Origin of the sequence: Pedobacter suwonensis, from assembly GCF_900111825.1 — a bacterium.
In the GTDB taxonomy this organism is placed as follows: domain Bacteria; phylum Bacteroidota; class Bacteroidia; order Sphingobacteriales; family Sphingobacteriaceae; genus Pedobacter; species Pedobacter suwonensis.
The window spans coordinates 115344-229948 of the sequence record NZ_FOJM01000011.1; the positions used below are offsets into that span (position 1 = coordinate 115344).

Genomic DNA, 114605 nt, shown 5'->3' on the forward strand with positions numbered 1-114605 from the left:
ATATTTTGTAAAGGTGTAAAGGTTTTGTACGCTGGAGTACACCTTTAAATTAGAAAATTTAAATTTCCTGATCCACGAGGCAGGTACCCTGTAACCCAAACTCACATTCTGTATGCGTAAGAAAGATCCACTTTCTACATATCGGTCTGAGACAAAAAGATTGGGATTATCAATACCAATTTTAGGCGCCGGAATATTGGAATCGGGATTTTGTGGTGACCAGAAATTACTATTTGCTGCATATTGATTCTGATATACAGCCGCCAGGTTCCCCATGGTGTTGTTTAACAGGTTCATAATTTTGGAACCGTAAGAACCGTTCAGGAACAAGGTAAAATCAAAAGCTTTATAACTAAAGGTGTTGGTAATGCCATAGGTGAATTTAGGATTTGGATTTCCGATCTCGGTACGGTCTTTCTCGTTGATAACGCCGTCGCCATTTACATCTTCGTATTGCACATCGCCCAACCAGGTGCTGTTGCTATTATTGGCAATGCCTCTACCAAACTGAACCGGAGCAGATTGAAGTTGCGCCTGTGTTTTAAATATTCCCTTTACTTTATAGCCATAAAATTCACCTACCGACCGACCTACCACGGTACGGGTAACCGGCGTTTGCAGGTAAGCATTGGTTACTGTCCCAAAAAGTTCGGTCAGGCCGTTACCAAGCTCTTTAACCTCATTATTATAATGTGATAGCACTACACTGGTATTCCATTTGAAATCGCCCTTTTCAAAGTTGCGCGAGTTAATATTCAAATCAAAACCTACGTTGTCAATCTTTCCAAGATTTACATACGGAGGGTTAATACCACCCAGATAATCAGGTCCACCCACCAAATATGCCGGAAGCGTAAGCTGGAATAAGAAGTCCTTTGATGTTTTTTTGTAAACATCTATACTGGAGCTAATCCTACCGTTTAAAAAGCTCATATCAACACCACCGTTGTATTGGATAGAGGTTTGCCATTTTAGTGATTTATTATCGATCCGGCCGGCAAGAAAACCAGTTCCCAAACCTGTTTGTGAAGACCTTAACAAAGAGCTGTAAAGATAATTTGGAACATCCTGGTTGCCTACCTCTCCATAACCCAGGCGGAGCTTAAGTCCGTTCACCACTTTATTGATCCCTTTCATAAATGGCTCTTCAGACAATTTCCATGATGCCGCAAATGAGGGAAAATAACCTGATTGTGAGCCTTCGGCAAACTTAGAGGTCTTATCTCTCCTGATTGTAGAAGTAAGGCTATATTTGGAATTGTAGGTATAAATGGCACGTGCATAGATTGATTCCTGGCGTTGTGTACCAATATATTCATCATTGGTAGCCGTGATGGCCTGCCCTAAATTCAAAGATTGTACATCATTACTATAAAATCCCTGACGTGTACCTTCGATTCCCCTCCAGTTTGACTGCTGAACCTCGTAACCCAAAATGGCACTTAAGTTATGTTTATCTCCAAAAGTCTGGTTATAGTTAAGATATTCTTTCCAGATCAAAAATGTACTTTGCTGGAATCTCTCTTTTAATGAAGCTGTAGGATTGGTAAAACGGCCCCACGAATAACTCGGTGTAAATACATTATTATCCGAGAAATTAAAATCACCCCCGAGTTCTGATCTTAGCGACAATGATTTGATAAACTTGATTTCGTTATAAATGTTGGTGTTAATGTTGGTCCTGTTCAGCTTATTCTTAATTTGCTGGGCCTGTGCAACGGGGTTTAATGCCGCTGCGGCAGCCAATGGATCAGACACCGGTGGCCCCGTATATGAACCATCAAGGTTTGTTACGGCTAAATCAGGCGCCTGCAATAAAGCGTTGTAAATAATCCCGTTATTATCACTGGTAACCACATTTTCTGCAGAGCGGCTTCCGGTCAAGGTAATGCCCAGCTTAAACCATTCTTTCACCTGGGCATCGGCATTTACCCGAAGGCTATAGCGGCGAAAATCGGAACCGATAACCGTACCATCCTGTCCAAGATATCCGCCAGAAATATAGTAAGTTAATCCCTCTTTGCCACCAGAAACAGCTACCTGGTGACTTTCTTGTGGCGCAGTTCTAAATATTTCCTTTTGCCAGTTGGTGCCCTCTCCCAATACAGAAGGATCTGCAAATTCAACCCTTCTGCCGGTACCATAAATATCACCCAGCGAGTTTTGAAGTACTGCGTATTGGCGAAGATTCATCACATCCATATATTTTGCAACACGCTGGAAACCATAATAACCATCATAATTGATAGCAGAATTACCGCTCCTCCCCCTTTTGGTGGTGATGATAATTACACCGTTTGAAGCACGGTTACCGTATATTGCAGTTGCAGATGCATCTTTTAGTACATCGATCGACTCAATATCATTTGGATTGATTAACGATAAAGGACTTACTGTGGTTTGCGAATTGGCATTGGAAGATGAAGCCTGTAAAGGAGATCTTCCACTGGTACTCTGGTTGCCTGCATCGCCTGAAATGGGTACACCATCGATTACATATAAAGGCTCGTTGCTACCGCTTAAAGAAGTTACGCCCCTTACACGTACCGATGTATTGCTGCCTGGCGCACCAGAGTTTTGCGAAATCGTTAATCCGGAAGCCCTGCCCTGCAGCATCTGGTCAATACTGGCCTGGGGTACATTGGCAATATCGGCCGCTTTTACCGACGAGATAGATCCATTAAGATCTGTACGCTTTTGTGTACCGTAACCAATCACCACCACATCAGAAAGTGAGGTGGTCTGTGCTTTCAGTACCACGTTGAGGATGCTCTTATTGCCAGGATTAATTTCCTGAGGCTCCATGCCTACAAAAGTAAATACGAGAGTAGTTGATCCCGCAGGAAGTGAAATCTTAAATTTACCATTAATATCGGTCACGGTTGATTGCTTCGTGCCCTTTACATTAACCACCACCCCAGGGAGTGTTACGCCTTTTTCATCGCTCACCGTACCCGAAATCTCGAGGTCCCGCACCGAAATTGTTGCAAACGGCGAATAGGCATTCTTTTTCAGGATAATGGTCTTCTTAATAATTTTGAAATCGAGATTGGTATTTTTCAAAACTACCCCCATAACCTGCTCAATGGGCATGTTGGTTACATTCAGGTTTACTTTATATTTATCGTCAATGTCGGCCCGTCTGAAAAGTAAATGGTAACCACTTTGTTTTTCTATTTGTTTTAAGATGGAAATGATGTCAGAATTATTCTCTTTAAGCGTTAGATTCTGACTGAAGCTGCTAGCGCTAACCTGCATCAGGGTAAGCGTAAGAAAAAGCACTACGAGTCTCATTTTTAATAAGATTTGGTAAGAATCACGGCGCAATAACAGCCTGATCCTAAAAAATAAATTCATATCTTTATGGAGTTTTGGTTAAATTATAATGTTGTCTAAATCGGGATTGTAAGTAACCTTTACAGTAACCGGATGTGCTGCGAACACGATCCGGTTTTTTTTATTAAAAAGCATGGTTACACCTTTACTTATGCAGTGTTGTAGTAGTTTCTCATGTTAAATAATTTATTTGGTTAAAATTTATTTTATTGTTTGATCTTCTTTAATCGATTATAATAAGCTGGTTTCCGTTCAATTCATATTTCAATCCTGTGAATTGAAGCATATTTAACAACTCTGAAAGTTCTACGTCCTTGGATATGGTTCCGGTATAGGCTACTTTTGAAGGTGTTCCTCTAAATACCACCTGAATATCATACCACCTCGACAACTGCCTGGCAATTTCTTTGATCTCCATATCCTTGAAGATAAAAAGGTCGTTTCTCCAGGCCATTACCGCTTCCAGGTCACAATTGTGATTCACCTTTATCCCAGATGGATCTACAAGGGCTTGTTGCCCGGGTTTCAATAACTGAGAAAAATTACCAGATGATAAGTGGATGCTCCCTTCAAGCAGTGTGGTTTTCTGCCCGGCCTCATCGTCATAAGCCATTACGTCAAAATGCGTTCCCAGTACCTTAATTTCTGTTCCGCCAGATTGTACCTTAAAGGGTTGATTTGGATTTTTGGCCACTTCGAAATATACTTCACCCGTCATCTGTACTACTCGTTCAGCACCTTTAAAAGCCGTTGGAAACCGTAAGCTGGATTTTGCGTTTAGCCAGGCTTTAGTTCCATCAGGTAAAACAACACTATATTTTCCACCAACTGGTGTGGCAATTTTATTGTAACTTATATCAGAAGATGCAGATCCGGCATGTATTTTATAGCGGAGTTCGCCTTCAGCTGATTTTACCACACTCACATTTTGCTGGTCGGCCAATGCCCCTATTTTGGCTTCGGTTAATACTACCGATGAGCCATCGCCTAAGGTCAAAACCGCCCTATTGCCACCTGGCTTTATATGAACGGCTTGTGATTTTGCATTTTTGTTTTGCAGGTTTAGCGGTGCATGGTATCTCCAGATCAGCACCGTACCAAGTACCAGAATGAGTGATGCTGCTGCCCATAATATGGTGCTTATACGTATTGATTTTTTGGGAACTGATATGATTTTTTGCTGTTCTTTAGCTTCGATGTTGAGCAGAATGCGCTCAAAAATTCTATCTTCCACGAGCTTGCGCTGGTTATCAGAAAGGCCTACGAGCTCTTCAGGTACAGCATCCATACTGTCAAACCATTCGTCCACTTCTTTTACCTCAGCAACAGTGCAATCACCTGAAAGATATTTTTTTAATAAGGAAACGGCTATTGATCTGCCCATGTTGGTATGTAGTTATATTTGGTTCGTTAATAGTATAGTCGGGTAACCCGGGCCTTGCCCCCAAAAAAAATTAAAAAATTAAAATAGGGCTAAATGATCAGTTTAAATAGAGAACGAAAAAGTTAAGCGATGTTAAATCTGTTCATTAAATCCCCAGGGATATCGTCACCCTGAACTCGTTTCAGGGTCTTAACTATAGAAAGGGTCTCTCCCGTCTAAGATTAGTGAAACCCACATTTTTAATGCGAAATATGTGCTTGGCGATACAATCGCCTTTGCCCTTCATCCTCGTTTCAAACGAGGACGATGACGGTGCAGCGAGGACTATAAGCGATAGCGGGACTACAGCCCGCCATGAACATTAACCGCTCATTTCCTAACCTGAGTTTGATTTTGTTTCAGTAGCTTGTACCACCTTTTTGATAAGCAGCCGTCACCCTGAACCCGTTTCAGTGTCTTTCATACGGAGAAAATCTCTCTCCCGCTGACGATTTTTATTGAACGCTGTTATTTTACCGAATTAACCAGGCAAAACCGGAAGCAATCAAGATTACCTTGTAATGAACCCTGAAGTACTTTAAGGCATTGGTAATATGGTTTTCTACCGTCTTTTCAGAAAGTCCGAGTAATTGCGCAATTTCCTTATTGGATTTATGTTCCTTCCTGCTAAGCTCAAATACCTTTCTGCATTTGGCAGGCAACTTTGAAATCACCCCATCAATTCCGTTTTCCAGCTCTTTTATAAATATGGCTTCTTCAGTGGTATTTGTAGCCTCTTCATAACTAAAAGAAAGTAATTCAAGATAGTTGTGTCTCGTAGCCTCTTTAGCCAGATAATCAATAATAGAATAACGGATGGCAGAATGGAGATAAGCTTTTAAAGACCCTTTAATGTTTATTTTTCCCCGGTTGATCCAGAATGTAGTGAAGAAATTCTGGATGATCTCTTCTGCAGCTTCTTTCGACCTTAATCTTTTATTGGTCATGAGGTACAAGTCGTACCAGTATTTTGTATAAATTTTCTTGAAAGCAACCACTTCATTCTCCCTCAACATGACGATCAGCTCTTCATCGGTATGGTTATGTTGGTTGCGCATAGTCAGTAAAATTATAAAAAAAATTGAATCCATCTGTGGCGGCAGATGTTTCCATCTGCCGCTGAGCTGAACATGGCAGAACAAACCATTCAGATGAACTAAATTTAATTCCCTTTTCATACCCGCTTCAGGTCGCCAATGTAGCTTTGGATTATAAAATGATAAAATCTTAAAAAGAATGCATATGAAAAGTCAACTTAAAAAAACAGCCGTAACAGCTTGCCTGACGCTGATGAGTATCGTAACCTTTGCGCAAGTACGCCCAACAAATAACCTTCCGGCACCACCGGACAGCGCACCCGGCGAAATGCCGCCAGCTCCTGGTTTACACAAACATGGCATGGAAAGAGGACCAGGTTTAAAGGTGTTAACATCATTGACCGGAAAGGTAATTGCTTACCAAACGAATGACAGGTATATCTATAATCGTTTCACCTTGCAAAATGGCAGCCAGGTAATTACAGTGAGATTTCCGGAACAATTGGGCAAACAACTTATGAGTGCCGCAGCTAAGGGCAAATCGGTAATGGTAAAGGGCTTTACTGATAATGGGCCGGACGGTGTAAATGTATTCCAGATGGCAAGTTTAGCTGTTGATGGAACACAGATAGCAGATACACCTCCAGGTATACCTAAGACACCTGTTATTGAACCATCTAAAACGTTTACGGGAAAAATCAATGATTTCAAACGCGATCAGAGCGGCGCAATCCGTGGGCTTAGACTCGATAACATGGTAGAAATAGATTTACCGCCACATGCAGTTGAACAGTTACAAGCGCTATTGAAAGCGGGAGATAAGGTGAAGGTAACGGGTATTAAAGACACACCACCATCTGGTGTGGTATTGGAATCAGGTGCCCCAACCATTATTCATCCGGAGACCATTGAGATCAATGGACAAACATATTTGTTGAGATAGTTGTCAGATGTGGCTGTATCATAAGTTATAATTCCATTAGAACCTGTCACGTTGGGCTTCGCCTGTGCTGAGCTTAACCAAGTATCGAAATGCTCTACGGGGCATTCAGCGGTCCTTCGACAGGCTACCATTGACATAATCCATTAGTCCGGTCCGTCATTCTCGCGCATGCGGGAACCACGGAGTGCTCAGCGAAGCTAATCTTAATACAAGCCGCTTTAAGATTCCCAATCAAGTTGGGAATGACGATTCCTCGATGGAATATTACCTAGCAAAATTATCTGTCACTCATATTGATTTTTATAAAATAAACTATCACTCAGGATGACAATTTTATATTTATGATACAGCCGCTTATCTCAAAATAATTGTTAATGCGTATGAACTAATTGGCTGCTTTACTGTTAACTGATAAAATAACGATATTTTACAGCGCACATGAAAATGAAGCAAGATAATGACTTATCAGATGAGCCGATAGAAATAAAAAATTATCGCCCACTGCTGGTTGTCATCATTCTGTTACTCTTGGTCATTATCTGGCTGTTAGTCAAACCTCCGGTACCTGTATTACCTAAACCGCCATCTCATCATCATGAACCAAAAACGGAACGCGCAACTAAACAAAAGGTAATTACAGGAACCGTTATCAGGTATAAAAACAATCCTCATTTGGATATCAATGCCCTGGAACTGAAAACGGAAAAAGCCGGTTTAATCACAATTGATTTTCGGCCACATACCGCAGCGCGGGTAATCAAAATCGGTACTATTGGCGAGGAAATTGAGGCAACTTATGCGCTAAATCCCAGCGATGAGGTAGTCGGCTACCAATTATTAGCCATCCGGAACAATCGGACCGGCATCAGCCAGGTTCTCGATGACTTGCCTCCACCTCCGGATGTTCCCAATCAGCAAATAGAAAAATTTAACCTGGAAAAGCCTGCTATAATTACAGATCAATACGGTGGTATTGTGGCATTGAGAAAGAACAACCTGTTATTTCACTTTAAACCCGGGCTGGTAGATGATATTGCATACCTCATTAAAGAAAGCAACACCTTTAATCTTGAAGCGGTGAGGCGGCAGGATGATCAGGGCTTTATCAACATCAATTATGACAAAGTATACATTGTACTCCGCATCACGATAGATAACAAAACATTTCTGGTAAGATGAAAATATTATTAATAGAAGATGAGTTAAAGTTAGCGGGATTTATTGCTGACGGCCTTACACAGGCGGGCCATATCTGCGATGTGGTTGCTGATGGCAATAAAGGTTTGGAAACAGCAATGATTGGCCATTACGATCTTATTTTATTGGATATGATGCTACCTTCGCTTAACGGGCTGGAGGTTTTAAAAAACCTGCGTAGCTTTAATAACCAAACCCAGGTTATTATTATCAGTGCCCTGAATGATACGGAACATGTGATAAACGGACTTGACCATGGCGCTATTGACTATCTCAAAAAGCCATTTGAACTTGAAGAACTGTTGGCCAGGATACGTTCTGTACAGCGGCGATCATTTGCACAGGATTCACTCAAATTACAGGTTGCAGACCTTAAGGTAGACCTTTTGACCAGGGAAGTTAGCCGCGCCGGCAAAACAGTTATGCTGAGCAACCGGGAATTTGCACTACTGGAGTTCCTCCTTGCCAACCAAAATAAAGTGGTTACCAAATCACAGATCCTTGAAAAAGTGTGGGATATCAACTTCGACCCCGGTAGCAATGTAATAGAAGTACATCTTTACCAGCTTCGAAAAAAAATGGACAGAGGTTACGATGAAGAATTGATCCATACGGTTGTGGGGCGGGGTTACATTTTAAAAGGCGATGTAAAACAAGGTTAAATGAGAATAGGAAAGCGTCAGTTCGGTATCAAACTTAAAATTACGGCTGCATTTAGCCTGATTTTCATTTTGTTAAGTTTCTCCTTTAACCTTTACTGTTACCGGAAAATCAGGATGCTGATGATATCAGATAATGATGCTTATTTAATAGCGAGGGCCAAAACGCTTCTGGATAAAACGGAAGTATTGCCTGCAATTATTCCTTTGCCTGATCAGAATACCTCCATCAGGGTATTATATCATTCAGCAGGTAAACCCATTGTGGTGTTCCAGTCTCCGGGCATCATTAAAAACATCCGAACACCTGCAAAGACAGGCGTAACCGATACCTTAGGCATGAGGGTTGCATACGTAGTCAGCAATAATGAAGACAATCCGGCCGAACTGATGCTGGTACGCAGTGCTGATCAACTTAACGGTAACTTACAATACCTGCTCCTTTTACTTTTTACCTGCAGCCTGTTGAGTGTTTTACTTGCAGGTCTCATTGCCTATATTTTATCTTTTTACCTGCTACAGCCTGTGCAGCGCATCATTAACGCAGCCAAACTCATCAATGCGCATAAACTCCGCGATGTTATTCCAGTGAAAAAAACGAATGACGAACTGCAGGAATTAACTGAAACCATCAATACCATGTTGGTTCGGATCGATGAATCTTTACGGCAGCAACAAAACTTTTTTGCCTCTGCCTCGCACGAATTAAAGACACCGCTGGCCATTATGCGTGCTGAAATAGAAGTTCATCTATCAAAACCGGGGTTGACACCCGCATTGTCAAACCTAATGGAGAGTCAGCTTACGGAGATCAACAGGCTGCAACAGGTGGTGCAGGAGTTCCTGCTGGTAAGCCAGTTAAAAAGTAGCGGCATTACGTTACATCGACAACAGATAGATCTTTCGCTGGTAATACTCCGATTGTTTAACCGGTTCCAAACATTTATGCAGCAAAAAGAATTAAGCACAGATATTGATTTTGATCAGGATGCTGAAACTTTTCTAGTCATTGCCGATGATGACAAGCTGAATATCTTATTGATGAACCTTATTGAGAACGCGATTAAATATGCTGTCCCGGGAACGCCGATCAGTTGCGCTGTAAAGCAATCTAACATAAAGGATTATATCACCATTAGTTTTAAGAATGCAATTAACGAGGAAAGTTTCCCGACTGAAAATCTCCAGAATGCCTTCCATAGGGAGACCATAGAAGCCAACGGTGCAGGGATTGGCTTATGGCTGGTTAAAGCGATTACTAATTTACACAATGGAAAATTCAGTATAGAAAGCAGCAATTTTTTCTTTGAAGCAGTGGTTGATTTGCCAACTACGCTATACCCTGGTATGGATTTATAATCATTATTATTTATTAGTATGAAGAAAAATTAATTCGAGCATAAAACTAATTCAATCATCTGATTTACAAATAAATAACATAAAATATTCCTATTAAGTGTTTAAACAAAATATCGCACTTGGTGTTAGGAGACCTGTATGAGCAAACAAGCAGCTTTAGGGGTAACAGATAAGCGGATTATCTGGTCCTTACAATCTCTTAATTTTTTCATGGCCGACCTCCAGGCCGGTGTCGGACCATTTCTAGGCATCTTCCTTTTGGCACATGGCTGGAAAAGCGGGCTGATCGGTTCAGTGATGACCATTGGTGGAGTAGCAGGAATGATCATGACTATTCCGGCAGGTGCATTAATCGATGCCACTAAAAGAAAAAGGTTTTATGTGGTTATATCGGCGGTTTTCACCATACTGGCTTCTGGAATAATCTTATTCACCCAGGAGTTCTGGCTGGTGAGCATTTCGCAGGTGGCAACAGCTATTGCCGGGTCGGCTATTGGCCCGGCCATCATCGGCATTACGCTTGGTATAGTAAAACAAAAAGGATTTAACAAGCAAAATGGCTATAACCAGGCCTTCAACCATGCAGGCAATGTGGTAGGTTCTGCACTTTCAGGTTACCTGGGCTACAAATTTGGCATCACGGCTATATTTATTCTGGCAGCTTTTTTTGGGATACTGTCTATCATTTCAGTATTATTGATTCCGGCTAATTCCATTGATGATGACGTGGCAAGAGGGATGAGAGAGGGAGAGAAAGATGAAAAAGCCAGTGGATTCAAAGTATTGTTTCAATGTAAGTCATTATTGGTACTGGCGGGCGCACTGGCTTTTTTTCATTTGGGTAACGGCGCCATGTTACCGCTGTACGGCCTTGCTGCAGCAGCCAGTGGAAATGGTAATGCTTCCATGTTTGTAGCCATGACCATTATCATTGCACAGTTGGTTATGATCGGCACCTCACTTTTAGCCATGAAAATGGCTGACAAAAGTGGCTACTGGTTAGTATTGTTTATCTCTTTCTTGTCGCTGCCTATACGTGGTTTATTTGCTGCGTATATGCACAGTCACATAGGAATCTATCCTGTACAAATTTTAGATGGCGTTGGGGCTGGCCTGCAAAGTGTTGCTGTTCCCGGCTTGGTTGCCCATATCCTGAATGGTACGGGAAGGGTAAATATCGGCCAGGGCGCTGTGATGACGGTACAGGGCCTGGGAGCATCACTTAGCCCCGCAATCGGGGGTTGGATAGCACAGGGAATGGGTTACAGCAGTGCTTTTATGATTCTTGGTGCATTTGCCATTGGTTCCATCCTGTTGTGGACCATCTTTGCAAAAACAATTAAGGATGCCTGCTAATCCTGGCAGGTAATCAAAAAATGTATAGCGAAACAGCCAAGTTGAACACAACCGAAAAGCAATATCTTAGCGCGATAAAATATGGATAACATACTCATCTGGATTATTTCTTTCCTTGCCATAGCGGGTGTAATCATCAGGCCTTTTAAAGTTACGGAAGCTGTATATGCCGTTTTTGGGGCCGCGCTGTTATTATTATTCCAACTGATTACCTTTTCAGATGCCTTTTCCGGAATAGCGAAAGGTTTGGATGTGTATTTATTCCTAACCGGCATGATGTTGCTGGCCGAAACTGCAAGAGAGGAAAAACTGTTTGACTGGCTCGCCGCCCATGCCACTATAAGGGCTAAGGGATCTTCGGGACGATTATTTTTACTCATCTATCTGGTTGGTGTGGTGGTAACCACATTTCTTTCCAATGATGCCACAGCTGTTGTATTAACACCAGCTGTGGCAGCGGCAGTTAAGGCAGCTAAGGTAGAAAAACCTTTGCCCTATTTATTGATCTGCGCATTCATTGCCAATGCAGCTTCTTTTGTGCTGCCTATTTCAAATCCGGCAAATCTGGTAATCTATGGTACGAATATGCCATCCCTAATGCATTGGCTGAGTTTGTATCTGATCCCTTCGATATGTGCCATTACCGTTACTTATTTTGTGCTCCGGTTCTCACAGCGTGAGTGTTTTAAACAAAAAATCATAACAGAGATCAACTTGCCAGAAATAAGTCCGGGCGGTAAAACAGCTTTGATTGGAATATGTGTAACTGCAACTGTTTTATTAGCTGCTTCTGCCATGAACATGGAACTGGGGTTGCCCACATTGATTACGGGGATCATCACAAGCGCCGTTGTATTGACCCGCGCGAGAAAAAATCCGGTTAATGTGATTAAAGGAATATCATGGACAGTGCTTCCCTTGGTGGCGGGCTTATTTGTAGTGGTTGAAGCATTAAATAAAACCGGAATGGCACAACATTTAAGCGCCTTGTTAAATGATGCTATAGCACAATCTGAAACAGCAGCGGTATGGCTTAGTGGTACGGTGACTGCGATAGCCTGCAATTTAATGAATAATTTACCTGCCGGACTGATAGCAGGTAGTGTATTGCAAAATGCCCATGCACCCGATCTGGTTAAAAGTGCAGTATTAATTGGTGTAGACCTTGGTCCCAACCTCTCCATAACCGGTTCGCTGGCCACTATATTATGGCTGGTGGCTTTAAGAAGAGAGGGACAGAAAGTAAGTGCCTGGACATTTTTAAAATTAGGAAGCGTAATTATGACGACAGCATTGATAGCTGCTATACTATCCTTATGGATTTAATTTTTTAACTTGAATTGATAATTATTTAACAAAATAACTTTTTATAAAAGCGCTTATTAGACTATTCGTCATGCTGAATTCATTTCAGCATCTTTTTAGCACGAAAGACGCTGAAACAAGTTCAGGGTGACTACCGTGCATACAAGGCGCCAAATAACACAAGTTAAAGCATATTATTAATCTAGCTTAGGTTATTAGCTATCCTGCTAGGCCATGACTTTAATCCTGTAGTCAATTGATTTGTCCAAAACAAATGATAAAAAAAATGCAGGCGACATCCGTCAACCTGCATTAATCATCATTAACTATAAGATTTTTTACTTGGCGCGTCCGTCAAATATTTCTTTGATTTTCGACTCCAGTGCCGGACCTCTAAGTTCTTTGGCGATAATTTTTCCGCTTGGATCGATTAAAAAATTCATAGGAATAGCTTTAACCTCATATCTGGCCGCAGCCTCATTTTCCCATCCTTTTAAATCACCCACCTGTTTCCAGGTCAGTTTATCGTCTGCTATCGCTTTAATCCATTTCGCTTTATCAGCTGCTTTATCAAGCGAAACACCTAAAATTTCAAATCCTTTTGATTTATATTGCTCGTAAACCTTAACCAGGTTTGGATTCTCTCTACGGCATGGCGCACACCATGAAGCCCAGAAATCGACCAAAACATATTTTCCGCGGTAATCAGAAAGTTTAACCATTTTTCCGTCAACATCAGGCTGTGCAAAATCCTGGGCCTCTACGCCCTCCTGTGTTTTTTTGAAAGTAGCGATGCGCAGGCCAACCTCTTTACCGAAATACGAATCTCTTAACTTCGGATTGATGGCCAGGTATACTTTTTCCATTTCCACCGCGTCGAAACCCGGAGCTAAAGTGGAGTTTAAAGCCATCAGCGACATGAAACTATCTGGATTATTTTTCACATAACTGATTTTAGCGTCAACAATTTCTTTTTCTATAGCATTTGCCCGTTTTTCTAAATCCTGGATAACAGCTTTATCCTGTTTTTTAGCTTCAGGCATATCCTGGTATTCCTTATTCAAGGCTTGCAATTTGTTATAAAGGGGACGAAGAAGATCATCTACACGTCGGCTTTCTTCGGTCTGTGCAGATCCTTTAACCACAGCCGTTTTTAATGAGTCTTTACCGGTAATGGTAATGTTTTCGTTATCCAATATCAAACTCACCCCATCTACATTTATTCTTTTGCCCGGAATCTCAATGGCATCATCATGTTTCAAACGCACGATTGCTTCAATAGGGGAAGAAACCTTGCCTTTAAAGGTAAAGCTTCCATTTACCAGCGGAACTGAATCCAGAATCTGCTTGCCATCAATTTTGGTTAGCAAAAAAGCTTTGGCAGGCTTACCCAACTTTCCGATCTGACCTTTTATGGTATATCCGGTTTGTGCGGTTGCACTCAGGGAATAAAGTGCAGCTATTGCACCAATTATTAATTTTTTCATGTTAGTTTTTTTTCTTTTGATTAGGAGATGATTTACTGGCAGTACTTCCTGCCAATAATTTATTGTAAGTGGCTTTTGAGTTGAGAATAGATAAGGCCGTATCAAAGGCGGCGCTGGCTTCGTTACGAACGCGCAGGGCATAACCCTTACCTACATATAACATATCGGCTATGCCGGCTTTTAGTTCTATCCGGATGGTTTTTCTTGCAACCTGATCTGTTTTTGCAGGCATTTTGATCCGAAGTTTTTCCGCGGCATCAAAAATCCCGTCAACCATGGTTTCGTCCACTTTGAAACTCTTATCGAAGGCTTCAAAATCAGGATAATTAGCGGTTAGCTGACTACGATTCTGCTGCACCAGCTCAAAGGCTACTTTATTCACTAAACCACTGTTCATGGTCTGATTCAGCCAGGTGCTATATAATGCCGTGTCTATCGAAACAAACTGATCTGGCATGATACCGCCACCACCATACACCGTTCTTTTATGATTAAGTGTAGTATATTTAAGCGAATCTGGAAAATGATAATGCCCTGCCTCCTTCAATTCACCTGAAGCCATCCTCCGGTTAAAATCTTCAAAATAATCAGCTTTGCCTTTGGTGTAAGGTTTCTGGATAGATCGGCCTGAAGGCGTATAATAGCGAGCGGCTGTCAACCTGATTACCGAACCATCACTTAATGGAAATCCTTTCTGCATCAATCCCTTTCCAAAAGTTCTGCGTCCAACAATTACGGCCCGATCCCAGTCTTGTAAAGCACCGGTCAGGATTTCGCTTGAAGAAGCAGTAGATTCATCAACCAAAACCACCAATTCGCCATCCATAAACTGCCCGTAACCGCCGGTGAGAAAATAATCCTTCACACCTGTATTGGTAACTGAATAAAAAACAGTTTTTTCAGGAGGAAGAAATTCATCCGCCACGCCAATAGCCATGTCTACTATGCCTCCCCCATTCATCTGTAAATCGAGAATAAGTTTGGTCATGCCCTGCGCTTTCAAGCTTTTTAAGGCGGCATCCATTTCCCGGCGGGTAGACTGACTGAAAACAGACAGCGCAATATAACCGATCTGTTTGGTAACCATGTAACTGGCCGTAATGGATAACTCGGCAATCTGCTCACGCATTACCTTGAATTGTAAAAGCGCTGGCTGTCCTTTACGCCTGATAGCCAGGTCAACAGCTTTTCCTTTCTCTCCCCTCAGTAACCGCATCACTTCCTGGTTTTTCAGGTTTTTGCCTAGAATTGTCTGACCATCTACGTTTACAATCTGATCGCCTACTTTTAAGCCTGCTTTTGCCGCAGGTCCATCCGGATTGACACTGATGATAAATGTACTGTCTGAAATCATTGCAAAACCGATTCCAATGCCAGCAAAACTTCCTGACATGGATTCGTTCATGGCCTCTACCTCTTCGCGGCTGATGTAGCTGGAATGAGGATCAAGGCTGCTCAACATGCCCTTGATGGCGGCATCGACTACGGGTTCATCGTTAACCGGATCTACATAGTTATCCTGGATTAGCTTTAAGGCATCCTGCAGCTTAATCTTCGGATTCATCTGTGCCTGAACGGAAAGCCCTATCCAGAAGGAAAAAAAAGCTGTAATTATCGTTTTTCTTATCATTATTTCTCTGCTCTTAAAATCTCAATGGCGGTTGACAATTCATCGCTTAACTGGCTCGGGCTACCGGAATATCCTTCAGAAGAATAGCGCACAACGCCGTTTTTTACGATGATTTTACGTGGAATGGCTGACGACTTAAATAGCGGCTTTAGGCTTAAGAAAACCGCTGCCTGCTCTCCATTAGGGAGAACTGCATCATGCAAAAGGTTAAAACGATAGCCCTGGCTCTTAACAAAGTTTACCGATTTGGCTTTATAATCACCAAATTGCATGGTACCAATCATATAAACCGCAACATTTGGATCTTTTGCATATTGATCTATCAGCAATTGCATGCCAGGAAAAGCTTCAATACAAGGTCTGCACCAGGTGGCCCAAAAGTCAATTACTACTATTTTATTTCCCCAATCATTAGAATTTACCATTTTACCATTGGCATCTTCCAGGCTGAAAGGCTTTAATGGATAATTGACCATGTTGGCCATTACATGCCCCCTCATTTCTGCTTTTTTATCATTTGGCATCAGAGATGATAAGTATTCCTCATAGCCTTTTTCCTGGCCCTGGTGTTCGCTTCTATACAACTCTTTCAACTTAGCAAACATTTCTGGCGTAACTGCATTGGCTGCCACACTATTTTCCAGTAAGGATTTGATGGCCTTGTCATCTTTCAGTTCGCTTAATACACGAAGATGCATCGCATTCATGTCGGCATTACTATAAGTTCCGTCTTTAGACAGGTATTGGAAAAAGTTCTTTGCTGCGGCAAAATCCTTTTGGTTAATGGCTAAAGCAATATGGGTAAATAAGCGATCGTTCATTTGCTTATCGGCGTTTTCCTGGGCTTTAACCGCATCCCTACCGAAGTCGGTTAGATAAGACTGATCACGCTGGCGTTCCAATAAGTAAGGAATGATCTTTTTGCTCAGCTCATAAAGTAATTTATAATCTGCTTTACCGGACATGGACATTTGATTCCGCGTAATGTTCCAACGATAAATTTCGTTGGCTGTTCTAAAATCAATATCCTTAAACAGGGATAAGAACTTATCTATCTGATTACCATCAAAGTATCTGGTAGCCAACCCTCTATAAATTTCATAATATAAGAAACCTTTATCATCGGGATTTTTCTTCCATTCTTCATAAGGATATTTTTTAAGAAAATCTTCGGATGCCGCCTGATAAACCTCTGGTGAGGCTCCTTTGGTTGCCGCACGGAAGCTTAATAATTTTGCAGTTCCGCTTTTGGGCTGATATTGGAAAATCAGCTTTTCTATTTCCTTTGCTTGCTGATCCCTTTTCTCCCGGATATAATAACCATGGGCTTCTGCTAACAAGGCGTCGCTGAACTTTTCTTTCTTAAGCATAGCCTGTATGGTTGCATCAGCAAAGGCGTCAAACTTTTCTGGCGGCATTGTCAAACGTTTCAAATCAAGATAGGTAAAGAGTAACGGGCCAGATGGTTTTCCAGAAATCTTTTCTTCCTTTTTTAACAAAGAATCAGTGGTTTGGGCATTTTTTGCCGCCGAAACAAAATCATTTAAACTCCAGTCGCCAGTTAAGTTAGACCGCAATGCAGCTTCTGCCAGATAACTGCCACGCTGTTCCTTGTCGTTGCTACCTAAAACCTTTGTAAAGTAACCTTTACCCTGGTTATTATCGATTGCTTCCGGCGTCATTGAAGCGCCCTGGTAAAATTTAAGCGCCAAAAAAACGGCGTTATTGGGCAAGGTATAACTTGCCTGCCACTGATCATTTTCCTTTTTCAGTGTTAGCGGTACAGATTCCCAGCGTTTGCCATTAAAATAAGCCAATGTTGCTTTTGGTTCATCGCTAAATTCAAGGTCGCCACCTTTTGCCTGATAATAAAATGTAGCAGGTTGATTTTGCCTTAACAATTCTGGTTTCCAGGTTAAGGTCTGGGCAGCCAGCTGCTGCCCAAAAAAAGGGCAAAGCAGTAGCAGACCATTCAGTAAAAGATTTTTTTTCATAAGCTCTCCGTAGATTATCTCGGATTTTGTTGCAATTCGGGGTTTAATAAAATATACTTATCACCTATCGGATAGATATAGCGATTAGAATTTGGTGTGAGCGTATAATCTATTCCTTTATAATTGCGGGTTTTCGTTTGGGTAAAGGCATCATCAAGCGTTAATCTTTTTTGATCAAACCAGCGTAAACCTGTACCAAACAGCTCCTTTCTTTTTTCTTCCACTACAATCCGAAAGGCATCAGCAGCAGATGAGGCTGTTAAAGGCACATAATTGGCATTATTAAAACGCTTAACCCTTAAGTTATTTACAACCGTCATGGCATCTGCAGTTTGGCCTGCTCTCGCTAAGCATTCTGCTTTGATGAGCATGATTTCTGGTACCGATGGGCCGTTACTGATCGAAAATTCATTGTAGAAATACTTGCTGGAAGCACGACCTGTAAAGCTGGTGCTGAATTGCCCGCCGAAACGGCTTCTGGTATCGGTAAATAACTTATAACGCAAATCTGTTGTTCCCATAGCAGAAAGCAGGTCGTTGCTTAACGAAATGGCCTGATAGGTTACAGCCGCAATTTTAGAAAATATAATTTCCGGATTATTCAACCTTAAAGGAAGGGTAGCTGGTGAATTTTCATAATTCTTCAGATCGATCAATGTATTTTGTAAACGCAACGTACTATCCGCATATAATGAGGCATTATTAAAATCACGAAGATTAAGGTATGTTTTAGCCAATAAAGCATAAGCCGATACCTTTGCCGGCCTTACGTTAAACTCAGGAAGATCAGGCAGGCGACTGATGGATGCCTTCAGGTCTTTCACTATGAGGTTATATACTTCTGCTACCGGTGTACGGTTAAGTTTAGTATATAAATTTGGTGTGGTAAGCAAGGGCACGCCCAAATCTGTGGTGGCGGTAGCGCTGTTGTATTGCCTGGCATAGGTGTTAACCAGAACCAGGTAAGTATAAGCACGGTGTACCAGTGCTTCAGCATAAATTTTCTGCTTCTCTTGCTCCGTTCCGTTTTGTGAATTTAACACACCATTGATTACCTCATTACAGGTATAAATGGTTTTATATTGTTTATCCCAATCCGCGTCACTTTGCGTATCAGCTGTATAAAGTGCTGCCCAGCTGTACACATTACCCAGAATATCGCCCAGGTTGTTTTGACGGGTGGCATCCGTAATTTCTGTATCGTCGCCAGATAAGATTGGATAAGAGAAACTACCTTCCAAAACCGAGTTATTGTTCATGGTATACCGGTAATCGGATGTATATTTTAAGGTACGTACAGAAAGTTGATCAATTTCTACATACTTTCTGCAGCCTGCGAAGGCAACTGCCAACGCAAACAGGATGATGATATATTTTGTCTTCATGTGATTATAGCGTTGCATTGATTCCAAAAATGTAACTAGGTGTAGGGCTTACCGTGCCAAAATTGCCATTGCTAACAAATTCAGGATCGATACCATCTTTATTCGCCCTCCAGATGATACCCAGATTTCTGACATTGGCAGAAATTGAAATCGATTTGAAAGTATTTCTTGGTAAAAAACGTTTTGGCAATTGATAAGCCAGGGAAATTTGCTGTAAACGGATGTTATCTGCCTTTCTCACCAATGCATCAGAAAAGCGGTAACGATTAATACTGTTAAAGTTTACGTTAGATAGCCCGGGAACATCGGTGATCGCCTCATCACCTGGATTTCTCCAACGGTTGGCCAAATCTTCCTGCCTGCCCAATACACCTGGGTAGGCACCCTGAAAGTTTGGATAATTGGTGATTGCATTTTTCATAAATACATGCCCGAAATAACCCGTAATCTGGATTCCAGCTTCAAATTCGCCGTATTTAAAGGTGTTAAAAAAGCCTGTTGAATAGGGTGCATAAAGTACACCTGCTTTAACTAGGTCTTCTTTTGTAAAGGCACTGGTTAAATTGGTGGTATTATTGATGATGTTATTGTTGCGGTCGTAAATCTGTGATTGGCCCTTGTTATCTAAACCTGCCCATCTATATACGTACAATGTGCCTAAAGTAGCACCATTTACTATTGATCCTGACCCGGCCAGGTTGTTGGAATTATTTTCATACCTGGCTTCTGTTACGGTATTGGTTGTATAACTGAAATTGAGCAAAGATTTCCAACTGAATCTTCCTGCCCTTACTGGCTCACCATTTATGCTGAACTCGTAACCGTGCCCTTTTAAAGTACCACTATTAAACAATAGGTTAGACCAACCATAAGTAGCATTGTAATTAAAACTAGCCAAAAGACCTTTGGTGTGTTTGGTATAAACATCAAAACTTGCATTTAAACGGCCCTTTAAGACACCGAAATCTAAACCAAGATTGCCTTGCTTAGTTGTTTCCCATCCTAATTCAGAATTAGCTGGGTTGTCAATATTGGCAATGGGCTGGCCTGTACGGGAATCGCTACCTATTGTTGTAAGAATAGGAATATTTGACCCTCCCTGTGGTACCACTCCGGCAGTTCCAAGGGTTGCCCTTAAACTTAACAGATTGATCCAATCTAGCTTCCTGATAAATTCTTCCTGATTGGCATTCCACCTTAAACCTACAGACCATAGTGGAATTGCTCTTTTTCTGCGGTCTACCCCTATCATACTGTAATCATCAAATCGGGCACTACCGGTAAGGAAATACTTATCTCTGTAACTATAGGAGGCGTTACTGTAATAAGACAAAAAGCGCTTTCTGGATGCACCCAAACTACTTAGGTTATTGCCTAAGGTTTGGGAATAACCATACATGGTTACGTAAGAAACAGTAGGGTTTGCAATGCCCACAGCTCCGGTATCTTCGTTATAACCATATCTGACTTCCGAATTACTGGCTGATTGGGTTTCCCTCAATTCAGTTCCGGCAATGGCAGTGAAATGATGATCTTTAGTAAAAGCTACATCTGCATTCAGCTGTCCTCTAAATGCTGTTTCAGATGCATTATTGCTACTGGTGTAATAGCGCCCGCCGTAAGGTACATTGTAAACCGGTTTACCATTGGTAATTACCGTACCCGTATTCACCAAAAGTCTTCCCACATAACTATTTAATTCATTCAGGAGATTGTTTGAGCTAAATTGACGTTGATTTGAAATGGAAATATCCGCATTTAACCACTTCGTAATTTTACCGTTAATTCCACCATTCAGTCTGATCACATTACTTTTGGCGATGGAGTTGGAATAATTGAGTTCATCAATTGCATTGTAACTGAAAGGCAGATAGCCTTGTGCCATCATGGTATTGGCCAGCGATTGGCGGAAGATAACTGTTCTGCCTATACTATTGCCATTGTCATCATATAATAAATCGTATGGCCTGAGCGCTGTTGTACTAACCGAAAGGGCGTCAACTGCAGCACTGTTAGATTGCGATTTGTTATATTGGTAATTGATTAATGCCCGTAATGTAATTCTCTTATTAAATAATGCGGTACTGGTATTGGCATTAATAAAGGCATTTTCAGCAAAATTACTTTTATAGATGGGCACATCTTTCGTGTAGTTTCCAGAAATATAAAAGTTACTATTTTCAGTACCACCTGAGTAAGAAAGGTTATATTGATGATTGACTGCATTTTGCAACAGGTTTTTTTCGATCTGGCCTGCACCATCACGCATGGCAATTTGTGCTAAAGCAGCATCGCGCTCGGCAACGGTTGCCGTTCCACGTTTTACGCGAAACATCCATTCAGTAGCTTCACTATTGTTTGGTGTATAAATGGCATTTCCTGGTGTTGCCGAAGCCGGATCTACCAGAAAACCTTTGTCAACCATTTCCTGTTCCAGATCGATATATTGTGCGGCATTCATCCAGCGCTGACTGGCAATAGATGGATTTTTGGAGATTCCGAAAACGTAACTGAGGTTAACCTGAGATGTACCATTGCGACCTTTTTTCGTTTCAATTACAATTACACCATTGGCCGCCCGGGAACCCCAGATGGAAGTAGCAGAAGCATCTTTTAAAAATGTAATCTGCTCAATATCCGCAATGTTAATGTTACTTATAATTGAATTTCCATAAGTAACACCATAGGTTTTTGTTAGTTGTGCCCTGTCGCTTGGGTCGAGTAACGGAAATCCATCCACCACAATCAGTGGAGTTCCTGAACCGGCTGCATAATTATTTACACCACGGATCTGCACGACATTACTTTTAACATCAAATTTTACGCCTGGTATTTTACCTTCCAAACGCTCCATAAGGTTAACCGCGGGTGTTCCTTCCAGTTCCTTTCCAGAAATTGTACTATAGGCACCGGCAGCCCGCTCTTTACTAATTTTCTGATAACCGTTAGATACTACACTAACCTCTTCCAACGCTGATGAAGCCGCCGTTAATCTTACGTAATAGGTAACGGTCTTTCTATCCACAAAAATCTCCTCCCCTTTATATCCTATATACGAGATCAGTAATACATAACCATTAGCCGGCACATCCTTAATCAGGATATCACCTTCTTTATCCGTAACGTACATTTTGTTAATGGTTTTATTGTACACATTAGCTCCGGGAAGCGGACGTCCTAACGAATCTCTGATGCTTACCTTAACATCAATGTCTTTTACCAGATCTACCAGTTTATCTGCCATACTTCTTTCCTTGATTACAATGGTTTTGCCATCAACAGAAAAAGTAAGCGGCTGGTTATTTAACGACTTTTGAACGGCTTCCAAAACATTAACCTGGTTCACCTGTATAGATACCGGCTTGGCATCGAGGATCAGGTTAAGATCATAGATAATATTATATCCGCTTTGTCGGCGAATTTCTTTTAATATGCGTTCCAGCGGCGCATTTTTTTCGACAATGGAAACTTTTTGTGCCTTGGTTGATGCACTTAATTGCATTAAAGCCGCCAAGAAAATCACAGCCGTCAGTCGCATAACGAGTAGCAGTTTGCGGAGCTGCCTGTTGGGCAACCCTAGTGAAGTAAAATTTTTATACATTTGTTTGTTTGGTTTATTGCATTTGGCCTGGGCTTCGAAATCAAGACCTTATGCGTGATTAGTTGATTATTTATAGTCGACTGCCAATTATTCAGGGGTGCCGCCAAGCACCTCTGTTTTTTTTGGAATCGTTTTTAATTTATTTAGAAACGATTACCCTCCTTCCTTCAAGTTTAAAGTGAACTTTTCCGGTTAACTGAATATGGTTGAGTACTTCTGAAATATTAGTACCTCTCGACATCCAACCGCCAAGCATCAAATTTTCTGGTGCAGTCTCGTCATAAACGATTTCCACATCATACCATCGCGCTACCTTTCTCATCGCACTTCTTAAATCTTCCCTGAATACAAATTCTCCGTTTTTCCAGGCAACCGCCATTTCCGTATCTGCCTGTTGTACCTGTATGTTTTCATTACTTAACCTGGCCAGCTGCCCGGGTTTAAGTAATGTAGTCTTGTTATTGCTTAAAGCAACCTTTACACTTCCCATTAATAAAGTAGTGTTAATAAAAGGTTCATCAGCATAAGCATTGATGTTGAAATGTGTACCTAACACCTCCACTTTTTCTGATTGCGTTTGGTTTTTAAGTACGGTTACGGTAAATGGCATTCTTCTTTTAGTCCCTTCCATATGCGCCACCTCAAAGTATCCCTCCCCTGTTAAGGTTACATTTCTTCCACTTGCCGCAAAGGCTGTTGGATATTTTAAAGACGACCCTGCATTTAGCCAAACTTTTGATCCATCAGGTAATATAACTGCGTATTGCCCGCCAATAGGCGTGGTAATGGTATTAAACCCATCACTTTTGCCTGTATTTAAAGTTTTATAAACCAAAGTTCCATCAGCAGCTTTGGTAATTTCAATACCGGCTTCAGTAGCAATTTTCCCGACAGCATCCTTATTTAAATCGATTACCTTACCGTCAGATAAAGTCAATATGGCTTTATCAGTACCAGCAGGCAGGTCATATTTTTTTGCGATAACAAACCGGTCTGGAGTGGTATCGTTATTTTTAAGTGTCAAATAACCTATGCCAGCTATCAATAATATGCTTGCGGCAATTCCTATTGAAATTATTCTTTTGTAAGGCCTATTCAGCTTCTGAACTTTAGGCAATTCCGCTTCGGTTTGCGAAACATCAGAAAGAATTTTATTCCAGATTTTTGCTTCCAATTTCTCGTATTCTATTGGCGAATCAACCGACTTATTTTCTTCAGCTTTTAACAAATACCAGGTTTCAAGCTGGGCTTTTTGCTTTTCATTAAGTTTATTATGCAGATAATCTCTGATAAATCTGCTTATAGTTTGTTTGTTCATGTTTTTTATAGGTAGTATAATAGTAATGACAGGCAGCTCACACCAATGTTGTATGCAACATTAAAAAAAAGTTACTTTTTTATTAATTTATTGGAAAAAGCGCTACAACGCGATAAAAAAGGAAGGCAAATGATTACCAAATTTGCTTCTCAGCGTAGAAATAGCCTTATTCATCTGTGTTTTAACGGTGAGTTCAGAGATATTCATAATACCTGCAATCTCCTTGTAGGAAAGATTTTGTTTTCGTTTTAGTTCGAAAACCTCGCGCATTCTGGGAGGAAGTTTTTCAATTTCCTCTTCAATCAGCTTGGCCAGGATCCGTTCTCTAATGAGATGATCGGTAATCTCCTGTGCCTGATCCAAAAACTGACCAAGGTCTGTCAGATAGGCATGGTGTACCTGATTTTTACTAAAAAAATTCAGAATCGCATTTCTAGTAGAAACATAAAGATAAGCACCAATGGATGTATCAACGGGTAGTTGAGGTGCTTTCTGCCATAACCTGGTAAATACTTCCTGAACCACATCCTCACTCTCACTCTCTTCTTTAAGCATTCGAAAGGCATGTCTGTACAGTAATGGCCAGTATCTGCTATAAATTTCTGAAAAAGCCTTGTTATCCCGGGCTATTAATAGCGAAAGTAATCTGTCATCACCATATGTAGCATAGTCCTGGTCCATTGATGAGTAAAAATAGGACTTATTTGCGGTAAATAGAAATAGGAAAATGGAACTGGCTACGTTATAATGCACATTGAGGTCATTTTGTAAAATCGTGTTGAGGAAGCAGAGGGTGATAGTGAAAAGATGTAAAGTATGTGACTGCGGTTGCTCCTTTTGTACAATATGATAAGCAATAACAACAGGATCAGCCGGTTAGGAGAACTAACCTGACACAAGTCTCTCAAATTACTATTTACCTGAGTTCGATTATTAATATTGCCTCTCGTTAGCTTATATCGGCTTTTTGATTAAGAGGCCGTCACCCTGAATTCATTTCAGGGTCTTTCCTCCTAAGAAGATGCTGAAACAAGTTCAGCATGACGAATCGGCTAGGGATGGGTAGTTTATTATGCACCTGAGTTCGATTTATAATTTTTAGAAAAAATTAGTCAATCAAAGTAATTATGCTTATATTTAAGTATCTGACATTCAAATATTTAAACATAAAAATAGATGATTGACTACGCTAAAATTAGTGATATTTTTTGTCTTGTAGATGAGTTCTGCAAAGATTTTGATCAAACCACAAGTCCTTTTCTTTTGGGCAAGCCCTCCAAGCGTCCTGCGACCATGTCTAAGAGTGAAGTAATCTCTATCTGTCTGTTCTTCCATCTGAGCGGGTTCAGGTTTTTTAAACACTTCTATCTGTTTTATATCCAAAAGCATATGCAAAGTGAATTCCCAAATACTGTGTCCTATAACCGCTTTATTGAACTCAGCCAGAGCGTGCTCATGCCAATGACGATATTCCTGAAAACCTGCTGTCTAGGTCGCTGTACGGGTATTTCATTTGTGGATTCCACCCCCATTCGGGTCTGCAACAACAAGCGTATAAAAAGAAACAAGGTATTTAAGGGGATAGCGGAGGTGGGAAAATCCACAATGGACTGGTTCTATGGATTTAAGCTGCACATCGTAATCAATGACAGGGGAGAGATATTAAATTTTGCCATCACCCAGGCCAATGTGGAAGATAGGGAACCATTGAAGAACGAGCGCTTTTTAAAAGCTGTGTTCGGAAAGCTTTTCGCCGACAAAGGGTATATATCCGAACAGCTAGTCAAAATACTGTTCGTCAGCGACATACATCTGGTTAACAGTATAAGGAACAATATGAAAAATAGCCTGATGACCATGAGCGACAAAATTATGCTCCGTAAAAGGTCTGTGATAGAAACCGTTAATGATGAGCTTAAAAACATATGCCAGATAGAACATTCAAGACATAGGTCATTCGCTAATTTTATCTCAAATATTATAGCAGGCCTAATCGCATACTCATTCTTTCCTAAAAAGCCAGCTATTAATTATCAGACTAAAAAATCATCTCAGATTTTCGCATTTTGATTAATCGAACTCAGGTTATTTATATAACTTAGTGACCAATAAAAAAAGGGAAGATTTTTCAATCTTCCCTTTTCAGTGCACACTTGGGGACGCCACTTGAACAAATAATCCCTTTACTAACACTGTTGATAATGTGGAACGTAGGCAAAAATAGCCTATTTGCGGTAGTGAGAAGGCTGTTTCTAATTTTTTTCCTTTGAACCTAAAAAATTGCAATGTTATATTTTAGACCAAATAAACACCAAATAAACACCTAAAAAACGTCCAAAAAAAGCGAAAAAATGCATTTTTGGGATCAGAATTGAACCCCATTTAAACAACAATAAAATATGTTTTTGAACCATTCTACAATTCAGTATGCGATTTTTTCAAAAACGTCCAAAATTGGGCACAAACTAAGTTTTGTGAGATTTTACTGATCACCTACATTTATAAGTACTTCGCTACCACCTCATGGGGGATAATGCGGAACTATCGTGCTATTTTGCAGAACTTCCAAATAGAGAACCCAATTGTTTGATGGACAGAACTTTCGTCAGTGACACATTAAAAAGTGGAACCTGTTTTGTACGCAAAAACGTTTCAAAGCCGAGACTAAGCCCTAATGGACTTAAAAGTGTTCCTTCAGCCCTAAGTCTAAGGGACGCACTACGCGTTGACGAAAGGATTTCCTGGCTACCGTCTATGCTCTTTCTCAGAGATGTTGGATAAAATCCATTATTGAATCCGCCGATGGCACTGAACCGCACATCAAAAGTGTCATTGGTCTGCTTATACATAAACCCCACCCCAATATTGTAATTTAGCTGATGTCGAGTATAATCCGAAGCAAGAGGGTTAAGCCTAAGGATTTCGCCGGGGTTACCCCTTGGTATTGCTGTTAGCTGTGTGGTCAACACGGTATTTTTATATTTTGTCCTAATGGTCTGGTAACCGACATAGAATTCGCCGATTCCAAATAATTTATCATTGGTCGAATTATTTAGCTCATACAAGTAAGCTACACTGGTAAACAGGTTATCCGTCACCTCTTCGAAGCTTGTTTTGTAAAACCCACTTTTTAGGTAAGTACTGTCTTTATGGAATTTATTTGTATTTAGGTCTGAATAGGAAACTCTTGCGAGCGAATCCGCCCCACTTGCATACCGTTCTTTACCTGCGTTGATATAGAGCCAATGTTTGGTTGCCTTGTCATTATTTTTCATGTTAAGCAAAAAAGAACTTCTAAAATAAAGTTCCTTTGGCTTTATGCCATCAATGAAGTCTATATTTGTACCAGTGTAAAAAAGAATATTGTCAGACTTGTTTAAGCCCTCTGAATTAAGTGGCTTAATCAATACCAACAGTTCACCATTGCCCAAAAGTGCATTTTTGTCTGCTCCTGCGACATCTGTAACAGTGAGCTTAAAGCCGATATTCTTGTCGTCCGTAAAATCCCGCTTTACCCTGATCTTGATATTATCCTCTGTTTGCTTGTCTATCATAATGACAGTATTTACAGGCATCATAATACTATCCAGGGGAAGGCTAGTTTTGGAGCGATCAAGCTCAACATTAATTTTATATCCCTTGTAATTAGCCGCCGAGGGAATTGTAACTATCACTTTATATTCTAACTCTTTGTTTGGGCCCGAATTGACTTTATCGGTCCTTTTTGAGAATGTAGCCACTGTCTGTGCATTGACCACTCCAGTCAGAATCATCAAAACTAAAATGTAAATGTATTTCATGAGTGTATTAAATTTAGATTTGTATAGAAAAACTGATAAGCCTACGTTAATAGCAACCTTTAATAGTCTTAGAGAACATCTATCAAAACAGATCCGCTAACCGGTTCTTAACAACAGGACATCACCGGAGCTAACGTGGTGAATACTGATAAGCAGCAATTTGTTTGATGAATAAAAATAATCGACGAAAAAATGAAATGCAATACTTACTATTGGGTATATCTCAAATAGCTATAATCTTATAAATCAACATAAACCAATATTCATTAAACGTCATAGTATTATGAATAATTATTGTATTGAGTAGGGCTTTGCCTAGCCAACATTATTTAACTTACTATTAAACCATCTGATACCAGCTACGCTCGATCGATGAGGCATGATGAGCAAGAGCTGAGGATAGAGTACCGGATCATTCTTGAGTGAAAGCGGAAGATCTTTGCCCTCGCTTTCCTTCGACTGATCAATCAATTCCTACCATTCTTGCTTTAACTTGGGCAAAACAGAATGCTCCTTTCCAAGCTTGTTACGCCAACAATAAAAATCACTTGTTTCATTTAACCGGAAATCTTTGAAAACGAAATAACTTATATCGCGCCATAAAAACCTAATTTCATTCTTGTAATTCTGCAAAACAAGAAGGTTAATGAAACCTTCGAGATAGTAAGAATGCTTTTTATCAATTTCAACGGTATCCTGATTGAGGAAATTATGCAGTGCACAATCTTCAACACCATAATAGGGATTTGCAAGCCCATCTACTTTATTTACTTCGATTATGCCATTAATCAACGCCTTTAAAAATTCTGCACTTTTATCTCTCGCATCAACTTTCTTAAAATACCAATAGGTACAAAGCGTATACGCGTGGGCAGATTCACCCCAAATCTTGGTTTCATAAAAGTGCTGTTCGATGAAATGGGCCAATTTATGATGATCAAATTTAGTTCCCGCAAACAGGTGATGCAGGCCCAGAAGACTCATTGCTCCCAATAACATCATTTTTTTATACCCATGAAAAAAAGAGTCTTCTAAATAGTTTCCAGTTAAAAAATCTTTTCGTTCCTGGATCTCAGTCCACAATTCCTCCAGCGAATCAATAGTCATTTGCTTTGCAAGCTGATATTCGGAATGGTACAATGTTACAGCCAATTGGTTCCTTTCTGCAAAGCGCATTAGATAGGAAAGGTACATCGTCCATGCTTCAAAGATTCCAAAATGATTCTGTTGTGCCGTAAAGTTTGAGGAAATAACCGAAACCAGTAAAGCTGCATTGTTTATTTTTTCCTTGTATTTGTTCTGGCTGAGTTCTTCGTCTTTCAGGGCCAGTTCCAAAAGGCCGGCTAGTTTTTCTTTGTTCAACATTCCCTTTCCATCTTCCAAAAGAAACTCTAGCAGAACCTTAAAATCATATATGTACCAGCCTTCATAAAAGAGTTACCAAGCCGGTGAGCCATATTTTTCATTTGGCCGCCCACAATGGTATGAAGTTGATTATAGGGTTGATTTCGATCTTTATGTTGCTGATTAAAAGCCACTATGGCATGTGATACCTCTTCTTCTATTTCCCCATTGGTTACAAAATAGGACCGATGATATCGATTATCAACCACTGAAGGATGGGAAATCGGGGTAAAGATGAGCTGAAGCACTTGCCCATGGATTTCTTGTTTCCAATCCCGCAATTTGATCTTTGCACCCGCAGCCCCTTTAAGCTGAAAGGCACACAGGTTCCCCTCCCGGTCATAACTAATGATATCCTTCCCGTGCTCCATCCCACAGTGACGGGTCATATGGATAATGGTATGTCCCTGCTCGATCAATATATAACAGAAAGGAACTTGAAAAGCCTTTTCAGATGCTTTATCCACCCAGTTTTCTATTATTCTCTCTATCATTCCATTCAGTTTTTTTTCTGTTAATTAAGTCCTCATATTTTTTCTTGTATACAGGATTTTCTTCGAATTGCTGAAGTGCATGCTCAGCCTCTGGCACCAAGTGTGGACCGAGATAAATCTTAGGCATTTGCAATGTTCCGTCTTCATTGAATGAAATGGCTATTTTTTCAAACATTTCCAGCAGGGTTTCTGGGGTAATCTTGCCCGGCCTTAAAGACTTATTACCTGTTTTTTCTGTGACCTTTGAAACTGCCTCAAGCATGATCATCCCTTTGTCCAATGCAACTTGCTGTGCCATCTTGTCCAGAAGATCAAAAGCGAGCAAGGGATTGGCAATAAGGGTGTCTATGTTAATACTTTCTCCCACTTCAATTTTTTCAAGATCCATCCCATGCTCGAAATCACTGTCCTGATTATCAACTGTTGTTCCTGTCCCCTCGTGGATAATTCGTTCCTGAACCTCAGCAAATTCGGGACCGTGAAAGGCAATTTTTTGCTTTAAAAATTCATTGAATTTTTTTCGAATCTCTGTCTTAGCCCTTGAAAAATCTGGAAGCATGTTAGTCTTGTATTAAAAAATGTAGGGTCTAAAATATCAAAAAATATCTTCAAAGATATTGGTCAGTGTCTTCAAAACGAGAATGTTGATAATTACTGCACCATCCATCTTTAGCTAGTTTTGTTATTAACCTGAGTTCGATTAATCAAAATGCAAAAATCTGAGATGACTGTTTAGTTTGATAATTAATAGCGGGCTTTTTAGGAAAGAATGAGTATGCGATTAGGCCTGCTATAATATTTGAGATAAAATTAGCGAATGACCTATGTCTTGAATGTTCTATCTGGCATATGTTTTTAAGCTCACCATTAACGGTTTCTATCACAGACCTTTTACGGAGCATAATTTTGTCGGTCATGGTCATCAGGCTATTTTTCATATTGTTCCTGATATTGGCAACCAGATGTATATTGCTGACGAACAGTATTTTGACTAACTGTCGGATATATACCCTTTGTCGGCGAAAAGCTTTCCGAACACCGCTTTTAAAAAGCGCTCGTTCTTCAGTGGCTCCCTATCATCCACATTGGCCTGGGTGATGGCAAAATTTAATATTTATCCCTTGTCATTAATTATGATGTGCAGTTTAAATCCATAGAACCAGCCCATTGTGGATTTTCCGACCTCCGCTATCTCCTTAAATACCTTGTTCCTTTTTATACGCTTGTTGTTGCAGACCCGAATGGGCGTGGAATCCACAAATGAAATACCCGTACAGCGGCCTAGACAGCAGGTTTTGAGGAAGATCGTCATTGGCATGAGTATGCTTTGGCTGAGTTCAACAAAGCGGTTATAGGACACAGTATTTGGGAATTCGCTTTGAATATGTTTTTGGAGATAAAAAAGATAGAAGTGTTTAAAGCACCTGAACCCGTCCAGGAGGAAGAACAGACAGATAGAGATTACTTCACTTTAGACATGGTCGCAGGACGCTTGGAGGGCTTGCCCAAAAGAAAAGGACTTGTGGTTTGATCAAAATCTTTGCAGAACTCATCTACAAGACAAAAAATACCGCTAATTTTAGCGTAGTCAATCATCTGTTTTTATGTTTAAATACTTGAATGTCATGCACTTAAATATAATCATAATTACTTTGATTGACTAATTTTTTATAAAAATTATAAATCGAAATCAGGTTACTAAACATTCTTTTTCAGGATAACATAAAGTCACAAAACGGCATTCATGCGTTGATAACAGTTCCTTTTAAGCGAGTAATAGACAAACCAATGCCAATTTTTTACCCGAAAAAACCGAGGACTGTTGGAGAACAATTGATGAAGAAACGAGTCGAATTGAAGCTTTTACAGAGTGATTTAGCTAAAATTTTGGGTGTTAGTTCAGACTCTATAACGTATTGGGAAAACAATAGAAGCAAGCCTTAAATAAAACATTTTTCCCGCAATCCACCTTTTTTTAGGTTATAGTCTTGTCAAGTTTAATGAAGACAAATTTGAGTGAAGATTAAAGGCGTATAGGTGGCAGAATGGATTGAGCTATAAACGGCTTGGAGAAATGTTAGGGGTAGATGCCAGTACGGTGGGAAGCTGGGAGAAAGGGGAATCAATTCCTTCACCTAACAATTTAAAAGGTCTTGAATCGCTCCTAAAAAAGAAACAGTCAAATTGCATTTAAACTTAATTATGTCCGAAGATTGGCTATTGTAGTTTAGCAATAGTAGCCCATCTATTGCGGGGCAAGTGGAACAAAACTTTTAAAATCAGATATCAGAGTAAAATAATTAACCTTAAAAATCAACACATTTGGACAATAGAGTAGTTGAGCTTTCACAGTGGTTTGGTATCCTGCTGCACCATCCTCAGGTCCAGGATGGTAATCCATTGATTGCCTTTCCAAACCTATCTTTTCATTCTGGCATCGTATTTTTGAATTGTACTATATCTTATAGACCAATAATAAATTAGGAAGCACATCTCTAGCTTGATTAAAATACCTCAGTTTAATCGATCAAACACGACGCAAGCCTCTACCAATGCAGGCAGTATGAGATGATAAAAAAAATTAGATCCCTTTACCCTTTCGATGTAACTATATATGCCCTATCATAACAGATTGGTGTAAAATTTTGATTGGTCTACATCCTGAAAAACAGGGGGTTGATGTAAAAAAATTCCAATTAAGTAATGCATTGGGTAACATCGAATATCAGAATTAACGGAATCAAACTATCTATCTCTTATGAAAAGATGCGCTCTTATCATCACTTCATGCCTGCTCTTTTTCTTTAAAACTTCCGTTGCACAAAAACTGGCTTTCAGTTACGATGCAGCAGGAAACCAGACCGAGCGTCGCTGGGTATGCATTAATTGTCCTTCTGCCAGGCAGATGGCAATGGATAAAAAAACAAACAACCTGCCACCCGGTGAGCTGGGTGAAGGACTTGTTACCGAACGGGGCATCAAAGCTTATCCGAATCCGCTGAAGGAAACGCTCAACGTATCCTGGGGCGCTCCTGATAAAATTTACCTTAAAAGCATCCAGGTTTACAGTGTTGGTGGCAATTCCGTTTTCAAACGGAATTACAATACCGAAGAACGGCAAACTACTATCACCTTTCAGCAGTTGCCACCAGGTACTTACCTGCTGGTAGGTCAATACTCAGATGCTAAAACAGAAACCATTAAGCTGATCAAAAATTAACCCCTCACATTCTTGCCTCGCTCTATGAATCCTTTTCGCACCCTTGCCCTTGCCATAGTGCTCTTTGGCATTCAGGCTACTTCTGCCCAGGTAAAAAAAAGCAGTATTAAAAAAGACAGTACCGGTAAATCAACAGATATCACCCGGAAAGCTATCGGTACCATAGCACCCATTATTTCTGAAGAAATTAAAATAGTGAAAGGTGCGGTACCGCAGTTCTCGAAAGATAATGTAAGATCGGGCGCTTCACAGAATAAGGTAGCCTACCCGCCTGTGGATCCCACTGATCCAGGATATCCGCCAGTAGACCCGGGAGATCCTCCGGTAGATCCAGTCGACCCCGTTGATCCCGGCCCATCCGGATCACCGGAAGCGGGACGCACACCTTCTAGTATCGATGTCTCTGCAGGCGGCTCATCGCTATTTAATATCCCCTTTTCCCTACCGCCCGGAATAGGAAAAAATATACCAGGGGTCGGACTTTCCTATAACGCTCAATCTGGAAATGGAATTGCGGGTTACGGCTGGAATATCACTGGCATGTCTTCAATCACACGCCTTTCGACAACTGCTTTTCACGATAACAGGATAGACGGGGTAAACCTGAATGCCAATGATCGTTTTGCACTCGATGGACAAAGGCTGCTATTAAAATCAGGCGTTTATGGTGGTGACGGTGCAGAATACCAGACTGAACACTATTCCAATATCCGAATTTTTTCAAGGGGCACCAGCAGCTTTGGTCCGCAGTATTTCGAGGTATGGAACCCGAATGGTTCAAAAGCCTATTATGGGGTCGATTATAATTCCCGTACGCCGATGGAATATGCGATCAGCTACAGCGAAAGCCCGATTGGCGCACGGATATCTTACAGCTACTTTCAATCGGACAATACCATTTACTTATCCCAGGTACTTTATGGAGCAATGGGCACCGCTAGTGCTATCAATGCTATCAATTTTCAGTATACTTATGCCGCAAGGAGCGAACATAGTTATATAGGTGGCCAAGCCTCTATTCGTGACAGAATACTCAGCAGCATAAATATTACCGCCAACGGCAGCAATTTCCGTAACTATACTCTCACGCATACTTCCATTACTCCTTTGAACTATCAACAGATCAGCTCCTTCAAGGAATCTGATGGCAGCGGTTCAAAGTCTTTTCAGCCTATTTATTTCAGCTATGGTTCAACGGGAGATATCATCACCCATTCGACAATATCCAATTTGAGCCTATCCGGCATTGCCAGTAATAATTCGGAAATGGTGACCGCAGATTTTACGGGCAACGGCTCAATGGATTTTTTGCTTTACCCCAAGTATAATAAAACAAAATTCTGGGCCTTTTACGATATGGAGCCTGGATCTCCTTACTACCAGATGGGGTATGAAGTCAATACAGGCCAGTTCAGAGAGCTGTTCCCGGCCACCTGGCTCACCTGGAATAACAAGATCCTATCAGGACAAGGGATGATCATGGTAAAAGATCACTCCTACAACCAGTTCAAGTTCGATGTGATGTCCTCTGGAACGGTTTCTCCGGTTTATGCCCAATATGATCGCATCTGGAATACAGTACCCATGGGGCCCACTTATTATTCCCAGTGTGACTATCAGGATCATTCAAGCCCCCTTTCATGGAGCTTCGTGTCGGGCGATTTCAACGGAGATGGATTAACCGATGTAATCGCAATTAATGACTGTTCCGCGTTGACCTCAGAGAACCCGCAGGCTTCTGATGATCCCATGTATAATCCTGGCAATTGTGATTACGGCTATAGCGATATCGGATCCAGAGCCTATTTGATCAACCTTGACCGGCGTATCACCTCGGATTTCGTTACCGATCTGGGTGCATTATCTCAGTCCTATTCATACACCCACAAGTTATTTACAGCCGACGTGAACGGTGATGGCAGAACGGACATCATACAGGTGACTTACGGTCGTATGCTAGTCTACACGATGAACAGCTCCAACACGCTGGAATTGCTATGGCAAACCCCTGATACCCGGATCGTTCTGGATAAACCGATACTACAGGGAGATTTTAACGGTGATGGGAAAATGGATATTATGTTTGCCACAGGATTCAATTCATATTTTGCTACCTTCCTTTCGACAGGTAAATCCTATACTAAATTTGAGCAGTACCAGCCCTTTTCCTATGTGCAGGATACTTGGGACGGCAGGCCAGGCGTAGAAAGGCTGCAACAACATTACCTTATCGCCAATGATATAAACGGCGATGGAAAAGCTGATATTATTTCCGCCCAGACCACTACTACCAATGGTAGCTCCTATGGTACCATTGATGTCACGCTGCATCATAGCAGTGGGATGTCTGGCTATTCAGGTCCAATGTTCAGCAGCGGCACGCCTAGTAGCAGGTACACCAATCTACGTCATAATCCTTTGCCAATCTTTCTCAATCCAACAATGCCAAACCTGAACCTGGAATTTGGTTTTATGAGTAATAACAGCATTTCACTGTTCAACTTCAGCAAAGATCAGCGCAAAGAAGCACAGCTGGCCAGCGTATATCAGGATGGAATCTACCATACCATCGAATACAAAACGCTCCGCAATAATAATTATCAAAACGATATTACCTTTTACCAAAGTGGTTACCAGCAAAGCTATCCATATGTCGATCTCCAGGATATTCCTGGGCTGTCCGTGGTCAGCAAACTGTCCAGAAGCTACAATGGACAAGTGGTTAGCCAAATATTCGGATACGGAAAAGCAGTCAGTCATTTGGGTGGCCTGGGATTTCAAGGCTTTGGAGAATTCATCCGCAGTACCTGGCATACCGGCGGTAGTGACAATAACCGCATATTTAACATCACTATCTCCGATCCACAGCTCAGGGGGGCTATCGTTAGAAATTTCAATACTAAATCTACCTATATCAACCCGGCTGTAAAGGACTTGGCCCTGACACCAGCTGCTACTTCGGATGGAGCATCATTGAATGATTATATCAGCCGGACAGATCAGGCCTACAATACACAATTGCTATCCAATAAGGTGTTTGTGAACGTTCCAAACGCCACAGTAACCAAAGATATGCTTAGCGGCACTTTTACTACGGAGGCAATTGCATATGATGGTTATTACAATGCTACTCAAAATGCAAGCAATTTCAACGGGACGGCCTCAAAAACAATCGATATCACCTATGATAATAATACTACAGGGTACTATATCGGGAGGCCACTTACCAGTAAAACAACCTTGAGTAACGGGTCAGATAGTTACAGCACCGAAGAGGAATATGCCTACAGCGGATTTCTGCCAACACAGATAAAGAAGAAGGGAAACAATACGGGATGGACAATTGAAAATATAAATTATGATACCTTCGGAAATATAACCGGTAAGACCGTGACTGAACCCAATGGTGCGCAACGGTCTATCTCTATGACATATGATGCATCAGGAAGGTTTATGCTTGGTATTACTGATGTTGATGCGATGACTGTAACGAGCACTTACGATGCCGGCACAGGGAATGTACTTACCAAAACGAATAGCTATGGTCAGACAACAACTAATAGTTACGATACTTGGGGAAGATTAATACTAACTACCGATTACCTTGGAAAATCCAGTGCCAGATCATACCAACCTGCTTCTTCGGGAGGAGTAAGCATAACGGACAGTAATGACGAGGGAAAATCGATTGTAACCAATTTCAACGCCTTTGGACAGAAAATAGGGGGATACGTCAAAACAATATTGGGATCCAACCTGTCCACTGAGACCGAATATGACATTTACGGGCGCGTCTCACGCCAGAGCGAACCTGCAGTGGCGGGTTCTGCCAGTCAGTGGAATGAAACAGTTTATGATGAGTACGGCAGGGTAAAACAAACGACCAGTTTCACTGGAAAGGTAACCAATATTACTTATAGTGGTTTGAGTACCACGGTAAATGACGGAACAAAGAGTGTAACAACCAATAAAAATGCGATTGGTGACGTGGTCAGTCTACAGGATCCGGGCGGTACGATTAATTACAGCTACTTTGCTAATGGTAATCTCAGGACTGCAGATTATGGAGGCATCATACAAACGGTAGAGCAGGACGGTTGGGGCCGCAAGACCAAACTAACCGACCCTTCAGCGGGTATATATGAGTACCAATACGATGGCTGGGGACAGCTGACCAAGGAAATAACTCCTAAGGGCATCACGGAAACGACCTATGATGGTGCAGGGAAAGTAACGCGTAAGAAACTTACTGGAGATGATACCAATATGCAACAGGACTATAACTATGATAGTACTACGAAGCTGCTGACCGGCATGACGCTCACCAATGCCGATGGAAATAATGCGACCTATACGTACAACTACGATGCAAATAAGCGAATAAGTAGTACCATTGAAGATAACCTTCATGCCAGGTTTGTGAAAGGTTATACTTACGATAGTTTTGGCCGGATCAGCACGGAGCTTTATGAGGCTAAAAACAAAGCTAATAACACGACAGCCTCCAAAACGATAGAGTTACAATACCAGAATGGGGAGCTTTTGCAGACTATTTTACAAGGTACCGGGCAGGTCTTGTGGAAGGTTGACTTACTTGATAGCCGTGGAAATTTAACACAGGCCATGCAGGGAACCGCCTTAAAAAACACTTTGCAATATGATAGTTATGGCCTGCCACAACAGCGTTTATTGCAAAATATATCCGCCACGCCAGTTACACTGATGAATCTTGGATATAGCTTTGATGCGCAACGGGGATTGCTTAGCAGCAGGAGCAACAGTGCGTTTAACTGGAGCGAAAGTTTTAGTTATGACAGTCAGAACAGATTAACGGGCTTTAATGACAACGCCGGCAATAACAGCCAAGCCTATGATAATCGTGGCCGCATCACCGACAACAGTCAGTTGGGTACTTACGCGTACGATGGCAACACTTATCGCCAAAGCGAACTAGCGCTCAATGCAGGTGCAAACCCCTACTACCAGAATGATCATTCTCTACAGCAGGTCAGCTACAACGCCTTTAAAAGTCCTGTCGAGATTACAGAGCAAGGTAAAGAACGTATTAGTTTTCAATATAACGCCTCTCTAAGTAGAGCACATATGTATTATGGAGATGAACAGGCTGATAAGATGCTGCGCCGCTTCAGAAGACATTACAGCGAAGATGGCGGTATGGAAATCACTAATGACCTGCAAACGGGTAAAACCAGTTTTGTTTTTTACTTGGGAGGAGATGCCTATGGTGCTCATGCAATTTGGAAAGAGCAATATTCCGGCGGCAGTATCCAGGCGGGCAATCTGTACTACCTGCATCGCGACCATATAGGTAGCATCGTCATGATCACCGACGATCAGGGTGGAGTAGTCGAGAAACGCCAATTCGATGCATGGGGCAATATTGTAAAACTACAGGATGGTTTTGGAAATGACCTAACTGCTTTTGTGGTGACTGATCGCGGTTTTACAGGCCATGAACATCTACTCGGTGTTGGCCTAATCCACATGAATGGCCGACTATATGATCCAAAGCTGCACCGCTTTCTCTCGCCGGATAATTTTGTACAAGATCTTTATAATACCCAAAATTACAACCGTTATGGCTATGGCATGAATAATCCATTGATCTATACAGATCCAAATGGTGAATTTCTGTTTGCATTTTTGATTCCCATAGTTGGCAAGCTTGCCGCGGCCATTATTGGTGGAGCAATCATCGGAGCTGCAGTCGGTGCTACAACCTATACGATAGTTGGCCTGGCAACAGGCAATTTTTCTTGGGGTGGATTAGGTAAATCAGCACTTATCGGAGCTGTTTCAGGCGCAATATCTGGTGGACTGAGTGGCATTGGCGGACTTTCCTCAGCAGCCGGAAACGCCAATTCTTTCTGGCAGACATCTACATGGGGATTGTTAAGAAATTCTACCTCGCAGTTTGCAACCGACGTAATTTTTGGAAACAAGATAACTTGGGGTGGAGTTGCAGGCGCTGCTGCCGGTGGCCTTTTAAGTGCTAGACTGCCTGGTTGGAAAGGTGTAAACGGAAACTGGCTTGGAAACGCTGCCGGAGAATTGGCTGTGAATACATCAAGAGGTGCCGCATCTGGTTTTGTTTCAGGAGCCATATCTGCAGCTATTGACGGTAAAAACATCAAGGATGGTGCATTATTGGGATTACGGAATGGAGCATTGGGAGGCGCGGCTCAGTCTGTGGCTATGATTGGTGTTTTTGGGCCAACCTATAAACCTAAAGTTGAAGGCTTAAAAATACCGGATGGCGTTGTGTTCAGACAAGGAGGACTTTACCAACAGATAGTTCCCGAGAGGGACGTAACTTGGGGAAATAATATTGTTACTAACGATTATACAGACTTGACGGCTTACAGGCATGAATTGGTACATTTTTCGCAATACCTAAAACAAGGCTGGGCTATTTTCCAGGGAAGGGGTATTTACGAACAGGTAATCAATTCCGCCTTTGGAATAGAGGTTTATGATTATGGCAAATACGGTTTTAAATATCAGGAGTCACAGGCACAATATTATCAAAATCATTAAAATTTCAGAAATATGAAAATTCTCATTACTGGGCTGATGCTATGCCTTTTTACTTCTTGCCTCATGATAGGGGCGCCCAAAACAGCAGTGTTTAAGTCGCGAAACATCGCTGCTGATACAGTTACGTTGAGTGCTTACGAGCTGGGGACGATGTATAGCTATAAAGCAATACGTAAACCGGATAGTGTATTCCTTTTTTTTACTACGGACGGGAAGTATAAAAAAATGCGATTTTTTAATGATAAAGAATATACTTACTCACAGAAGGAAAGCAGGGAAAATATAAAAAAGGTAAAAGAGCTAAACGAAATTTACCTCAAATTATACCTCAAAAATACGATAACCTATGATACCCTCGATGTATCACCTGACCCAGGCAAATTAAGGTAATGCTTGGATAGCAAATCATGTTCAAATATAAATCAATAGTCAATCTTGGCTTCGACCGCTGATGAGACAACTGAATGTATCCTTATTTATTGCATCGCTGGTATTAGCGGTTCTGATCAGTCACCCTTCCTTTGGGCAATCAGCACCCCCTGTTCAGGCGGATGGCAGCAGGCAAAACAATGTGTTAACCTCCGTCCCGTTCTTGCTTATTACACCGCAGGCGCGTAGCGGAGCAATGGGTAACGCTGGTGTGGCAGTAGCGGCAGACGCCAATGCTGCTGCAATCAACATGGCTGCTATGGCTTATTTAAAAGAAGGAAGCTATGGCTTTTCGGCCAACTATAGCCCCTGGCTCAAAAATCTGACACAGGGAATGAGTATATCCTATCTCAGTGGATATTACCGGTTAAATGAACGCAATACTCTGGCTGCTTCGTTAAGATACTTCGCCATTGGCGAAGTAAACTTTTTCGATCAGAGCCAACAGGATCTGGGTGTCTTTAACCCCAGCGAATTGGCAGCTGATGTGAGCTACGCCCGGAGCTTTGGTCCGGGATTTTCTTTAGGAGGTAGCCTTCGTTTTATCTACAGCAATCTGTACAGCGGACGATTTAATGCGGACGGCCAGACTGGTGCAGGCAAAGCGGTAGCAGTAGATGTTTCAGGCTTGTATAAAACAAATGGCTATTTATTGGGAAGTCCGGTTGAATGGTCAGCCGGGATCAATCTTTCCAACATTGGCACTAAGATTTCATATAACATCGGTGATAGCCCTTATTTTCTACCGGGGAATTTAAAGTTGGGCGGCGCTGCGACCCTCATCGGCCAGGAAAGTAAGCTCATCATCGCCCTTGACTTCAACAAACTACTCGTTCCCACCCAGCCTGTCTATGATGTGAATGGTCATATCGTTAAAGGCCAGGATCCTAACCGGTCGGTACCTGCCGGTATTTTTGGCTCGTTCAGCGATGCGCCCGGAGGATTTAAGGAAGAATTACAGGAAGTGGGTGTATCTACGGGGCTCGAATTTTCTTTCAAAGATAGGTTTGCGGTCAGAGCAGGTTATAACTATCAAAACCCTAATAAGGGAAACAGCAGCTACCTTACTCTAGGCGCAGGCTTTAGATATAACGTACTAACAATCGATTTTTCCTATCTCGCAGGAGCAGTGAACAACAACCCTCTTGCCAATACCCTTCGTTTTGGCCTTCAATTTAATTTTGGTAAGCGAAATTGATAAGGACTACCCTAGCTGTGTATTTCGGTGAAAGTGACCCTTCTGTTTCGGACCAACTGGCCACCAATTTGATTACCGGATGATGCACATCTAAGTTCCTTTCCCTCTGAACAAATATACACTTCAGATCCTAATCCATTTTCCTCAGGACTTTTCGGTTTAATCCATCTTACTGCCGGATTTATCCTCAATACTCTATGCTGTAGAAGAAAAGTGGATTAGAAATAAAATCGACCAAGAGACTTACCGAAGGTAGTATTTAAAGTACAAGACCAATATAGACGACCTGGAAATCGCTATCGTCAGTTTAGGCACTAACCACGGTGAAGCCTATTAAAATACTCAACAACCTCCTGGATACATTTACAGACATAAAATCCGTTTACCATGAATTTGATACCCTGGAAAAGCGTGAATTTATTGAGCTGGTGTTCGACTCTAATCTCTACTATGAAAACGGCATGTATCGAACACCTACAATGATGAATTTATTATCGATTAATTACCTGAAAATGAGAGAATTAGTAGTTTTGGATGTAGATAAAAAAAGGGAAGATTTTTCAATCTTCCCTTTTCAGTGCACTCGTAGGGATTCGAACCCCAAACCTTCTCATCCGTAGTGAGATGCTCTATCCAATTGAGCTACGAATGCGTTTCCGTATCGTTAACGGACTGCAAAGGTATAACTTGATATTTTAATTTCCAACTAAATTTTGAAAAAAATATAAAATAATTCTTTGCTGGTTATGCCTTATGCACTTAATGCATCATTAATCGCTTTGAAATCAGGCAAATCCTTTGCATCTTCCAAAACTTCAGCATAAACTATTTTTCCATTTTCATCGATTACAAATGCAGCTCTTTTCGACACACCTTTTAATCCGAAGAAAAATTCATCATAAAAAGCGCCATATGCTGCTGATACTTCTTTATTAAAATCAGATAATAACGGGAACTGATAATTTTGCACTTCCTTAAATTTAGCTAACGAGAACGGCGAATCTACAGAAATGCCAATTACCTGTGCATTGATACCTTCGTAATAACTGAAATTATCACGCATGGTACATAATTGCTCAGTACATGTTCCGGTAAAAGCCATCGGAAAAAAATGTATAATTACTTTTTTGCCTTTAAAACCTGAAAGGGAAACCTCTGTTAAATCAGAACTGTATAATTTAAAATCTGGGGCGGTATCGCCAACTTGTAATGCCATTGGTTTTTTATTTAATGTATAATGTAAAGTGTTTTATTGTTTAATCATTTTAAGACTTACGACTCCGGACTAACTCTCATCTGCTGCTCCAAAATTAGCAATCCTTCTTCAAAAGAATGTGGGTTATACCCTAAATCTTTAATGGCTTTATTAAGCACAAATCCCGTTTTTACAGGCCGTTTAGCCTTTTGGTTTAAACTTACTGAACTGATTTCATTAATGTACGACTGATCCAGTTTCCAATAATTGGCAACTTTTCGCACTAAACCGGCAATACTCATGTAATCTTTGCCAGATATATGGTAAATCCCCCTGGCATGATGCTCAACAGCCAACAGGCAGGCTTCGGCCAGATCTTCGGCGAGGGTTGGCATGCGCCATTGATCGTTCACTACATTTATGGGCGATGCTTTCTCTAAGGCACCTTTAGCCCACAGCACAATATTGCTCCGGCTCATGTCGTGGCTAATACCATATACCAATATTGTTCTTAAAATGGCATAATTTGCTTTTGAATCTTTAATCAGCTCTTCAGCCATCACCTTCGATTTGCCATAATAACTAACCGGATTTACCGCATCTTCCTCTTTGTAAGGTCCGTTTTTTCCATCAAAAACAAAATCGGTACTCAGATGGATCAATTGAATATTTTTTTCCTCGCATATAGACAACAAAGTCGCAACGGCCTCAACGTTTAACTGACGGCAAAGTGTTTTATTTTCCTCACAGGTATCTACATTTGTCATTGCAGCAGTATGGATAACTGCATCGGGACAATATCTTTCAATAACCGCTTTTACCTTTTCAGGATTTAGTATATCCATTTCTGCGTACTCATACCCTTCTTTTAAAGGATAACGGTTTGCCCCTACTGAACTGGCTATGAGCTTTACCCGCCCTTCGGCAAGTACTTTTTCTGTTATTTTCTGACCTAAAAGTCCATTGCTGCCGGTAACCAGTATTTTTTTCATTCTTTATATTAATTTATTATTTGTCATTTACCACCAACTGCAATAGCTTTATGGTAAATTGCGCATTAATCAATCCGAGACCCAAATATAACGATGAAACCCATTTTAACTGCTCTATTATTTCTGATTGGCTTTAAAGCTATTGCCCAGGATTCAACATTGACACAACCTTACCTCAAAAAAAACAGCATTTACGCCGAACTCTTGGGAAACGGAGGTGTATATTCAATCAATTACGACAGGATCTTTCAATTAAGCAATCAAATAAAGATTGTACCTAGAGTCGGTTTTTCAACTCTCGAGCATGTATTGATTTTTCCACTCGAGGCAAATCTTCTCCTAAGCAAAAGTAGTACATCTAAAAATTTCTTCGAAGCAGGTATTGGTCTAACCGTATTGAAGCCGCTAAGTGGTTTTTCAGGGCAACTGCTTACCATCAACGGATATGATTATAATTTTCATAACAACACTGTAAATACCCCCGTAATGATAAGGGCTGGTTTTAGACACCAGAAGCCAACAGGAGGATTGATGTATAGAACCGGCGCACTGCTGATAACCGGTGATGAAACCCTATTAACCGTCGGAATTGGACTGGGTTATACTTTTTAACGTCGCATTGGATTCGTTAATTAAAAATGATCGGTTTTTGTGAAAATTTTTCGCTAAAAATTGATGAGTTTTATGCTGTTGAAAAATTTTATAATATATATTTAAAATTCAGCAAGAATAACTTAACTTTGCCAACCGAATTGGAGCCCCTACAAACAGCTTTAATTCATTGACTGTAATAAATTTACTCACAACAGATATGCCTAACTTAGGAAAAATAGCACAAATTATCGGCCCTGTGGTTGACGTTAGCTTTGCTGATGATGCCCATCTACCTAAAATTTTTGATGCGTTAGAGATAACGAAAGAAAATGGACAAAAAATTGTTTTAGAAGTTCAACAGCACTTAGGTGAAGACCGCGTTCGTGCAATTTCGATGGACTCTACCGATGGTTTGGTTCGTGGTATGCAAGTAGTTGATACTGGCGCTGCGATTAAAATGCCAGTTGGCGACCAGATTAAAGGTCGTTTATTTAATGTGGTTGGAGAAGCGATTGACGGTATCAACACAGTTGATAAAACAGACGGTCGTCCTATCCACGCAACCCCTCCTAAGTTCGAAGATTTATCTACTGAAACTGAGGTGCTTTTTACAGGTATCAAAGTAATCGATTTATTAGAGCCTTATGCTAAAGGTGGTAAAATCGGTTTGTTCGGTGGGGCTGGTGTAGGTAAAACGGTATTGATTATGGAGTTGGTTAACAACATCGCTAAAGCTTATGCTGGTTTATCAGTATTCGCAGGTGTTGGTGAGCGTACTCGTGAGGGTAATGATTTACTTCGTGAGTTTATCGAGTCAGGTGTAATCAACTATGGTGACGATTTCTTACACTCAATGGAAAAAGGTGGATGGGATCTGAATGCAGTTGATACTGAGAAATTAAAAGAATCTAAAGCAACACTGGTTTTCGGTCAAATGAACGAGCCTCCTGGTGCACGTGCACGTGTAGCCTTATCAGGATTAACTGTTGCAGAATATTTCCGTGATGGTGATGGCGAAGGCGCTGGAAAAGATATTCTTTTCTTCGTTGACAACATCTTCCGTTTTACGCAGGCAGGTTCTGAGGTATCGGCTTTATTAGGTCGTATGCCATCAGCGGTAGGTTACCAGCCAACATTGGCAACGGAGATGGGTTTAATGCAAGAGCGTATTACATCAACAAAACGCGGATCAATTACATCAGTACAGGCAGTTTATGTACCTGCGGATGATTTAACTGACCCGGCTCCGGCAACAACTTTTGCCCACTTAGATGCTACTACAGTACTTTCGCGTAAAATTGCCGAGTTAGGTATCTATCCTGCGGTAGATCCGTTGGATTCTACTTCACGTATCCTTTCTCCAGCGGTTTTAGGTGACGAACACTATAACACGGCACAACGTGTTAAAGAAACGTTACAACGTTATAAAGAATTACAGGATATTATCGCCATCTTAGGTATGGACGAATTATCTGAGGAAGATAAATTAGTGGTATCAAGAGCACGTCGTGTTCAACGTTTCTTATCTCAACCGTTCCACGTAGCTGAGCAGTTTACAGGCTTAAAAGGTGTATTGGTTGACATTAAAGATACCATCAAAGGATTTAACATGATCATGGATGGTGAAGTTGATGAGTACCCTGAAGCTGCATTTAACTTGGTTGGTAGCATTGAAGATGCCATCGAAAAAGGTAAAAAATTATTAGCAGAAGCGAACTAAAAGAGACGTGAGACACTAGATATGAGATGTGAGAGAGACTTAGTCTCAAATCTCATATCTCTCATCTCCAATCTAAAAAAAATGAATTTAGAAATATTAACTCCAGATAAAAAAGTTTTCGAAGGCGAAGTAACAGCAGTTACGGTTCCTGGTACTTTAGGTTCTTTTCAGATTTTAAGAGACCATGCAGCTATCATCTCAACTTTGGAAGATGGAGAAGTGATTATTAAAGCAAATAAAACCGATGAGCAACGCTTCTTTATCAAAGGCGGTGTAGTTGAAGCTATCCACAACAAAATCGTGGTTTTAGCCGAAGGTATCGCTTAATCAAAATAATCAACTCATTTGGAAAGCCTTCTGATTTAAAATCAGAAGGCTTTTTTTATTATTTTATTTTCGAAATCTTGTACCGAATAACCCTCAACCGGTTTAACTAACGCGGTCATCGTGCTAAACTTGTTCAGCATCCTTCTTGTTAAATAGATCCTGAAATGGTACAATAGCCATGAGATCAGGATAGATCCTGTTATAAAGATGTAACAAGTAGTAAATACCTATAATAACCTTTTGTCTTCCTAAGTGGTAACTGCAATTTTTCGTTGTTATTTCGTGACTAAACAACTCCAAATTTTCAATTTTTAACGCACTTCTACTCATTTTAGGCAGAAAATCAGAAAATTTATAATGCAAGCATAACAAACAGACCATATACCGTTTTGATATTTGGTCTACAACGGTCGGCATTAAATCACTAATTACACATAAATTAAGAATTATGTTTTGATTTTAACAAAAATTAAGAAATTATATTCCGATTTAACTTTTTTTTGATTTCTCTTGCATATTAATGAACCAAAAACTAAATTGGTTTTATAAACAATAAGATAATCATGACGATTGAAAATCACACCTTTAACCCAAAAACATTAGCAGCAACAGTTGTCAGCGTGGTGTTGTTTCCTGTCATTTTACTTAACCTTCTACTCCTAAATATTTTAGGCAAGAAGCGGACGCAGTTTAAATAGATTTTAATAAACTAAATATATCTAAAGCGTCCCGAACAAACGGGACGCTTTTTTTAAATAACAAAATAGAGAGTATTATGAAATACTACAATTCTAATACGATTATTTACCTTGACGGAGCTTTTGAAAAAGCTGTAAATAGCAGTACTGACCTTTACGGCCAATCACTACATTACGGTTATGCCGCGTTCGAGGGTATTAGAGCCTATAAAACACATAATGGTAACCGAATTTTCAAAGCTGCGACCCATTTCGACAGGTTGGAGCGTTCTTGTCAGTTGGCAAACATTCCTTTTCCGTGGGATAAACAGGAGTTAATTGCTGCAACCTATAAATTGCTTCAATTGAACAAGCTGAAAGATGCTTATATACGCCCGCTGGTATTTTGCCACCCTAACATGAAATTAAACGAACCAAGTGGCGTTTCGATTTTAATATGCGCTTGGGAATGGGATGCATATTCGGGTAACAAATTATTAAAATTAACCGTTTCTGATTACGAAAGACCAAATCCAAAATCGGTTCCGATGGAAGCAAAATTGAGCGGGAACTATGTTAATTCTATCTTAGCGACTACAGCAGCGAACATTAAAGGTTATGATGAAGCATTGCTTTTAGATATGCATGGTTTTGTTGCTGAAGCATCTGGCGCAAATATATTCCTCGAAAAAGATGGCAAATTATATACCCCATCGCCAGGCAATATTTTACCCGGTATTACCAGAGCAACAGTTAAAGAACTTTGCAACGTTTTGGATATAGAATGTGTGGAGAAAAAGCTAACCACAGAAGACCTTAAAAAGGCCGACAGTGCTTTTTTATGTGGAACAGCAACCGAAATAGCAGGCATTGCCTCTATCGATGATATTGTTTATCGCCCATTATGGAGAGAATCTATCGGTTATACCATACAGCGTGCTTATAAAAACCTGGTGCTCGAAAAAGTAAATTATGAAGTGATCATTTAAATGGGCTGATAGCTCAGCGCCAAATGGCTAATAACAGATTAGCATAAATGCTATTAACCAAATGACCGTGAATAAGCAGCAAAAAAATTGAAATAATAACGAGCAACCAATAACAGATGACGGAAGAAATCAATCAAAATTATCCAAAGGCATACCAGCAGATCAATACGGCTACTATGGCATCAGGATTTAACATGGCTTCGGACGTATTAACCTGTTCTTTGCTTAAGACACTTGCAGCGTCTAAACCTTCCGGCAGTTTTCTTGAACTTGGCACCGGAACCGGTTTATCAACAGCCTGGATATTGGACGGTTTAGATGAACAAAGTACTTTGATATCAATAGATCACGATGCTAAATTTTTAGCAATTGCAAAAGATTATCTTGGCGATGATGATCGTTTAACCTTAGTGAATACTGATGGTGCAGAGTGGTTTAAAGAAAACGAAGGCAAAAAATTCGATTACATATTTGCAGATACCTGGCATGGAAAATATTTGCTTTTAGATGAAGCGATTGCCATGCTCAACAAAGGTGGCCTTTATATAATTGATGATATGTTACCTCAACAAAATTGGCCTGACGGTCACCAGGAAAAAGCCAATAAGTTGATTAAGGATTTGGAATCCCGTGATGATTTACACTTAACCAAACAAGTTTGGGCAACAGGAATCGTAATCGGGGTAAAAAAATAGGGTAATATGTAAATAGTTCTTTGCATTTTTAAAGAAGTTAGTATGTTTGTAGTTCAGTCGACGACATGAATATTAATACAAACATTATTAGCAACCTTATTATTGTCATTTCTAAAAAAAGAGGTGGAAATCGTTGCGTATAATATAAAAATATACCCTTATCGAAACCGCCTCCTAAAAGAGGCGGTTTTTTTTTTGCCTCAAAAGAATACAACTAACAGAACCAGAATATACATTTTAAACAATGAGCGAATTAAACAAGTACAGTAAAACATTTACACAAGATCCAACACAACCTGCTGCTCAGGCAATGCTTTACGGCATCGGTTTAACCGATGCGGATATGGCTAAAGCGCAGGTAGGTATTGCAAGTATGGGCTATGATGGTAACACCTGCAACATGCATTTGAACGACCTTGCAAAAGAGGTCAAAGCAGGGGTCTGGAAAAATGATTTAGTGGGCTTGGTTTTTAATACCATTGGTGTAAGCGACGGAATGAGCAACGGTACGGATGGTATGCGCTACTCATTGGTTAGCCGCGATGTAATTGCCGATAGTATCGAAACCATTTGCGGCGGACAGTATTATGATGGCATCATTTCCATTCCTGGATGCGATAAAAATATGCCGGGCGCCATTATGGCCATGGCGCGGTTAAATCGCCCGTCTATTATGGTTTACGGTGGTACAATTGCTCCAGGCCATTATAAAGGTGAAGAATTAAATATTGTTTCGGCATTCGAGGCACTAGGACAAAAAATCTGCGGTAATCTTTCTGATGAAGATTATCAGGGAATCATCAAACATACTTGCCCGGGTGCAGGCGCTTGCGGCGGCATGTATACCGCCAATACCATGGCTTCAGCAATTGAGGCTTTAGGTATGAGTTTACCTTATTCTTCTTCAAATCCGGCCACAAGCCCGGAGAAAAAGCAAGAATGTTTAGATGCAGGTAAATACATTAGGATTTTACTGGAGAAAGATATCAAACCATCTGATATCATGACCAGAAAAGCATTCGAAAATGCCATCCGTTCCATTATCATTTTAGGTGGAAGTACCAATGCGGTATTGCACTTTATCGCTATGGGTAAGGCTATCGGTGTAGAAATTACACAGGATGATTTCCAACGCATGAGTGATGTAACACCGGTACTGGCCGATTTTAAACCTAGCGGAAAATATTTAATGCAGGATTTACACCAATATGGCGGTATCCCTGCGGTATTAAAATATTTGCTGAATGAAGGTCTGCTCCATGGCGATTGTTTAACCGTAACTGGTAAAACAGTGGCTGAAAATCTTGCTGATGTGAAATCGATTATGGATTACGACCAGAAAATCGTTCAAAAATTAAGTGAACCGATCAAAGCAACCGGCCACCTGCAGATTCTTTATGGTAACCTGGCCGAAAAAGGTTCGGTAGCTAAAATAAGCGGTAAAGAAGGCGAAAAATTTGAAGGCCCTGCACGCGTTTTTGATGGCGAGCACGATTTAATTGCCGGTATCTCGAGCGGCCGTGTAAAACCTGGCGATGTAATCGTAATAAAAAACGCTGGTCCGGTTGGTGCTCCAGGCATGCCAGAAATGTTAAAGCCAACCTCAGCCATTATCGGCGCAGGCCTGGGTAAATCGGTAGCTTTAATTACCGATGGGCGTTTCTCTGGTGGCACACATGGTTTCGTGGTTGGCCACATTACACCTGAATCTTACAAAGGCGGCTTAATCGGCCTGGTCGAAGATGAAGACCCGATTTTAATCGATGCTGTAAATAACATCATCAACCTGCAGATTAGCGATGAAATAATTGCTGAACGTAGAAAAAAATATGTACAGCCAGAATTGAAAGTTACAAAAGGTGTACTATATAAATATGCAAAAACAGTTTCAGACGCAGCAAGTGGTTGCGTAACTGACGAATATTAAATCAAAAATCATCCCTGGATTAATTGATTACTAAAAAAACAGATTATGCAAATAATTAAAAGTATTCAGAATAGGATTTATGAAATCCGGGGAGAAAGAGTCATGCTCGATTTTGATCTGGCAGCACTTTATGAAGTTGAAACGAAAGCGCTTAATCAGTCAGTAAAACGTAACATAAAGCGTTTTCCGGATGATTTTATGTTTCGGCTCACTACAGTTGAATGGGAAAGTATCCGGTCACAAATTGTGACCACATTCGAGGAAGTTAATTCATCATCACAGATTAAAGTGATGAACCGGTCACAAATTGTGACCGGTTTACAAAAACACAGAGGAACTATCCCCAATGCCTTTACAGAACAAGGTGTAGCCATGCTAAGTGGAGTTTTAAAGAGCGATAAAGCCATTAACATGAACATCGCCATTATGAGGGCTTTCGTGGATGTCCGTAAAATATTGCTGAAACAAAGCAACATTAATGAACAATTAACCGAGATTAAAGAACGGATCGGGGAACATGATGTTCAGCTGAACGAACTTTATGATGCTATGGAAAACTTAATTGATGAGAAAATTGCTCAATTCAAGTGGAAAGACAGGGAAAGAATAGGGTTTAAAATTAAAGAATAATAGAACCGCAAAAACATAACTATGGAAACTGCACAAGAAACAATGCAACAAACCGAGACGAAAGCAGAAACCTCAAAAACCTTATTTAAAGGTACGGGCTCTCAGGTATTGTTGAATGGATTAATTGAAGAAGGTGTTACCACCATTTTCGGTTATCCTGGAGGGGCAATCATGCCTATTTATGATGCTCTTTATGATTATGCCGGTAAATTAGAACATATATTGGTTCGCCATGAGCAAGGTGGTATACACGCCGCACAGGGTTTTGCACGTGCAAGCGGCAAAGTAGGTGTTTGTTTTGCCACCAGCGGACCCGGCGCAACCAACCTGGTTACTGGCCTGGCTGATGCACAAATTGACAGTACGCCATTGGTATGTATAACAGGTCAGGTATTTGCCCATTTATTGGGAACAGATGCTTTCCAGGAAACCGACGTAATCAACATTACTACACCAGTTACCAAATGGAACTATCAGGTTACCGATGCCAAAGAAATTCAGGAGGTTTTGGCCAAAGCCTTTTACATTGCTAAAAGTGGCAGACCAGGTCCGGTTTTAATTGACATTACCAAAAATGCACAGTTACAGCTTGAGGAATTCCCCGAATACGTAAAATGCAACCATATCCGCAGTTATCGCCCGAAACCAAAAGTTAGGGTTGAATATATTGAGCAGGCCGCTGAATTGATTAACGCCGCTAAAAAACCCTTTGTATTGTTTGGTCAAGGCGTTATTTTAGGCAAAGCTGAAAAAGAGTTTAAAGCCTTTATCGAAAAAACAGGCATCCCTTCTGCCTGGACCATCATGGGCGAAAGTGCCATCCCAACTGCTCACCCTTTAAATGTAGGTATGTTGGGTATGCATGGTAATTACGGTCCGAATGTTTTAACCAACGAAGCGGATGTAATTATCGCCATTGGTATGCGATTTGATGACCGCGTAACCGGCCGTTTAGATAAATATGCCAAACAGGCCAAAATTGTTCATTTAGATATCGATCCTGCTGAAATTGATAAAAACGTTAAAGCTGAAGTAGGTGTTTGGGGCGATTGTAAGGAAACTTTACCGCTATTAACCAATTTGGTTAATGAAAACAAACATGAAGATTGGTTAGCTAAGTTCAGACAATACAACCAACAAGAAATAGACCAGGTAATTACACCAGAACTTTATCCTGCTGGCGATGAAATGACCATGGGTGAAGTATTACGCAACATCAACGAAATCTGTGGTGGTGAAGCCGTAATTGTTACCGATGTTGGCCAGCATCAAATGGTAGCTTGCCGTTACGCAACATTCAACAATAGCCGCAGCAATATCACTTCTGGTGGTTTAGGAACAATGGGTTTTGGTTTACCGGCGGCAATCGGCGCTAAATACGGTGCTCCTGAAAAAACGGTTATTGCTATTATTGGTGACGGGGGTTTTCAAATGACTCCTCAGGAATTAGGTACGATTATGCAATTCGGTGCTGCAGTAAAAATCCTGATCCTGAATAACCGTTTCTTGGGAATGGTTCGTCAATGGCAACAGCTATTTCATGATAAACGTTACTCTTTTGTTAACATCACCAGCCCTGATTTTGTTGCACTGGCTAAATCTTATTACATCGAGGCAGCCAAAGTTGACGAACGCGCAAACCTCAGAGCAGCATTGGAAACCATGATCAACCACGAAGGCTCTTACTTACTTGAAGTAATGGTTGGCAGAGAAAACAATGTTTTCCCAATGGTTCCACAGGGAATGAGCGTAAGCGAAATCAGGTTAAAATAAGTTGAAAGGTAAAAGCTCAAAGACAAAAGCAAACGCATTCGTCATCTCGACTGAAGCGCAGCGAAATGGAGAGATCTCTTTTAACAACAGATTTCTCCAAAAGGTCGAAATGACGAATAGATAAAAGAAATTATCATGAGTACTGAAAATACATTAGAACATAAAACAACAAAAGCCGACTTTGACGGTAAGCAGGAATATACCATTACGGTTTACGCTGAAAACCGCATCGGTTTATTAAACAGGATTGCGATTATTTTCTCGAAAAGAAAAATTAACATCGAAAGCCTTAACACCTCCCCTTCTGAAATTGATGGCATCCACCGTTTCAACATTGTGATACAGGAAAGCTACGAAGTAGTACGGAAACTGGCACGCCAGATTGAAAAGCAGATCGAAGTACTAAAAGTTTATTTTAATACAAATGACGAGATCATTTGGCAGGAATTGGCACTTTATAAGGTTTCTACCGATGAGATTGCTGAAAAAGTAACTGTAGAGCGTTTATTGAGGCAATATGGTGCCAGTGCAGTAGTCATCCGAAAAGATTATACTGTTTTCGCAGTAACTGGTCACCGCGAAGAAACGGATGCATTGGTAAAAGCTTTAGAACCTTATGAACTGATTGAATTTGTTCGCTCAGCAAGAGTTGCCATTATTAAAGACAGCGCAGGTTTCCATGAAAAGTTAAAAGAATTTGAAGCCTTTGAACCAGGAGAAGAACTGGTAGAAAACGAATTTTTGGATAAAGGAGAGAAAATTTTTACCATGTAGCCAACAACAAATCCGTCATTGCGAGGAGGAACGACGTAGCAATCTTATAGACCAGTTCAAATAGATTGCTTCGGCTCACAGCAATTCAGCCTTGCAATGACGAAAAAACAAAAACATGAAATGCAATAAAGCCATACCAGTTTTAAGAATATTCGATTACGATAAAGCCATTGAGTTTTATGTGGACTGGCTGGGCTTTAAAATAGACTGGAAACATACTTTCGAAGAAAATGCCCCGGTTTATATGCAGATATCACTCAATGGTATCGAATTACATCTAACTCAGCATCATGGCGACTGTTCTCCAGGTGCAAGTGTTTTTGTAGATTGTACGGGGCTGAAAGAATTTCATAAAAGCATTATTAATAAAAAATATAAATACAACCGCCCCGGATTGGAAAAAACATTTTACGGAACCTGGGCAGTAACCGTAAATGATCCGTTTTACAACAAAATAATCTTTAACCAAACTTTAACTGAAGCAGAAAAATAACAGCAAAATGGATCAGATATTTGACTTTATTATTAACTCAAGAACGGCATTTATTAAGTTGGTTGATAGCTTAACTATCGAACAGTTGAATAAAATTCCGGATGGTTACAACAACAACATCATCTGGAACTTTGGGCACATTGTAGTAAGCACTCAGACACTGTGTTATTTCCGTACCGGTATCTGGCCTGATGCAAGTGCCGTGAAGTTTAATGAGTTTTACAGGAAAGATACAAAACCAACTTATATGGTAACGGAAGCGGAAGTTGCGGAACTGAAAGCTATGGCTTTAGTGAGTATTGAAAATATTAAAGCCGATTATGCAAAAGGAACATTTACAAACATTACCCCTTTTTTGACATCAACCTACGGTGTACAGCTGAATAGTATTGAAGAGGTACTGATTACCACTATCGGACATGATAATGTACATTTTGGCTACGCCTCCGCGTTGAAAAAACAATTGTAGAAAGATGCTTCGACTACGCTCAGCATGACAACAAATAAAAATCGGTAAAGTCACTCAATCAGGGTAATCAATCCGAAAGAAAAAAAGAATATATAAAACGATAATTAAATAGAAATTAACCAATAAAAACAATGGCAAATTATTTTAACACATTACCTCTTAGAGAAAAACTAAACCAATTGGGTGTTTGCGACTTCATGGACAGTGCTGAATTTTTAGATGGCGTTAGCGCATTAAAAGGCAAAAAACTGGTAATTGTAGGTTGTGGCGCACAAGGCTTAAACCAAGGGTTGAATTTAAGAGATAGTGGTTTAGATGTAAGCTACACTTTACGTAAGGAAGCAATTGAGGGCAAACGCGATTCGTGGAAAAATGCAACTGAAAATAATTTCACCGTTGGCACTTACGAAGAACTTATCCCGAATGCGGATGTGGTGATCAACCTTACTCCAGATAAACAACACACTGCAGTTGTAAATGCAATTATGCCTTTAATGAAAGAAGGTGCCACCTTGCTATATTCTCATGGCTTCAATATCGTTGAAGAAGGCATGCAGATCCGTAAAGATCTAACGGTAATTATGGTTGCACCTAAATGCCCGGGTAGTGAGGTTAGAGCAGAATATGTTCGTGGTTTTGGTGTTCCTACTTTAATTGCAGTTCACCCCGAAAACGATCCTCAGGGAAAAGGTCTGGCGCAAGCTAAAGCATACTGTGTGGGTACAGGCGGTCACAGAGCGGGTGTTTTAAGATCATCTTTTGTAGCCGAGGTAAAATCAGATTTAATGGGTGAGCAAACCATCCTTTGCGGTTTATTACAAACCGGTTCTATTTTATCATTCGATAAAATGATAGAAAAAGGAATTGATGCAGGTTATGCTTCTAAATTGGTTCAATATGGTGTTGAGGTTATCACTGAAGCCTTAAAACAAGGTGGCATCACGGCCATGATGGACCGCTTAAGCAATGTAGCTAAAATCAAAGCCTTCGAAATTTCAGAAGAATTGAAAGATATTATGCGTCCATTGTTCCAGAAACACCAGGATGACATTATGAGCGGCGAATTTAGCCGTACCATGATGGAAGATTGGGCAAATGGTGACAAAAATTTATTAAAATGGAGAGCTGAAACCGGTGAAACTGCATTCGAAAAAACTCCGGCTGGCGATGTTAAAATCGGTGAGCAGGAATATTTCGATAACTATACCTTAATGGTGGCTTTTGTTCGCGCCGGTGTTGAATTGGCTTTCGAAACCATGGTACAAGCTGGTATCAAACCAGAATCGGCTTACTACGAATCGTTACACGAAACACCACTTATTGCCAACACCATTGCCCGTAAAAAATTATTTGAAATGAACCGCGTAATTTCTGATACTGCTGAATACGGATGTTATCTGTTCGACCAGGCTTGCAAACCTTTATTAGGTGATTTCATGAAAAAAGTAGATACCGATTTAGTTGGTAAAAACTTTAATGAAGGTAAAGATGGTGCTGTTGATAACAGACAACTAATTGAGGTAAACGAAGCTATCCGTTCTCATCAGGTTGAGCAAATTGGTGCTACCTTACGTAAAGCCATGACTGCTATGAAAGCCATTAAAACTGCATAATAAATTACAAACCTTACAGGTTTTAAAAACCTGTAAGGTTTATTAAACATAAAAAGGATGTCAAAAACATTAGTAGAAAAAATTTGGGATGCTCACGTTGTAAAAAGTGAAGAAGGATTTCCTGATATTTTATACATTGATACACACTTAATACATGAGGTAACGTCTCCGCAGGCATTTGATGGCTTGCGCAAAAGAGGTTTACCTGTTTTCCGTCCGAAACAGACGGTAGCCACTGCCGATCATAACGTGCCTACGTTAAATCAATTACTGCCAATTAAAGAAGAGCTTTCGCGCTATCAGGTAGATATGCTCACTAAAAACTGTGCAGAATTTGGAATAGAGCTTTATGGGCTGGGCCACCCTTTTCAGGGGATTGTACATGTTATTGGTCCGGAGCTAGGCATTACTTTACCTGGTAAAACGATGGTTTGCGGCGATAGTCATACCTCAACACATGGTGCTTTTGGTGCCATTGCATTTGGTATCGGCACCTCGCAGGTAGAGCAGGTTTTCGCTACGCAATGTTTGTTGCAGTCGAAACCTAAAACCATGAAAATTGAGGTAAATGGCGAACTCGGAAAAGGTGTTGGCGCAAAAGACATTATCTTATACATCATCGCGAAGATTTCTGCTGCCGGTGGTACAGGTTATTTCATCGAATATGCAGGTTCGGCAATCGAATCGTTAAGTATGGAAGCCCGTATGACCATCTGTAACATGAGTATCGAAATGGGTGCACGCGGTGGATTGATTGCACCAGACCAAACCACATTCGATTACATCAAAGGAAGGGAATTTGCTCCGGCTGGCGAAGAATGGGATAAAGCCTTAGCCTACTGGAAAACTTTATATAGCGATGCTGATGCAAAATTTGATAGCGTGTTAACTTTCAACGCTGCGGATATTGCCCCTATGATTACTTATGGTACCAACCCAGGGATGGGAATGGGCATCCAGGAACATATTCCGGCAACCACAGCACAACCAGAAACCGAAAAAGTATCGTACAAAAAAGCGCTGGATTATATGGGCTTTGACGATGATTCATCATTGATCGGGAAACCTGTTGATTATGTTTTTATCGGAAGCTGTACCAACTCCCGCATAGAAGATTTACGTGAAGTTGCCAGTTTTGTTAAAGATAAACGCAAAGCGGATAACGTTACCGTTTGGATTGTTCCAGGCTCAAAACAGGTAGAACAACAGGCTAAAAACGAAGGTTTAGATAAGATTTTCGAAGCAGCCGGTTTTCAGTTACGCGAACCGGGATGCAGCGCCTGTTTAGGAATGAACGAAGATAAAATCCCGGCAGGTAAATATTGTGTATCTACATCAAACAGAAATTTTGAAGGTAGACAAGGACAAAATGCTCGCACACTATTGGCCAGCCCACTTACAGCTGCAGCAGCAGCCGTAACCGGAAAAATTACCGATGTAAGGGAAATGTTGGAAAAGGTAGAAGGTTAAAAGGCAGAAGGTTTAAGGTACAGACAAAATGCCTGGCTTAATCTTCGGCAAATAAATATATGATTTTAGAAGTTGCTATACTAAATGTAAAAGCGGGGTTATCGGCGGATTTTGAAAGTGCTTTTAACGAAGCGCAAAAAATCATTTCCTCTATGGAAGGTTACATTTCCCATCAGCTTCAAAAATGTGTAGAGGTAGAAAATAGATATATCCTGCTGGTAAACTGGAAAACGCTGGAGGCACACACCGAAGGTTTTAGAAGATCTGCAGCCTACCAGGATTGGAAAAAGTTATTGCATCACTTTTACGATCCTTTTCCGACAGTTGAACACTTTACCAAGGTAGAAGGTGGTAAGGCTTAAGGTGGAAAGTAAACACATGAAGTATAAAATTACTACAATTAAGCAAAATGGCTTAAGATAAAAGATAAAAAGTGGAATTTAAGTCTCGCTACTTAATACTCCCTACTTGATACTAATTGACATGAAAAAATTCACAAAATTAACATCGGCAGTTGTGCCTTTAAATATAGAAAATATTGATACCGACCAGATTATCCCGGCAAGGTTTCTAAAAGCGACTACCCGTGAAGGTTTCGGCGAGAACCTGTTCCGCGATTGGCGTTATAATGGAGATAATACGCCTAAACCAGAGTTTGTAATGAACAATCCTACCTATAGCGGTCAGATTTTGGTTGCAGGAAAAAACTTTGGTTGTGGAAGTAGTCGCGAGCATGCCGCCTGGGCCATTCAGGATGCTGGCTTTGATGCCGTAATCAGCAGTTTTTTTGCCGATATTTTTAAAGGAAATGCGCTGAACAACGGTTTGCTACCCATACAAGTAAGCGACGCCTTCCTGGCGCAGATTTTTAAAGCGGTGGATAACAATCCAAAATCAGCCTTAGAAGTTGATTTGGAAAAACAAACCGTTACCATTGTAGAAACCGGTGCTCAGGAATCTTTTGAAATCAATCCTTACAAAAAATCATGCTTGATAAACGGTTACGATGACATCGATTTCATCTTAAACCAAAAACAATTAATTGAAGAATTTGAACAGGCCAGGTAATGGATAAACCATTCGTTTACATACAGGATTTAAATTTAGGTTACCGCAATAAAACGGTGCTAAAGAATTTGTATTGGGAAATGAATAGCGGTGAAAGCTATGCAATCGGCGGCAAAAGTGGAACTGGGAAAACAGCTTTGGCCAAAGCCATTGCCAGCCTAGTCCCTTTTCAGGGAAGCATAGAAATTAATTTTGACCAGCAGAATAAACTTCCTCAGGAAGTACTTTATGTAGAAAGCTGGTACCAGTTTAAAAACCTGGAAGGTGTAGCCAATTTTTATTATCAACAGCGGTATACCAGTTTACAGGCTAATGATACCTTGACCGTTCATGCAGAATTGGTGAATTATGGAAAAGAAAAAGGGCTTCATTTCGATCGGGTTGAGCCGATTTTGGAAGCTTTGGGTTTTGCAACATTTGCCAGTTCACAATTAATCGAATTATCAAGCGGCGAACACAAAAAGTTGCAGCTGGTTAAAGCACTTTGGTTAAAACCGCAGCTGTTAATTATCGATCAACCATATACAGGTTTAGATACTGCTTCGCGGAAAAACCTAAACACTTTATTGGATCAGGTGGCTGCAGAAGGTGTGCAATTGATCTTGATTAGTAATGACACCGAATTGCCAAATTCCATTCGTTCATTTGCTGAAATAAGAGACGGGCAGCTGCTCAAAGTAGATACACTGGAAAGTGCTGCTGTCGAAATCCACTTAAGAGAAATACCGGATTTTTTAAAAGAATCGCCGGTTTACAGTACCCAGGATATTGTAAAAATGGTTAATGTAAACATCAGCTATGGTGAAAAACAGGTATTGAAAAACATTAACTGGGAAATCAAAGCAGGAGAAAAATGGCTTCTTCAAGGCCATAACGGGTCAGGGAAGTCGACCTTACTAAGCCTGATCAACGGCGATCATCCACAATCTTATGCCAACGAACTTTATTTATTCGGCAACAGACGTGGAAGCGGCGAAAGCATATGGGACATTAAACAGCATATCGGCTTAATCTCACCCGAATTTCATTGGTATTTCGATCCCACCGCTACCGTTTGGCAAAGCATTGCCTCCGGTTTTTATGATACCGTAGGTTTATTCCAGCAATTGCCTTATACTAAAAGTACACAGGTTGATGAATTGGTAGCATACTTTGGCCTTACCGAAGAGAAAAATGAATTGTTAACTGCGCTTCCACTCGGTAAACAACGATTGGTGTTGTTGGCGCGGACAATCATAAAAAATCCGGAACTATTAATTCTGGACGAACCTTGCCAGGGTTTAGACCAGCAGCAAAGCAAACATTTTAACCAATTGGTTGATGAATTATGCAGCAATGGGATGACCTTAATTTATGTTGGCCATTTTGAATCGCAGCTGCCAACCTGCATAGAAAAAAGAATATTGTTAGAAAAAGGCGAGGTAAAAGTCGTCGAAAGTTTAAACACAGAAATATTAAGCTGATGAAAGTTAACCACAGATAATAAGGATGAACACAGATAAAAATCTAACGGTTCGTGAAGACACAAACCATGGGAGAAATCAATCTGTGTCTATCTGTGCAAATCCGTGGTAAAAACAGCAACAGCAAAAGAGGAGTCAACAATGAAGAAGAACATTTTAGTAATACCTGGAGATGGTATCGGCCCCGAGGTCACGACTTGGGGAAAAGCAGCATTAGAAAAAATTGCCGAAATTTTTGGGCATGAATTTAACTTCGAAGAAGCTTTAATGGGCCATGCGGCGATTGAAGTTACCGGCGAACCCCTGCCAGACGAAACTTTGGAAAAAGCAAGGCAAAGCGATGCGATCCTTTTTGGTGCAATTGGGCATGCCAAATATGACAACGATCCAAGTTTAAAAGTCAGACCAGAACAAGGACTTTTGAAAATCCGTAAAGAACTGGGATTATTTGCCAATCTCCGCCCGATATTACTATTTGATGAACTTCTTCAGGCATCGAGCATTAAACCCGAAATTTTAAGGGGAACCGATATTTTGTTTTTCCGTGAATTAACGGGTGATGTTTATTTTGGGGAGAAAACACGTTCTGAAGACCGGAACACGGCTTCAGATCTGATGATTTACCACCGCTACGAAGTAGAGCGCATTGCACATAAAGCTTACCAGGCTGCACAACAACGCAACAAACGTTTATGTTCGGTAGATAAGGCCAATGTTCTGGAAAGCTCACGCTTATGGCGCGAAACCGTTCAGGAAATTGCCAAACAATATCCTGATGTGGAAACAGAGCATATGTTTATCGATAATGCAGCCATGCAGCTGATCAAAAACCCGAAAAAGTTCGACGTGGTATTAACCGCTAATTTGTTTGGTGATATTTTAACCGATGAGGCATCGCAGATTGCAGGTTCAATGGGTATGCTGGCTTCAGCTTCTGTTGGCGAAAGCACTGGTTTCTTCGAACCCATCCATGGTTCTGCTCACGATATTGCCGGTAAAGATTTAGCCAATCCGCTAGCCTCTATCCTATCGGCAGCACTGATGCTGGAAATCGGATTCGGACTGAAAGAAGAAGCTAAATTATTGGTTGATACCATCGACCAGGTATTAAAAGAAGGCTTCAGAACGCACGATATTGCCGACCAAAGCACTAACCGTTTTAAAGTTTTGGGTACCGCCGAAATGGGAAAGTTAGTATTGAAATTCTTATCACAAAAATTAATCAACTCCTAAATCAAAGATTATGATTCACGACCCTAACAAAGTTTATATTTTCGACACCACCTTACGTGATGGTGAGCAGGTTCCAGGCTGCCAGTTAGATACAAACCAAAAAATAGAAATCGCTAAATCACTTGAGCTTTTAGGCGTTGATGTGATTGAAGCAGGTTTCCCGGTATCCAGCCCCGGAGATTTTAACAGCGTAATTGAATTATCAAAGGCAGTAACCAACCCGATCATTTGTGCCTTAACACGCGCCAATAAAAATGATATCGACGTTGCTGCAGATGCGTTGCGTTACGCCAAGAGGCCGCGTATCCACACCGGGATCGGCTCTTCTGACTTCCACATCAAACATAAATTTAACAGTACACGCGAAGAAATTTTAGAACGTGCGGTAGAAGCAGTAAGGTATTCGAAAAAATTTGTCGAAGACGTTGAATTCTATGCAGAAGATGCCGGCCGTGCCGATATCGAATTTTTAGCCAAAATGGTTGAAGCCGTGATTGCGGCGGGTGCAACTGTGGTCAACATTCCGGATACCAACGGTTATTGCCTGCCAGATCAATACGGCTCGAAGATTCTTTATTTGAAAGAGAATGTAAAAAACATCGATAAAGCCATAATCTCAGTGCATTGCCACAACGATTTGGGTTTAGCTACAGCCAACTCTATCGCTGGTTTACAAAATGGTGCCCGCCAGGTGGAATGTACCATTAACGGTATTGGCGAGCGTGCAGGGAATACATCTATGGAAGAAGTGGTGATGATTTTGAAAACGCACAAAGTTCTGGGTTTAAATACCCAGATTGATGCCACCCGTTTTTACGAAATGAGCCACATGGTACGAAACCAGATGAATATGCCGGTACAACCCAATAAAGCTATTGTTGGCGGAAACGCATTTTCGCACAGTTCGGGCATCCATCAGGATGGTTTCTTAAAAAACCGCGAAAACTACGAAATTATTAAACCCGAAGATGTCGGTTTTCCTGATGCTACGATAGTATTAACTGCAAGAAGTGGTCGCCATGCCTTAAAACATCATTTAGAACGCCTAGGCCATCAATTGGAAAAAGAACACCTTGATATTGTTTACAAACAATTTTTGGTCTTAGCCGATAGCAAACAGGGCATTAACGATACCGATTTGAACCAATTGGTTGCGCTACACCTGGCCTAGAAGCCGAAGGGTCAGAGACTAAAGCTAAAAGCGACAAGCGAACGGCCTAAAGAGTCAGGGTTTTGGCGTTAAGCCGGTGCGTTTTAGTTTGACACACCGACTCGGCTTCCCTAAACCTGATAGCAGTGGAAATACTTTTTAATTGCGGCCAACTTAAATATGATGTCATGCTGAGGCACGAAGCATCTGTAACCGATGGAAAACAGATTTTTCGCTCTTCAGTACGACAGCTGTATTAAAAAGATTGAAACGAATAGCAGGGCTGTAATAACCGATGAAATACCAAGCCCTGCTTTAAAAAATATAAGAGAAATTTTAAGTCTTAATACTTGATCCTCTCTACTTGATACTAAAAAAATGAACACTACAACACCACATACACTAGATTTTAAATCTGCAACAGAAAGGCTCAAAAACGTGGTAAAACGTACACCGCTTGAGTTTAATGCCGGACTTTCTTCTTTTTACAATGCCAATATTTATTTAAAAAGAGAAGATCTGCAGATTGTACGCTCTTACAAGCTGCGTGGTGCTTACAATAAAATCAGTTCGCTGCCTCAGGAACTGCTGGTAAACGGCGTAGTGTGTGCGAGTGCCGGAAACCACGCGCAGGGTGTGGCTTACTCTTGTAAAAAACTGGGCATTAAAGGTGTAATATTTATGCCTGAAATTACCCCGAAACAAAAGGTAAAACAAACCTATATGTTCGGTGGCGAAAATGTAGAAGTGGTTTTGGTTGGCGATACTTTTGACGATTGCTTAAAAGAAGCGCTTGCTTACAGTGCTGAAAAAAAGGCTACTTTTATTCCTCCTTTTGATGATGAAAAGGTAATTGAAGGACAAGCTACCGTAGGCGTAGAAATTTTTGAAGACCTGCCTGATTTAGATATGGTGGTGATGCCTGTGGGTGGCGGGGGCCTGGCATCAGGTGTAAGTGCTTACCTAAAAACCGTTAAACCCGATGTAAAACTGATTGGTGTTGAGCCACTTGGCGCACCCTCGATGGTTACAGCAATGGAGCATGGTGGCCCCTATACATTAGATGAAATAGACCGCTTTGTGGATGGTGCTGCTGTAAAAAGGATTGGCCACATTACTTACGAATATTGTAAGGAACTGCTTGACCAGATGCATTTAATACCCGAAGGAAAGATCTGCACTACCATTTTAAAACTGTATAATGAGGATGCCATTGTGGTAGAACCAGCTGGAGCGCTGTCTATAGCTGCATTAGATCAGCTTAAAGACCAGATTACCGGTAAAACGGTAGTATGTGTTGTTAGCGGCGGAAACAATGACATAGAGCGCATGCAGGAGATTAAAGAGAAGTCTTTACTTTTCGAAGGTTTAAAACATTATTTTATTGTTCGTTTCCCACAAAGACCAGGTGCTTTAAAATTATTTGTGAATGAAGTTTTAGGACCACAAGATGATATTACCCGTTTCGAGTTTATTAAAAAAACCAACAGGGAAAACGGTCCGGCCTTGGTGGGCATTGAGCTTTCGAACAAAAATGATTACGCCAGTTTATTACAGCGTATGAAAGATTTTAAATTCGAAATTATCGAGTTAAATCAGGATCAGACTTTGTTTGAATATTTGGTCTAGCTTTTTTTTTACCGCAAAGGATGCAAAGTTTTTCGCAGAGTACGCAAAGTATAATTAATTCCTCTGTCATCCTGAGGGATAATTTATTTTATAAAAATCAACATGATTGACAGCAGCATCTAATTGAAATAAACCTCTCCGAGTATCGTCATTGCGAGAAGGCTTTTCAGCCGACGAAGCAATCTTTACAGCAAGGATCATTTTAGCGTGAAAGATTGCTTCGTCGTTCCTCCTCGCAATGACGACCTCCCTAGTGGAGTCTGTCAATGGTAGGGCAACGAAGGACAATCAAGATGTTTCGACAAGCTCAATATGCCATATCTTAATCGAAAAAAATGAACTTCAAAGATTTAACCAACAAAACCTTAATTTCTGATCACGATATCAGCTGGGAAGATTTAGGTGCTGGCGTTAAACGCAAAATTATGGCTTATGATAACAACCTGATGTTGGTTAAAGTAGCATTTGAGAAAGATGCCATTGGTACCATTCATAATCATCCGCATTTACAGATGAGTTATGTTGCCAAAGGCAGTTTTGAAGTAAGCATGGGTGATGATAAGAAAATCTTAAACGAAGGCGATGTTTTCTTTGCCCCATCAAATGTATTTCATGGCGTGGTTTGTTTGGAAGATGGAATATTGATTGATGTCTTTAACCCACACCGTGAAGATTTTTTAAAATAAGACCGAGGTCTGGAGTCGGAAAGTCCGAGGTTGGGTGCAACCCTAAACCCTAAACCTTCCGCCTTCTACCTTATTCAAAGGTAAACCTCACATTCTTGTAGCCCAAGCCCTCAATAATGGGCTTAAGCACCGAAGTAGCATTGGTTTTTGTTTGCGCTAAAATGCTCGATTTTTTAACTTCGGCAGTAATTTGTCTTTCTGCGGCTTTGTATGCTTCATCTACCAAACTCGCCTCGCGAAAAAAAGCCATTTTCGTATCGTAAACACGTGAGTTTTTATGGTCGATTTTTACATAACAAATTTCGGGCTGTGGTAAATTTACTACAGCAGTGTCCGCATCAATGCTTATATCTTCTTTCGCAATTTTAGTCAGATCGATACAGCCTACCGCTTCGGCTTTGATAATCAATAAAACACTGGCTTCAGGTAAAAAATCTGTTTTGTTTTTATGTTCTAAAACGTCGCTGATCTGGTACCTTACCAGCTCCAGTTTACCTATGGCCTCAATTTTCTCCACCAAAAGCTGATGTTTGCTTTCTACAGTGGTATTGATACTGAACTTTTTGGAAATAAAAAAGTAAGCGGCGACCAAAAGGATTAACCAGGGTAAGAGTCGAAAAAAGATCTTCATATGTGGTGAATAATGAAAATTTGTAATTGGCATTTATGGTTTACTGTACAATAATTAATCCATAAATAGGCTGTTAGATTTTTTGGCAGCAGATTTGTAATATCAAAATCACACACAAATAAAAACTAATCAACATGAAAAAATTTACCATCTTAATGCTTTGCATTGCCACACTAGGTCTGGCTTCGTGCAAGAAAGAAACTGTTTATCAAGAACTAAGAGCCAAAACTTATAATTTCACAATTAACTCAAATGAATGGGTGCGCAACGCCAATGGGAGTTATTCTGTAAGTAAGCCGTTAGCTGCCATTGATGGTGTAACATTAGATGATGAAGGTGTTCTAGTTTATTTTGAACATCCTAATGATCCAAATGGGGATATTCAATTACCTTATACATTCAATTACAATGCTTTTAGCTATAAAGTTTCTAATGGAGGTTTAAGGTTCGATGTTCAAGATACTAATAATTTAACAGCTACAGTCCCGCCGAATTATAATACTTTAGTAAAGGTGGTGATTATTCCTTCCGATTACGCCGGAAATTAAATTTTAAAGATTTTTAAAATGCTGAAAACGACTAATGTTCAATTGAACATTGTCGTTTTTTTTTGTATTATTCCTAACACGAAAAAGTTACAATTATACTTATAACTTTTATAGTAAAGAAATTATAAATGGTGATCAAAACTCCAGATATCTGCTAATATTCAACTGAACATGGTCATTTTTTTGATGTTCTGCCCTGTTTAGCTGTAAAGCGCGTACATTCACGCCGTTTCTTTCCAACAGCAGCTCCTCATAAAAACCTTTATAGTACACATCTTTTACTTCATACCGTCTGCTGCTCCAGTTATTAATAATCTCCGCCCATTCCGGATAAAATACAACGAAATCTTTTTGCGCCTTTAAACCTATTTTTTCGGCTTCATCTCGCGCCAAAACTACCGCATTACCTAAAATTTGTGCTGTATAAATGTGTTTTGGCTGCTGGTAAATTTCAGCTGGTTTTCCCGTTTGCAAAAGTTCGCCATTGCGCAAAATCAATAGCTGATCGGCCAGAAACAAACCATCGGCCGGATCATGCGAAACCAATATCACCGTTACACCAGTTTCGGCAGCTATACGTTTGATATCAGCACGCAGCTGGTTTTTAAGCAAAGCATCAACCTGGCTGAAAGGTTCGTCTAAAAGCAGCACCTGCGTATCCGAAACCATGGCTTTAGCGATGGCCACACGTTGTTGTTCGCCTCCACTCAGTTCAATAATTTTCTTATTCTGGAGCGGTAAAATCCGTAAATGCTCCATGATGGCCAAAGTTTTTTCAGCTTTGGTTTTTAGGTCGGTATTGGATAATTGCGAGGCGATATTATCGTACACTTTCGCATAAATGTTAAGCGAGAAATCCTGTGTAACCATTTTCATCTGCTTATGGCCGGGAATCAACTGCTCATCTGGTCCCTTAACACGCTTATCTTCGAAATAGATTTCTCCTTCATCAGTTTTTAACAAGCCATAGATGGATTTTAATAAGGTTGATTTTCCACTTCCGCTTTCGCCGATAATGGCAACCACATCGCCTTTTTTAATGTCGAAACTTACATTTCTGATTCCACCGGCCTGTTCTGCCTGATATTGCTTGGTTAAATTTTTAACGCTGATTAGGATATTGCTCACAGGGTAAAGATAAGAAAAAGGTGGAGGGTTTTGAGGTTGAAGGTGTAAGGTTAAAACATGTATAATTGTTAGTATTGTATTTTGATCAGTTTTTTCCCTCTTTTCCTAACGCGATCGTCACCCTGAATTTATTTCAGGGTCTTTCATGCTAAAAAGATGCTGAAATAAATTCAGCATGACGATCGATCTGGACTGGGCTTTTTTAAAAAACTTTTTAACAAATAATAATCGAATTCAGGCTTATAAACAAAAAATCCTGTCTCGCCTAACCGAAACAGGACCTGTTCATGTATGTGTTAACTTTATGTTTTTTAAATTACCTCGTCTAAATAGATTGATCTGTCCTCTTTAGGGGATTTAGGGGTTAATTTAACCCAAAAGTAATTCCAAAGCTCATATTCTTTAAGCCAGCTTGCTGTGCAGTGGTAAACATATCGTTGAAATAGTATTTGGTAAACAAACCTAAACCGCCATAACCAAACCTAACAGTACCACCGTAACGAACCGATTGAAAGTGGTAGTTATCATATTGTTTTTCTTTACCGCGTTCTTCGCTAATCTGTTTAATTTTTCCGTTTAACAAAAAGCTAACCTCCGGACCTAATACCAGGTAAAACCTTTTGCCGTTTTTGTTTTCTGCAGTACGGAATTCAAAATTTAAGGGAATGTGTACATAACTGCTCGAGAAACGGTTTTTAGAAAAATGTTCCGGCGATTCTGTATAAACAAACTCATTTGAGTTTTTTGCAATGGTAATATCTTTTCTCAAACGGATCAAAGTCCAGTCAAATCCTCCCGCTACGTAAACCTTAAAGTTTGAATTGAAACGGTATCCAAACTGTAACACATCAAAAGAGAATGTACTGGTTTTCCCACCTTTATAATCTAAAAAATCGTTATTTGGAGATAAATTGAAACTGCCGTTATCAATTAACCTGGAGAAACCCAAATCTACACGGGTAAAGGTAATCCCACCTACAAACCGGCCGTTTTTGGGTTGTTTATTTACGCTGTCTTTGCCGTCCCTTGTTATCTTTACAATTCCATAATCCAAATCTTTTCTATTCCTTTTGATAGAATCTTGTTGTGCAAAAGCACCAGGAGCCATAACACCGGCAAGTCCGCTTACCAAAAGTGTTGTATAAATTAGACGTTTCATATTTATGTGTTTGTTATGTTTAATGTTGTGATTTTTTAGTATTGGTAACTGTCAACTGAAAATTGTAAACTGAAAACTGCCAACTGATAACCACTATTTCTTCCGTTTACCAAATTTAAAAGGGCCGATATTGATGGATGACAGAGAAGAATCATCATCATCAGTACGGAACTGGATCAGTTTATCTTTTCTTTTGTCCATTTTGTTAACGATTAGGTTGACTACATCGCCCACATTACGGATGCCTTTATTACTTTGTTCATTATCGTTAACAGGCTCATCTGTTTTAACCGGAGTTGCAACAGCCGCGGTTACCGTCTCCTCTTTCGGCTGCAGAATCGCCTCTTCGATTTTTGTTTTAAGATCTTTTTTAGGTTCCTCAATTTTCGCTATAACAGCTTCCTGTTTCTGCATTTCAGGTGCCGTAATCATGCTATGCGTTTCCTTCAATCCAGTCGACTTGATTTCCTTTTTAACCTTTGTTTTGGCTATAGCGTTAACTGCTTTAGGTCTAACTGGTAAAACGGGCTCAATACTTTCAACTGTTGTAACTGCCGTATCCTGGGCAATCGGTTGTTTCACCTCTGATTTAGTTTTTTCAATTACATTATTTGCCAATTGTTTACCCTGATGGGTTGTATTTTGTTGTTGATAAATCAAAATCCCGATCGTGGCGACCAATAAAATCGCTGCAGCTGACAACCAATATACTGGTATGATTCTTTTTTTCTTCGGCGCGATTTCACTTTCTATATTGCTCCACAAATCTCTTGAAGGTGTTACTTCCGCATCAGCAAAAGTATCCTTAAATAACTGATCAAAATCCTTATCCCGTATAGGTTGCATAACCAAATCCCTCCATTTTTATAATTTCTTCTTTTAATATTGCTCTTGCTCTCGATAGTTGCGATTTGCTCGCCCCTTCTGAGATGCCTAATGTCTCGCCAATTTCTTTATGTGAATAACCTTCAATTACATACATGTTAAAAACCATCCGGTAACCATCAGCCAGTTTTTGTATCACTTTCATCAGGTCTTGCATACCTAAACGGCTAAAATCAAATCCGGTTGATGGTTGCTCATAAGCTTCATCTATTTCCACTACATTTAAGCTGCGTAAATTTTTACGGTAACTCTCAATAGCGGTATTTACCATCACCCGCCTAATCCAGCCTTCAAAAGAACCCTCACCCCTGTATTCCTTAATTTTCTGAAAAACTTTAATGTAACCCATCTGCAGTACATCTTCAGCTTCCATCCTATCTTTGGCGTATCGCATACAAACGGCCAACATCTTCGATGCTGTTTGCTTATAAAGCAGCTCTTGCATCTTCCGGTCGCCAGCTTTGCAGCCTTCCATCAAATCGTTTATTGTATAGCTTCGCGTCAATTTCATTGTGTGTTTGTATATAGAAGATGGCAGATTACAAACAATGGTTGCATGGAGAGAGAAAAAAAGTTAAATAAAGTTAAATTATTAATCATCAAACTGATTATCAGCAAGATAAATGATATCATATTTTTCAGGAAAGATATAGCTTTCTGATTGGGAAAGCAAAGACAGGAGCAATTTTGAAGTGTTAGTCCCGCTATCCGCTTCAAAGCCTCGGCTCGTTCCTCACCTTCGTGTTTTCCGCTGCTATCGGGTTTAGGAAGCAGTGGCAATGCTTAAAATAACAAATCCCTTAGCTTTTTAAAACTATGGGTTTGAAATGGACGAATTTCAACCCTGCACCTTAAACCCTCTACCTTTATACCCTCTACTTTACATCCTCTTCACCCTCTACCTTCCATCCTTCTTCGCCTTAAACAATTTAAAATCTTGCTTATAGGTTAAGAAAAACGAATGGTTAAACTGCAGTTGTTTATCAGTATGATCTAAATCGATATGTGGTTCGAAACGCACATCAAGGTATAAATGCGGAATCAATTCTTTTTGGTAAGCATAACGTAGCGAAACAATGTTTCTGGAACTTTGCTTTAAGCCTGGACTATATAAATTATCCGAAACTGACTCGTACAATGGCATCCCTTTAATCGAAATAAAGTTATTGCCTTTCCAGTAAGAGGCCACTAAACTTCCCCATTTACTTTCTACCCCGGCATTTAACCATAAACCAAAACCGCCCTGATAGGCCCTTCTTTTATCGGGAGAGAAATCTTTATAAACAGCAATATAGTTATCCGTATATACCTGCTTAATATTGCCATTAATGTCTTTATGCAGTTTTATACCGGTTGCACCATTAAACATGGTCGTAATCGGGATTTCTTTCAGCACATCAATCTGTCCGCCCTGATGGAAAGCCAAAAACTGTGCGGGAATACTCAATTTCCAGTCATCATTTTTGATTAAAAAACTCTCCGTAGATAATCCACCGATAATTTCCTCTTTGGTCGGATCACCCTTATAAATCATTTTCTGCCAGGCAATCCAGGCATCTAAAGTAAATTTCTTACGCTCAACCAATAATTGTGTACCATACTCAATCGGTGTAGTTAAAATCCTTTCAAAATCGTATAAAGGCTCAATATACCTATGCTGGATATTTCCTTCTAAGCTACCAAAAATCAAGGTAAGGTTACGCTTATGGTATTTTACACTAAACAATGGTTTGGCATTAGAAATTCCATTCCGGCCAAAATCCTTCCTGATAAAGGCACCAGCGGTAATGGCCAGGTTTGGATGTGCGTAATATACCAATTGTGGCTGTAGCTGTGTGCCATACAAGGTATAACCATCATGAAAATCATTAGTGTATTCGTAATTCCGAACGTAGTTTAAATTGTAAAAATTAAAATGAACCTCGTTTACTAAACTGCTATCGGGACGGATCCTGTTTTCGAAGGCCGATTGATTAAACTGTGCCGAGGCAATGTAAGAACTGAGCAGAAAACTTATTAAGGTTAAGGCCTTCTTCAGACCTGTTTTTAAAAACATGAGCTTGGGTTTTATGGCCCAAATTTAGAATAGTTTTTGGTTTATTTAACCGCAATTCATGCGAAGTTTACGCAGGGGAAACAAAGTGACAAATAAACCTTATTCTTTAAATTCACAGATTTAATTCCCTATCCTTTTCTACCCATCTCCTACATGATAAGCCAGTAGCAGATTATTTTTATATTCCTGCAGATTTTAGCCAAGCTTGTAAAACAAGGCAGTAATTATCAAATGTTAAATATTCAGCTGTCAACAAATAAAAATTATTCTTTCTGCTTTTGACAAATTTCTAATATGTCGGATTTGTATAAAAAAAAGTCCATTTGTGCCAATTTTTTATGCATCCCATAAATTAGCTTTGTATCAGCGGATAAGCCATGCAATTAATTGTCTATAGCTTGGCAACTAACTAAATATATGAATATAAGAAGCAGTGGAATCAATTCTTCCTGAGATCCCCGGATTGCGGCGCATAACTTTTGTCCATTATATTTTCCAAAAATCAACAAGGTTTAAATAGCCTTGACGATTATTATCATTATGAATAAAATTAAACATTTAAAGTTAAATTGCTTAGCAATTGCTTTTTTCGCATTTAGTGTAAACGCTGTTTTTGCACAAATAGCTCGTAGAGCAGAAACACTTAAATCGCCTGATGGCAAACTCCTTATTTCTTTCAATTTTTCAGACCTAAAACATGTCTCTTATGCATTTACCGCATACGGGAAAACGTTGATCGGGCCATCGGCATTAGGTTTGGATAGTTTAAACCAAATAGGATTTATCCAGGCAAGCCATCGTTCAGTGAATACTGTATGGAAACCTATATGGGGAAAACGGACTATCGTGCCCGACCAGTTTAATGAAATTACAATTGATTTAAAAGCCTATAAAATAGTTGCACGGGCATATAATAATGGTTTTGCCATTAAATACCAACTACCTGCCGGAAGCCGCAGATCCAGGGATTTAACGCAATTTAATTTCAGCGGAGATTACACTGCATGGTTTTACAACGGAGAACTGCACAATATCGGGCCGGAAAAATTAACGGAGGTGGACGGGAAGCGTTTACCAGTAATGACTGTAAAAGCTGATGATCATGATTACATGGCCATACATGAGGCTGATTTAGAACAGGGTGAGCCGCTAATACTGGAATCGAAAAAAGGTTCAAAAAACTTTACAATTGCTTCAAAGGCTAATGCTGCCTGGCGGGTTGTAATGTATGGACGTACACCAGGAGAATTGGTAGACTCACATATGATAGAGCTATTAAGTCCGCCACCCGCAAAAAACATTGACTTTTCATGGGTAAAGCCAGGGGTTGCCGTATGGGATTGGCGAATTAATGGAGCTAAAGTTGATAACTTCGAGTATAAAATGTCGCTACCATCATGGAAACGGATGGTTGATTTCGCGGCGCAAAGCAGTATGCGTTACCTGATGCTGGATGCTGATTGGTACGGACCAGAATTTGCAGAGGGCTCTGATCCGGTTAAAGGGGGTAAGGTAGCTCAGGTACATGAAATCATAACATACGCCAAAACCAAAGGAATTGGTATCTGGCTATATATTAATGATGTGGGCGGGCGTAAATATCCGATTGAGCAAACTTTGAAACAATATAGTGATTGGGGAGCAGCAGGGATAAAATATGGTTTTATGATTGGTGATCCGGAAGACAAAAATATACGGACCAGGCTTATTACGGAACTGTGTGCTAAATACCATTTGTTATGCGATTTTCATGATGGCCCTGTTCATCCCTATGGACAGATGCGTACCTGGCCAAATGCACTCACCCGCGAATACGGCCCTGCCCAGCTGGATGCACATCGCGTGGTCGCGCCTAAAACATTTGTAACAGAAGTATTTGTTAACATGCTTGCTGGCCCGATTGACATGAACAATGGATTGGCAGACCTTACCCAGGCTGGCCGTGTTGACGAACCTTCTCCCGTACCCTCTACTTTGGTCGGTGAAGCGGCGCGGACATTGATCATGTTTTCAGGTGTTACGGTAATCCCTGATATTCCTGAAAATTACAAGAAACATCCTGAAATACTAGAATTTTACGCTTCTGAAAAGATGCCATGGCGGGAAAGCAAAACCATTAGTGGTGTTATTGGAGAGTATATTTCGATGGCCAGGCAATCAGCCGACGGAACGTGGCTGGTTGGTGCAGCCACTAACGAAGAACCCCGCGATCTGGAAATTCCGTTATCGTTCTTAAGTAAAGGCAACTACCGGGCAACTGTTATTCAGGACAGTAAAGATTCTGATTATCGCACGCATAAAGAAGGCTATACCTCGAAAGAATTGAACGTTACATCTGGCACTAAAGTTCGGGTAAAACTTGCTCCAGGTGGTGGTGCCTGTATTATTCTGAAAAAGACGAATTAGATCGAAAAAATTACGCATTACCATAAAAAACCACATATCAATTAAACTTTGTGAAGGGGTGTTCATTGATTAGCGAATAGATATCGTTATGGCTAAAGTGCAAAAAACGCATAATAAGACTTGAATAGTCAGTGGTTTTAACCTGAAGTCCTCAATATTTCATATATGATTTAAAGGAATAGTACGGAGTTTAATTTCCAAAAATGAATTAAGTATATTATTATTACAAAGTAAATGTTATGTCTAACGCGCTTATTCCTTTATAGCCAATCATTAAATAATGACCACATCTCAAAAATTCCTTAGACTTACGATCGTAATAATTCCGATAACAGTATTCTGTTCATCTCTCTTTTTTAAGGTGTTAAGCTACCAGTACATACAGATAGAAACGCCAAAAGGCTACGAATTACTTTTGATAGGAGGAATAGCTATTTTGGGTGGCGGTATGCTTGAAACCATGATATGGATAGCCAATCCAATTGCACTATTTGCCATAATCCGTTTCCTGCGAGAAAACAGAACTCAAGTAAAAATAGATTCCGTTTTGAATAAACCTGTACCAAAACTTAAACGTAAAAGTAAGTGGTTCTCTTTACTCGCAACAGCCATAGCAATTTCCTTTAGTCGTTGGAATGAAGTACTTGCTGCGGAAAGTGGGTCGAAAGGAAAAATACTGGCGTTTCATACAGGTTATTGGCTTTGGATGTCAAGCTTCGCCTTATTTACAATGGGAGTTATCCTTTTTAATTTCAGATATAGAGAAACCAAAATGGATTGATATACAAAAAGTTACTTGCAGAATTCTGTAAACAAAAAAACCTTTCAGGTTTCTGAAAGGTTTTTTTATAGTGGTGGAGAATACCGGATTCGAACCGGTCACCTCTTGCCTGCCAGGCAAGCGCTCTAGCCAAATGAGCTAATCCCCCGATTTTATATCCAATGGTAAATTAACTACACATTGAAAAACAAGCTTCCGGCCTGGGCTGCAAAAATAGCAAATACTTTCTCGAATGCAAATGATAATTTAAATTTTAATTAATCTTTAAATCTAAAGGCAAACAATGCCATCAAACAGATTACCGCAAAAGCTGATGGCATGGGATAATTAATGAACAGAAAAAGTACAAATGTGGCAATTAGCAACATCACAAAAAACATCATGGCCTTTAATGCAGTGTCCATATAACACATGGCTACAATAGCCAAAAGGTAAAATGGAATAATTACGGCGGTAATAAACATTACCGAAAATAAATATCTAATATTAATTGGATATTAAATGTTGCTTAGGCTTAAAGGTTTAGATTAAAGAGGAACGTTAACCTCTTCATTATTTAACAGCGCCTGATAGTAATCTACAAACTGGGCAACATTAAATCCATCCATTAAAGCATGGTTTACATGTATAGAGACAGACATTATTTTTCTTTCGTTTTCATCTCTAAGCTTGCCAAAAGATATTTTAGGACAGCTATCCTGATAAGCATAATTTCGGGCATGTGATAAAGAAGTGAAATTTAGCCAGGGCAATGCCGAGTAATGGATTACATTTTCGCCTGATGAAGAAGGAATTAAACCGGTGCTGTTTCTTACTTTTTCAATTTCCTGATTAGCTGCCTTCCTAAAATCTTCAAAATTCTCAGAGAAATCCATATAACCAAACCCAAAGGTTCCATTCGGACGGTTAATGGTGGCCGCGGCATTTATAATATCGTATTTCCAAACTTCACCATCAATAATGCGGTACCTGAAAGGCTCTACCTGGTTGGCGGCTATTAACGATTTGTGCAGATAAAGCAGGAAAAAGGAAACGTTTTGTTTTTTTGCTTCTTTGTAGGTCATGGTACAATCTAATTCCACAGTAACTCCGAAGAAAGGCTCTTCAAAAGCGCTAAAAAATTTAAAATGATCTTTTCTGATCCAGGTATTGATGTCTATTTTTTCTTTCATTCAATTAATTTTGGTAAAATCTCAGATAGACTTTCCATCTGGTAAAAGTTTGCATGTTCAATGGTATGATCAATATGCTCATGCACCCAGGTAGTATGAAAAGGGATGTGAACGGCGTACCCACCAATATTCAGTACCGGTAAAATATCAGATTTCAAGGAATTGCCCAGCATTAAAAATTCTCCAGGTTTACAGTCCAGATGTTTGATCAGTTTTTGATAATCTCTTTCCTGTTTATCACTCATAATTTCAATATGGTGAAAATAATGATCCAGTCCCGATTTGGTCAGTTTTCGTTGCTGATCCAATAAATCACCTTTGGTAGCCACCACAAGTTTATACTTTCCGTGTAAGGCCTTCAATACTTCTTCCACCCCATCTAGCAGCTCTACAGGTTTCTGAAGCATTTCCTGTCCCAGTTCTATCGCCCTGTTAATCACAATAGGGTCTATTTTACCGGCCGTTATCCGTAAAACAGTTTCGATCATACTTAATACGAAACCTTTAATTCCATAACCATAAAGCGGCAAATTGGCTATTTCCGTTTTATAAAGTTCAGCCAGGACGTTATGGTGGGGCATAAAATCTTCTAAAAGGCCTGCAAACTGATTTTCGGTTTCCCTGAAATAGGGCTCATTTACCCAAAGGGTATCATCCGCATCAAAAGCAATTACAGTAATCTGATTTTTCATGGTTATGCTTACTTTAGCACCACAAAAGTAAAGCAACAATTCCCTTCAAAAAAGGACATTTGTCTCGACTAAATAAATATGCTACGCACCAACCTTACTTTCTTATCTTTTATAGAACGTTTTTGTACCGAAAACAAGGAGGCAGACATTACGCTTAAAAGCTTTAAAGCAGGATATAAATTTATTGAGCAGGGTGAAAAAATCAGCAATATCTATATTATTAAAGATGGAATCAGCAAATGTTTTATTTCTGAAGAAAACGGCAAGGATTTTATCATCGAGTTTTTAGGTAAGGGCGAGGTGGTTGGCGAGCTGGAAGCGCTAAAAAAGATTACTTGTCTGTGTAATGTAGCTGCAATTAGTGATGTTACGGCTTATGTGATCCCTCATCATCTTTTTCTTTCATTGATTAATAAAAATAGTGAATTCACGATACTCTTACTTCAGGAATTGTCTACCAGAATTATACAAACCAGTACACGCGCATCTTTTCAGCAGTTATATACCCTGGAATATGCGCTTTTGAAATTGCTCAAGCTACAGGCTGATGAACATATTTCCATTTCCAAAGAAGATATGGCAGCCTATCTGGGCATTTCCGTAAGAAGTTTTAACAGAAGTTTAAAACAGATCATCACTAAAGGAGATTTTAATACATCTGAATTTAAAAACATCCTTCAGGTAGCCCATATGAAGAAGCTACTATCAAATCTGTAAACATTTAGGGATAAAACTTGTTAGTAAAGCGATCAAAAAGAAATTTATCTGTTAATGCCTTTAATTTCTATGCATTAATAGCAAAAGATTATTTTTGGTATTATGATTGAATAAAAACAGCTTAACAATAATTTATTTATCCAAAACGCTATTAAAGCACCATTATGAATGTAGAAGACGTTTTTAAGAACAACGAAAAGTGGATAGCAGAAAAACTATCAATTGATCCCAATTATTTTACCGAGCTATCTAAAGGACAAAGTCCGGAGTTTTTGTATATCGGATGTTCAGATAGTCGTGTTACGGCCGAAGACTTAATGGGTATACAACCTGGGCAGGCTTTTGTGCACCGAAATGTGGCCAACCTGGTAAATAACGTAGATTTAAACGTAATGACGGTTTTAAACTACGCTGTTCGTCACTTAAAAGTAAACCATATTGTGGTTTGCGGACACTACAACTGTGGAGGCGTTAAAGCGGCCATGCAACCTGCTGATATGGGTATATTAAATCCATGGTTAAGAAATATCCGTGATGTTTACCGCATCCACAAAGAAGAGTTAAATGCCATTGAGGATGAAGGTGCGCGTTACAACCGACTCGTTGAACTGAATGTTCAGGAACAATGCGTTAACCTGTTAAAAACCGCAGCGGTGCAAGAGGCCATTACTGAACGCGGAATAACCGTTCACGGCTGGGTTTTCGATATCCACACGGGTAAATTAATCGACCTTAAAATCGATTTCGAAAGTATCCTGAAAGATATTAAGGAGATTTATAATTTGTATTAACCTGAGTTCGATTATTAATATTACCTATCGGTAGCTTATATTGACGTTTGATTAATCGACCGTCACCCTGAATTTATTTCAGGGTCTTTCCTGCTAAAAAGATGCTAAAACAAGTCAGCATGACGAATCGGTCAGGGATTGGGCGCTTATAAGACAGTGTTTTAACTAAATAATTATCGAGTTCAGTTTATTAAGTCCGCAGTAATGAGTCGCAAGTCCTCATTACTAATTGCAAAAGACCTCGCAGGCTTTGAAAATCTGCGAGGTTTAAATACTTCTGAAAATCGACTCCTGACTAGGGACTAGAGACTAAGGACTAACCCTACCGTCCCATCCAACCGCCATCAACGGTTAAAATTGTTCCGTGGACATAATCGCTGGCAGCAGAGGCCAGGAATATCGTTGGTCCTTTAAAATCTTCAGGTATACCCCATCTTCCGGCAGGGATACGAGATAATATAGAAGTGCTCCTGTCCTGATCTTCACGTAAAGCAGAAGTATTATCAGTTGCGATATACCCGGGCGCAATCGCATTTACGTTTACACCTTTTGATGCCCACTCATTTGCAAAAGCCTTGGTTAAAGATGCAATTGCTCCTTTACTCGCGGCATAACCAGGCACGGTAATTCCGCCTTGAAATGAAAGTAATGAAGCTGTAAAAATTACTTTTCCACTTCCTCTGGCAATCATTTCCCTACCAATTTCACGCGTTAAAATAAATGGTGCCGATTGGTTTACGGCAATTACTTCATCCCAATATTCGTCTGAATGTTCAGCAATTGGCTGGCGCAAAATCGTTCCGGCATTATTCACCAGAATATCAATCACAGGATGATCTGCTTTCACCTGAGCCGCAAAAGCCAGGGTATTTTCGCGTTTACCAAAATCGCACCGGTAAGCATAAAATTTTCTGCCCAGCGCTAAAACTTCGTTCTCAACAGCACTGCCCTGCAGTTCTAAACTTGCAGAGACACCGATAATATCGGCCCCTGCTTCAGCCAAAGCCAAAGCCATGGCTTTTCCGATTCCTCTTTTGCAGCCGGTTACCAATGCAGTTTTACCTGTTAAATTAAATATGTTGTTAGCCATGATGTATTCTTAAATAAATTATTTCAGTTCGGTAATGGCACAGTGATCCATGTCGCCATAATCTAAGTTTTCGCCGGCCATACCCCAAATAAAAGTGTAATTGCTTGTGCCTGCTCCCGAATGGATAGACCAGTTTGGCGAAATCACCGCCTGATCATTCTGCATCCAGATATGGCGGGTTTCTTGCGGTTGTCCCATAAAGTGGCAAACACTTTGCCCGTTCGGAACCTCAAAATAGAAATAGGCTTCCATCCTTCTATCATGTGTATGTGCCGGCATGGTATTCCAAACACTGCCCGATTTTAATTCGGTCATTCCCATTTGCAACTGGCAGGTTGGCAAAACACTGTTTACCAATAACTTATTGATTATTCTATGATTTGCTGTTTCAGGCGTACCCAATTCTACAATCTCCGCTTCAGCTTTGCTTACTTTTTTAGTAGGATAGCTATGGTGTGCCGGGGCAGAATTGATGTATAATTTCGTTGCTTCGCCCAAGTTGGCAGATTCAAAAAACACTTCTTTTGTACCTTTACCGATATACAAAGCTTCTTTATAATCCAGTTCGTATGTTTCTCCGTCAGCTGTTACTATTGCTTTTCCACCAACATTGATGATTCCCAGTTCCCTGCGCTCCAAAAAGTAATTTGCTTTTAAATCATCAGGGTTTGGCAATGCTATTTTTTGATCAACCGGCATGGCACCACCAACAATATACCTGTCAAAATGAGATAAGGTGAGGTTTACCTGGTTGGCTTCAAATACGTTTTCAATCAAAAAGTTATCCCGCAAAGCAGCGGTATCCATTTGTTTAACTTCTTTGGGGCTTTGGGCGTAACGGCTTTCGAATTTGTTCATTGGTTAAAATTGAGTTTGAGAGAAATCTGAAATGATATCAGATCCTATCCACAAATATATTTATACGATACTTATTATTGGTATTAATACTCAATTTTATAATCCTTTTTTATGGTTTCTTAATTTTAGGGTACTAAACATTCGTTTTAATGAAAAGTAATCAATTTTATTAACATGCAGACTTAAAATCTAAGTAATGCTGAGTTGTTTGGAGAGCGGCTTTCTATGCAATGATTAAAGTTTCTTCCCGCTATCCGCTTTACTTCACCCGATGAAATATCGGGTTCGTGTCCGCCGCTATCCTTTTGTATGGAAACATTTATATTAGTGATCATTGTTTTTAGCACATATTTTTAGGGCGATCGTCATGCTGAATTTATTTCAGCATCTTAGGAGGATTTAATATCTCAAAAAGTATAGCTGGATGTAATGGATTTATTTCCGCTCTATGCCGCGGGGGCATGGTACTTTGGAGCGCCAAAGTACCCAAAGCGCTTCGTCAATCCAGCAATGAGCCTTTTGCACAATCCCATACGCATCAAAAAAACAGTGGCACTTCGTTTTGTGTTCAATATTTTTTAGAAAAATTTAATTATCGTTATGAACACAAAACCACTGCGCTTCAGGTTTGTTAGTGCTAATTTATCTGAACTGCAACTGTTTTTTTGATTCCCCTGGCTCCTGGGATTGACAGCGTCCTTAGTTAAAACCCATGCTTTATTAAAGTTGCTTAGCAAAATGCCTAAACTATTCTTAAAAAAGATGTGTCCACTCGGTATTATAAAATATCGGAATAAAGCGAATAACGGAACTGCCCTTGCCGAAGAAATACCGAACCCTAAATTTCCAATAAAATAGATGAATGCTTTTAATATGCTGTTTTAACACTTAACCCGCATCTATGGTGCTCCGCTGTTGATCGAAATGATTATTCATGATACGCTGATAAACCTGTTCTGCAACCACATACAATAAATCTGCTTTTTCAAACAGGTGTAACAAATCTTGCTCACCAATAACATAACTGTTTTCGTACCTCACAGCCAGGTAAGCCTCATCAAGCAAATGCAAAAGGGTAACTTCTTCCTCACTATCATTAAATAATACTGAAAGCGGTTTTACATAAGGCTTAATATACAATTGATGAACCCTGATGCGGTGTGTTTTTTTATCTTTTCCCATGACCAGAATCTCGATGGCCCGATACATCAGATCAAAAACCTGATGCAGCATGAAAGTGCAGTATTCAAAATTTTGTTGTTTAAAGTAGAAGGTTGCACCTACCAAAAATTTATTGGCCTTATCAATTCCATGCCGGTACTTAGCACTTACCTGGTCTGCAATAAACTTAGGTGTACCACCATCAAAAAGATGACCGGATTTACTAAATAAACAATTTTGCGCAACGGTGGCGTAGTAAAAGAATAAACTTCCCGCCAACAGGGCCTGCTCTACCTCATGTACATGAAAAACCCGATAGCTCAGTTCCATTTGCCCGTTAAATACAATATTTAACACCGGTATTAATTCATTTAAAATACGTACCTGTTTAAAAGAAACCATAATCAGGATTTCCTGAACGGCCTTACCGGCCAGAAAGTTATTATGGAGATAAACACATTGAACAGGAACTGCGGCCGTAATAGCCTTTAACAAACGTAACATGCTTTCATCTTTTAATGCAGCATGTTCTGGATTCAAAAACTTACTCCGCATAATGGTACCTTTCTTCAGTTTCAGTTAAGGGAGGATTGGTAATGATTAAAAAAAAAGCTTCTATAATCATCAGCATGGATTCATACTGTTCAAACAGGAATTCCTTATCCAGTAATTTAATGCTGCTTTTGGTACTGAATGCAGCATAAAACCATTCCAGGAGCCCTAAACGCAGTTGCTTAATTTTTTCGGGAATAAAAAAAGACGTTACAAACAGATAGGGATTTTCGATATGCATGGCAGCCAGTGTATTTACCTCGCACAGGCCTTTATGGGTACCGCTGTTTTTTGACTGATCTGTAGCAATAAGCAAATTTTTGGGCGGTGTACCCTGGTAAGTTAAGTTTTTAGCGGTAATCAAAAAACCGGCGTTTAGCAATTTGATAAACTGGTTATAGAGAAAAAAATAATCGGCCACATCGCTCAAACACTTTTCTTCAGCCAGGGCAGCTTTATACCAGTTTTTTAGATAGGTTTTATGCCCGCTTAGGTTATCAAGGCTAAAGAAAAATTCTATTACCTTAAATGGATCGTTAAATACTTCCTGTTCAAAAGCCAGGGGCGATGTACTTTCGAAAATGGCCATATGATAATACCGATCGATACTTTTAAAACTATTTCTGGTAACGATCCTTTCGTGTATGAGCCAACAAGCCTCCAGCATTTTTTTGGTGTTTTCGTAAAAAGGAAAAATATGTTGGTCCCAATCAAGATCGAGGTTATTTTCTAATGCGGCCAGCAACCACTCTTTATACATCACTTTATAGGTATCTGACTGGAAGAACAAGAAAATATCCAGAAAGGTAAGTTTTGGATTTTTCACTTCTCCGCTGCTCAATAATTTCGGACAATACTTAAGTAGTACCATTTCGCGTTCTACACCGCATTCATCAGCAGAAATCGCCTCTATAAATGCTTTATCAGTTTCAATATGGTTAAAAACCAAATCCGAATAATCGAAAAGCGGAACGAGTTTTTCATAAAATACCAACAGCTGAGCAGGATGCTTCTGGGGCGAGAAATCGAATTCGTTACGGGGCGGATTTAACCAGTTTTTTAGAAAGTTCAAATGATAGTCTACACTGTTTGTAGAAAAAAAGCTTTCAATCGCACCGATAAGTGCCATCGTTTCGTTTTTAAAATTCGTATTCGCTTCCATATTGTTTAATTTTAAAATGATTATATTAGCTAACGAATTTAGCAAAATAAAATAAGTTAATCTAATTTTAATAAGATAAACTTATCAACAATTACCGTTATGAATGAAAATCAGCGCTTAAAAAGATTAATGGAATTACTGCATTTTAAGACTCAAAAGGATTTTGCTGCTGCATTAAATATTCAACAGGGTTCATTATCAGATATTTTAAGAGAAAGGGTTAATGTATCTAATGCGATTAAAGATAGGTTGGAGATGAAATTCGACGTCAATTTAACCTGGCTGGAAGATGGAATTGGTGAGCCTTTCTTCAAAAAGAAGCCAGCTGTTGGCGAAAGCAAAGAAGGTGTTCCTTATTTTGATATGAGCCTGTCGGATGCGAAAGAACACATTGTGGAAGAGCAACGGGCGGAATACCTGGTAAACTATCTGCCTTTTAATGATTGTACGGCCTATTTACCGGTTTATGGTGACAGCATGGCACCGCAGTATGCCGCAGGTGAAATTATAGCGATAAAAGAAATTACCAATTACGAAATCCTGCAGTGGGGAGAGGCTTATGTGGTGATGACGGATGAAGACAGTAACAGCCTGCGCACCATCAAACTCATTTTTCAGCACACTGACGATACCAAACTCATCCTCCGCTCTTCAAACCCGAATTTTAAAGGCGATACGGTAATCAGTAAGAAAAATATCCAGGCACTTTACATCATTAAGGGTAAAATTACGAGGAATGTTATATAATGGTGCGGGTTAATCGGTTAACTGTTTAAATTGGTTAATTGCATCAGCAAAATGCCATATAATTTACTGAAATAATATAAAAGGTTCCGCTAATCCGCAGATTTAAAAACGCTGTATTGGAGTCTGTTTATAAATTGACAGAATCCATCCCTAAAAAAGTCGTCATTGCGAGGAGGAACGACGAAGCAATCTTTCACGCTAATGATCCTTGCTGTAAAGATTGCTTCGTCGGCTGAAAAAGCCTTCTCGCAATGACGAATATATTTTGTCTGGATTTCTAATCCGAGCCATTTTACTGTGGGTTTATCCACAACTAAAATCATAACAAAAAAGCGGTCCGATCAATGATCAGGCCGCTTTTCTTAATATATTACAGTTCGTTTAATAACCCGGATTCTGATACATTTTAACCGGATCCAGTTTTACCTCATCAAAAGGAATAGGGAAATACCTGTCTTTTGTGGTTACGTTAGCCAGCTTAGCAATTCCATACGCCGACTGTGGTTTCGCTTTTAAGTAAGTAACCAACTCTGCCGCGGTAAAATTTCTGATCAAATCAAACCATCTTTGGTGCTCAAAGGCGAATTCTACCCTACGCTCATGCAAAATAGCCAGTTTTAAAGTCGGGAATTTAGCCGCATAATTAACGTCGGTTTTGGCAACCGCATAAACAGGCATACCTGCTCTTGTTCTGACCATATCTAAATATTGAATAGCTACGGCATCATTGCCCTGCAACATATTAACTTCAGCAAGCATTAAAATTACGTCGGCATAACGCATCAAAATCCAATCATTACCGCCATAACCATTGTTGGTGGCCAAGGCACTGGCATCACGGAATTTGGTAATAAACCAATCTTTTACGGTTGCATCGTTAGCGTATTTTACAGAGAAATCTTTTCTTAAATCACTTGTTTCGTACTCGTTGATCAGATCTAACTTCACATTTCCACCGATACCAGTTGAAACCTTTAACGAATTAATGGTTTCGCCTTTTGCCTGGTTATTAGCGGCAATGCTGGAGCTGTAATTAATATCGCCCTGTTTGTAAGAAATCTGGAAAATCAGTTCTTTACAGGTGGCTTTCTTGGCCACATCGAAAACGTCGGTATAAGGAATTTCAGAAAGGTTGCCAAAAGCTTTCATATTATAAGCAGCCGTTAGGTAAGTATTGGCATTGGAAAGGTTTTCGGCCTTATTGTTTGGCAGGGTGGCCGCCATGGTTAAATAAACCTTACCCAGGTAAGCATTAATTGCCGCTTTGGATGTTCTGCCGATATTCGCTAGCACCGGAAAGTTTGGTAGCGTACTATTTAACCCATCTTTTAAATCGGCTACAATCTGGTTGTAAACATCCGCCTCAGGCGCCCGAAAAACAAAGGGTATCACCTCTTCATTGGTTGATAATTGTTTTGTTACCAATGGTACAGCGCCCCACTTCCGTACCAGTTCGAAATACATAATGGCCCTGATGAATTTAGCTTCTGCAGCGTAATTTGCCTTATTAGCCTGAGTGGTAAAATTCGCTTTATCAATGTTGGATAAAATAAAATTGGATCTGGTTATCGCATTGTAAAGGGCCAACCAATGGGCTTTCAGGTAGGAATTACTTGGCAGCAGGGAAAAATCGTTAAACTGAAAAGGTTCACCTGCATTACTCTGGTTATCATTTCTTCCTGTATCGTCAGAGCGTTCATCGGTAAATAAACCACTGTTTTCACCCATAGTATTGCTGCTTCTCAACGATTGATAAGCACCATTTACGGCCAGTAAAACATCATTTTCTGTTTTAAAATAATTTTCAGGTGCTACTGCATTTGGATTCTTTTGATCCAGAAAATCCTTTTTACAAGCACCAATGCTTAGCACAACAGCCAGAGCTAAACCGATATAAATATTTTTTGTCATGTTCTGAATTTTAAAAAGTTAATTTAATACCAAAATTATAGGTTCTGGCTAGCGGATAGTTACCATAATCCACGCCAGGTGTTAAATTGGCACCTCCGCTATAATCCACCTCAGGATTATAACCTTTGTATTTTGTAATGGTAAATGCATTATCTACACTCGCATAAACACGGATATTACTTACTTTAAGCGTATTGGCCAGTTGCTTTGGAAAACTATAACCTAAAGTAATATTGGTACACCTGAAGTAAGAGCCATCCTGAATATAAAATGACGATAAACGGGTACTGTTACTTTGTGTACCTGCACGAGACGCTCGGTAGTTTAAACCACTACCAGGATTGGCTTCGTTTCTATAACGATCGGCAACCTCTACATACTGGTTACCTGAACCTTCAAAGTTATACAGATAGTAATCTTGTCCATCTAACACCTGGTTCCCATACGATCCGTTAAATGACGCCCTTAAGTCGAAAGTTTTATAAGCAGTATTTAAGGCAAAACCGTAGGTAAATTTCGGGTATGGTGTGCCGATTACCGTTTTGTCTGCGTCATTCACAATGCCATTGCCATCAGTATCCTGGAAATATGAATCACCGATTTTTGCGGGATTAGTTGAAGAAGCTGATGCAGCAACCTTTCCGACATTATCTGCCGTCAAACGACCTAAAACCTTAAATCCGTAAAACATGCCTACCGGATACCCTTCCTGCGTAGTGTGTGTAATGTATGAGCGCTCCGCACCATTGGTAAAGATGCTACTTGCGCCACCCATATTTAAAACCTTATTACGGTTAACGGCAATATTACCGCTTAAGCCCAAAGTAAAATCCTGATTTTGGATAATTCTTCCATCCAACTGCAAATCGAAACCTTTGTTACGGATTTTGCTATCATTCAGATTAGTCAGGATAGACGAGGTACCTGAAATTCCGGAAACTGGCTGATTGAACAACAGGTTGTAAGAATAACTCAGGTAATAATTGGCGATAATGGATAAACGGTTGCGGAACAAGCTGATATCAGTACCAAAATTGTATTGGGATGTAGATTCCCAGCCTAATTTCGGATCTTGAATGGCATTTGGCCAGATAGCCGTAGATATGGCGCTACCGAATACAACACCATTTGGTGCACTCATTTCTTGCTGTGTCCTGTAATTCGGAATATTATTATTTCCACTTAAACCCCAGCTTGCCCTTAACTTAACGGTAGATTGTTCGCCAAGAAAACTGTTATAGAAATCTTCTTCGGAAAGATTCCATCCTGCAGCTATTGAAGGGAAATTGCCATATTTATTTAAAGGGCCAAACCTTGATGATCCATCACGGCGGAATGAACCGGTCAGAAAATATTTTCCTGCATAATTATAACTGAAACGGCCGAAATAAGAAAGCAAAGTATTGGTAGATTTTGCTGTTTTGTTTGCTCCATCAGTTATTAAAGTTAAAAATCCTGCATCAGCACCTTTATCGGTAATTTCGCCAATATTATCATTCTGAAAACCACTGGCAGAGATACGGATCAGATCACTATTTGTTTTCTGCGCAGAATAGCCGCCGAGCACATCAATTTTATGTTTACCAAAGGTTTTATTGTAGTTTAAGGTAAACTCACCAAGCTGATCAACCTGACTAAGCGTTTGTGCAATAGCATTCGCTACCGCTATCGAAGCAGTAGAATAAGGTGGATTATTACCATTACTTAAGCTGGTTGGCAGATAAAAATCATATTTCTCGTTATAGGTCTGTGTACCTAAATTGGCTTTAAAATCTAATCCTTCCAATATTTTATAAGTAGCGTTGGCATTATAGGTGCTTCTCGCTCCCTTTCTGGTAATTTTTACCTGTTCAACTGTAGCCAAAGGATTTTCAGGATTCTGGATACCATATTGAGAGGCTAAAGCGCCCATGCCAAACTGGATGGGATTACCATTCGCATCCGTTGCAGGTAGATATGGCAGGTAAATCAAAGCCGACATCATCGGACTTAAATCATAACGACCTTCCCTCACTTCGCGATTATCGTTCTGTGTGTACGAGATGTTCGCGCCTACACGTAAACGCTCGCTCACCTTGCCATCTATATTAGCCCTGAAGTTGGTAACCTTTTGGTTAGTATTGGTTACAATACCGTTATTATTCTGGTAACCACCACTTAAAAAGTACTTAATATCTTTAGTACCGCCAGAAAAGGAAAGGTTATGGCGTTGAAAAGTGGCATTGCGATAAAGTTCGTCCTGCCAATCGGTATTGTACTTAGCAGGAATAGCTTGTTGTGTACTAAAATTATAAAGATCTGCAGGTATACTCACACTACTTCCGTTACCCACATTGGCAATACGCGTAGCATTGTTATCACTAAACATGGCATCGTTCCAGGTTTTTCCGGCATTTACCCATAAATCTTTATAGGCATTGTTACGCCCGTCGATTAAAAGCTGGATAAACTGGTTGGCATCCAAGAGTTTTACTTTTTTAGCCAGCTGAGAAACGCCACCCTGGACATCATACTCAAATCTTCCTTTTCCATCCGTACCTCTTTTGGTGGTAATTAACACTACCCCTCCCGATGCCCTTGAACCATAAATGGCAGCAGAAGCGGCATCTTTTAGAATATCGATGGTTTCAATATCCTCTGGATTAATGGATACGTTATTTCCTGCCGGATACCCGTCAATTACATATAAAGGATCTGAACTGGCATTAATGGAACCAATACCTCTTACCCTGATTTTGGTGCCGGAATACGGCGCACCGCTGGTTTGAGATACCTGCACGCCGGCAACTTTACCAACCAAAGCCTGACCAACCGTAGGAGAAGTTAAATTCATTTCGCTGGCTTTAACACTGCTGATGGCACCTGTTACATCCGATTTTCTGATCTTCTGATAACCAATGGCCACCACTTCATTTAAAGTATTACTGCTTTCTTTTAAAACAACATTAATATTCTGACGGCCATTAACTACAACCTCCTGGTTATCGTAACCGATATATGAAAATACAAGGATTGCACCTTCTTCTACATTAATTGAATATCTGCCGTTGGAATCTGTAACTGTAGTTTTTTTTGTTTTCTTTTCGAAGACACTAACACCAGGTAATGGTTGGTTATTTTGATCGGTAACTGTTCCGCTCACCGTGGCAAATGCTTTATGGTATAAGGCCGAAACAGCTTCACCATGGTTTATTGCTATTGCATTAGCATTACAGATGGCCAGTAAACCTAAGGGCAAAAGCAATTTCCTGCAAGTACGATTTATACCTGCGGTTAAAAAAAATGATGTCATCTTTTTGTTCTTAGTAATGGTTTTGAAATATAATTGGGTTTTGTGTTTTTAAGTAGAAGCGTAGATTTCACATTTACATAGGCTTATCCTTTTAAAATTGACGAGTAATTTTTTTGAGCGTTCTACCGCCGCAAAAGTAGCGGTGCATTTTTAACGCGATGTATCCCCTGTGTTAACTCTTTACACCAATAAGAATAGCTTCTTTAAGTTAATATTAACTCGAACCAAATATTTATAAATCGATTTACTTGAGCTAAAGGATAACACTTGCTTAATTTTGGTTTAATGGCAGGCGTTTAATTTCACACCCAAAACTTTTAGATGAAACTCTGCTATCTTTTTCTGGTAATTTACCTGTTGTGCCAAGGCTTAGCTGCACAGGAAATGCCCTCGCCATCTTATCAAATTATCCAAACCAGAAATGCTGTACAGTACAAAAATTATTATCTGCTAACACTTTTCGAACAATTGCCAGAGTTCCGTCAAACGCTCAGTACAGATACGGTACTAAACGCCATCTATCAATTAAAAACGCTCCGCATAAACGAAGCAATTAAAACCTGTAGAACCGATATTACCTGTTATGCGAAAGCTTTAAAATTTACCGATGATGAAATATCCGGTATCGGAAACCGGTTAGCCAAGCTTTACACAGAAAATAATCTATTCGGAAGATTGATCAAAAACCACCTCCTTCCATCAGGGTGTTATGCCCTTTTTGCCAAAGAACAGCATCAAAACCTATTGATTAAGGCATGGGAGCAAGATGCAAATGCCATTAATTACGCTATTGGCGTATATGTAGAGGGAAATAAACCCAATTACCCGAAAATAGATTCCATCAGTTTTAAAGTAAAGGATAAAGAATTTGCAGAACTCACGGCAGCCAATGCCTGGTTAGCCTTACAAGGAAATAATAAACTGTTTTTTGAACCCACTATGCAATTTGCAATTCAGGCATTAGAACTCAATGAACGTGATGATGCTGCAGATTATGAACCGATGGCCAAAGGTGTAAACCTGGCAGCCATTCAACAGCTCAAAAAAGTGGATTGGAAGAAATACCCTTACAGCGTAATCCTGATTCCGGGTGCAGGACCTGAAGAAAAAGATGTTGCCCTAAGCCCCGGCGGAATGATCCGCTGCCGTTTAGCGGCCCTACAGTATAAAAAAGGTATGGCGCCATTTATTGTGGTATCTGGTGGCAGGGTACATCCCTATAAAACCAAGTTTAGCGAAGCCTATGAAATGAAAAAGTTTCTAATGAGAGTGCTCCAAATACCTGAAAGCGCCATTATTATGGAACCCCACGCCCGCCACACCACTACTAATTTACGTAACTGCGCCAGACTGATGTTCAGGTATGGCATGCCGGTAGATAAAGCTGGAATGGTTTGTACCGTAAAATCGCAGAGCTACTACATCACCGATATCCTGCCCGAACGTTGTAAAAAAGAACTCGGTTATTATCCTTATAAAAGTGGAAAACGACTGAGTGAAACCGAATCAGAATTTTACCTGAATACCAATTCTTTACAGATCGATTTTGATGAACCCCTAGATCCTTAATCATGAAAACACTAAACCCTGTTTTAGTCCTGATTGTGATGTTTTTTGTTGCGAGATACAGCAAAACAGAAGGAAAAATAGCGAAAACAATTACTCTTGATTCCTTAGGTGCCTGCCAGGGTATTTCGAAGCAGAGCGGGCATTATTTTCTGTATGGGGATAGAGAAGTTGGTATAATGCGCGAATATAAACTTCAGAAAGATTCGCTTATTTATGAGCATAAGGAATACAAATTTACCATTAAAGGCAAAAACGTAATTAAACATCCTACTGGCATTGCCTACCACAAAGGCTTACCAACGTTTGTGGGCAACTCGGTTAAACAAAATGCAGCAGGCACACTTTGGAAAGCAGAAATTAACTGCATCAATTGGTCAGTTTTTTTAAAAAGCCGAAAATTAGATAGCAACCTGATTAAAACCATTGAGGATGATGCCTGTATTCAGGGCACGCGGCCAGAATACGTAAATTACAAAGGCAATTGGTATGTGGCCACAGCCGATTATGGCAATAAAGCTAACGAAGTACGTTTATACAATCCAGAAGCCTTATCGAAAGCCAATAAAACCAGCGAAAAAGGTGTACTTTTCAAAAAATTCACCTGTTCACCTTGGGTACAAAACTTACATTACATTGCAGATAAAGGAATACTGGTTTTAATCCAAAATCAGATCGAAGGCCGTAAATGGAGGTTTACCTTTATTGATCTCGAAAAATCATTAACTAAAGGTCAAGAGGTTGTTTTAAATGTAATTGATGCCGATAAACAAGACGAACTGGAAGGTTTTACTTTTACTGATAAAGCGAATAAAGGCATCGCCGTAAGCTCATCGCGTAAAAACAATATAAGTTTTATAGATTTCGCTTTTGGTAGTTATTGATAATCAACATGATATTCAAGCTTCCTTAGACTCCGCTACCATTGACAGATTTCCCGAAAAAATTCGTCATCTCGACTGTAGCGCAGCGAAATGGAGAGATCTTTTCAACAGAGTTATTGAAATCTAGTTTATCCTATCAGTTGGTGTCACAACGACCGACATCAATAGATTATTTAGAAAATGAGCAACCTGTAGTTCTTGGAGGCTCGCAGTCCCGCTTTCGCTTATAGTCCTCGCTGCGCTCCGGGCTATTCCGCTCAATCGCGTTTAGGAACAATGGGCGCTGCACCCTGCAACCCTTAGTATGAAATGCTGCAAAAGCCACTTAGCCGCGGTTGAAGCGTTACCCTGCAGCAACGAGGTACGAGGCAGCAAAGCGTAAACGCAAAAGACGGGAAGAAACTTAGTGTTATTTACAGACCTTGCGCTCCAAAACATAAGTTTGCGGCTACCTCTATCCTCGGTCTGTGTCCTCACAGAACGAAAAGGAAATAATCAAGGATGGTTTGTGGATACACACCGACCGAAATAAATTTATCTCTTAAGGACAGACTCTCATGAATATACCTACCCTTCTTTACTTTCCTTTTACACATCTTCACCGTATCTTTATGTAATCAAAAAGAGGAAAGATATATGAATACTGAAAAAGCCATTCTTGCCGGCGGCTGCTTTTGGGGCGTAGAAGAACTGATCCGTCATTACCCTGGCGTTATCTCAACGGTTGTTGGATACACTGGTGGCGATGTTCCCAATGCCACCTACCGGAACCATGGCACACATGCCGAAGCCATTGAAGTTACCTTTGACCCAACCGTTTTAACTTATCGCAAACTATTGGAATACTTTTTCCAGATCCACGATCCGAGCACACGCAACAGACAGGGAAATGATGTAGGTACATCTTACCGTTCAGCTATATTTTATAATAGTGAAGAACAGAAAAAAACTGCTGAGACACTGATTGCTGAATTGGATGCTTCGGGCAAATGGCCGGGCAAAATTGTAACTGAGGTGGTACCTGAAACCGATTTCTGGAATGCGGAAGAAGAACATCAGGACTATTTGCAGAAAAATCCTTACGGTTATACCTGCCATTTTGAAAGGCCGGATTGGAAGTTATAAATCAGCTTAGCGCTGGGCGTTTGGCGTATAGCGAATGAACAACACAAAAAGGCAACTTTCTTAACCGAAAAATTGCCTTTTTGTTTAAAAACCAGATCATCACAGAAGTTCTAATCATCTTCATCTTTTTTCTTCTTCTCCAAAATCACAAAAGCACTACGTTTTGGAGCAGGCATTACCGATTGCTCGCCCTTAACCGATTTCCACACCACTTCATTTAAATCCAAATCAGGTGCCGAATCTTCTTTCGCAAAATTGAACAGTTCAGAACGTCTGCTGCTTTCGTTAACCGCCACGTTCCGGGTATCTAAATCAATAAGGGGTTGTAACGCATTGTATGGTGTAAAATCTGGCTTAGCTGTAAAGCACTCATACAATGGCATTGCTCCTGCATCGTACTGGCTCATAGGCGGTAAGCCTAAAATCAGTTCCATGGTACGCAGAAAACCTGAAGTAGAATACATGGTATGTACCGCCACATTTCTTTTCACATACGGGCCTATTACATAAGCCGGAGAACGGTGTGCATCTACATGGTCTGGCCCGTTTTGTGCATCATCTTCTAAAATAAACACAACTGATTCGTTCCAAACCTTACTGTGCGAAAGGTGTTCAATGATTCGGCCTACTGCCAGATCATTATCGGCAACCGCTGCCTGTGGCGAGTATTTTCCTTTCTTCTGGCCACTGGTATGATCGTTTGAAATCCGTAGAGTATTGAACTGCGGTACCGCACCGGCTACCAATAAAGAATCAAAATCGTGCTGCCAGGCATCTACACGCACCTGATCTTTAATATCCATATCAAAACCCGGAGAAGACGGACACATATGCCCCTGTAACGATTTGATATTGGCTTTAGCATAAGATCCAAACTCACCGTAACTGCGGTAACTGATTCCCGCCCGCTGGCAATAATCCCAGATAAAACCTCCTTTCGGATAAGTTACCGGCCTGCCACCTTCGAAAGTGGTACTCCCACCACGGGCCCCATAACTGGTTGGCCATGTTTTTTCCACTACGTCAGTTGCGTAAGCCGCCATGCTCCAGTTATGCCCGTCGGCACTTACTTCTGCATCTACATAAAAGTTATCCAGCAATACAAAATTCTCGGCCAGAGCATGTTGATTAGGGGTCACTTTGCGCCCGAAAAGGGTTAGCGTAGAATCGCCGTTTCCTTTTTTAATGTCGCCCAATACCTGATCGTAAGTACGGTTCTCTTTGATAATATAGAAAACATGTTTGATGGGAGATCTTTCGCCCTGTTTTCTGGGAATCGGGTTTCCTGCTTCACCATCGGCCGTTATCGTTTTTTTGTCGCTAAATGGTGTGTTGGCATAAACCCGTTGAGTATATACTTTTAATTGCCCGGGTTTTGGCGCATCGATAAAAGACAGCGTACCTTTAAACAAACCGGCAATGTATTGCAGTCTGCTATTAGCCGTACTGCCCATATGATAATCGCTGTTATCAACTTTAGAAACGGGTTGGGGGCCCTTTGGGTTCGCCATTGAGGTATTGCCCTTACCATTGCTAACTAATATTTTCGAGCCTAAAACCTTAACGCTGGTTGGATACCATCCTACCGGTATAAAACCCTGACTCTGGCTTACGCCGGGTTTACTTACATCAAACACAGCTAAACAATTGTTGTCAGCATTGGCAATATAGAGCGTTTTTTCATTGCTACTCAAAGCCAGGCCGTTGGTAGTTGAACCCGTTAACTGTGTGGCATAAAGCGTGGTAGAGATGGTTTCAATTACTTTGTTGTTCAGCGTATTTACTACCGAAACCGTATTATCGTTTGCATTGGCTACATACAGGATATTACCTTTTTTATTAAGCAAGAGTTCATTAGGATGATCGCCAACAGGAATCTGACGAACAATGCTTTCTGCCTGCAGATCAACAACTGCCACTGCTTTTCCGCCCCAGAGCGAAATATACAATTTACGCTCATCGGCAGCCAGCGTACAGCTATAGGCAATGGCAGGAAGTTGTACCCGTTTTAAAATCTTTTTTGCTTTCGGATCAATAATATACACGGCGCTATCTTCTTTGGTAACAGTGAATAATTTACTGTTATTGCTATTTACCACAATACCGGCAGGACATATTTTACCCTTTGGCCAAACCGGCCCCAAAGTAATGGTATCACTCTTGCCCAGTTTATTGTTTACAATATTAAAATCCAGAATCCAGTTATCGTTACCGCCTGATGCATAGAGGTGTTTTTCATCTTTACTAAAAGCAATTCCGTACCAGGACTTACCCAGCACCTTTTCGTCTATAATTTGTTCTGTTTTAGGATCGATAAGTTGCAGCGACTGCGTACTCTGACCATTATTGGTAATGGCCAGATATTTACCTGATGCGCTGAGTTGCATATTTAAAGGCAAATCACCCAGTTGTACCGAATGCCCGGCCGGACTTAATTTCCAGCCATTAGGCAATAAAATTTGCTGGGTGGTTTCGTTTTTTCCCGGTAATTGTGCAAATCCTTTTTGGATAAACAGGAAACCGAATAATATAAATAGGTATGACTTTTTCATTTTATTAATTTGAAGCATGCACATTAGCGATGAAGATTAAAATTAACCAGGGCCCTGATCGTATAGCCATTACCCGAAGCGACAGAACCGATTTCCCTAATGGCCTCTGAGGGGATGACATTACTACGGGTGGCATAGAACACCGGGCCGCCAGAAATGGAGAAAGACAGTTTCGAATGGTTTGGTTCCAGGTTGATGGATGGCCCGATCATTAACTTTGCGCCTCCCTCTGCCTCGTCTTTCTCCCAAAAGCCTTCTAAATCTTGTCCCAGGGCTTCAAGGCCAACATATAAAACATTAGAAACGCGATGTTGATAGCCAAAACTGCTAATAAAATCCAGTTTATCTCTGGTTTTATCGAAAGCTTTTTCGAAGCGAAGGTTGCCCGCCATTCTCCAATTGGTCTGATCAAACGAAGCAGTAATCCGGCTAATTGCAGCACCTATACTCGACCAATCTCTGCTTAAGCCTAAGCCTGCGCCTAGCCTAAACCCAGAGATACCTTTGCCTCCTACCAGATCTCTGATTACTTCAGCCTGTTGCGCAGATGTTACGCCTCCTGAATTAGCAAAGCCGATCGCCGCTGTGGCGTATAAGGTAAATCTGTTGCCTAAATATCCTTTAACCCCAAATTGTTGTCCCAAGCCATCATACCCGAATTGTCCGCTGGTTCTTTCTCCATAACTCCCAGAGTAGTGGATATTCCAACGGGGATTTTCCGCCGTTAGGGTATTCAGCGAAAACAAAAAGGGCTGCGCAGCATCAGTTCCGATTTTAATAGCAGGCATGGTTTCGCTTATTTTCTGTGCTGCACAATTTAAAACCGCACCAGCAAAAACGAACATCAAAAATATCTTTTTCATTACGATTGTTTATGGGTTAAAATCTGGTTTCATTTAATAATGGCGATCCGCTTGCATTTACCTGATAGGTTTTAATCTTGTCGTCTTCATCCACTTCTACAATGCGATAACCTTTATAGGCCGTACCCCAGTTGCCACCAATGTGGGCATCAAAGAAATGCGGTAGCTTATCGGTATAAAAAACCGCATCTAAACTATGGTCGTGGCCATGAAACACAGCCTTAACATTTGTATAGCTATGCAAAAGTTTAATTGCATCCGGACAATCTACAAATGGGCTTTCAGGCACCCAGAAATGTGGCGGAATATGCAATACCACAAAAACAGTCTTCAGGTTTTTAAACTTATCCAACTCTTGTTTTAAAAAATCATTATTAGGGCATAAATAAGTCCCTTTAGTATCAGAGGTATTTGCTAAAACAAAACCCACCCCATTTTTTTCGAAAGAAAAGTTATCCTCGTAACCGAAAACCGATTTCCAAAGCCCAGTATCTGCATGGTCGTGGTTACCAGGCACGGCATAAAAAGGAACTTTCAGACGATCATAGTAATCTTTCTTAACTTCTTTCAGTAATTCAGGCCGATCGTGTACCAGATCGCCATTAATAATTACAAAATTCAGCGGATTTTCATCATGCGAGGCATTAAGCCATTTCACAATATTTTCGTGATGAAGTTTATAATCAGTTCCCGGTTGCCCATAGTGTCCGTCGGATGCGATGGCAAAGCGAAGTTTTGGTCCTTTTTCCCGTTTGACTGAAATATTCCTCTCTTCGGCAAATGATGGCAGAACTGGTGATAAACCGGCTACTACCGCAGCAGCCAAACTATTTTTCAGGAAAAAACGTCTGTTAGACATAAGGATAAAATATGTTTTGTATCAAAATCCAATATTAGTTTAGGCAGACTTCTTAAACATGAATTTAATGTTATGATTAAGTTAACAGAACCTAATCTGTGTATCAATTTTATAACATAATGGAGCGGCAATTGCGATTCATGGCGTAATCCCGATGCTCATAAAACAATTTGCCGCTTGCAGGGATTATTCTATTATGAAATCATTTAAATCCTTACTCGCTGGCTTTGCAGGTGCTGCAGCCTTAAATATATTACATGAAAGCTTTAGGCAGTTTGATCGCGACGCACCCCGGATTGACCTTTTGGGTAAGCAGGCACTTTCCAAATCCTTGTCCAATTTGAAACTGGACAGTCCTGACGGAGACAATCTTTATCTGGCCACCCTTGCAGGTGATATCATCAGCAATACCCTATACTACAGCGCCATTGGCTTGGGAGATAAAAAACATATTTATTTTAAAGGTGCAATAGCCGGTCTTACTGCTGGTCTGGGTGCAATTAGCATACCGGATAAAATTGGATTAGATGATACTCCGGTAACTAAAACCGATAAAACAAAAATATTAACAGTAGCCTGGTACCTGATAGGTGGATTAGTAACCGCAGCGGTTTTTAAACAATTGAAAAAGGCTTAGGCAATGAAAATTTACAGACCTGCACTTTGGCTCTTTTGCATTGCTATGGCAATGGGCGTACTATCATGCAAAACAGGCTCAGTTAATTTATTTAAGGCCGCTAGCCCGCATGAGCAATATCAAAAAAAATTGGTGAATGTGGGGCTTGATAAAACAGCAATGGGATCGGCGTGGTTAAATGCGGCTACAATGAGTATGCAAAAAGCATTAGACATTAGTATTCCTTATCGAGAAAACGGTTATTTCGCTGCCGACCGGGTCCCGGCGACAGCTTACAAGTTCAATGCAACCAAAGGGCAGAAACTAAACATAAAACTAAACAAAAAGCCATCAGCCGGTGCCTTGATTTATATTGATGTTTGGCATAGCGCAGATCAAACCCCAAAACTTATCGCATCAGCCGATACCTTAAATAATCCGATCATTTTTGATATTGAGGAAACAGGCGCCTATCTGATCAGACTACAACCAGAACTGCTGCAGAGTGTAGCCTACGAATTAGAGATTACCACCGGAGCGTCTCTTGCTTTCCCGATAAAATCAAAAAACGCCAACAGCATAAAAAGTTATTGGGGAGATGGCAGGGATAATGACGCCAGAAAACATGAAGGTGTAGATATTTTTGGCAGTTTCAGAACGCCTGTACTGGCGATTGCAGAAGGAACAGTAACCCGTGTAAACGAAAACAACCTGGGTGGAAAAGTGGTTTGGATGCGTCCAAGGGGTAAAGATTATACTTTGTATTATGCCCACCTGGATAAACAGATTGCCGTAGAAGGACAGGAAGTAAAAATTGGAGATACCGTGGGGCTTATGGGAAATACTGGCAATGCCCGAACCACGCCTCCCCACTTACATTTCGGCATTTACACGGCAAATGGTGCAGTAAACCCACTACCCTTTATAGATCCGGTAACCAAAACCCCGGTTGCCATAACTGCTTCCGGCAATAACTTAAATAAAATTTTAAGGACTAAATCTACCGCTAAAATGGTCTCTTCTCCAGACCGTAAAGCAAATGTTTTAATTTCGCTTAACACGGGAACAATTTTACTTGCAAATGCTGCGACCGGAAATTACTATCAGGTAGAACTGCCCGATGGAAGCATAGGTTTTATTCAAAGTAATAGTCTTGAACAGGCAATTGAGCCCCTGAAAAAACTTAAGATAAATTTATTTCAGCAGGAAGTTTATGACAGACCTGATAGTTTGGCGGCGCTTAAAACAACGCTAAAAGAAGGGCAGCGTGTAAACCTTTTAGGTGCTTTCGGCAAGTATCAACTCGTTAATGCTGATACAGAAACAGGCTGGATTATAAAATAACAATCAAAGCTGCTGATAAAATAATTCAGCATGATGATCTCGTTATCCCAGGGAACTAAAAAGCAATTGCTTTGATTAAAGTATTAATCGAACTCGGTTTACTAATTCCATGCTTTCAGCGCCACCCGGGCAAAAAAGAACTGCGAACAAATCTCCGTTAAGAAAAATTCATTAAAAAGACTAAAAACAAAAGGCCTGCGAAATACAGACCCTGAATTAGTTTTATAGCATTACGATTGCCTGCTTTACAACCAGATAGGCTGCCAGTGCAAATAAAAATATAGCGATAGATTTATTAATGAGCAAACTGCTCAGCGCGAATTTTTCCTGAATGTAAGTGGCAAAATGGGCATAAAGGTAAAGCGCGAGTGAAGAACCGACGCCAGAGCCGAGGCTAAAAATCACCAGCGACAGGTAATCGGTTTCGATCCATTGATGCAGAATTACATAATTTCCAAAAAACAGCCAAAATGGGATCTGGACAGGGTTTAGCACCCCTAAAATCAATCCATAAAGCATACTGCCACTACGCTTATCTTCTTTTTTATTACTGGTTTTCGGTACTTTTTTTCTGTTTTTCCAGGTAATGGTGCCCATCACCAGAAACATCACAATCATAAAGCAATCCACCAAAGTGCCAAGGCGTACCTCACTAACAGCCTCATTTGGATTGATATCACTCATGGCCCACCTAGCGAAGCGCATCATCCCGAAGGTAAAAAATACCTCTACACACGAGAAGGATAAAATGAAATACCAAACCTGCCGCATGCCTTTGTTAATAGCAAGCTGCGCCACCGTGAGATTAATATTGCCAGGGGGAATATATCCCATGGCATTGAGAATGATACCGATGAAAAACGTTAAAAAAAGCATCGCCGAAATTATGGATTTAAATTTAAATGCGCAGCCAAATATTTTCCGGTATACGAATTTTCTACTTTAGCCAGTTCCTCTGGTACGCCTTCAAATACTACACTACCACCACCATCTCCTCCTTCAGGACCAATGTCAATAACCCAATCGGCACATTTGATCATATCCATATTGTGTTCGATAACCAAAATGGTATTACCTTGCTCAATAAGGGTATTTAATGCCTTTAACAGTTTTTTAATATCATGAAAGTGCAAACCGGTGGTCGGCTCATCAAAAATAAATACGGTTTTATTGGCATTATTCCCTTTAATGAGAAACGACGCCAATTTAATACGCTGTGCCTCACCACCTGATAAAGTGTTTGATGATTGACCTAAATGCACATAACCTAAACCCACATCAACCAGCGGATTTAATTTATTCAGGATTTTTTGTTCGTCTTTAAAGAAATCAACCGCCTCATCAATGGTCATATCCAAAATTTCAGAAACATTTTTTTCTTTATAAGTAACATCCAATACCTGTTGTTTAAACCGTTTGCCATTGCAAGCTTCACAAGGCAGGTAAATATCGGCCATAAACTGCATTTCGATCTTCACCTCGCCCTCTCCCTGGCAAACATCACAACGGCCACCCTCTACGTTAAAAGAGAAGGCTGCAGGCTTCAGTCCGGCGGCCTTTGCAGCAGGCAAACCAGAGAAAAGCGCACGGATGTCATCCCAGGCTTTAACATAAGTAACCGGATTAGAACGGCTGGAACGGCCGATTGGATTCTGATCTACCAGTTCTACTGCACTTACCAAGTCATAATTACCAAAAATACCATCATAAGCACCCGTTTGTTCACCCGCGTAGTTTCCGATCGCTTTTTGTAGCGCCGGATATAAAATCTTTTTCACCAAACTGGTTTTACCCGATCCCGAAACGCCACTTACCGCAGTAAAAACCCCTAGCGGAAATTTAACATCTACATTTTTCAGGTTGTTTTCCCTTGCGCCTTTAATCAGGATATGATCTTTCCACTTACGGCGTTTCGAAGGAATGGCAATTTTCTCAATTCCAGCCAGGTAACGACCTGTTAAACTATTTTTGTCTTTTAAAATCTCTTCATAGTTACCGCTGAAAACCAGGTTACCGCCATGCGTACCCGCCTCCGGACCGATATCGATAATGTAATCAGCGGCACGCATCATTTCTTCTTCGTGTTCTACCACCAAAACCGTATTACCTACATTGCGGAGCGATACCAATACCTCTATCAGTTTATTGGTATCGCGTGGATGCAAACCGATACTGGGTTCATCCAGCACATAAACCGAGCCCACGAGGCTACTGCCTAAAGATGTTGCCAGATTAATTCTTTGCGATTCTCCTCCCGATAAAGTGTTCGATAAACGGTTTAAGGTAAGATATCCCAAACCCACATTGTTTAAATACAGGAAACGGTTGTTGATCTCTGCCAGTAAACGTTTGGCAATTTTGGCGTCGTTTACACTCAATTTTAATTCATTAAAAAAGGCCAGTGCTTTCGATAGCGGCAACAGCACCACATCAATAATCGATTTTTCAGCAATTTTAACGTAGGAGGCGTCTTTACGCAAACGCGAGCCCTTACAATCAGGGCAGGTGGTTTTACCGCGATAGCGCGATAACATGACACGGTACTGGATTTTATAAGTCTGCTCTTCCAATTCCTTGAAAAAGGCGTCCAAACCGGAAAAATATTTGTTACCCGTCCAAAGTAGCTGCTGTTCTTTTTCAGTAAGTGCACTGTATGGACGGTGGATCGGAAAATCAAATTTGGGTGCAGCTTTAATAAAGTTTTGCAACCAGACGTTCATTTTTTCGCCACGCCACGGGGCAATGGCATTATCATAAACACTTTTACTCTTGTCAGGAATTACCAGATCTTCGTCGATGCCGATAACGTTCCCGTATCCTTCACACCGTTTACAGGCACCATAAGGATTGTTGAAAGAGAAAAAGTTAGGCGTAGGTTCTTCAAATTTTATTCCATCCAGTTCAAAGCGGTCGCTAAAATGTTTCGTTGTTCCCTGTGCCTCTACGTAACAATCGCCTTTACCCTCAAAAAAAGCGGTCTGCGCCGAATCGGCCAGCCTACTTAATGTTTCTTCTTCCTGGTTGGTTACAATACGATCGATCAGGATCTGAACGGTTTTATCATCAGTAAGTTCTTCGTCTTTAAAATCAGCATCATCTAAAATAGATTCTATCTTTTCTATTTTATTGTTAATCAGAACCCGTAAAAATCCTTTCTGTAATAAAATTGCGAGCTCTTCTTTAATTGTACGGTTATTATGCGGATATAGCGGACAAAAAATGGTTACCGTTGTATCTTCAGGCATGGCGTTTACATAATCTACTACCGTACTTACCGAATCCTTCCTCACTTCCTTGCCCGAAACAGGCGAAATGGTTTTTCCTATACGAGAAAAAAGCAATTTCAGGTAATCATAAATTTCAGTTGAGGTACCCACTGTAGATCGTGGATTGGAAGTAATTACCTTTTGTTCGATAGCAATTGCCGGGGCAATACCCTTAATATAATCAACATCCGGTTTATTCATCCTGCCCATAAACTGGCGGGCGTATGCTGATAAACTTTCTACATATCGGCGTTGCCCTTCTGCATATAAAGTATCAAATGCAAGTGAAGATTTACCCGAACCAGACATGCCCGTTACCACCACAAGTTTATTTTTTGGAATGGCAACATCAATGTTTTTTAGGTTGTGCACCCTTGCACCTTTTATGATAATATTTTTATGCGGATCTTTTTCGGCCTCTTTTTTGCTCATGTATGATAAAGAATATAAATATATAACCCCAGAATGTGGTTAGGGTTTTTAGAAGATACAAAAATAGGGTACTCAGGCGGTTAATTTATTTTTTATCATTTTATTTTTTGTTTTTTGATAAAAAAATAACTTTCTTTGAACATTAACAACCTCAAAACCAAACTAACACATATCAAAAAAACATAGGAGATAAGCTATAGAAATTAAACATCTACAAATTAATTTTTAGCAAACAGTACGGGATTTAGTGTAGGTAAACCTATGAATTTACAATCATATAATGATCAGGACCTGGTAAAGGTATATATTGCCGGGAACGAGAATGGATTGCAGGAACTTCTTAGAAGACATAAAAGTAAAATTTATACCTCTATCTACTTATTGGTAAAAGACCAATATCTGGCTGAGGATATATTTCAGGATGCTTTTATCAAAGTGATCAATACCCTGCGATCAGGAAGATATAACGAGGAAGGTAAATTTTTGCCTTGGGTAATGCGTATTGCGCATAACCTGGTTATCGATTATTTCAGGAGAGAAAAGAGAACGCCGATCATCACCAGTGCGGATGGGATGGATGTATTTAATATGCTACACTTTTATGATGAGAGCGCAGAAGATAAAATGCTTCGCGATCAAACCCATAAAGATTTAAAAGCGATGATCCATTTATTGCCTGATGAGCAGAAAGAAGTGCTTTTGATGCGCCATTATGCCGATTTAAGTTTCAAGGAAATAGCAGATTTAACTGATGTCAGCATTAACACAGCCCTGGGCCGTATGCGTTATGCATTGAGTAACCTGCGTAAAATGCTCAAAACAAAAGAGATGACCTACAAAGGGTAGTAAAAATGTTACATATTTTTTTTTAGGGTTTGAAATAAAGCATCTGAACTATCGTTAAGTTTATAAAACTTATCACATTCAGTTGCTTATGACAAAAACCTCTACATCAAAAAACAATGTAAATTTACCTACACCTAACATGTTTCAGCCAATAACTGATATGGAATCTGATGCAGAAATCGACTTATTTTATGATCAAATAAAAAGCAAGTTAGATACGCTGGTTAAAGATCCTCAAGACGAAACCATCAATAAGATTTTAGCATACAGCAGGTCGTTATAAAATTTGCAATGTAGAAAGGTTGTTCCACGGAGTGGGACAACCTTTTTTTATAGTTCAGTAGCCATTGGTTCATCAGCAGTAAAATTACAAATTGCCAACTGATAATCGATAACTGCTAATTGCTAACCGAATTATGGTTTGTCGGTTAACCGCAAATCGCCCCTCCATTCGTCATCGTGAGGGATAATTTATCTTATAAAAATCAATATAATTGATAATAGCATTTAATGGAAATAAATCTTCCAGGAAGGATCGTCATTGCGAAAAGGCTTTTTCAGCCGACAGCCTGCCCCGATTTTCAGGGAAGCAATCTTACAGCAAGGATTATTAGCAAAGATTGCTTCGCCGTTTCTCTCCTCGCAATGATGACTTTTTTAGGTATTCTGTCAATGGTAGGAATAATTTATTGTATAAAATCAATATGATTGACAGAAGTATTTAATGGAAATAAGCCTCTGAAAGGATCGTTCATGGCCAGAAGACTTTTCCAGCCGACGAAGCAATCTTTGCGTCAAGCATTACTAGCAGGATAGATTGCTTCGTCGTTCCTCTCCTCGCAATGACGACTTTTTTAGGTATTCGGTCAATGATAACTTGTTTCAAGGTGTGGCATCCGGGGTTAATGCAAACTGCTCATTGAAAACTGTAATAATGATTAATTCTAAATAGGTTAACCGTAAACATCCTCCCCCATCCAACACCACCCGTCTTCCATCCAACATCTTCCATTGCCCACATAAATTGCCCAATTTTTACAATCCCTACCATAAAAAGCCCTACCTTTGCATAGTGTATTTTTAACACTAAGGGCATAATGAACAAGAATTTACTTCCACTCACTTTAGGTGGTTTGGGCATCGGTATTACTGAATTTGTAATGATGGGTCTATTACCTGATATCGCTAAAGACCTAAAAGTAACCATTCCGCAGGCCGGGCATTTAATTTCCGCTTACGCATTAGGCGTGGTAATCGGCGCGCCCTTGTTAATTATGATTGCGGGTAAATATCCACCAAAAAAAATATTGATGGCCTTGATGATCATGTTTACGGTCTTCAATGCCTTTTCCGCATTCGCACCTACTTTCAACATTCTTTTTATCTCCAGGTTACTTTCAGGCTTGCCTCACGGGGCATTTTTCGGTGTAGGATCAGTAGTGGCCAGCAGAATAGCAGAAAAAGGGAAAGCTGCACAGGCCGTATCGCTGATGTTTATGGGCCTAACCATTGCCAATATTGTAGGCGTACCACTAGGCACTTTCATCGGCCATAATTTCTCCTGGCGCATCTCTTTTGCAGTGGTAGTATTTGTAGGTTTGATAACATTATTAAGTTTAAAATTATGGCTACCTGCTTTGGAAGCCACGAAAAACCGCGATTTAAAAGCTGAATTAAGTTTCTTCAAAAAAAGAGAAGCCTGGATCATCATTTTTATGATTTCTATCGGAACAGGCGGACTATTTACCTGGTACAGTTATATTGCGCCGTTAATGACAGATGTTGCAGGCTTTTCATCAAATGCAGTAACCTATATATTAATGCTGGCGGGCTTAGGCATGATGTTCGGCAATTACGTTGGCGGCCGTTTGGCCGATAAATTTTCTCCAGCCAAAGCATCTGCAGCTTTATTGCTCACGATGGTGGCTACCTTAACCATTGTTCATTTTGTATCCGCGAACCAACCTTTGGCGTTAATCATGACTTTTATTACGGGTGCTGTCGCTTTCTCATTGGCTGCCCCTATCCAGATGTTGATGATCCAAAGTGCTAAAGGCTCTGAAATGTTGGCGGCCTCTGCCAGCCAGGCGAGTTTTAACATTGGTAATGCGTTAGGCGCTTTCTTTGGCGGACTGCCACTGGTTTATGGCTTTGATTATACCTCACCGGCTTATGTGGGTGCAGCTATGGCATTGGTGGGCGCTTTGTTTGCCTTCTGGCTCATTAAAAGCAATCAGGGCGCAACAGAAAAGGCTAAAGTGCCGGCTACTTCTTTTCATTAAAAATATTCGTCATTGCGAACGAAGTAGCGCTTTGTGATGATGGGATGAGGCTGTAATCATAAATTGTAATTCACTTTGAATTTGCCACGTTGAGCTCAGCCTGTACTGAGCTTGACGAATGTATCGAAACGCCATGTAAGACTTTTAAAAAAATATCCTTCCACAAGCTCAGGATGACAATTCATATATTTATGAGTAAGCCTCTTTTTTTGAGAAATGAAAGTAGGTGTAAGCAAAAATAGTCAGCCCTGCTGTGCACTATAGCCTCGCAGAAAAAGCTCGGGCTGCCGTTTCCATCAGGTTTATGATCAAGGGTCTGTGCCGTTAATAAAAAAAACCTGCGCGGCAACTTTTGAATAAGTGAATGACAGAATAAGAAAACCTAAACCATTCTCTCATTCAAAACTCAATTATTTCACTCATTCAAAACGCTACCTTCCCCATTCTCTTCAACAGCTTTAAATGAGATTTTATCCCTCCGAAATAACTGGTACAATTAGGCGTTATGCCATTTTCATTTAACATTTCATATAATATCTTACTGATTTGTGGATAATACACATGGTGATAATGCGGAAATAAATGATGGGCAATATGGTTATTAAAGCCGCCTAAAATAAAGTTTGCCGTTTTACTGAAAGGATGCATATCGTTTGAACTCCTGATCTGGTTCATGAGCCAGGAGGCATTAATATAACCCCGCGCATCAGTTTTAGGATATTGCGTATCCTCTACATGGTGGGTCATAAAAAAGGTAAACAACAAGAATAACGACTGACTTAGGTGCATCATTAAAAAACCAGTCAGCACCACATACCAAGGCTGGATCGCAAATATCATGGGCAAAACAAATAACAAACTGATATAGATGAATTTTTGGAACACAAACGACAGGTAATATCTCATGTTCTTTTTGGCGCCATAACCATCGTCACTAAATAGAATCACAAAATCTTTAATAAAAATCCAGAACAGCGAATAGGTTGTATAAGCTAATGGTGCATACAGGTGTTGGTACGCATGAAACCAATAATGTTTGCTGCCAGGAACCACGCGGATCAATTTCGATATTTTAAGGTCTGAATCATAATCTTCTACATTTGGCGCATAATGATGAGAATTAACATGACGCAGTTTCCAAGCCTCAGCATGCGCTCCAACCAATGTATAAATAGCTACAAAGCAAATGTGGTTGAGCCGCTTGTTTTTAAAGATGGTATTATGAGAAAAGTCGTGTGAAAAGTTAAAAGCAAAGAGTAGCGAGATAAAACCATAGATAACAAAACAACCTACAAAACCGGTCGGGTTAGCGATGTGGTACAAAGCTAAATAGGTAAATAAAGTGAGCAGGAAATACACCACGAATTTAAGTACGATTACCCACATAAATGCAGATTTATCAGCTACCACTTCTTCGCTGACGCGTTTGTATATCTCTTTTAGCAACTGACTATCAGCCGCCACATGAATATGTTTATCCTTCATATCGCATCGGGATTAAGTTCTCACTTCTGCCAATCATTTTCAAAAACCTAAAATGAGAAGCCAGCGATTCGCCATAAGACATTTCCATATAAGTTAGCCTGTGTTTTTTAGCCAGCGCTTTAAAAATTGGAATAATCTCAAGGTAATGTACATGGCATATATTAGGAAGCAGGTGGTGTACCGCATGAGCATTAAAGCCACCAAGTGTCCAGTTTAAAAACCTGCTTTCTGAATGATAATCTATTGAGGTAAGCAATTGCAGCTTCGGCCAGCTCATATTCAATTTATGATCCTGATCAGGCACCGGGTGAACTACATAATCCGATAAATGTGCTACGCCTAATACGGCCACAAACAATAGCGAAATGATAAAATGATTTAACAAAAAAGCCAGTAAAACCGTCTGCCAGCCGAAAGGCAACAGATAAACAGGCAAAATGATCATGTAACCGATATATAAGAGTTTATATATCACCAGCTTTACAACTTCAATGCGGGGAATCTCTACTTTAATGGTGCGGCTTGACAGATTGAACAACATCAATGTTTCCCTGAAAAAGAACCAGTTAATAGAATAGAACAGGTAAAGAAACGGCGCATAAATAAACTGATAACGATGGAACCATAACAAAGGCTGAGATTCAGTCATCCTGAATAATGGATTATTCAGTACATCGATATCACTGCCTTCTATATTGGTATATAAATGGTGCGATTCGTTATGGTTTTTGCCCCATACATAGGCGTTGTTCCCTTGTAGGTTAAAACTCAGCGAAAATAGTATCCGGTTCCAGAATTTACTTTTTACTGCTACACCATGGGCCGCATCATGCGAAATATTAAAAGCAGTTAACAAAACAGAAAGTCCCATCAGCAGGTAAAAAACATAAAATGCAAATACCGAATGACTGGTAATCATTAAGGCATAAAACAGGATGTCCAAACAGAAATAAAGGAAAATCTTGAAAAACATTTTTGTGTTTCCGGTTTTCTGTAGCCCTTTATCAATAAAATACTGTTCAATCTGCTCATTCAATTCTTTATAGAATTCGGAGCCTTCATCTTTCATAAATCTTAATTTGTTCATAATAATTCGTGTTATCCTAACCAAATCTAAAACATCACACAAATCACAATAAATCTTAAAGATTATAATCTCCTCAATAATTATTGTTTAAAGGAATTAAAAGACGCATGTAAGAATTTATAAGTTATATATTGCAATTTGGCCCAAAGAAATAATCCATTTGATTACTAAAAACTACTATATTCAATTAAAAAATTAATCTTTATGGATAATCAGCAAGTGCTATTTTTTCAAGCCATTAAAGCGGCATTGCCCGAGTACCAGAACCTGGCATTAAGTATAGCAGAAGAATTAGGGATCAGCACCAATGAGGCTTATAAAAAAATAAGAGGCGACAGCAACCTTACCTTTCAACAGATCATCAAACTCTCTGACTGTTTCGATGTTCCATTTCTGTACAGTCCGAAGAATTCTCTTTCTGTTACTTTTAGCTATTTAAGTGTAAACGAAGATCTGGATATGGTAAACTACCTGCGCAATCTGCTGGAGAACATTAAAGCCATTAAAAAAAGTAAGGAGAAACACATCACCATCACCACGGATGACATCCCCTTGTTTCATTTTTTCAAATACCCCGAACTTACCAGCTTTAAACTCTTCTTTTGGGCAAATAGTGCCAATAACTATGGGAAATCTTTTAGCGCTCCCATTCTATCCGATGAGATTACCGAAATTTCCCAGGAGTTGCACACCGCTTACCTGGAAATACCGAGTACCGAAATATGGTCGAAAGATACCGTAACGGGTACACTTGAGCAAATCAGGTATGCATTCGAAGCAGGCCATCTTACCGACACCGAACTGGCTATAAAGATTGTGGAACAGGTAAGGTATTGCCTTACCGACATGAATATGTATGCCATTAGCAGCAAAAAAACCATTGACCCAAACCATACCTTCAACTGGTACAGTTGCGATGTACTGGGAAGCATTGCTTACCTGGTTGATTTTAAAGACCGTATGACCTGCTATAACAGGTTTAATACTTTTAATTACTTAAAAACAGAAGACCATGCTTATTGCAGGCAAACCAAACAATGGATGCAGGGCCTGATTATGAAATCGGTTTCCTTTAGCGGCCAGGGCGAAAAACACCGCAATAAGTATTTATATCATGCTTTTGCCGAATGCGATAAATTGCTGAAAGAAATAACCAGGCATTAACCTGGCACATTACACCTTAATAATTAAGGGTTAAGCCTGCACCAAAGCCCATATCGCTGTCATAATGAGCAGAAATTCCCATGTATTTAGTGGTAATGAATTTAAGTCCGCCCATAAATTCTTTATCACTATTTACCATAAAACTTGCTCTTAAACGCCTGGAAACGGGTATGTCTTCACGCATTAACTGCAGGCGGACATTACCATCATGATATACTTCTGCCTGTGCAATAACCAACATAGGCAAGGTATAGGCAAGTCCCAAACTAAACATGCTTCTATTGTCTTTTGTATTTTTCTGGCCAAAAATATTACTTTCCTGTTTAGTTACATCCATTTTCCGGTACCGCCAATCGAAACCGACAAAAGGCATTAACCATTGCATCCGATCGATGTACCGGCCAACATGGGTTTCGGTTTCAAAGCCGTGCATTTTAGTATAACCCAGGCGCCACTCGGTCCCGATACGCCAGCGTGTATTGGCCAGCATGGCCATGCCATCATTTCCGTTACTGGCAAAATCATTTTCGGCCATAAAATGGAACATCCTGTCATCAGCAAAAAGCTTTCGCTGTGCCAGCCTGGGATTGGGAATTTCAGGGTTTGGAGGCGAGTTTTCATAGCTAAAAATCCTACCCATACCGCTCATCATATGGTACAGAATATGGCAGTGAAAAAACCAGTCGCCACTTTCTGAAGCGCGAAACTCAATGGTATCACGCTCCATGGGCATAATATCAAGTACGTTTTTTAAAGGCGCGTAATCGCCCTGTCCATTAATTACCCTGAAATCGTGCCCATGCAGATGCATGGGATGGCGCATCATGCTGTTGTTGTATAGAATGATGCGCAGGTTTTCACCTTTTCTGATCAGGATTTTATCTGCTTCAGAAATCGTTTTATTATCCAGGGTCCAAACATAACGGTTCATATTGCCCGTTAGCTGAAACTCCATCTGCCGGGAGGGTGCTTCCGGCAGAACCGTTTTTTCGGGTGCACGCAGCATATTGTAATTTAATGTTTTGAGTGATGCTTTCATCCCACCGCCATCACCCATATCATGGCCTTTATGTGCATCAGCTACAGCGGTATCTCCACCACTGCGATCCAGCTCAGCATACATAACGGCATTCATATCCATTACCTGATTCTGCATTTTCATGCCATCCATCTGCACCATATTACCATTCATGTCCATCATCTCATTCATCATTTTCATGCCTTCGAAATATTTCAGTCTGGGTAGTTTCTGAGCGCTCACCTGCTGTCCGCTGCCCAGCCACAGGGATGCCGATCCTGTACGGTCTTCAGGCGTAACCAAAAACTCATAGCTTTTATTTTCAGGAATGGTTACAACTACATCATAAGTTTCTGATACGGCAATCATCAGCCGATCTACCTCAACAGGCGTCACATCGTTACCATCACTGGCCACTACTGTTATTTTACCACCAGCATAGGTGAGCCAAAAATAGCTGGAGGCCCCACTGTTAGCAATGCGCAACCTGATCTTATCGCCCGCCTTCAGTTTGTTTGGCACCTGGTACTGATTTTTTCCATTTACTAAAAACGCTTCATAATACACGTCACTCACATCCATAGCAGTCATCCGTTTCAGTTCGTTGGTGAGTTTGGTTTTAAAGTGTCCACCTTTTATGGCTTCAGCATAACTCTGCGTTGTACCTTTTTTGATCGCGAACCAGTCGTTCGCATTGTGTAACCGCCTGTCCACTTCATGAGGCTTCATATTGGTCCACTCACTTAAAACTACAGGTACCGTGGGCATAACCGGCTCTTTTCTTTTATTTAAAATCATCGCGCCATACATGCCAATCTGCTCCTGCAAACCCGAGTGACTATGGTACCAATGGGTACCGTTCTGTATGATCGGAAAACGGTAAACATGGGTTTCATTTGGTTTGATGGGCATTTGTGTAAGGTAAGGAACGCCATCATAGCGGTTAGGCAAAAATAGTCCGTGCCAATGTAAGGAGGTTGTTTCTTTTAGTTTATTGTGCACATATATTTCTGCAGTATCGCCTTCGGTAAAGGTTAGCGTTGGCATGGGTATCTGTCCGTTAACTGCAATTGCGCTTTTAGGTTTCCCGCCAAAAGTTACCGTTGTATCGGCAACGTACAGATCATATCGTACTACTCTGGGCGGCCTGCTGTTGCTTAAACTTGTAACGGTGCTTGCTTCACTGAGCGTTTTTCCGGGACCGGCTGCTTCTGTCGCACCATGTTGATGTTGGGCAAAAGCAGTGCTATAAAGCAAAATAGCCAGGCAACAAACTAAAATAAACTTCATGTTATCGTGTATTTATTTAAGTACTTCGGCTATCTTGCCACAACTCAACATTATATTACCATAATATGGGTTTTTGATCACCTCGTCTTCGCTTAACCAATAGCTTTTTTTCATCGGACAATAATCATAATAAACAGGTTTATCGTTTAGTTTTAATGCTTTTACCAGGGCATAAAAATCGGCTGATAAGGAAGAGAAATCATCTCTCTTATGTTCAATATCTTTACTCCCGGCGATGTGCCCGGCATCAAATAATATTTTGTCACGCAATACTTTCGAAGCATTGGTTCTTTCGTTTGCCTTTATTGCATTAATGAATTGAGTAGCCTTTGCACCAGCCAAACCTGCATTACTGCTGATTAAAGCCTCTTTAATCTCGTAGTAGGCCTGCAGAGGATTAAGCCCTACTGTTTTTTCTTGTGCTGACAGGTCGCCAGCTACAACCAGTAAAAGGACATGGAGGATCCAGAATTTAATCAAAGTTTTCATTTTGCGCTTAAATTTTAAACAAAACTAGCGGTATGGCCTTTAGTAACTTTACACTTTTAGCGGAAATGTTTACATAATTATAGGGTTAAGGTACGCCAGGCATTGACTATTGAGGAATTAAATGGTTTGTTTAAACAATTATAAAAGGATTCGACTGTGCTGGCAGGTAGCGGTGGTATCTTTTCTTTTTTTTGGAAACGGACGTTCTGTAATTCTTCGGTGGCAGCAGTCCCGTTATCCGCTTTATCCCGACAGAACAAGTCGGGATGACCGCTCCTACCGGGTTTATTGAACAAGGGTTACGGCAAAAATGGCAAGATCCTTTTAGTAATACCCCACTAGTCTTCAACCTACAGTCCTCGCTGGCTATAGGCTATTCTACTTAATCCGGGTTTAGGAACAAGGGCCGTACGTACTGAATACCTTAAAAATGGAATACTGCATTACTACCCAGCCCCCGTTGCATCGCTACCCTGGAGCAACGAGGTATCCCGAATTTTTGGGAAAAGCATAGAAGCGGAAAACGGGAACAAACCTTAATCTTAACAGCAAATTGCGCTCCCATTTAAAGCCAGTTAATTTCTTTACATGCCCCTTCAACCCTTTCAGGCTGAATTTTCTATAAAATTTCTTCTATCCATCTCACATCATCCATTTTACTTAATCCATCCTACCTAATCCATCTTACATCACCCACGTTACCTAATCCATCTTACATCACCCATCTCACATTTAGCACATTGCATTCTCCATCTTTAACCTATATTTGCACATGCTTAAAAAAGAACGCTACAAACTTTTTGTAGAACATTTTTCGGCCAGGCAGCCTGATGCAGAAACCGAGTTACACTATAATAACCCTTATCAGCTTTTGGTAGCAGTAATCCTTTCGGCGCAATGTACCGATAAGAGGGTGAATATGGTAACGCCAGCTCTTTTTCAGCGCTTTCCCAATGCCAAGGCTTTAGCTGAGGCTACACCCGATATAGTTTTCGATTATATCAGAAGCATCAGCTACCCCAACAACAAGGCAAAACACCTGGTAGGAATGGCCAACATGCTGCTGAATGAATTTAATGATGTGGTTCCCTCGGAAGTTAACGACCTGCAGAAAATGCCAGGGGTAGGACGCAAAACAGCCAATGTAATTGCATCTGTAATTTATAATGCACCGGCAATGGCAGTTGATACCCATGTTTTCCGCGTGGCCAACCGCCTGGGCTTAACCAATGGCAAAACCCCATTAGCAGTTGAAAAGGACCTGGTCAAAAACCTTCCAGAACACGATATCCATATCGCCCATCACTGGCTTATTCTTCACGGACGCTACGTTTGTATAGCCCGAAACCCGAAATGTGAGGTGTGTGAAATTACTTACATGTGCAGGTATTTTGAACGCTTAACTGCGCAAAACGAAAGGGATAAATTAAAAGCCTAAAAATATTTTAAATTTACTATTGACATTAGCCAAAAAAAGCCTTACATTAGCTAAATATTTTAGTATTATGAATATCAAACATTTAGCATATTAGCCGACAATCAATTATATTTACGTAATCAATGAAAAAAGAAATAAGCACTGCAAATCCAGATAAATTAAAAGCCCTTCAGCTTACTTTAGATAAACTAGAGAAATCATATGGTAAAGGTACCATCATGAAACTTGGCGATACTGCTGTTGAACCGATAGACTTTATTTCTACCGGATCAATCAGTTTAGATATTGCTTTAGGCATTGGCGGTATTCCAAAAGGACGTATCATCGAGATTTATGGACCAGAATCTTCCGGTAAAACAACTTTAGCTACACACATCATTGCCGAAGCACAGAAAAAAGGCGGTATCGCTGCTTTTATTGATGCGGAGCATGCTTTCGATCAGTTTTATGCCAAGAAACTAGGCGTAGATACCGATAACCTCTTAATTTCTCAACCCGATAACGGTGAGCAGGCATTGGAAATTGCCGATAATTTAATCCGCTCCGGCGCTATAGATGTAATCGTAATTGACTCTGTTGCAGCTTTGGTTCCTAAAAGTGAAATTGAAGGTGAAATGGGCGACAGTAAAATGGGTTTACATGCCCGTTTGATGAGTCAGGCTTTACGTAAATTAACCGGAACGATTTCCAAAACCGGATGTTGCTGTATCTTTATCAACCAGTTACGTGATAAAATCGGCGTAATGTTTGGTAACCCAGAAACCACAACCGGTGGTAACGCTTTGAAATTTTATGCATCGGTACGTTTAGATATCCGTCGTATTTCACAAATCAAAGACTCTGACGAAGTTTCCGGTAACCGTGTTAAAGTAAAAATTGTTAAAAATAAAGTGGCTCCTCCTTTCCGTATTGCAGAATTTGATGTGATGTTTGGAGAAGGTATTTCCAAAAATGGCGAGATTATCGACTTAGGTGTCGATTTTGGCATCATCAAAAAAGCCGGCTCATGGTTCTCTTATGGAGATACCAAGCTGGGACAAGGCAGAGATGCAGTAAAACAATTATTGAGCGACAATCCTGAACTTGCAGAGGAACTAGAAAATAAGATCAAAACCGAAGTAACGGGCGAGCATCTGGCAGAAAAATAAGCCTGATCAATTTAGTCTGTGAATATAGAAAAAGCGTCCTGATTTTAAAATCAGGACGCTTTTTTATTCCAACATCTGTCTAGTCCTAATATAGCGATACAAAAAACTAGTATCCTTATGGAGGAAAAAACAAATTATTCGAAACGTAGTCAGAAAGATTACACCTTAAGCTTTAAACTTCAAGTAGTTAGCGAGGTTGAAAATGGGACATTGAGTTTATCTCAAGCTAAAGTTAAATACGGTATACAGGGTGACAGCACCGTTCGTAAATGGTTGCAAAAATATGGTAACTTTGATTGGGAGCATAAATCTCCTTTTCATATGCCCAAGACACCTGAACAGAAAATCCTGGAGTTGGAAGCTAAACTCAAACTCCTGGAGAAACAAAATGCTTTCCTGTCTGCCCAGAACA

The 114605-nt window shown here is 40.2% G+C and carries 91 protein-coding genes, 2 tRNA genes and 2 pseudogenes (1 of these 95 only partly in view); 51 read left to right on the top strand and 44 right to left on the bottom strand.

Annotated features, from left to right (window positions below):
* The 3 genes from BM107_RS15275 to BM107_RS15285 all read right to left on the bottom strand — a co-directional run.
* Positions 1 to 3357 carry the 5' portion of a TonB-dependent receptor gene (locus tag BM107_RS15275; RefSeq protein ID WP_208864392.1) on the bottom strand. Its footprint begins 117 nt before the window's first position, so the window shows 3357 of its 3474 coding nt (coding positions 1–3357); it begins with the start codon at positions 3355 to 3357; its stop codon lies off the left edge, out of view.
* Positions 3358 to 3559: 202 nt separating this feature from the next.
* Positions 3560 to 4720 (bottom strand): FecR family protein, encoded by a 1161-nt coding sequence (locus BM107_RS15280; protein WP_090984835.1) that lies wholly within the window; start codon positions 4718 to 4720, stop codon positions 3560 to 3562.
* Positions 4721 to 5232: 512 nt separating this feature from the next.
* Positions 5233 to 5817, bottom strand: coding sequence for an RNA polymerase sigma-70 factor (locus tag BM107_RS15285; protein ID WP_159435250.1), 585 nt, complete (start codon positions 5815 to 5817; stop codon positions 5233 to 5235).
* Between the two features lie 184 nt (positions 5818 to 6001).
* Here BM107_RS15285 and BM107_RS15290 point away from each other — a divergent pair, with 184 nt between their 5' ends.
* The 6 genes from BM107_RS15290 (at position 6002) to BM107_RS15315 (ending at position 12636) form a co-directional block, all read left to right on the top strand.
* Positions 6002 to 6739, top strand: coding sequence for a hypothetical protein (locus BM107_RS15290; protein WP_090984839.1), 738 nt, complete (start codon positions 6002 to 6004; stop codon positions 6737 to 6739).
* Between the two features lie 444 nt (positions 6740 to 7183).
* The gene (locus BM107_RS15295; protein WP_159435251.1) at positions 7184 to 7918 is read left to right on the top strand and encodes a hypothetical protein; all 735 of its coding nucleotides are present in this window, start codon (positions 7184 to 7186) and stop codon (positions 7916 to 7918) included.
* Positions 7915 to 8598 carry a response regulator transcription factor gene (locus tag BM107_RS15300; protein ID WP_090984842.1) on the top strand — a complete coding sequence of 228 codons (684 nt, stop codon included), beginning with the start codon at positions 7915 to 7917 and terminating at the stop codon, positions 8596 to 8598. The genes BM107_RS15295 and BM107_RS15300 overlap by 4 nt, the downstream gene beginning before the upstream one ends.
* Positions 8599 to 9954: a sensor histidine kinase gene (locus BM107_RS15305; RefSeq protein ID WP_090984844.1), complete on the top strand. Its 1356-nt coding sequence runs from the start codon at positions 8599 to 8601 to the stop codon at positions 9952 to 9954.
* A 138-nt stretch (positions 9955 to 10092) separates the two neighbouring features.
* Positions 10093 to 11310, top strand: coding sequence for an MFS transporter (locus tag BM107_RS15310; protein ID WP_090984846.1), 1218 nt, complete (start codon positions 10093 to 10095; stop codon positions 11308 to 11310).
* Between the two features lie 81 nt (positions 11311 to 11391).
* Positions 11392 to 12636 carry an arsenic transporter gene (locus BM107_RS15315; RefSeq protein WP_090984848.1) on the top strand — a complete coding sequence of 415 codons (1245 nt, stop codon included), beginning with the start codon at positions 11392 to 11394 and terminating at the stop codon, positions 12634 to 12636.
* Positions 12637 to 12953: 317 nt separating this feature from the next.
* Here the strand turns inward: BM107_RS15315 and BM107_RS15320 are convergent, their stop codons facing one another.
* From BM107_RS15320 to BM107_RS15350, 7 genes are all read right to left on the bottom strand, one after another.
* Positions 12954 to 14102: a TlpA disulfide reductase family protein gene (locus BM107_RS15320; RefSeq protein WP_159435252.1), complete on the bottom strand. Its 1149-nt coding sequence runs from the start codon at positions 14100 to 14102 to the stop codon at positions 12954 to 12956.
* Position 14103: 1 nt separating this feature from the next.
* Entirely contained in the window at positions 14104 to 15732 is a 1629-nt protein-coding gene (locus BM107_RS15325) for a S41 family peptidase (protein WP_090984852.1), read from the bottom strand.
* A complete protein-coding gene (locus BM107_RS15330) occupies positions 15732 to 17726 on the bottom strand; it encodes a TlpA family protein disulfide reductase (RefSeq protein WP_090984854.1) in 1995 nt (664 codons plus the stop codon). The genes BM107_RS15325 and BM107_RS15330 overlap by 1 nt, the downstream gene beginning before the upstream one ends.
* 14 nt (positions 17727 to 17740) lie before the next feature.
* Entirely contained in the window at positions 17741 to 19111 is a 1371-nt protein-coding gene (locus BM107_RS15335; protein WP_090984856.1) for a RagB/SusD family nutrient uptake outer membrane protein, read from the bottom strand.
* A 4-nt stretch (positions 19112 to 19115) separates the two neighbouring features.
* A complete protein-coding gene (locus tag BM107_RS15340; RefSeq protein ID WP_090984858.1) occupies positions 19116 to 22712 on the bottom strand; it encodes a SusC/RagA family TonB-linked outer membrane protein in 3597 nt (1198 codons plus the stop codon).
* 139 nt (positions 22713 to 22851) lie between these two features.
* Positions 22852 to 24030 (bottom strand): FecR family protein, encoded by a 1179-nt coding sequence (locus BM107_RS15345; RefSeq protein ID WP_090984861.1) that lies wholly within the window; start codon positions 24028 to 24030, stop codon positions 22852 to 22854.
* A 102-nt stretch (positions 24031 to 24132) separates the two neighbouring features.
* Positions 24133 to 24783 (bottom strand): RNA polymerase sigma factor, encoded by a 651-nt coding sequence (locus BM107_RS15350; protein ID WP_244278824.1) that lies wholly within the window; start codon positions 24781 to 24783, stop codon positions 24133 to 24135.
* A 423-nt stretch (positions 24784 to 25206) separates the two neighbouring features.
* Here BM107_RS15350 and BM107_RS15355 point away from each other — a divergent pair, with 423 nt between their 5' ends.
* Positions 25207 to 26100: an IS982 family transposase gene (locus tag BM107_RS15355; protein WP_090984864.1), complete on the top strand. Its 894-nt coding sequence runs from the start codon at positions 25207 to 25209 to the stop codon at positions 26098 to 26100.
* A 479-nt stretch (positions 26101 to 26579) separates the two neighbouring features.
* On the opposite strand, the gene BM107_RS15360 is transcribed toward BM107_RS15355, so the two are convergent.
* The 5 genes and pseudogenes from BM107_RS15360 to BM107_RS25325 all read right to left on the bottom strand — a co-directional run bounded on the left by BM107_RS15360 (position 26580) and on the right by BM107_RS25325 (position 31324).
* Positions 26580 to 27830, bottom strand: coding sequence for a hypothetical protein (locus BM107_RS15360; RefSeq protein ID WP_090984866.1), 1251 nt, complete (start codon positions 27828 to 27830; stop codon positions 26580 to 26582).
* 474 nt (positions 27831 to 28304) lie between these two features.
* The gene (locus BM107_RS15365) at positions 28305 to 29195 is read right to left on the bottom strand and encodes a hypothetical protein (RefSeq protein WP_090984869.1); all 891 of its coding nucleotides are present in this window, start codon (positions 29193 to 29195) and stop codon (positions 28305 to 28307) included.
* Positions 29196 to 29221: 26 nt separating this feature from the next.
* Entirely contained in the window at positions 29222 to 29728 is a 507-nt protein-coding gene (locus BM107_RS15370) for a hypothetical protein (RefSeq protein ID WP_090984871.1), read from the bottom strand.
* Positions 29694 to 30287: a hypothetical protein gene (locus tag BM107_RS15375; protein WP_090984873.1), complete on the bottom strand. Its 594-nt coding sequence runs from the start codon at positions 30285 to 30287 to the stop codon at positions 29694 to 29696. The genes BM107_RS15370 and BM107_RS15375 overlap by 35 nt, the downstream gene beginning before the upstream one ends.
* Positions 30288 to 30432: 145 nt before the next feature.
* Positions 30433 to 31324 (bottom strand): annotated as a pseudogene (locus BM107_RS25325) (IS982 family transposase).
* Positions 31325 to 31564: 240 nt separating this feature from the next.
* On the opposite strand from BM107_RS25325, the gene BM107_RS25120 reads away from it, so the two are divergent.
* From BM107_RS25120 to porV, 6 genes and pseudogenes are all read left to right on the top strand, one after another.
* Positions 31565 to 31672, top strand: coding sequence for a helix-turn-helix domain-containing protein (locus tag BM107_RS25120; RefSeq protein WP_244278826.1), 108 nt, complete (start codon positions 31565 to 31567; stop codon positions 31670 to 31672).
* An 88-nt stretch (positions 31673 to 31760) separates the two neighbouring features.
* A pseudogene (locus BM107_RS25125) lies at positions 31761 to 31922 on the top strand (helix-turn-helix domain-containing protein); the annotation flags it as partial.
* A gap of 564 nt (positions 31923 to 32486) precedes the next feature.
* Positions 32487 to 32948: a T9SS type A sorting domain-containing protein gene (locus tag BM107_RS15390; RefSeq protein WP_090984876.1), complete on the top strand. Its 462-nt coding sequence runs from the start codon at positions 32487 to 32489 to the stop codon at positions 32946 to 32948.
* A 24-nt stretch (positions 32949 to 32972) separates the two neighbouring features.
* Entirely contained in the window at positions 32973 to 39506 is a 6534-nt protein-coding gene (locus BM107_RS15395) for an FG-GAP-like repeat-containing protein (RefSeq protein WP_090984878.1), read from the top strand.
* A 12-nt stretch (positions 39507 to 39518) separates the two neighbouring features.
* Complete coding sequence (locus tag BM107_RS15400; RefSeq protein WP_134204777.1) at positions 39519 to 39896, top strand: hypothetical protein; 378 nt, start codon at positions 39519 to 39521, stop codon at positions 39894 to 39896.
* Positions 39897 to 39957: 61 nt separating this feature from the next.
* A complete protein-coding gene (gene porV / locus BM107_RS15405) occupies positions 39958 to 41133 on the top strand; it encodes a type IX secretion system outer membrane channel protein PorV (protein WP_090984883.1) in 1176 nt (391 codons plus the stop codon).
* A 578-nt stretch (positions 41134 to 41711) separates the two neighbouring features.
* On the opposite strand, the gene BM107_RS15410 is transcribed toward porV, so the two are convergent.
* From BM107_RS15410 to BM107_RS15420, 3 genes are all read right to left on the bottom strand, one after another.
* Positions 41712 to 41785, bottom strand: a tRNA-Arg gene (locus BM107_RS15410).
* A 99-nt stretch (positions 41786 to 41884) separates the two neighbouring features.
* The gene (locus BM107_RS15415; RefSeq protein ID WP_090984885.1) at positions 41885 to 42349 is read right to left on the bottom strand and encodes a redoxin domain-containing protein; all 465 of its coding nucleotides are present in this window, start codon (positions 42347 to 42349) and stop codon (positions 41885 to 41887) included.
* A gap of 56 nt (positions 42350 to 42405) precedes the next feature.
* Positions 42406 to 43320: an SDR family oxidoreductase gene (locus BM107_RS15420; RefSeq protein WP_090984887.1), complete on the bottom strand. Its 915-nt coding sequence runs from the start codon at positions 43318 to 43320 to the stop codon at positions 42406 to 42408.
* A 93-nt stretch (positions 43321 to 43413) separates the two neighbouring features.
* Here BM107_RS15420 and BM107_RS15425 point away from each other — a divergent pair, with 93 nt between their 5' ends.
* The 20 genes from BM107_RS15425 to BM107_RS15525 all read left to right on the top strand — a co-directional run bounded on the left by BM107_RS15425 (position 43414) and on the right by BM107_RS15525 (position 64700).
* Positions 43414 to 43932 (top strand): hypothetical protein, encoded by a 519-nt coding sequence (locus tag BM107_RS15425; protein WP_090984889.1) that lies wholly within the window; start codon positions 43414 to 43416, stop codon positions 43930 to 43932.
* Between the two features lie 199 nt (positions 43933 to 44131).
* Complete coding sequence (gene atpD, locus BM107_RS15430) at positions 44132 to 45634, top strand: F0F1 ATP synthase subunit beta (protein ID WP_090984891.1); 1503 nt, start codon at positions 44132 to 44134, stop codon at positions 45632 to 45634.
* A gap of 81 nt (positions 45635 to 45715) precedes the next feature.
* Complete coding sequence (gene atpC, locus BM107_RS15435; protein WP_090984893.1) at positions 45716 to 45961, top strand: ATP synthase F1 subunit epsilon; 246 nt, start codon at positions 45716 to 45718, stop codon at positions 45959 to 45961.
* 775 nt (positions 45962 to 46736) lie between these two features.
* Positions 46737 to 47627, top strand: a complete 891-nt coding sequence (ilvE, locus tag BM107_RS15445) for a branched-chain-amino-acid transaminase (RefSeq protein ID WP_090984897.1) — start codon at positions 46737 to 46739, stop codon at positions 47625 to 47627.
* A gap of 116 nt (positions 47628 to 47743) precedes the next feature.
* A complete protein-coding gene (locus BM107_RS15450) occupies positions 47744 to 48322 on the top strand; it encodes an O-methyltransferase (protein ID WP_090984899.1) in 579 nt (192 codons plus the stop codon).
* Positions 48323 to 48566: 244 nt separating this feature from the next.
* Positions 48567 to 50249, top strand: coding sequence for a dihydroxy-acid dehydratase (gene ilvD, locus BM107_RS15455; protein WP_090984901.1), 1683 nt, complete (start codon positions 48567 to 48569; stop codon positions 50247 to 50249).
* A 45-nt stretch (positions 50250 to 50294) separates the two neighbouring features.
* A complete protein-coding gene (locus BM107_RS15460) occupies positions 50295 to 50879 on the top strand; it encodes an ORF6N domain-containing protein (RefSeq protein ID WP_090984903.1) in 585 nt (194 codons plus the stop codon).
* 21 nt (positions 50880 to 50900) lie between these two features.
* Entirely contained in the window at positions 50901 to 52652 is a 1752-nt protein-coding gene (ilvB, locus tag BM107_RS15465) for a biosynthetic-type acetolactate synthase large subunit (protein WP_090984905.1), read from the top strand.
* Between the two features lie 135 nt (positions 52653 to 52787).
* Entirely contained in the window at positions 52788 to 53426 is a 639-nt protein-coding gene (gene ilvN / locus BM107_RS15470; protein WP_090984907.1) for an acetolactate synthase small subunit, read from the top strand.
* A gap of 115 nt (positions 53427 to 53541) precedes the next feature.
* On the top strand, positions 53542 to 53919 hold the full coding sequence (locus BM107_RS15475) for a glyoxalase superfamily protein (RefSeq protein ID WP_090984909.1): 378 nt from the start codon (positions 53542 to 53544) through the stop codon (positions 53917 to 53919).
* A gap of 7 nt (positions 53920 to 53926) precedes the next feature.
* The gene (locus tag BM107_RS15480) at positions 53927 to 54388 is read left to right on the top strand and encodes a DinB family protein (protein WP_090984911.1); all 462 of its coding nucleotides are present in this window, start codon (positions 53927 to 53929) and stop codon (positions 54386 to 54388) included.
* A 131-nt stretch (positions 54389 to 54519) separates the two neighbouring features.
* On the top strand, positions 54520 to 56001 hold the full coding sequence (gene ilvC / locus BM107_RS15485) for a ketol-acid reductoisomerase (RefSeq protein ID WP_090984913.1): 1482 nt from the start codon (positions 54520 to 54522) through the stop codon (positions 55999 to 56001).
* 57 nt (positions 56002 to 56058) lie between these two features.
* Entirely contained in the window at positions 56059 to 57471 is a 1413-nt protein-coding gene (gene leuC / locus BM107_RS15490) for a 3-isopropylmalate dehydratase large subunit (RefSeq protein ID WP_090984915.1), read from the top strand.
* Between the two features lie 59 nt (positions 57472 to 57530).
* On the top strand, positions 57531 to 57833 hold the full coding sequence (locus BM107_RS15495) for an antibiotic biosynthesis monooxygenase family protein (RefSeq protein ID WP_090984917.1): 303 nt from the start codon (positions 57531 to 57533) through the stop codon (positions 57831 to 57833).
* A 121-nt stretch (positions 57834 to 57954) separates the two neighbouring features.
* Positions 57955 to 58539, top strand: a complete 585-nt coding sequence (gene leuD / locus BM107_RS15500; protein ID WP_090984919.1) for a 3-isopropylmalate dehydratase small subunit — start codon at positions 57955 to 57957, stop codon at positions 58537 to 58539.
* A complete protein-coding gene (locus tag BM107_RS15505; protein WP_090984921.1) occupies positions 58539 to 60002 on the top strand; it encodes an ATP-binding cassette domain-containing protein in 1464 nt (487 codons plus the stop codon). The genes leuD and BM107_RS15505 overlap by 1 nt, the downstream gene beginning before the upstream one ends.
* Before the next feature lie 141 nt (positions 60003 to 60143).
* Positions 60144 to 61235 (top strand): 3-isopropylmalate dehydrogenase, encoded by a 1092-nt coding sequence (gene leuB, locus BM107_RS15510; RefSeq protein WP_090985041.1) that lies wholly within the window; start codon positions 60144 to 60146, stop codon positions 61233 to 61235.
* A gap of 10 nt (positions 61236 to 61245) precedes the next feature.
* Entirely contained in the window at positions 61246 to 62406 is a 1161-nt protein-coding gene (locus tag BM107_RS15515) for a 2-isopropylmalate synthase (protein ID WP_090984923.1), read from the top strand.
* A gap of 357 nt (positions 62407 to 62763) precedes the next feature.
* On the top strand, positions 62764 to 64014 hold the full coding sequence (gene ilvA / locus BM107_RS15520; RefSeq protein WP_090984925.1) for a threonine ammonia-lyase IlvA: 1251 nt from the start codon (positions 62764 to 62766) through the stop codon (positions 64012 to 64014).
* Between the two features lie 335 nt (positions 64015 to 64349).
* Positions 64350 to 64700, top strand: coding sequence for a cupin domain-containing protein (locus tag BM107_RS15525; RefSeq protein ID WP_090984927.1), 351 nt, complete (start codon positions 64350 to 64352; stop codon positions 64698 to 64700).
* Between the two features lie 70 nt (positions 64701 to 64770).
* On the opposite strand, the gene BM107_RS15530 is transcribed toward BM107_RS15525, so the two are convergent.
* Positions 64771 to 65331 (bottom strand): DUF4230 domain-containing protein, encoded by a 561-nt coding sequence (locus tag BM107_RS15530; protein ID WP_090984929.1) that lies wholly within the window; start codon positions 65329 to 65331, stop codon positions 64771 to 64773.
* 134 nt (positions 65332 to 65465) lie between these two features.
* Between BM107_RS15530 and BM107_RS15535 the strand changes: the two genes are divergently transcribed.
* Positions 65466 to 65879, top strand: a complete 414-nt coding sequence (locus BM107_RS15535; RefSeq protein ID WP_090984933.1) for a hypothetical protein — start codon at positions 65466 to 65468, stop codon at positions 65877 to 65879.
* A 135-nt stretch (positions 65880 to 66014) separates the two neighbouring features.
* On the opposite strand, the gene BM107_RS15540 is transcribed toward BM107_RS15535, so the two are convergent.
* From BM107_RS15540 to BM107_RS15560, 5 genes are all read right to left on the bottom strand, one after another.
* Positions 66015 to 67007 (bottom strand): ABC transporter ATP-binding protein, encoded by a 993-nt coding sequence (locus tag BM107_RS15540; protein ID WP_090984935.1) that lies wholly within the window; start codon positions 67005 to 67007, stop codon positions 66015 to 66017.
* Positions 67008 to 67371: 364 nt separating this feature from the next.
* Positions 67372 to 68166: an outer membrane beta-barrel protein gene (locus tag BM107_RS15545; protein WP_090984937.1), complete on the bottom strand. Its 795-nt coding sequence runs from the start codon at positions 68164 to 68166 to the stop codon at positions 67372 to 67374.
* Between the two features lie 93 nt (positions 68167 to 68259).
* Positions 68260 to 69012, bottom strand: a complete 753-nt coding sequence (locus BM107_RS15550) for a hypothetical protein (RefSeq protein WP_090984939.1) — start codon at positions 69010 to 69012, stop codon at positions 68260 to 68262.
* The gene (locus BM107_RS15555) at positions 68993 to 69562 is read right to left on the bottom strand and encodes an RNA polymerase sigma factor (RefSeq protein WP_090984941.1); all 570 of its coding nucleotides are present in this window, start codon (positions 69560 to 69562) and stop codon (positions 68993 to 68995) included. Before BM107_RS15555 ends, BM107_RS15550 begins: the two co-directional genes overlap by 20 nt.
* Positions 69563 to 69949: 387 nt before the next feature.
* Positions 69950 to 71107 (bottom strand): hypothetical protein, encoded by a 1158-nt coding sequence (locus tag BM107_RS15560; protein ID WP_090984943.1) that lies wholly within the window; start codon positions 71105 to 71107, stop codon positions 69950 to 69952.
* A 540-nt stretch (positions 71108 to 71647) separates the two neighbouring features.
* Between BM107_RS15560 and BM107_RS15565 the strand changes: the two genes are divergently transcribed.
* On the top strand, positions 71648 to 73513 hold the full coding sequence (locus BM107_RS15565) for a glycoside hydrolase family 97 protein (protein WP_090984946.1): 1866 nt from the start codon (positions 71648 to 71650) through the stop codon (positions 73511 to 73513).
* A gap of 280 nt (positions 73514 to 73793) precedes the next feature.
* Positions 73794 to 74294, top strand: a complete 501-nt coding sequence (locus tag BM107_RS15570; RefSeq protein ID WP_090984948.1) for a hypothetical protein — start codon at positions 73794 to 73796, stop codon at positions 74292 to 74294.
* A gap of 71 nt (positions 74295 to 74365) precedes the next feature.
* Here BM107_RS15570 and BM107_RS15575 read toward each other — a convergent pair.
* From BM107_RS15575 to BM107_RS15590, 4 genes are all read right to left on the bottom strand, one after another.
* Positions 74366 to 74442, bottom strand: a tRNA-Ala gene (locus BM107_RS15575).
* Positions 74443 to 74551: 109 nt separating this feature from the next.
* Positions 74552 to 74758, bottom strand: a complete 207-nt coding sequence (locus BM107_RS15580; RefSeq protein WP_090984950.1) for a hypothetical protein — start codon at positions 74756 to 74758, stop codon at positions 74552 to 74554.
* A 63-nt stretch (positions 74759 to 74821) separates the two neighbouring features.
* A complete protein-coding gene (locus tag BM107_RS15585) occupies positions 74822 to 75466 on the bottom strand; it encodes a chloramphenicol acetyltransferase (RefSeq protein WP_090984952.1) in 645 nt (214 codons plus the stop codon).
* Positions 75463 to 76158, bottom strand: coding sequence for an HAD family hydrolase (locus BM107_RS15590; RefSeq protein ID WP_090984954.1), 696 nt, complete (start codon positions 76156 to 76158; stop codon positions 75463 to 75465). The genes BM107_RS15585 and BM107_RS15590 overlap by 4 nt, the downstream gene beginning before the upstream one ends.
* A 78-nt stretch (positions 76159 to 76236) precedes the next feature.
* On the opposite strand from BM107_RS15590, the gene BM107_RS15595 reads away from it, so the two are divergent.
* Together BM107_RS15595 and BM107_RS15600 are read left to right on the top strand one after the other, a co-directional pair.
* Positions 76237 to 76875, top strand: coding sequence for a Crp/Fnr family transcriptional regulator (locus BM107_RS15595; RefSeq protein WP_090984956.1), 639 nt, complete (start codon positions 76237 to 76239; stop codon positions 76873 to 76875).
* A gap of 164 nt (positions 76876 to 77039) precedes the next feature.
* Positions 77040 to 77666, top strand: a complete 627-nt coding sequence (locus tag BM107_RS15600) for a carbonic anhydrase (RefSeq protein WP_090984958.1) — start codon at positions 77040 to 77042, stop codon at positions 77664 to 77666.
* Between the two features lie 322 nt (positions 77667 to 77988).
* Here the strand turns inward: BM107_RS15600 and BM107_RS15605 are convergent, their stop codons facing one another.
* The 5 genes from BM107_RS15605 to BM107_RS15620 all read right to left on the bottom strand — a co-directional run bounded on the left by BM107_RS15605 (position 77989) and on the right by BM107_RS15620 (position 82489).
* Complete coding sequence (locus BM107_RS15605; protein ID WP_090984960.1) at positions 77989 to 78756, bottom strand: SDR family NAD(P)-dependent oxidoreductase; 768 nt, start codon at positions 78754 to 78756, stop codon at positions 77989 to 77991.
* A gap of 18 nt (positions 78757 to 78774) precedes the next feature.
* Entirely contained in the window at positions 78775 to 79614 is an 840-nt protein-coding gene (gene kduI / locus BM107_RS15610) for a 5-dehydro-4-deoxy-D-glucuronate isomerase (RefSeq protein ID WP_090984962.1), read from the bottom strand.
* Positions 79615 to 79796: 182 nt separating this feature from the next.
* A complete protein-coding gene (locus tag BM107_RS24715; protein WP_159435253.1) occupies positions 79797 to 79949 on the bottom strand; it encodes a hypothetical protein in 153 nt (50 codons plus the stop codon).
* A 553-nt stretch (positions 79950 to 80502) separates the two neighbouring features.
* Positions 80503 to 81315 (bottom strand): HEPN domain-containing protein, encoded by an 813-nt coding sequence (locus BM107_RS15615; RefSeq protein ID WP_208864393.1) that lies wholly within the window; start codon positions 81313 to 81315, stop codon positions 80503 to 80505.
* Between the two features lie 4 nt (positions 81316 to 81319).
* Positions 81320 to 82489 carry a hypothetical protein gene (locus BM107_RS15620; RefSeq protein WP_090984967.1) on the bottom strand — a complete coding sequence of 390 codons (1170 nt, stop codon included), beginning with the start codon at positions 82487 to 82489 and terminating at the stop codon, positions 81320 to 81322.
* A gap of 99 nt (positions 82490 to 82588) precedes the next feature.
* Between BM107_RS15620 and BM107_RS15625 the strand changes: the two genes are divergently transcribed.
* Entirely contained in the window at positions 82589 to 83236 is a 648-nt protein-coding gene (locus BM107_RS15625; RefSeq protein WP_090984969.1) for a LexA family transcriptional regulator, read from the top strand.
* A 381-nt stretch (positions 83237 to 83617) separates the two neighbouring features.
* Here the strand turns inward: BM107_RS15625 and BM107_RS15635 are convergent, their stop codons facing one another.
* Complete coding sequence (locus BM107_RS15635; RefSeq protein ID WP_090984973.1) at positions 83618 to 85147, bottom strand: RagB/SusD family nutrient uptake outer membrane protein; 1530 nt, start codon at positions 85145 to 85147, stop codon at positions 83618 to 83620.
* Between the two features lie 10 nt (positions 85148 to 85157).
* The gene (locus BM107_RS15640) at positions 85158 to 88439 is read right to left on the bottom strand and encodes a SusC/RagA family TonB-linked outer membrane protein (protein ID WP_090984975.1); all 3282 of its coding nucleotides are present in this window, start codon (positions 88437 to 88439) and stop codon (positions 85158 to 85160) included.
* 321 nt (positions 88440 to 88760) lie between these two features.
* Between BM107_RS15640 and BM107_RS15645 the strand changes: the two genes are divergently transcribed.
* The 3 genes from BM107_RS15645 to msrA all read left to right on the top strand — a co-directional run bounded on the left by BM107_RS15645 (position 88761) and on the right by msrA (position 92014).
* On the top strand, positions 88761 to 90008 hold the full coding sequence (locus BM107_RS15645; RefSeq protein WP_090984977.1) for a YdcF family protein: 1248 nt from the start codon (positions 88761 to 88763) through the stop codon (positions 90006 to 90008).
* A 2-nt stretch (positions 90009 to 90010) separates the two neighbouring features.
* On the top strand, positions 90011 to 90889 hold the full coding sequence (locus BM107_RS15650; RefSeq protein ID WP_090984979.1) for a hypothetical protein: 879 nt from the start codon (positions 90011 to 90013) through the stop codon (positions 90887 to 90889).
* 636 nt (positions 90890 to 91525) lie between these two features.
* Positions 91526 to 92014, top strand: coding sequence for a peptide-methionine (S)-S-oxide reductase MsrA (gene msrA, locus BM107_RS15655; RefSeq protein WP_090984981.1), 489 nt, complete (start codon positions 91526 to 91528; stop codon positions 92012 to 92014).
* A gap of 110 nt (positions 92015 to 92124) precedes the next feature.
* Here the strand turns inward: msrA and BM107_RS15660 are convergent, their stop codons facing one another.
* The 3 genes from BM107_RS15660 to BM107_RS15670 are packed head-to-tail and all read right to left on the bottom strand — an operon-like array spanning position 92125 to position 96288.
* Positions 92125 to 94566 carry a bifunctional YncE family protein/alkaline phosphatase family protein gene (locus BM107_RS15660; RefSeq protein WP_090985042.1) on the bottom strand — a complete coding sequence of 814 codons (2442 nt, stop codon included), beginning with the start codon at positions 94564 to 94566 and terminating at the stop codon, positions 92125 to 92127.
* Between the two features lie 23 nt (positions 94567 to 94589).
* Entirely contained in the window at positions 94590 to 95429 is an 840-nt protein-coding gene (locus tag BM107_RS15665) for a hypothetical protein (RefSeq protein ID WP_090984983.1), read from the bottom strand.
* A 16-nt stretch (positions 95430 to 95445) separates the two neighbouring features.
* On the bottom strand, positions 95446 to 96288 hold the full coding sequence (locus BM107_RS15670; protein WP_090984985.1) for a metallophosphoesterase family protein: 843 nt from the start codon (positions 96286 to 96288) through the stop codon (positions 95446 to 95448).
* 196 nt (positions 96289 to 96484) lie between these two features.
* Between BM107_RS15670 and BM107_RS15675 the strand changes: the two genes are divergently transcribed.
* Both BM107_RS15675 and BM107_RS15680 read left to right on the top strand, forming a co-directional pair.
* Positions 96485 to 96925 (top strand): hypothetical protein, encoded by a 441-nt coding sequence (locus BM107_RS15675; protein WP_090984987.1) that lies wholly within the window; start codon positions 96485 to 96487, stop codon positions 96923 to 96925.
* Between the two features lie 3 nt (positions 96926 to 96928).
* Positions 96929 to 98248, top strand: a complete 1320-nt coding sequence (locus BM107_RS15680; RefSeq protein ID WP_090984989.1) for a M23 family metallopeptidase — start codon at positions 96929 to 96931, stop codon at positions 98246 to 98248.
* A gap of 222 nt (positions 98249 to 98470) precedes the next feature.
* On the opposite strand, the gene BM107_RS15685 is transcribed toward BM107_RS15680, so the two are convergent.
* Both BM107_RS15685 and uvrA read right to left on the bottom strand, forming a co-directional pair.
* Positions 98471 to 99124: a LysE family transporter gene (locus BM107_RS15685; protein WP_090984991.1), complete on the bottom strand. Its 654-nt coding sequence runs from the start codon at positions 99122 to 99124 to the stop codon at positions 98471 to 98473.
* Positions 99125 to 99132: 8 nt separating this feature from the next.
* Positions 99133 to 101946 carry an excinuclease ABC subunit UvrA gene (gene uvrA / locus BM107_RS15690; protein ID WP_090984994.1) on the bottom strand — a complete coding sequence of 938 codons (2814 nt, stop codon included), beginning with the start codon at positions 101944 to 101946 and terminating at the stop codon, positions 99133 to 99135.
* A gap of 261 nt (positions 101947 to 102207) precedes the next feature.
* On the opposite strand from uvrA, the gene BM107_RS15695 reads away from it, so the two are divergent.
* The 3 genes from BM107_RS15695 (at position 102208) to BM107_RS15715 (ending at position 105074) form a co-directional block, all read left to right on the top strand.
* Positions 102208 to 102792, top strand: coding sequence for an RNA polymerase sigma factor (locus BM107_RS15695; RefSeq protein ID WP_090984996.1), 585 nt, complete (start codon positions 102208 to 102210; stop codon positions 102790 to 102792).
* Positions 102793 to 102880: 88 nt separating this feature from the next.
* Positions 102881 to 103075, top strand: a complete 195-nt coding sequence (locus BM107_RS15700; protein WP_090984998.1) for a hypothetical protein — start codon at positions 102881 to 102883, stop codon at positions 103073 to 103075.
* A gap of 814 nt (positions 103076 to 103889) precedes the next feature.
* Positions 103890 to 105074, top strand: coding sequence for an MFS transporter (locus tag BM107_RS15715; protein ID WP_090985005.1), 1185 nt, complete (start codon positions 103890 to 103892; stop codon positions 105072 to 105074).
* A 423-nt stretch (positions 105075 to 105497) separates the two neighbouring features.
* Here the strand turns inward: BM107_RS15715 and BM107_RS15720 are convergent, their stop codons facing one another.
* Both BM107_RS15720 and BM107_RS15725 read right to left on the bottom strand, forming a co-directional pair.
* Positions 105498 to 106559 carry a fatty acid desaturase family protein gene (locus BM107_RS15720; RefSeq protein WP_090985007.1) on the bottom strand — a complete coding sequence of 354 codons (1062 nt, stop codon included), beginning with the start codon at positions 106557 to 106559 and terminating at the stop codon, positions 105498 to 105500.
* The gene (locus BM107_RS15725; RefSeq protein ID WP_090985009.1) at positions 106549 to 107646 is read right to left on the bottom strand and encodes a fatty acid desaturase family protein; all 1098 of its coding nucleotides are present in this window, start codon (positions 107644 to 107646) and stop codon (positions 106549 to 106551) included. Before BM107_RS15725 ends, BM107_RS15720 begins: the two co-directional genes overlap by 11 nt.
* Before the next feature lie 204 nt (positions 107647 to 107850).
* On the opposite strand from BM107_RS15725, the gene BM107_RS15730 reads away from it, so the two are divergent.
* Positions 107851 to 108810, top strand: coding sequence for a hypothetical protein (locus BM107_RS15730; RefSeq protein WP_090985011.1), 960 nt, complete (start codon positions 107851 to 107853; stop codon positions 108808 to 108810).
* Positions 108811 to 108826: 16 nt separating this feature from the next.
* On the opposite strand, the gene BM107_RS15735 is transcribed toward BM107_RS15730, so the two are convergent.
* On the bottom strand, positions 108827 to 111118 hold the full coding sequence (locus tag BM107_RS15735) for a multicopper oxidase family protein (protein WP_090985013.1): 2292 nt from the start codon (positions 111116 to 111118) through the stop codon (positions 108827 to 108829).
* Positions 111119 to 111130: 12 nt separating this feature from the next.
* A complete protein-coding gene (locus BM107_RS15740) occupies positions 111131 to 111607 on the bottom strand; it encodes a DUF3347 domain-containing protein (RefSeq protein WP_090985015.1) in 477 nt (158 codons plus the stop codon).
* A 772-nt stretch (positions 111608 to 112379) separates the two neighbouring features.
* On the opposite strand from BM107_RS15740, the gene nth reads away from it, so the two are divergent.
* The 3 genes from nth to BM107_RS15755 all read left to right on the top strand — a co-directional run.
* On the top strand, positions 112380 to 113045 hold the full coding sequence (gene nth, locus BM107_RS15745; RefSeq protein WP_090985017.1) for an endonuclease III: 666 nt from the start codon (positions 112380 to 112382) through the stop codon (positions 113043 to 113045).
* A gap of 122 nt (positions 113046 to 113167) precedes the next feature.
* Positions 113168 to 114193 (top strand): recombinase RecA, encoded by a 1026-nt coding sequence (gene recA / locus BM107_RS15750; RefSeq protein ID WP_090985019.1) that lies wholly within the window; start codon positions 113168 to 113170, stop codon positions 114191 to 114193.
* Positions 114194 to 114310: 117 nt separating this feature from the next.
* A partial coding sequence (locus tag BM107_RS15755) for a transposase (RefSeq protein ID WP_139222297.1) occupies positions 114311 to 114605 on the top strand: 295 nt, incomplete at its 3' end.

What these genes read in the sequence shown, in the direction of transcription:
- BM107_RS15735 (WP_090985013.1), bottom strand. Translation starts at nt 111,118, where the DNA reads ATGAAGTTTATTTTAGTTTGTTGCCTGGCTATTTTGCTTTATAGCACT.
- BM107_RS15740 (WP_090985015.1), bottom strand. Translation starts at nt 111,607, where the DNA reads ATGAAAACTTTGATTAAATTCTGGATCCTCCATGTCCTTTTACTGGTT.
- BM107_RS15560 (WP_090984943.1), bottom strand. Translation starts at nt 71,107, where the DNA reads ATGTTTTTAAAAACAGGTCTGAAGAAGGCCTTAACCTTAATAAGTTTT.
- BM107_RS15625 (WP_090984969.1), top strand. Translation starts at nt 82,589, where the DNA reads ATGAATGAAAATCAGCGCTTAAAAAGATTAATGGAATTACTGCATTTT.
- BM107_RS15305 (WP_090984844.1), top strand. Translation starts at nt 8,599, where the DNA reads ATGAGAATAGGAAAGCGTCAGTTCGGTATCAAACTTAAAATTACGGCT.
- BM107_RS15480 (WP_090984911.1), top strand. Translation starts at nt 53,927, where the DNA reads ATGGATCAGATATTTGACTTTATTATTAACTCAAGAACGGCATTTATT.
- BM107_RS15650 (WP_090984979.1), top strand. Translation starts at nt 90,011, where the DNA reads ATGAAAACACTAAACCCTGTTTTAGTCCTGATTGTGATGTTTTTTGTT.
- BM107_RS15300 (WP_090984842.1), top strand. Translation starts at nt 7,915, where the DNA reads ATGAAAATATTATTAATAGAAGATGAGTTAAAGTTAGCGGGATTTATT.
- recA (WP_090985019.1), top strand. Translation starts at nt 113,168, where the DNA reads ATGAAAAAAGAAATAAGCACTGCAAATCCAGATAAATTAAAAGCCCTT.
- BM107_RS15310 (WP_090984846.1), top strand. Translation starts at nt 10,093, where the DNA reads ATGAGCAAACAAGCAGCTTTAGGGGTAACAGATAAGCGGATTATCTGG.
- BM107_RS15660 (WP_090985042.1), bottom strand. Translation starts at nt 94,566, where the DNA reads ATGAAAAAGTCATACCTATTTATATTATTCGGTTTCCTGTTTATCCAA.
- BM107_RS15555 (WP_090984941.1), bottom strand. Translation starts at nt 69,562, where the DNA reads ATGAAATTGACGCGAAGCTATACAATAAACGATTTGATGGAAGGCTGC.
- BM107_RS15665 (WP_090984983.1), bottom strand. Translation starts at nt 95,429, where the DNA reads ATGAAAAAGATATTTTTGATGTTCGTTTTTGCTGGTGCGGTTTTAAAT.
- BM107_RS15365 (WP_090984869.1), bottom strand. Translation starts at nt 29,195, where the DNA reads ATGTTGAACAAAGAAAAACTAGCCGGCCTTTTGGAACTGGCCCTGAAA.
- BM107_RS15285 (WP_159435250.1), bottom strand. Translation starts at nt 5,817, where the DNA reads ATGCGCAACCAACATAACCATACCGATGAAGAGCTGATCGTCATGTTG.
- BM107_RS15370 (WP_090984871.1), bottom strand. Translation starts at nt 29,728, where the DNA reads ATGATAGAGAGAATAATAGAAAACTGGGTGGATAAAGCATCTGAAAAG.
- BM107_RS15720 (WP_090985007.1), bottom strand. Translation starts at nt 106,559, where the DNA reads ATGAAGGATAAACATATTCATGTGGCGGCTGATAGTCAGTTGCTAAAA.
- ilvA (WP_090984925.1), top strand. Translation starts at nt 62,764, where the DNA reads ATGAACACTACAACACCACATACACTAGATTTTAAATCTGCAACAGAA.
- BM107_RS15280 (WP_090984835.1), bottom strand. Translation starts at nt 4,720, where the DNA reads ATGGGCAGATCAATAGCCGTTTCCTTATTAAAAAAATATCTTTCAGGT.
- BM107_RS15450 (WP_090984899.1), top strand. Translation starts at nt 47,744, where the DNA reads ATGACGGAAGAAATCAATCAAAATTATCCAAAGGCATACCAGCAGATC.
- BM107_RS15620 (WP_090984967.1), bottom strand. Translation starts at nt 82,489, where the DNA reads ATGGAAGCGAATACGAATTTTAAAAACGAAACGATGGCACTTATCGGT.
- BM107_RS15595 (WP_090984956.1), top strand. Translation starts at nt 76,237, where the DNA reads ATGCTACGCACCAACCTTACTTTCTTATCTTTTATAGAACGTTTTTGT.
- atpC (WP_090984893.1), top strand. Translation starts at nt 45,716, where the DNA reads ATGAATTTAGAAATATTAACTCCAGATAAAAAAGTTTTCGAAGGCGAA.
- BM107_RS15355 (WP_090984864.1), top strand. Translation starts at nt 25,207, where the DNA reads ATGATTGACTACGCTAAAATTAGTGATATTTTTTGTCTTGTAGATGAG.
- BM107_RS15635 (WP_090984973.1), bottom strand. Translation starts at nt 85,147, where the DNA reads ATGACAAAAAATATTTATATCGGTTTAGCTCTGGCTGTTGTGCTAAGC.
- BM107_RS15570 (WP_090984948.1), top strand. Translation starts at nt 73,794, where the DNA reads ATGACCACATCTCAAAAATTCCTTAGACTTACGATCGTAATAATTCCG.
- BM107_RS15330 (WP_090984854.1), bottom strand. Translation starts at nt 17,726, where the DNA reads ATGAAAAAAAATCTTTTACTGAATGGTCTGCTACTGCTTTGCCCTTTT.
- BM107_RS15675 (WP_090984987.1), top strand. Translation starts at nt 96,485, where the DNA reads ATGAAATCATTTAAATCCTTACTCGCTGGCTTTGCAGGTGCTGCAGCC.
- BM107_RS15460 (WP_090984903.1), top strand. Translation starts at nt 50,295, where the DNA reads ATGCAAATAATTAAAAGTATTCAGAATAGGATTTATGAAATCCGGGGA.
- BM107_RS15390 (WP_090984876.1), top strand. Translation starts at nt 32,487, where the DNA reads ATGAAAAGATGCGCTCTTATCATCACTTCATGCCTGCTCTTTTTCTTT.
- BM107_RS15415 (WP_090984885.1), bottom strand. Translation starts at nt 42,349, where the DNA reads ATGGCATTACAAGTTGGCGATACCGCCCCAGATTTTAAATTATACAGT.
- BM107_RS15425 (WP_090984889.1), top strand. Translation starts at nt 43,414, where the DNA reads ATGAAACCCATTTTAACTGCTCTATTATTTCTGATTGGCTTTAAAGCT.
- BM107_RS15295 (WP_159435251.1), top strand. Translation starts at nt 7,184, where the DNA reads ATGAAGCAAGATAATGACTTATCAGATGAGCCGATAGAAATAAAAAAT.
- leuC (WP_090984915.1), top strand. Translation starts at nt 56,059, where the DNA reads ATGTCAAAAACATTAGTAGAAAAAATTTGGGATGCTCACGTTGTAAAA.
- BM107_RS15345 (WP_090984861.1), bottom strand. Translation starts at nt 24,030, where the DNA reads ATGAACAAACAAACTATAAGCAGATTTATCAGAGATTATCTGCATAAT.
- porV (WP_090984883.1), top strand. Translation starts at nt 39,958, where the DNA reads ATGAGACAACTGAATGTATCCTTATTTATTGCATCGCTGGTATTAGCG.
- BM107_RS15685 (WP_090984991.1), bottom strand. Translation starts at nt 99,124, where the DNA reads ATGCTTTTTTTAACGTTTTTCATCGGTATCATTCTCAATGCCATGGGA.
- BM107_RS15565 (WP_090984946.1), top strand. Translation starts at nt 71,648, where the DNA reads ATGAATAAAATTAAACATTTAAAGTTAAATTGCTTAGCAATTGCTTTT.
- BM107_RS15315 (WP_090984848.1), top strand. Translation starts at nt 11,392, where the DNA reads ATGGATAACATACTCATCTGGATTATTTCTTTCCTTGCCATAGCGGGT.
- ilvC (WP_090984913.1), top strand. Translation starts at nt 54,520, where the DNA reads ATGGCAAATTATTTTAACACATTACCTCTTAGAGAAAAACTAAACCAA.
- BM107_RS15680 (WP_090984989.1), top strand. Translation starts at nt 96,929, where the DNA reads ATGAAAATTTACAGACCTGCACTTTGGCTCTTTTGCATTGCTATGGCA.
- BM107_RS24715 (WP_159435253.1), bottom strand. Translation starts at nt 79,949, where the DNA reads ATGATCACTAATATAAATGTTTCCATACAAAAGGATAGCGGCGGACAC.
- ilvN (WP_090984907.1), top strand. Translation starts at nt 52,788, where the DNA reads ATGAGTACTGAAAATACATTAGAACATAAAACAACAAAAGCCGACTTT.
- BM107_RS15600 (WP_090984958.1), top strand. Translation starts at nt 77,040, where the DNA reads ATGAATGTAGAAGACGTTTTTAAGAACAACGAAAAGTGGATAGCAGAA.
- nth (WP_090985017.1), top strand. Translation starts at nt 112,380, where the DNA reads ATGCTTAAAAAAGAACGCTACAAACTTTTTGTAGAACATTTTTCGGCC.
- BM107_RS15325 (WP_090984852.1), bottom strand. Translation starts at nt 15,732, where the DNA reads ATGATAAGAAAAACGATAATTACAGCTTTTTTTTCCTTCTGGATAGGG.
- BM107_RS25120 (WP_244278826.1), top strand. Translation starts at nt 31,565, where the DNA reads ATGAAGAAACGAGTCGAATTGAAGCTTTTACAGAGTGATTTAGCTAAA.
- BM107_RS15530 (WP_090984929.1), bottom strand. Translation starts at nt 65,331, where the DNA reads ATGAAGATCTTTTTTCGACTCTTACCCTGGTTAATCCTTTTGGTCGCC.
- leuB (WP_090985041.1), top strand. Translation starts at nt 60,144, where the DNA reads ATGAAGAAGAACATTTTAGTAATACCTGGAGATGGTATCGGCCCCGAG.
- ilvE (WP_090984897.1), top strand. Translation starts at nt 46,737, where the DNA reads ATGAAATACTACAATTCTAATACGATTATTTACCTTGACGGAGCTTTT.
- BM107_RS15580 (WP_090984950.1), bottom strand. Translation starts at nt 74,758, where the DNA reads ATGTTTATTACCGCCGTAATTATTCCATTTTACCTTTTGGCTATTGTA.
- msrA (WP_090984981.1), top strand. Translation starts at nt 91,526, where the DNA reads ATGAATACTGAAAAAGCCATTCTTGCCGGCGGCTGCTTTTGGGGCGTA.
- BM107_RS15375 (WP_090984873.1), bottom strand. Translation starts at nt 30,287, where the DNA reads ATGCTTCCAGATTTTTCAAGGGCTAAGACAGAGATTCGAAAAAAATTC.
- BM107_RS15730 (WP_090985011.1), top strand. Translation starts at nt 107,851, where the DNA reads ATGGATAATCAGCAAGTGCTATTTTTTCAAGCCATTAAAGCGGCATTG.
- ilvB (WP_090984905.1), top strand. Translation starts at nt 50,901, where the DNA reads ATGGAAACTGCACAAGAAACAATGCAACAAACCGAGACGAAAGCAGAA.
- uvrA (WP_090984994.1), bottom strand. Translation starts at nt 101,946, where the DNA reads ATGAGCAAAAAAGAGGCCGAAAAAGATCCGCATAAAAATATTATCATA.
- BM107_RS15590 (WP_090984954.1), bottom strand. Translation starts at nt 76,158, where the DNA reads ATGAAAAATCAGATTACTGTAATTGCTTTTGATGCGGATGATACCCTT.
- BM107_RS15525 (WP_090984927.1), top strand. Translation starts at nt 64,350, where the DNA reads ATGAACTTCAAAGATTTAACCAACAAAACCTTAATTTCTGATCACGAT.
- BM107_RS15645 (WP_090984977.1), top strand. Translation starts at nt 88,761, where the DNA reads ATGAAACTCTGCTATCTTTTTCTGGTAATTTACCTGTTGTGCCAAGGC.
- BM107_RS15515 (WP_090984923.1), top strand. Translation starts at nt 61,246, where the DNA reads ATGATTCACGACCCTAACAAAGTTTATATTTTCGACACCACCTTACGT.
- BM107_RS15335 (WP_090984856.1), bottom strand. Translation starts at nt 19,111, where the DNA reads ATGAAGACAAAATATATCATCATCCTGTTTGCGTTGGCAGTTGCCTTC.
- leuD (WP_090984919.1), top strand. Translation starts at nt 57,955, where the DNA reads ATGAAAAAATTCACAAAATTAACATCGGCAGTTGTGCCTTTAAATATA.
- ilvD (WP_090984901.1), top strand. Translation starts at nt 48,567, where the DNA reads ATGAGCGAATTAAACAAGTACAGTAAAACATTTACACAAGATCCAACA.
- BM107_RS15640 (WP_090984975.1), bottom strand. Translation starts at nt 88,439, where the DNA reads ATGACATCATTTTTTTTAACCGCAGGTATAAATCGTACTTGCAGGAAA.
- BM107_RS15700 (WP_090984998.1), top strand. Translation starts at nt 102,881, where the DNA reads ATGACAAAAACCTCTACATCAAAAAACAATGTAAATTTACCTACACCT.
- BM107_RS15495 (WP_090984917.1), top strand. Translation starts at nt 57,531, where the DNA reads ATGATTTTAGAAGTTGCTATACTAAATGTAAAAGCGGGGTTATCGGCG.
- BM107_RS15475 (WP_090984909.1), top strand. Translation starts at nt 53,542, where the DNA reads ATGAAATGCAATAAAGCCATACCAGTTTTAAGAATATTCGATTACGAT.
- atpD (WP_090984891.1), top strand. Translation starts at nt 44,132, where the DNA reads ATGCCTAACTTAGGAAAAATAGCACAAATTATCGGCCCTGTGGTTGAC.
- BM107_RS15340 (WP_090984858.1), bottom strand. Translation starts at nt 22,712, where the DNA reads ATGTATAAAAATTTTACTTCACTAGGGTTGCCCAACAGGCAGCTCCGC.
- BM107_RS15545 (WP_090984937.1), bottom strand. Translation starts at nt 68,166, where the DNA reads ATGAAACGTCTAATTTATACAACACTTTTGGTAAGCGGACTTGCCGGT.
- BM107_RS15535 (WP_090984933.1), top strand. Translation starts at nt 65,466, where the DNA reads ATGAAAAAATTTACCATCTTAATGCTTTGCATTGCCACACTAGGTCTG.
- BM107_RS15320 (WP_159435252.1), bottom strand. Translation starts at nt 14,102, where the DNA reads ATGAAAAAATTAATAATTGGTGCAATAGCTGCACTTTATTCCCTGAGT.
- BM107_RS15395 (WP_090984878.1), top strand. Translation starts at nt 32,973, where the DNA reads ATGAATCCTTTTCGCACCCTTGCCCTTGCCATAGTGCTCTTTGGCATT.
- BM107_RS15605 (WP_090984960.1), bottom strand. Translation starts at nt 78,756, where the DNA reads ATGGCTAACAACATATTTAATTTAACAGGTAAAACTGCATTGGTAACC.
- BM107_RS15585 (WP_090984952.1), bottom strand. Translation starts at nt 75,466, where the DNA reads ATGAAAGAAAAAATAGACATCAATACCTGGATCAGAAAAGATCATTTT.
- BM107_RS15360 (WP_090984866.1), bottom strand. Translation starts at nt 27,830, where the DNA reads ATGAAATACATTTACATTTTAGTTTTGATGATTCTGACTGGAGTGGTC.
- BM107_RS15420 (WP_090984887.1), bottom strand. Translation starts at nt 43,320, where the DNA reads ATGAAAAAAATACTGGTTACCGGCAGCAATGGACTTTTAGGTCAGAAA.
- BM107_RS15695 (WP_090984996.1), top strand. Translation starts at nt 102,208, where the DNA reads ATGAATTTACAATCATATAATGATCAGGACCTGGTAAAGGTATATATT.
- BM107_RS15400 (WP_134204777.1), top strand. Translation starts at nt 39,519, where the DNA reads ATGAAAATTCTCATTACTGGGCTGATGCTATGCCTTTTTACTTCTTGC.
- BM107_RS15505 (WP_090984921.1), top strand. Translation starts at nt 58,539, where the DNA reads ATGGATAAACCATTCGTTTACATACAGGATTTAAATTTAGGTTACCGC.
- BM107_RS15670 (WP_090984985.1), bottom strand. Translation starts at nt 96,288, where the DNA reads ATGTCTAACAGACGTTTTTTCCTGAAAAATAGTTTGGCTGCTGCGGTA.
- BM107_RS15715 (WP_090985005.1), top strand. Translation starts at nt 103,890, where the DNA reads ATGAACAAGAATTTACTTCCACTCACTTTAGGTGGTTTGGGCATCGGT.
- kduI (WP_090984962.1), bottom strand. Translation starts at nt 79,614, where the DNA reads ATGAACAAATTCGAAAGCCGTTACGCCCAAAGCCCCAAAGAAGTTAAA.
- BM107_RS15725 (WP_090985009.1), bottom strand. Translation starts at nt 107,646, where the DNA reads ATGAACAAATTAAGATTTATGAAAGATGAAGGCTCCGAATTCTATAAA.
- BM107_RS15550 (WP_090984939.1), bottom strand. Translation starts at nt 69,012, where the DNA reads ATGCAACCTATACGGGATAAGGATTTTGATCAGTTATTTAAGGATACT.
- BM107_RS15290 (WP_090984839.1), top strand. Translation starts at nt 6,002, where the DNA reads ATGAAAAGTCAACTTAAAAAAACAGCCGTAACAGCTTGCCTGACGCTG.